This window comes from Sphingomonas sp. Ag1, from assembly GCF_000980895.1.
GTDB classification, from domain to species: domain Bacteria; phylum Pseudomonadota; class Alphaproteobacteria; order Sphingomonadales; family Sphingomonadaceae; genus Sphingomonas; species Sphingomonas panaciterrae.
In genome coordinates, this window is the sequence record NZ_LAZX01000086.1 from 1 (window position 1) to 113,200 (window position 113,200).

Below are 113,200 nucleotides of genomic sequence, written 5' to 3' on the forward strand. Positions count from 1 at the left end.
CCGCGGCGTCGGGGTGGCGCGCGGCGTCGGGGTGGCGCGCGGCGTCGGCGTCACGGTCGGCGTGGGGCGCGGCGCGGGTGGGCGGATGATCGGCGCCGCAGCGTTGGTCGCTGGCACCTCGTCGGCGGGTCCGACCGGCGCACTGGTCGGCGTCGGCGACGGCTGCGAGGGCGGCAGGCTGAAGTTGCCGAGATCGGGGGTGCTCGGCGGCACGTCCTGCGCCAACGCCGCACCACCGGCAAAGGCGATCCACGCGCCCGCCACCAGCGCCACGCGCCGTCCCTTCTTCGTCCCTGCCATCGTCATCGCGTTATCGTCTGAACCCTGAACACGGGGCAACGGAATCGCTGCCGCGCCGCCGCCTGTACGGCGGACCGGCCGCACCACCAAACGCCGCGTGGCAGGGTGTGGCGGCTTCTTCAGCCTTTACCGCCCGGCATCAGGCCTTTGACCCGTTGCGGTCGCCAGGTCCGGTTGACGGAGGGCGACCCCTCCCCTATATCCGGCCGGTTACCACAGCTTCGGGAAATGACATGGCGTCGCGCACTATGTCGAACGGATTGGAGCAGGTGGGTTCATAAGACGCTGCAAGGCTGCCGTTGGTTCCGGATCCGGAACATGACGCGCGGCCTTTTGGCGTCTTGTCCTGCGCCCGGACGAATTAGACCAAGGCAGACAGCTACATGGCAACCAAGGCGATCGAAGGCGGCACCGCAAAGCGCCGCATCCGCAAGGTTTTCGGCAACATCCACGAAGTGGTTCAGATGCCGAACCTGATCGAGGTGCAGCGCGAAAGCTACGAACAGTTCCTGCGGTCGGACCCGTCGATCGGCTATGTCTCGGGCCTCGAGAAGACGCTGCGCAGCGTGTTCCCGATCCGCGACTTCGCCGGCACCGCGGAACTCGACTTCGTGAACTACGAACTCGAACCGCCGAAGTTCGACGTTGAGGAATGCCGCCAGCGTGGCATCACCTATGCCGCGCCGATGCGCGTGACGCTTCGCCTGATCGTGTTCGAGGTGGACCCGGAAACGGAAACCCGCTCGGTGCTCGATATCAAGGAGCAGGACGTCTACATGGGCGACATGCCGCTGATGACGGAGAACGGCACGTTCTTCATCAACGGCACGGAGCGCGTGATCGTCAGCCAGATGCACCGCTCGCCGGGCGTCCTCTTCGATCATGACCGCGGCAAGACGCACGCCTCGGGCAAGTATCTCTTTGCCGCCCGCGTGATCCCGTATCGCGGTTCGTGGCTCGATTTCGAGTTCGACGCGAAGGACATTGTCAACGTTCGTATCGACCGTAAGCGCAAGCTGCCGGTCACGGCGCTGCTCTACGCGCTGGGCCTCAACAGCGAGGAAATCCTCAACCACTTCTACAACCGCGTCACGTATGTGCGCGGCGAGGGTGGCTGGCGCATTCCGTTCGCGGCCGAGAACTGGCGCGGCGTGAAGCCGACGTTCGACCTGGTCGACGCAAATTCGGGCGAAGTGGTGTTCCCGATGGGCACCAAGGTCACCCCGCGCGCCGCCAACAAGGCGGCGAAGGACGGCCTCACCGACCTCCTCATCCCGACCGAGGAAATCTACGGCCGTTATTCGGCCTATGACCTCATCAACGAGCAGACCGGCGAGATCTACGTCGAGGCTGGCGATGAGATCGGCCCGGACAATCTCGAGAAGCTGGATCGCGCCGGCATCGACCGGATCGAGCTGCTCGACATCGACCATGTCACCACCGGTCCGTGGATCCGCAACACGCTGAAGGCCGACAAGGCCGAAGAGCGCGAGCAGGCGCTGTCGGACATCTATCGCGTGATGCGCCCTGGCGAGCCGCCGACGCTGGAAACGGCAGAGGCGCTGTTCGCCGGCCTGTTCTTCGATCCGGACCGCTACGACCTCTCGGCCGTCGGCCGCGTGAAGCTCAACATGCGCCTTGACCTCGATGCCGAGGACACGGTGACGACGCTGCGCACCGAGGACATTCTGGCCGTGGTGAAGACCCTCGTCGATCTGAAGGACGGCAAGGGCGAGATCGACGACATCGACAACCTCGGCAACCGCCGCGTGCGTTCTGTGGGCGAGCTGCTCGAGAACCAGTATCGCGTCGGCCTGCTGCGCATGGAGCGCGCGGTGAAGGAGCGGATGAGCTCGGTCGACGTGTCGACCGTCATGCCGAACGACCTCATCAACGCGAAGCCGGCCGTTGCCGCGGTGCGTGAATTCTTCGGCTCGTCGCAGCTGTCGCAGTTCATGGACCAGACCAACCCGCTGTCCGAAGTGACGCACAAGCGCCGTGTCTCGGCGCTCGGGCCGGGCGGTCTGACGCGTGAGCGCGCGGGCTTCGAGGTTCGCGACGTTCACCCGACGCACTATGGCCGTATCTGCCCGATCGAAACGCCGGAAGGCCCGAACATCGGTCTCATCAACTCGCTGTCGACCTTCGCGCGCGTCAACAAGTACGGCTTCATCGAGACGCCGTACCGCCGCGTGGTGGACGGCAAGGTGACCGGCGAGGTCGTGTACCTCTCCGCGATGGAAGAGCAGAAGCACACCGTTGCGCAGGCGAACGCCGAGCTCGACGCCGAGGGTCGCTTCACCGAGGAACTGATCTCGGCCCGTCAGGCCGGCGAATTCCTCATGGCGCTGCCCGAGACGATCACGCTGATGGACGTGTCGCCCAAGCAGCTGGTCTCGGTCGCCGCCTCGCTCATTCCGTTCCTGGAAAACGACGACGCCAACCGCGCGCTCATGGGCTCGAATATGCAGCGTCAGGCCGTGCCGCTGGTGAAGGCGGAAGCGCCCTTCGTCGGCACCGGCATGGAAGAGACCGTTGCGCGCGATTCGGGCGCCGCGATCTCGGCGCGTCGCGCCGGCATCGTCGACCAGGTCGACGCCAGCCGCATCGTGATCCGCGCCACCGGTGAGGTCGATGCCGGCAAGTCGGGCGTCGACATCTACTCGCTGATGAAGTTCCAGCGTTCCAACCAGTCGACCTGCATCAACCAGCGTCCGCTGGTGAAGGTGGGCGACGTGGTCAACGCCGGCGACATCCTCGCCGACGGTCCGTCGACCGAATTCGGTGAGCTCGCCCTCGGCCGCAACGCGCTCGTCGCGTTCATGCCGTGGAACGGCTACAACTACGAGGACTCGATCCTCATCTCCGAGCGGATCGTGAAGGACGACGTGTTCACGTCGATCCACATCGACGAGTTCGAGGTGATGGCCCGCGACACGAAGCTCGGGCCCGAGGACATCACGCGCGACATCCCGAATGTCGGCGAGGAAGCCCTGCGCAACCTCGACGAGGCGGGCATCGTGTACGTCGGTGCCGAGGTCGAGCCGGGCGACATCCTCGTCGGCAAGATCACGCCGAAGGGCGAAAGCCCGATGACGCCGGAAGAGAAGCTCCTCCGCGCCATCTTCGGTGAAAAGGCCAGCGACGTGCGCGACACCTCGCTTCGTCTGCCGCCGGGCGTTGCCGGTACGATTGTCGACGTTCGCGTCTTCAACCGTCACGGCATCGACAAGGACGAGCGCGCGATGGCGATCGAGCGCGAGGAGATCGAGCGCCTGAAGAAGGACTCGGACGACGAGCGCACGATTCTCAACCGCGCCACCTGGTCGCGCCTGCGCGAGATGCTGATCGGCCAGACCGCGACCGCGGTGCCGAAGGGCGGCCCCAAGAAGGGTGCCGTGATCGATCAGGACACGCTCGACAGCGTCGACCGCCACGAATGGTGGAAGTTCGCGGTCGCCGACGACAAGGTCCAGTCGGATCTCGAGGCGGTGAAGGCGCAGTATGACGAGGCCGCCAAGCTGATCCGCGAGAAGTTCGAGGATCGTCGCGAGAAGCTGGAGCGTGGCGACGAGCTGCCGCCGGGCGTGCTGAAGATGGTCAAGGTGTTCGTCGCGGTGAAGCGCAAGCTGCAGCCGGGCGACAAGATGGCCGGCCGTCACGGCAACAAGGGCGTCATCAGCCGCATCCTGCCGGTGGAGGACATGCCGTTCCTCGCCGACGGGACGCCGGTCGATCTCGTGCTGAACCCGCTGGGCGTGCCGTCGCGCATGAACGTCGGTCAGATCTTCGAGACGCACCTTGGCTGGGCCGCCCGCGGCCTCGGCCAGCAGATCGCGCAGCAGCTGGAGGAATGGCGTGAAGCCAATCCGGATGCCACCCCGGGCGCCATGCCCGAGGCGGTGAAGGACCGGCTGAAGACGATCTACGGCGACCATTATGTCGACGAGATCGAGGCACGTGACGCACAGGGCATCATCGAGCTGGCGACCAACCTGAAGCCCGGCGTTCCGATGGGCACTCCGGTGTTCGACGGTGCGGTGGAGCAGGACGTCGCCAACATGCTCGAGCTGGCGGGTCTCGATCCGTCGGGTCAGTCGGATCTGTTCGACGGGCGTACCGGCGATCAGTTCGACCGCAAGGTGACGGTGGGCATCATCTACATGCTGAAGCTCCACCACCTCGTCGACGACAAGATCCACGCACGTTCGATCGGGCCGTACAGCCTCGTCACCCAGCAGCCGCTGGGCGGTAAGGCGCAGTTCGGCGGCCAGCGCTTCGGCGAAATGGAGGTGTGGGCGCTGCAGGCTTATGGCGCGGCGTACACGCTCCAGGAGATGCTGACGGTGAAGTCCGACGACGTGGTCGGCCGCACCAAGGTCTATGAGGCGATCGTCAAGGGCGACGACACGTTCGAGGCCGGCATTCCGGAGAGCTTCAACGTGCTCGTCAAGGAAATGCGTTCGCTGGGCCTCAACGTCGAGCTGAAGAGCATGGAAGACGCGGACGACGGCGACCTGGCCGAGGCGGCTGAGTAACAGCACCGCTCCGACGATCGACCATCCCTCCCCTAGCCCCTCCCGCCCGCGCGGGAGGGGGAAGAGGTAGAAAAATGAACGAACTTACCAATTTCGCGAACCCGGTCGCCAAGCCGGAGACCTTCGACCAGATCCAGATCGGCATTGCGTCCCCGGACCGCATCCGCTCCTGGTCGTTCGGCGAGATCAAGAAGCCCGAGACGATCAACTATCGCACGTTCAAGCCCGAGCGTGACGGCCTGTTCTGCGCGCGCATCTTCGGTCCGATCAAGGACTACGAATGCCTGTGCGGCAAGTACAAGCGCATGAAGTACAAGGGCATCGTCTGCGAGAAGTGCGGCGTCGAGGTCACCGTCTCGAAGGTTCGCCGCGAGCGCATGGGCCATATCGAGCTCGCCGCCCCAGTCGCGCACATCTGGTTCCTGAAGTCGCTGCCGTCGCGCATCGGCCTGCTGCTCGACATGCAGCTGAAGCAGCTCGAGCGCGTGCTGTACTTCGAAGCCTATATCGTCATCGAGCCGGGCCTCACCCCGCTCGAAAAGTATCAGCTTCTCACCGAGGATGAGCTGCTCGAGGCGCAGGACGAATATGGCGAGGACGCCTTCTCTGCCGGCATCGGCGCAGAGGCCGTGCGCATCATGCTCGAGAGCCTGGATCTCGAAGGCGAGAAGACCGCGCTGCTCGAAGAGCTGGCGACGACCAAGTCGGAGCTGAAGCCCAAGAAGATCATCAAGCGGCTGAAGGTCGTCGAGAGCTTCCTGGAATCGGGCAACCGTCCGGAGTGGATGATCCTCGAGGTCGTGCCGGTCATCCCGCCCGAACTGCGCCCGCTGGTGCCGCTCGATGGTGGCCGCTTCGCGACGTCGGATCTCAACGATCTGTATCGCCGCGTGATCAACCGTAACAACCGTCTGAAGCGGCTGATGGAGCTGCGTGCGCCGGACATCATCGTTCGCAACGAAAAGCGCATGCTGCAGGAAGCGGTCGACGCGCTGTTCGACAACGGCCGCCGCGGCCGCACGATCACGGGCGCCAACAAGCGTCCGCTGAAGTCGCTGTCCGACATGCTCAAGGGCAAGCAGGGCCGCTTCCGTCAGAACCTGCTCGGCAAGCGCGTCGACTATTCGGGCCGTTCGGTCATCGTGACCGGTCCGGAGCTCAAGCTGCACCAGTGCGGCCTGCCGAAGAAGATGGCGCTCGAGCTGTTCAAGCCGTTCATCTACGCACGTCTCGACGCCAAGGGTCTTTCCATGACCCTGAAGCAGGCGAAGAAGTGGGTCGAGAAGGAGCGCAAGGAAGTCTGGGACATCCTGGACGAGGTGATCCGCGAGCACCCGGTTCTGCTGAACCGCGCGCCGACGCTTCACCGCCTCGGCATCCAGGCGTTCGAGCCCGTGCTGATCGAGGGCAAGGCGATCCAGCTTCACCCGCTGGTCTGCTCGGCCTTCAACGCCGACTTTGACGGTGACCAGATGGCCGTTCACGTCCCGCTGTCGCTCGAAGCGCAGCTGGAAGCGCGCGTCCTGATGATGTCGACCAACAACATCCTCTCGCCCGCCAACGGCAAGCCGATCATCGTGCCGTCGCAGGACATGGTGCTCGGTCTCTACTATCTCTCGATGGAGAAGCAGAACGAGCCGGGCGAAGGCATGCTGCTGGCCGACATGGAGGAAGTGCACCAGGCGTTGTTCAACGGCGCGGTGACGCTGCACACCAAGATCGTCAGCCGCGTTCCGCAGACCGACGAGGACGGCAACCAGTACCTCAAGCGCTACGAGACCACGCCGGGCCGTATGCTGCTCGGCGAGTGCCTGCCGAAGAGCCACAAGGTACCGTTCGAAACCGTCAACCGCCTGCTGACCAAGAAGGACGTCACCGACGTCATCGACGAAGTGTATCGTCACACCGGCCAGAAGGAGACGGTGCTGTTCGCCGACGCCATCATGGCACTCGGCTTCCGCCACGCCTTCCGCGCCGGCATCTCGTTCGGCAAGGACGACATGATCATCGCGCCGGACAAGACCAAGCTGGTCGACGAGACGCGTGAGCAGGTGAAGGACTTCGAGCAGCAGTATCAGGACGGCCTGATCACGCAGCAGGAGAAGTACAACAAGGTGATCGACGCCTGGAGCCGTTGCGGTGACCAGGTGGCGAACTCGATGATGAACGAGATCAAGGCCGTTCGCATCGACGAGGAGACCGGCCGTGAGAAGCCGATCAACTCGATCTACATGATGGCGCACTCCGGTGCGCGTGGTTCGCAGGCGCAGATCAAGCAGCTCGCGGGCATGCGCGGCCTGATGGCCAAGCCGTCGGGCGAGATCATCGAAACGCCGATCATCTCGAACTTCAAGGAGGGCCTGACCGTCCTTGAATACTTCAACTCCACCCACGGCGCCCGTAAGGGCCTCGCGGATACGGCGTTGAAGACGGCGAACTCGGGCTACCTCACCCGCCGTCTCGTCGACGTGTCGCAGGATTGCGTCATCGTCGAGGACGATTGCGGCACCGAGCGCGCGCTTGAGATGAAGGCGATCGTTCAGGGCGGCTCGGTCATCGCGTCGCTCGGCGAGCGTATCCTTGGTCGTACGACCGCGGAGGACATCGTCGAGGCGAAGACCGGCGAGGTCGTGATCCCGATCGGCACCCTGCTCGACGAGCCGATGGTGGCGAAGATCGAGGCAACCGGTGTGCAGGCCGTCAAGATCCGCTCGCCGCTGGTCTGCGAAAGCAAGATCGGCGTCTGCGGCAAGTGCTACGGGCGTGATCTCGCCCGCGGTACGCCGGTGAACATCGGCGAGGCCGTCGGCGTCATCGCGGCGCAGTCGATCGGTGAGCCGGGCACGCAGCTGACGATGCGTACCTTCCACATCGGCGGCGCGGCGCAGCTCAACGAGCAGTCGAACCTCGAAGCGCCGGTCGACGGCACGATCGAGTATCGCGACTTGCGCATCATCGTCGACCAGCGTGGTCGCCGCGTGGTGCTCAGCCGCTCGGGTGAAGTCGCGATCGTCGACATGGATGGCCGCGAGCTGGCGGTGCACAAGATCCCGTACGGCGCGAACGTGCTGTGCGACGATGGGCACATCATCAGCGCCGGCGATCGCATCGCCGAATGGGATCCGTTCACCATGCCGGTGATCACGGAAACCGGCGGCACGGTGAAGTATCAGGACCTCATCGAGGGCAAGACGCTGACCGAGCAGGTTGACGAGGCAACGGGCATCGCCCAGCGCGTCGTGATCGAATATCGTGCAGCTGGCCGTTCGAAGGAGGATCTGCGTCCGCGCATCACCCTGCTCGACGAAGGCTCGGGTGAATCCGCCCGCTACATGCTGGCGCCGGGTGCGGTGCTGTCGGTCGACGACAACTCGGTCGTCTATGCCGGCGACGTGGTTGCCCGTGTCGCTCGCGAGTCCGCCAAGACCCGCGACATCACCGGCGGTCTGCCGCGCGTTGCCGAGCTGTTCGAAGCGCGCAAGCCGAAGGAAAATGCGATCATCGCGAAGGTCTCGGGCCGCGTGGTGTTCGGCAAGGACTATAAGGCGAAGCGCAAGATCGGCATCCAGCCCGAGGACGGCGGCGAGGTGGTGGAATACCTCATCCCGAAGTCGAAGGTGATCGACGTTCAGGAAGGCGACTACGTCAAGCGTGGCGACAACCTGATCGGCGGCAGCCCGGATCCGCATGACATTCTCGAGGTGCTCGGCATCGAGCCGCTCGCGGAATATCTCGTGTCGGAAATCCAGGAAGTCTATCGACTGCAGGGCGTGAAGATCAACGACAAGCACATCGAGACGATCGTTCGTCAGATGCTGCAGAAGGTCGAGATCACCGAAGCCGGCGACACCACCCTGCTCCCTGGCGAGCAGGTGGACCGTGCGGAGATGGACGAGGTCAACGCGAAGCTCGGCAAGAACGAGGCACCGGCCCAGGGCAAGCCCATCCTCCTCGGCATCACCAAGGCGTCGCTGCAGACCCGGTCGTTCATCTCGGCCGCGTCGTTCCAGGAGACCACCCGCGTCCTCACCGAGGCAGCGGTCCAGGGCAAGCAGGACACGCTGATGGGCCTGAAGGAAAACGTCATCGTCGGCCGGCTCATCCCGGCAGGCACTGGCGCGGGCATGAACCGCCTGCGCGTGGCGGCTTCCTCGCGCGACGCCGCGCTTCGTGCCCAGCAGAAGAAGCTGGCCGATGCGATGATCGTCGCGCCGTCCAGCGCGGAAGAACTGCGTGCGGCCGAAAACGCCCGCAGCCCGCGTGAGGACGTCGGCACCGGTGACGATCCGCTCGCCACCGTCGTCCCCTCGGGCGACGGCAGCGACGAGGCTGCCGGCGAGTATCTGAACGACTGATTGTTCCGGTCAGCCTGACACAATCAGCCCCGCCGGAGCGATCCGGCGGGGCTTTTTGTTTGAAAATACCCACAGCGGCGTCGACGTGCCGCGCCGGCGTCAACCGGGTACCGCAGCCGACCCGGCGAGCAGCCCGCCATCAATGCTGATCTCGGTCCCGGTGACATAGGTCGCCTCGTCCGACGCCAGCGTCACTGCCAGCGCGGCGACCTCGTCCGCCCTGCCGAAGCGCCGGAGCGGCGTATCGGCGACCAGCGCCGCCATGCGCGCCTCGCGCTCCGGCCCCTCCCCCAGCATTTGTTCCCACATCGTCGTCAGGATCGCGGCGGGGTGGATCGAATTACACCGGATCCGCCACCCCTGCTGGGCGCAATAAAGCGCCACCGTCTTGCTGTGATTGCGGATCGCAGCCTTGGAGGAGGCGTAGGCCGCAGCGCCCGGTATCCCAACCATGCCGGATCGCGACGAGATGTTGATGATCGATCCAGTCCCTGCGCCCTTCATCGCGCCGATCGCATAACGACAGCCAAGGAACGTGCCGTCCAGGTTCACCTGATGCACCGCCCGCCAATCGGAGAGGCTGGCATGTTCCGGATCGTGCGGCCCCGCATTGCTCTCAAATCCGGTCACGCCGGCATTGTTGACCACGACGTCGGCGACGGGAACCAGCTGCGCGAGCCGGTCCCAATCCTCCTCCTCGCGCACGTCGAGCGGCTCGAAACGGCAGCCGATCTCTGCCGCGGTCGCAGCGCCCGCCACCGCGTCCACATCAGTGACGAAGACGCGCGCGCCCTCATCATGGAAGCCCGCGGCAATCGCACGCCCGATCCCACGCGCCGCGCCAGTGACGACGCACGTCTTGTTCTTCAATCTTTGCATGAATGTTCTCGAAACAGAGTCCGGACGGCGGATCGCTCCACCAATCGATGTCTTTTGCCGCCTCAGCGGTGACGCTGGATCATCTCGAAAACTCCTGAACCTTGCCTGCTTCTACAGGAGAGCGCCGCGTGGAGCAATTTTCTCGCGCGCTCCACCTCCGTGAGCCCCGACGAGCCCCATCAGACAAACTGCTGGGCGAACAGGAAACAATTGGTGCTACGCTGGCACCTTCTCTCCGCTTTTTTGCGGGCCACGCCGGAGACGCTCCATGGGCATCAGCAAGGCAATCGCAGTCACCTTGGCGGCACAGCTTTCGAACCCAATGCTCCCGGCCGGCGCCATTCCCAGTCCTCGGTCGCTCCCGATTTCATCCACGCAGCCCGAACCTTCCCGGGCCTGTGCGGTCCCGCGCGGCTGGGAGGGGGTCGCTGAGCGCGAACCTCGATTTGTCATCTTTGGTGAAGTGCATGGAACGCAGCAGGCACCGGCCTTCATCGGCGATCTCTCTTGCGCGCTGGCGGCGCAAGGCAAGAGGATCCTGGTCGCCGTCGAACACCCCTCTGATCTCAGCGCCGCCTACCAACATGCCTGGCAGCTCCCAGAAACGGCGTTCGTACAGGCGTTGAGCAAGGCTGGCTGGGCGCAGATGGACGACGGAACGGGCAGCGAAGCGATGATGGCCCTACTGGTGCGCCTGCATCAGCTGGCGCGGCGCGGCGCGGCGCAGCGATAGACGTAACGCCCTTCAACGGCATGAAGAACGAGGCGCAGGCGCAGCAATTCGCGCACCTGCCGGGTCAGGGCCCGCACGAGGCAGCACAGGCAGACAATATCCTGCGCGCCGCATCCTCCCGCCCCTATGATTATGTGCTCGTGCTGGTGGGTAACGTACATGCGCGCAAGCGGCCCGTGCACCATTCCGGCGTCACGTTCGACCCGATGGCGCGGCATCTGGCGCGGCATGGTCGCCTTGTGACCCTTGATATGGAGACGGCCGGCGGCGCGGCGTGGAGCTGCCAGATCAAGCCAGACTTCAAGCCTCAGCCGGGCACGCCCGTCACGTCAGACGCGGTCCTGTGCGGGCCTCACGCTGTCGGCAGGACCGAACAGCCCGACGGCCCGCCCTTCATTGCCCTGACCGATCCGCCCCCCGCTCATCACGCCGCCGATTACGACGGGACCTTCTGGCTAGGTCGTGTCCGCAGCTCTCCGCCGGCGGTCACACCCGACTAGAGCGCAGGCGCTGCCCCCGCGCGCGCTTTTGCGGTTGCCATTCATCGCGCAGCAGGCCCCAGATCACGCTGTCGCGCACCCCGATATGCGTGTGCCATTCCGCGCGCAGCAATCCCTCGCGCTGGAAACCTAAGTCCATCAAGAGCGCGATCGATCGCTGATTGTCGGGATCGGTATCGGCGAACACGCGCCGCGCGCCCTCGGCAAACAACAGGTCGATCAACGTGCCCACCGCCTCGCGACCATAGCCCTTGCCGGCGGCCGACGGTGCCAGCAGATAGCCGATCTCCATCACGCCGCGCCGCCGCTCCCCCGCGGCCAGCGTGCCGATCGCGCGGTCGCTCGCCTTCTCCACGATCACCCATTGCCGCCACTGGTCGTCGACGTGCGGGGTCACATAGGCGATCGTGTCCGCGACGCTCTCATGCGGCGGGCTCGACCAGAAGCGCATCACCCGCTGGTCGCGATAGGCTTCGTACAGCGCCGGCGCGTCGTCATGCGTCGGGGCCCGCATCAGCAGCCGCTCGCTTTCAAACGGGTCCGCCCTCATGCCGACGATCAACCCGCCAGCGCCTCGACCAGCGCCTGCACCTTTTGCTGGCGCCATTGCGGCAGCGGCGCGACCAGCCAATAGCCCAGCCGCGACGGCCGCGGCTCACCGACCAGCGCCACCTTGCCCGCGGCGATATCATGCGCGGCGAGCAGCTCGGGCACCGTCGCCCGGCCCAGCCCGCGTGCCGCGGCGTCCAGCGCCAGCCCCGCATCCCCGACGCGCACCAGCGCCCCGGCCTCATCCATGCCGTCACCCGGCCAGGCGATGATCGCCGCCGCGCCGCCGCCCGGCCGCTCGACCGTCACCATGCCCTCGCTCTCGATCGCCTCGCCTTCGTGAAGGCCCGGACCCTCACCCCAGGTGATGGCAAGGTCGAGGTTCGCCTCGGTGAAATCGGGCGCGCTGTCGGCGGTCACCAGCACGAAGCGCAGGTCGCTGTCGCGCTGCGCGATCGTCGCCAGCCGCGGCAGCAGCCACTTCTCCGTCAAGTCGCGCGGCGCGGCGATGGTCAGCGACTTGGACGATTGCCCCGCCTGCATCGCCCGCACCGCTTCCTCGAACTGCAGGAAGCCCTGTCGCAGCGCCGACAGGCCGGCCTCGCCCTCCGGCGTCAGCTCCAACCCCTTGGTCGTGCGGCGGAACAGCACCACGCCCAGCGTATCCTCCAGCGCGCGGACCTGCTGGCCCACCGCCGCCGGGGTCACCGCCAGTTCGTCGGCCGCGCGGGTAAACGACAGATGGCGTGCCGCGGCATCCAGCACGCGCAGACCGTTCAGGGGAAGATGCGTACGCTTCACGCCGCGCTCCCCCTGGCAAGCGGCGATCGGTCAGAATGATAGGCGTGACGGGTCACCATGCCACGTGCCATGCCCCGCTCCCGCCCGCATCGCAAGCGACGCTGCTCAGCCACGCTCTCCACCGGTCACCGCGGGCGCAATCAGCGCGAACTTCGGGATGGCGACGTCGAACGTCATGCCGGCGGCATCGACCATGCGATAACTGCCCTGCATCGACCCGGCCGGCGTGGCCAGCGGGCAGCCCGAGACATAATCGTAGCTTCCGCCCGGCAGGATCAGCGGCTGCTCGCCCACCACGCCCTCGCCCTCGACCGAATGGCGCGCCCCGCGCCCGTCGATGATGATCCAATGGCGGGTCAGCAGCTGCACTGCCTGCGGCCCATCATTCTCGATGCGGATATGATAGGCCCAGAACCAGCGGCCCCGCTCGGGCTCCGACTGTTCGGGTAGATAGCTGACCGACACGCGCACGGTCACTCCCCGCGTCGTTTGCGACGAAGGGAAGAATGCCTTCACAAGCCGATCGTCCGCAGCGCCTGGTCGAGATCGTCGATCAGGTCGGCCGGATCCTCCAACCCGACATTCAGCCGCAGCATGCCCTCGCCGATCCCCATCTCCTCGCGCTTCTCCGGCGTGACCGACGCATGGGTGGTGGAGGCGGGATGGGTCATCAGCGACCGGGAATCGCCGATATTGTTGGAAATGTCGATCAGCTGCAGCGCATCGAGCAGGCCGTGCGCCATCGCACGTCCTCCCTCCACCTCGAAGGCGAAGATCGGCCCGCTTGCCTCCATCTGCGACATGGCCAGCTCGTGCTGCGGATGGCTGGGCAGGCCGGGGTGAAGGATCCGCGCGACACGCCCTTCCAGGAACGCGCCGACCTTCAGCGCATTCTCCGACTGGCGACGGATGCGCAGGTCCAGCGTCTCCAGCCCCTTCAGCACGACCCACGCGTTGAACGGCGACAGCGTCGGCCCGGTATTGCGCGTGAACGGCAGCAGCGTGTTGTCGATGAAATCCTTGGTGCCGCACACCGCGCCGGCGAGAACGCGGCCCTGCCCGTCCATCATCTTGGTGGCGGAATAAGCCGTCACGTCGGCGCCGAATTCCATCGGCCGCTGCAGGGCGGGCGTGGCAAAGGCATTGTCCACCACGCTGGTGATGCCGCGCTCGCGCGCGATGGTGCACACCGCGCGCAGGTCGACGACGTCCATCGTCGGGTTGGCCGGCGTTTCGAAGAAGAACACCTTGGTTTCGGGCCGCACCGCATCGATGAATTGCTGCGGATCGCGCGCGTCGACCACCGTGGTCGCGATCCCGAACTTGGGCAGCAGGTTGTCGACCAGCCAGCGGCACGATCCGAACGCCGCGCGCCCGGCCACCACATGGTCGCCGGCCTGCAACTGGCTCAGCAGCACCGCGGTCATCGCCGCCATGCCGCTGGCCATCGTGCGACACGCCTCGGCCCCTTCCAGCAGCGCGATGCGATGCTCCAGCATCTCCACCGTCGGGTTCTGCAGCCGGGAATAGGTCATCCCCTCCTGCTCACCGGCGAACCGCGCCGCGGCATCTCCGGCACAGTCATAGGCATAGCCGGAGGTGACGAAGATCGCCTCGGACGTTTCGCCAAATTCGGATCGAACGGTGCCCCCGCGAATGGCACGGGTCGCAGGGCGCCAGGTGTCGGTGATCGTGCGGTCTTGTCCGGTGCGGCGCTTCATCCGGCCGCTTTCGGCCAATTGCTGCGGGCTTTCAAGCACGACGCTCGCTCGTCTTGCCGCGCGCCACCCACGCGCCGCATTGGCGCTTTGCCCACATCCGGCTAAGTCCGGGCCATGCTGCGCCGCCCCCTGCCGCTCGCGATCGTGGTTTTCCTGGTCGCGGAGGCATTGTTCCTCATCGGCCTGACGGTGCCGCACCAGTTCGTGTTCGACGAGGTGCATTACGTGCCCGCAGCCCGCGCGCTGCTGACGCTGGACGGCCCGGTCAACATCGAACACCCGCTGCTCGGCAAATGGCTGATCGCGCAGGGCATCCGCCTGTTTGGCGACGATACCCTCGGCTGGCGGTTCATGTCGACGCTGGCGGGTGCCGTCACCGTGACCGCAATCTTCGCGATCGTGTGGCAGATCACCCATCGCCGCCGCCCCAGCCTCGTCGCGGCGGCGCTGACCGTGCTGAACTTCACGGTGTTCGTGCAGGCGCGCATCGCGATGCTCGACGGCTTCATGCTCGCCTTCCTCGCCGCCGGCATCGCCATGGCGGCCGCCGCGCTGCGCAATGGCGGGCTGGCCCGCTGGGCCGTGGCCGCGGCGCTGCTTGGCGCGGCCACCGCCTGCAAATGGCTCGCCGCCCCCTATGTCGCCTTTGCCGCCCTCGCCTTCGTGCTGCTGAAGCGGGAGGATCCGCGCCGCTTCCCGGGCCTGTCGACGCCGGTCGCGCTTGGCGTGCTCGCGCTGGTCTCGGCCGTGACCTACCTCGCCACCTTCGCGCCGGCCTTCTTCTATCGCGACGCACCGCTGACGCTCGCAACGCTGCTGCCGTTTCAGCTGGAGATGTTCGACCGGCAGACGCAGGTGCTGCCCGCCCACACCTATCAGTCGAACTGGTGGACATGGCCGCTACTGATCCGCCCGATCTGGTATCTCTATGAGCCGGCGGACGGCGCGCAGCGCGGCATCCTCCTGCTCGGCAATCCCGTCATCATGTGGACCGGGCTGATCGCGGTGGTCGCCTGCTGGTGGGGCTGGGTCCGCTCCGGCTCGGCCCGCCTGCTCGCCGCCGCCGCCCTGTGGACCGGCAGCCTCGCCGTCTGGGCGGTGATCCCCAAGTCTCTCGGCTTCTATTATTATTACTATCCGTCCAGCGTCTTCATCGTCATCGCCATCGTGGTCGCGCTCGATCACTGGCGCGCACGCACCCGCGGGTGGGACACGGCGCTGCTCGCCGCGTCATTGGCGCTCGCGATCTATTTCTATCCGGTGCTCGCTGCGCTGCCGCTGCCTGACGCCAACGCCTTCCGCTATTGGACGTGGTTTCCGACCTGGGTCTGACCCCGCCTCAATAGCGACCCCAGACGAAGCGCGACGACAAGGCGTAATTCCACACCGCGCCCACCAGCACCCCGGCCAGCGCCGACGCTGCCCAGGCGCCGTAATGGAAATCGTACAGGAACGCCGCGACCCCGACGTTGGCGACCGCGCCGACCGAGCAGACGACGCAGAACGACACCCATCCGTCCAGCAACTGCCGCGCGCCCCTCAGCCGCCGGTCGCGATAGGTCAGCGCATTGTTGAGGAAGAAATTGAACGTCATCGCCGCGCCGGTGGCAGCAATCTGACCGATCAGGAACGACGCGCCGGCCACCAGGTGGAGCAGCGCCAGAACGCCCATATGGATGCCGACGCCGATCACCCCGATGGCGGAGAACATCGCAAACCGCACCGGCACCAGCCGGCCGAAGCGGCGATCGTACAGCGCGATCAGATATTCGAGCGCCACGACATGATCGAGCTTCGATTCCCCCTCGGTCCGAACGCGAAAGACATAGGGCAGCTCGCGAAACCGCAGCGGCCGGCCGCCGGCGGTCATGATGTCGAGCAGGATCTTGAACCCAATCCCCGCCAGATGCGGTGCCCGCGCGCGCACGACGTCGGTGCGCACCATGAAGAACCCGCTCATCGGGTCGGTCAGTCCCACATCCAGCACACGCTGCGACAGCCGCGTGGCGAGCGCCGACTTGCTCAGCCGGTCGCGATCCCAGTCGCCCGTCCCGCCGCCCTCGACGAAGCGCGACCCCACCACGATGTCGAGCGCCGCGTCCGATCGAAGCGCCGCCAGCATGTCCGGCAGGATGGTCTCGTCATGCTGCAGGTCGCCGTCGATCACCGCCACCGCGGGGGCGGCGGTCGCGCACATCCCCTCGATACAGGCAGTGGCAAGGCCCCGCCGCCCGATCCGCTGGATCACGCGCACGCGGCGGTCGATCCGCGCAATCTCGCGCGCCGCCTCGGCCGTCCCGTCCGGGCTGTCGTCGTCGACGAAGATCGCTTCCCAGTTGATCCCGGTCAGCGCCTGGTCCAGCCGCGCGACCAGGACCGGGACATTCGCTTTCTCGTTGAACGTCGGGATGACGATGGCGAGGTCGAGCAGGTCGCTCACCCCCGGTTACAACGCCCCCAGCACCGCGTCGCCCATCTCCCGGGTGGAACAGGTGCCGCCAAGGTCCGCCGTGCGATGCGTCACCAGCGCGCGCGCCACCGCCGCCTCGACCCGGTCGGCCGCGTCCGGCAGCTCCAGCGAATGGCGCAGCATCATCGCGGCGGACAGGATCGTCGCGCACGGATTGGCCTTGCCCTGCCCGGCGATGTCGGGCGCCGACCCGTGGATCGGCTCGTACAGCCCCTTGCCCGTGTCATCGAGCGAGGCGGACGGCAGCAGCCCGATCGATCCGACGCACATCGATGCCTGGTCGGACAGGATGTCGCCGAAGAGGTTGCCGGTCACGATGACGTCGAACTGCCCCGGATCGCGCACCAGCTGCATCGCGGCATTGTCGACATACATGTGGGTCAGCGTGACGTCGGCATATTCCCGCGCCACCTCCGTCACCACGTCGCGCCACAATTGCGACGTTTCCAGCACATTGGCCTTGTCGACCGAGCACAGCCGCCCGCCGCGCCGGCGTGCCGCCTCGAACCCCGCCACCGCGATCCGCGCCACTTCGCCCTCGTCATAGCTCATCAGGTCATAACCCTGACGTAGCCCCGCGGCCGTGGTGCGCATCCCCTTTTCGCCGAAATAGACGTCGCCGTTCAGCTCGCGCACGATCAGCAGGTCGATGGTGCGCGCCACCTCGGGCCGCAGCGCGGAGGCATCCTCCAGGCCTGGGAACAGCTTTGCCGGCCGCAGGTTCGCGAACAGCGACAATTCCTTGCGCAATCCCAGGATCGCCTGTTCCGGGCGCAGCCCCCGCTCCAGCGCGTCGCAGGAAGGGTCGCCGACCGACCCGAACAGGATCGCGTCCGCGCGATGCGCCAGCTCCAGCGTCTCGGGTGGCAGCGGCTCGCCCGTCGCATGATAGGCCGCGCCGCCCACCAGCGCGCTTTCAAACGCGAGCGGCAGGTCCAGCGCCTCCAGCACGCGGCGCGCCTCCGCCGTCACTTCGGGTCCGATGCCGTCACCCGGCAGGATTGCGATCAGGGCCATGCGTGCCTCCAGGCGAAACGGGGATGCGAACGGTACCGTTCCTTGCCGCCCGGCAGGGTCTCACGCAACCGCTCTGTGCAGCCGGTCGATCAGCCGCTCGCGCGCCGCCAGCGTTTCCGCCTGCCGATCAAGCAGGATGCTGCGCGCCAGGAACCGCCCGGTGATCGCCAGCCCGGCAAAGATGTCGGGCCAATCCGCCGCGCCCCCTGCCGCCAGGAACGCGGGCAGCGGCAGCAACCGGTCCTCATATCCCGCCGCCGCCGCGCGGCTCACCGCGCCGCCAGACCGCGGGCTGACATAGCCGATATCCGCCTGCGCCCCCGTCGCCACGCAGCGCCCCAGATCAAGGCCAAAGCCAAGCTCCGACAGCAGCAGCAGCTCGTACCGCGCCAGCGGCGCCGCCCAGCCGCGTGCCGCCGGCGCCGCATCGATCGCGTCGAGCACCCCCGACAGCGCCTGATACAGCCAGGGATAGGGATGCGCCTCGGGCAGCGCGGCGGCGGTCAGCGCGGTCAGCCACTCCAGCGCGGCCGCCGGCAGCGGCTCGCCATGCAAGGGCGCCCGGCTGCGCACCAGTTCGGCGGTCAGCGCCGGGAGCTGGCTGTCGGTCCGCGCCCGCCATTCGCCGATGATGATGTTGGCCGGCTGCAATACGGGGCGCAGCGCGCGCGACCGGCCGCCGCGGACATAGCCGGCCTGCACGCCATCATCGCCGGTCAGCGCACGGACGACGGCGCCATGCTCGCCATGCGCCCGGCTCGACAGGATGATGGCGGTCGCGGTCAGGCGCATGGGGCGAGAGATAGGCGCTCGCCCATCATCGCGCCATGCTGGCCGCTATTCGCCGCGCCGCCTCCGTCGCGGCGCCCGGCCGTCACTTGTTCCAAGAAACCTTGTCGCCTTCCGCAATGCCCAGTTCGGCCGATCGGCCGCCGTTCAGTTCCAGCACCGCGCTCACCGGTTCCCCCGACGGCACCTGCGCCTCGGAGAAGGGCACGGTATTCTCCGCGATGCGGGCGATCGTCCCGTCCGGCCGGATGAAGATGATGTCGAGCGGCGATGGCGTGTTCTTCATCCAGAAGCTCGCCTCACGCGGGCCGCCGCCGTCCGGCGGATAGGGCGCGAACAGCATGCCGCCATCCTTGGGGATATCGGTACGGTACATCAGCCCACGCTGCTGCTTCTCGGGCGTGTCCGCCACTTCGACCCGGAACACGTGCCGCCCGTTCGCGCTCGCGATCGTCACCTCGGTCAGCGGCGCTTTCGCGCGCTCGTCGCTGGCCGTCGCGGCGGCGTCACGGCCGGTACACGCCGCAGCGCCCAGCAGGAACGCCAGCGAGGCCATCGCCAACAGCTTCATCGTCAATTCTCCCGTGTCACGCTCACGGCCATCGGCCCCTTGCGCCCGTCCACGATGCGGGCGCGCAGCCTCTGGTCGGGCAACACTTCACTGATGTCGCCGCGGCGCAATGTTTCCATATGGACGAAGATATCGCCCGGCACGTCGTCGCGCACCAGGAAACCATATCCCTTCAGCCGATTGAACCATTTCACCGCCACCGGCTCCCAGTCGCCCGCCTCGTCGACCAGGGTGGCGGGATCGATGCGGCTGGTCGGGCGCGGTGTGGGCTCGATCGCGGTGGTCGTGTCAATCGACAGGATCTCGCGCGCCTGAAACCCCCGCTCGCGCCGCACCACCATCGCGTCGATCCGCGTCCCTTCGGGCAGGCTGCGGCGGCCAAGTGGCTGCAAAACCGAAAAGTGGATCAGCACGTCGCCAAAGGACGCATCGTCCGGCACCAGAAAGCCAAAGCCGCGCGTCACGTCGAACCACTTCAACGCACCGGCCACACGTACGCCATCTTCCTCGCCAGCACTGGCGGCGTCGGGGCCTTGTCTGGCCTCGGACGGTTCGCTTTGCATTGTTCTTTCCCCTGGGCGGGACGCTAGCATGGTTGTGGCGGCGCACAATATCTTCCTGCGAAAACAAGGCGTGCGTCACGCTTCCGGTATGTCGCCCGGCGCGGCCGCGACGATCTGCCGCGCCAGGGCGAAGGAATGGCCCGCGCGCAGCATCGCCGCCATGTGCCGCTGACGGCCGCGCTCGTCCGCCGGCGCGCTCGCAAACGGCCCGATCCGCCGCCGCCGGGCAAAGGCCAGCGCGCTTTCCAGCGCCTGCTCGCCGCTCTGCTCCACCAGCTCGGCAATATCCTCGCCCGCGATTCGCGCCGCCTTCAGCGCCTGGCCCACGCGCCCAGCGCCATAGCCGCGCCGCGCGAGCGATCGCGCCCGCGCCTCGGCAAAGGCGCGGTCATCGATATAGCCGAGCTCGGCCATCCGGTCGGCGATCGCGGCCGGATCCGCCGCGGCGGGGCCGTCCCAGCCCCGCTCGCGCACCTTGCGGGCCAGATATTCGGCCAATTTGCCCCTGGTCGTCGCGAACCGCGCCACGTAACGCAGCGCCAGATCCTCCAGCGCACGGCGGTCGAGCGGGGGCGGCGTACGGCGGCTATTCGTCATGCGCCTTTATGTTGCCACACTGCCATCGGAATTTGAACGTGGCGAACCGTCAGTTGGCCGGCCTCCGGAAAAAGCCGGTGTGCAGGTCCGAAACAGGCACACTAACGAGATTTTGAGCAAACCGACCATGACGAGCGCGACCCTGATCCCCACCCCGAGCAGCGACGCACGACCGCGCCGCTTCGCCGATTTCGACACGCTCGGCGAAGCGCTGGATTATGCCGCTGAGGGCGATCGCGGGCTGAACTTCCACGATGCGCGCGGCACGCTGGTGCGCCCCTACCCCTTCCGCGAGCTGCGCGACGACGCGAAGCAGGCCGCCTATCGCCTGATCGCCGCGGGCATCACGCCGGGCGATCGCGTCGCGCTGGTTGCGGAAACCAGCGCCGAATTCGCCGCCTTGTTCTTCGGCACCGTCTATGCCGGCGCCTGGCCGGTGCCGCTGCCGCTGCCGACCTCGTTCGGCGGCAAGGATTCCTACATCGATCAGCTGCGCGTCCAGCTCACGAGCTGCGATCCCGTCATGCTGATCTATCCGCCCGAGCTGTCGGAAATGGCCGGCGCGGCGGCGGCAGCCGTCGGCACGCAGGGCCTCGACTGGGCCGATCTTCTCGCTCGCCCCGCCGATGCCGTCGATCTGCCGCAGGCGTCGGGCAGCGACATCGCCTATCTGCAATATTCCAGCGGCTCGACGCGCTTCCCCCACGGTGTCGCGATCACGCACCATGCGCTGCTCAACAATCTCGCCGCGCACGCGCACGGCATGCAGCTGATCGAAAGCGACCGCTGCATCTCCTGGCTCCCCTGGTACCATGACATGGGCCTCGTCGGCTGCTTCCTGTCGCCGATCGCCAACCAGGTGTCGGTCGATTACCTCAAGACCGAGGATTTCGCCCGCCGCCCGCTCGCCTGGCTCGATCTCATCACCCGCAACCCGGGCACCTCGATCAGCTATTCGCCGACCTTCGGCTACGACATCTGCGCGCGCCGCATGTCGAGCCAGACCAAGGCCGCCGACCGCTTCGATCTGTCGCGCTGGCGCCTCGCCGGCAATGGCGCGGACATGATCCGGCCCGACGTCATGCAGGGCTTCGTCGATGCCTTCGCCGATGCCGGCTTCCAGGCCAGCGCCTTCCTTCCCTCCTACGGCCTTGCCGAGGCGACGCTGGCGGTCTCCATCATGCCGCCGGGCGAGGGGATCCGCGTCGAGCTGGTGGAGGAAACGCAGCTCTCCGGCGTCCCCGCCGGCCAGGATCGCCCGCAACGCTATCGCGCGATCGTGAATTGCGGAAAGCCGGTGCGCGACATGCTGGTGGAGATCCGCGAGGAGGACGGCACCGTCCTTCCCGAGCGCGCGATCGGGAAGGTGTGGTGCAGCGGCCCGTCGCTGATGGTCGGCTATTTCCGCGATGATCCCGCGACCGCCGCCTGCATGGTCGACGGCTGGCTCGACACCGGCGACATGGGCTATATGTCGGATGGCTACATCTACATCGTCGGCCGCGCCAAGGACATGATCATCGTCAACGGCCGCAATCACTGGCCGCAGGACATCGAATGGGCGGTGGAGCAGCTCCCCGGCTTCAAGCAGGGCGACATCGCCGCCTTCGCGATCACCACGCCGGGCGGTGAGGAAACCCCCGCCGTCCTCGTCCAGTGCCGCACCTCCGACGTGGAGGAACGCAGCCGCCTGCGCGACGAGATCCGCGATCGCGTCCGCGCGGTGACGGGCATGAATTGCGTGATCGAACTCGTGCCGCCGCGCACCTTGCCGCGCACCAGCTCGGGCAAGCTCAGCCGCGCCAAGGCGCGCAACCTCTATCTGTCGGGTGAGATCAAGCCTTACGCGGTCGCCGCCTGAGGCATCGCGGCCCGGCGCCGGCGGCCCGGTCAGGGCGCCGGCACCGGGCACGCCGATGGATCAGGCGATATGCAGGTCCAGCTCGCGCCGGTGCGCGCGCGCCTTCGCGGTCAGCACGATATGCCCGCGCTTCTCCTGCACCCAGCCCTGCCGGGTCAGCGCGTTCAATGTCATCGGACAATCACCGCGCGAAATCATGAGATTCGGTCCCGCGGCTCGCGCGGAGCCCAGGATACGTTCGAGCAACTCAGCGGTCAGCCAAGCGCCATCATCTTGCTGTCCCAAAGCGACCCCCCAAGGGTTTACGGCAGCCCTCGTTATTGTGGCTGAAAGACAACGATCCCTTAACAAAATCAACCGATTCGCAGGTGCCGGACGCCCCGATTCGACGAATCATCGGTGAGTTGCACGACTGCTGCGACGGCGCGGGAATAGCTCCCCAATCACCGCCTGTTTGCCGCTCCGGGAGACCCGCCGGCCCGGCCGAAAAGCCGGCCCGGCGTCGCCATCATCGCTGCCGGTTCGCCACCAGGTCGTCGACCACTGCGGGGTCGGCCAGCGTCGACGTGTCGCCCAGGCTGTCGACCTCGCCCTCCGCGATCTTGCGCAGGATACGCCGCATGATCTTGCCGCTGCGCGTCTTGGGCAGGCCGGGGGCGAACTGGATCGCGTCGGGCGTCGCGATCGGCCCGATCTCCTTGCGCACCCATGCACGCAGCGTGGCGGTCAGATCCTCGGACGGCTCCTCGCCCGAATTCAGCGTGACATAGGCATAGATGCCCTGCCCCTTCACGTCGTGCGGCATCCCGACCACCGCCGCCTCGGCCACCTTGGGATGAAGCACCAGGGCGCTTTCCACCTCTGCCGTGCCCATGCGGTGGCCGGAGACGTTGAGCACGTCGTCGACCCGCCCGGTGATCCAATAATAGCCATGCTCGTCGCGGCGGCAGCCGTCGCCCGTGAAATACTTGCCGCGATAGGTCGTGAAATAGGTCTGGAAGAACCGCTCATGGTCACCCCAGACGGTGCGCATCTGCCCCGGCCAGCTCGCGGTGATGCACAGGTTGCCGCTCACCGCACCGTCCAGAACCTCGCCCGTCTCGTCCACCAGCTGCGGATGCACCCCCGGCAGCGGCTTGGTCGCCGATCCGGGCTTCAGGTCGGTCGCGCCCGGCAGCGGTGCGATCAGCGCGCCGCCCGTCTCGGTCTGCCACCAGGTATCGACGATCGGCGAGCGCCCCTCGCCCACCACCTGATGGTACCAGCGCCATGCCTCCGGATTGATCGGCTCGCCCACCGTGCCCAGCAGCCTCAGGCTCGCGCGGCTGGTCGCCTTCACCGGCGCGTCGCCCTCCTTCATCAGCGATCGCAGCGCGGTCGGCGCGGTGAACACCGTATGCACCTGGTGGCGGTCGACCACCTGCCAGATGCGGCTCGCATCGGGCCAGTTGGGCAGCCCCTCGTACATCAGCGTCGTCGCGCCGTTCGCCAGCGGGCCATAGACGACATAGGTATGCCCGGTGACCCAGCCGATATCGGCCGCGCACCAGAAGACGTTCTCGGGCCGATGGTCGAACACCAGGTCATGGGTGTAGCTCGCCCACAGCAGATAGCCGCCCGTGGTGTGCAGCACGCCCTTGGGCTTCCCCGTCGAACCGGAGGTATAGAGGATGAACAGCGGGTCCTCCGCGTTCATCGGCTCGGGCGCGCAGTCGCTCGACACCGCGGCCGCCGCCTCATGATACCAGACGTCGCGGTCGTGCATCGGCACGTCGTCGCCGGTCACCTTGATGACGATCACCCGCTCCAGGCTCGGCGCGCGCGGCGCCGCCGCGTCCACATTGGCCTTCAGCGCGATGCGCTTGCCGCCACGCCGCCCGGCATCGGCGGTGATGACCAGCTTTGAATCGCAATCCTGGATGCGCCCGGCGAGCGCGTCGGGGGAAAAGCCGCCGAACACCACCGAATGGATCGCCCCGATCCGCGCGCAGGCGAGCAAGGCGAAGGCCGCCTCCGGGATCATCGGCAGGTACACGGTCACCCGGTCGCCCTTGCGCACCCCTTGCGCCTTCAGGACATTGGCGAACCGTCCGACCTCCTCGTGCACCTGACGATAGGTGAAGCGGCGCGGCTCCTCCTCCGGCACGTCCGGCTCCCAGATGATCGCGACCTGCTCGGCGCGCTCGGGCAAATGCCGGTCGATGCAATTTGCGGAGACGTTGAGCACGCCGTCCTTGAACCACTCGATGTGGAAATCATCCTCGTCGAACGACCAGTCACCCGCCACCGTCGGCGCCTTGATCCAGTCCAGCCGCTTGGCCTGCTCCAGCCAGTAAGCGTCGGGATCGGCGGCCGCGGCGGCATACATCGCCTCATAGCCGTCGCGATCCACTTTCGCATTGGCCGCCCAGTGTTCCGGAACGGCGTACAGCTGCGGCTCGACCATGCATCATCTCCTTTTTTGAGCCTGATGGCCGCTGAAGGTGATGATTGGCAACCGTCTTGGTAAACCCCGCGGCGGCGCGATTGCCGGGCGCGCGGCGACCGGGGTGCCGGGTCAGCCCAGCTGCGCCTGCACCCCGTCGATCACGAACTGCACCGCCAGCGCGGCCAGCAGCACTCCCAGAAGGCGCGTGATAACCGCCTCCATCTTGTGCCCCATCAGCCGCATCAGCGGCCCGGCGGCGATCAGCGCGGCCAGCGTGATCAGCAGCACCGATCCGAGCGCCGCGAACACGACCAGCGACTGGTTCAGCCCGTTGCTGCCGCTCATCAGCAGCATGACGCTGGCGATCGATCCCGGCCCCGCGATCATCGGCATCGCCATGGGGAAGATCGACACATCCTCCACCTCTTCCAGCGCGACGGCGGCGGCACGATCCTCGCGGCGCTGGGTGCGCTTCTCGAACACCATTTCCAGCGCGATCAGGAACAGCATGATTCCGCCGGCGATCTGGAACGACGCCAGCTCGATCCCCAGGCCCTTCAGCAATTCCTCGCCGAACAGCGCAAAGACAAGCAGGATGGTCGTCGCCACGCCGACCGCGCGGATCGCCATCGACCGGCGCTGCGCCGACGAGGCGTCGCCGGTCAGCCCGGCATAGATCGGCGCGCACCCCGGCGGATCGATGATCACGAAAAACGTGATGAAGGAGGAGATGAACAGCTCAACCATGATGATGCCCCCCCAGGCAGATCGTCCAGGCGTTTAACAATGCGTGCGGCCGCGATGCCGCGGGCATCAGATCGCCGTTGCCAGCGTGATTCCTTCACGGCGTGCGGCAGACACCAGGGTGTTCCGCAGCAGCACCGCGATCGTCATCGGGCCGACGCCGCCCGGCACCGGCGTCATCGCGCCTGCCACTTCGGCGCAGGCCGGGTCGATATCGCCGACCAGCCCCTCGTCGGTGCGGTTGATGCCGACATCGATCAGCGTCGCGCCCGGCTTGATCCAGTCGGGCTTCACCATCTTGGCACGGCCGACCGCCGCGACGACGATGTCGGCGCGCTTCACCACCGCCGGCAGGTCGCGGGTGCGCGAATGGGCGACCGTCACGGTGCAGCTTTCGCCGATCAGCAATTGCGCCATCGGCTTGCCGACGATGTTGGACCGGCCGATCACCACCGCGTCCTTGCCGCTCAAATCCCCCAGCACATCGCGCAGCAGCAACAGGCAGCCATAAGGCGTGCAGGGCACGAATCCCGGCAGGCCGGTCGCCAGCCGCCCGGCGTTCACCGGGTGAAAACCGTCGACGTCCTTGTCGGGATCAATGCGCGTGATGATCGCGCTTTCATCGAGATGCCCCGGCAGCGGCAGCTGCACGAGGATGCCGTCCACCGCCGGATCGGCGTTCAGCTGGTCGACCAGCCGCTCCAGCATGTCCTGCGTCGTATCGGCCGGCAGGCGATGCTCGATGCTCTCCATCCCCGCCGCCACCGTGGCCTTGCCCTTGGACCGGACATAAACCGCCGACGCCGGATCCTCGCCGACCAGCACTACGGCCAGCCCCGGCTTGCGCCCGGCTTCGCGGGCGACCTGAGCCACGCCTTCTGCCACCTGCGCGCGCACATCCGCCGCGAAGGCCTTTCCGTCGATGATCCGTGCCGTCATGGTTGAGCGCCATAGAGGCTCGCCGCGCGCCGCGCCAGCATGTCGCTGTCGCCGCTGAGCAAAAGCCGCTTGATCCGCGCGGTCTCGCCAGCGACCAGCCGAACGGCGCTGCGCGGCACCCCGAATGTCTTGGCGACCAGCGCGATCACCGCTTCATTGGCCGCACCGTCGACCGGCGGCGCGCAGACCCGCGCCGCCAGATGTTCATCGGTTCCCGCTGCCAGCACCTCCTTCGAGGCGCGCGGCGTTACCCTGACCGCGATCGCCAGCCCTTCGGGAACCGGGCGCCAGGCGCTCAGACGCCGCCCATCACCACGCTGGCGGCGACGTTGTTCAGGATGATCGTCAGGATGGCGATCCCGATCAGCACCACGGCCGGCGCGAAATCAATCCCGCCGGTCTGCGGCAGGATGCGGCGAATTGGGCGGTACATCGGCTCGGTCAGCTTATCGAGGCCCATGTAGAGCGAACGGACGAAGTTCGACTGCATGTTGACGACGTTGAACGTCACCAGCAGCGACAGGACGAACTGGATGATGATGACCCACCACACCACGTTCAGCAGCACCTGCAGGATCTGGACGAGGGTTAGCATCAGCAAGGGCGGTCTCCGTTCGGGTGTGTCATTACGATAGCACAGTTGGGCATCGCGCCAGTCGCGATCAAGCCCGGCGGATCAATGTACCCGCACCGCGCCGCGTGAAGATTTCCAGCAGCATACCGTGCGGCACCCGCCCGTCCAGAACGACTGCCGCGTCGACGCCGGACTGGACCGCCGCCACGCACGTCTCCAGCTTGGGGATCATGCCGCCCGAGATCGTGCCGTCGGCGCGCAGTCCGGCGACGTCGTCGGGCGTCAGGTCGGTGACCAGCTGCCCCTGCTTGTCGAGCACCCCGGCGACGTCGGTCAACAGGAAGAACCTCTTGGCCCCCAGCGCCGACGCAATCGCACCCGCCATCGTGTCGGCGTTGATGTTGTACGTGTGGCCGTCGGCACCGATGCCGATCGGCGCGATGACGGGGATGATCCCGTCACGGCTCAGCGTGTCGATGATTCGCCGGTCGACCGCCACCGGCTCCCCAACGAAGCCAAGGTCGACCTTGCGCTCGATCCCCTGCAACTGGTCGGGCTCGCTGCGGCCGACCTTCTCGGCCTGCACCAGCCCCGCGTCCTTGCCGGAAATGCCCACCGCACGCCCGCCGGCCGCCGCGATCCAGGACACGATCTGCTTGTTGATCGATCCCGCCAGCACCATTTCGGCGATCTGCGCGGTTTCCTCGTCGGTGACGCGCAGCCCGTCGACGAAGCGCGACTCGACGCCCAGCCGCTTCAGCATCGACCCGATCTGCGGCCCGCCGCCGTGCACCACCACCGGGTTGATCCCGACGGCCTTCATCAGCACCACGTCCTCGGCGAAATCGCGCTGCGCCTCGGGGTCGCCCATGGCGTGCCCGCCATATTTCACCACGAAAGTCGCGCCGGCATAACGCTGCAGATAGGGGAGCGCCTCGACGAGCGTTTCGGCTTTCGCGAGCAGTTCGGGCGCGGGCGTATGATCGTTCATGGCGGTGCCCTTAATCATATCGCCCCGCGCGCGAAAGTCGGCACTGTCCCCGGCCGTGCGGCCAGCGGCAGTCGCCTTCAGGCCTGCCGGTCGAGCCGCCGGCCCAGCGCGACGAAGGCGTAGATCAGCGGCGGCACCAGCACGATCGACAGCACCACCTTGGCAATGATCTGCCCCATCATCAGCTCGCCGATCGGGAACACGCCGTAAAAGGCGATGGTGACGAACAACAGGCTGTCCAGCACCTGCGACAGGACGCTCGCGATCGCCGCGCGCAGCCACAGGAACCGCCCGCCCTCACGCCCCTTCAGCGCGGCAAAGATGGTGACGTTCAGCGTCTGCGACGTGCCATAGGCGACGATCCCGCCCAGCCAGATGCGCGGCGTGCCGGTCATCATCAGCTCGAACGCGCTCAGTCGCTCCGGCTCCATCGCCGGCGACGCGGGCACCGCCAGCACGACCAGCGTCAGGAACAGCGACACGATCAGCGGGATGAAGCCCAGCTGCACGAGCCGGTTCGCGATCTGCCGCCCATATAGCTCCGCGATCGCGCTCGACGTCACTACCAGCAGCAGGAAGGCGAAGATCCCCGCCTCCACCGCCAGCGGCCCGAGCGCGACCTGCTTGTTGCCCAGCACCCCGGCAATGCAGACCATGCCGCCATAGAAGATGGAGAAGGCGAAGAGCGAGCGCGCGATCGGCGCGGGAGCGCGGGATTCCATCGGCCGCCGGTACATCGTGCAGCGCGCCGGTAAAAGGGCGTTGTTGCAGGAATCCTGTCCTTCCGCGCGGTTGACTGCTTGTCGAACCGCCTGCCTTTTCCCTATGATAGCGCGCGAAAAGTGATCAGGCGGCAAGCTCCGCCCGTAGCGGGGATGAGTTGCAGTTGAGCCGTTTTCTGATCGGTATCGCCGGTATTCTGGTGATCCTTGCGCTGGCCGTGGCCTTGTCGACCGACCGGCGCGCCATCCGTCCCCGCGTCGTGCTCAGCGCCTTTGCGCTTCAGGTCGGCATCGCAGTGATGGTGCTCTACGTCGACTGGGGCAAGCGCGTGCTCGCCACCATGTCGGCGGGCGTCTCGAACCTGCTGGGCTATGCCAAGGCGGGCGTCGACTTCCTGTTCGGCCCGCTCGCCTCGCCTGAGATCGGCGGCAACAGCTTCGCGATCGCCGCGCTGCCGGTGATCATCTTCTTCGCCAGCCTCGTTTCGATCCTTTATTATCTCGGCATCATGCAGTTCGTCGTCCGCTGGCTGGGCGGCGCGCTGGAAAAGGTGATCGGCGTCTCCAAGGTGGAAAGCCTGTGCGCGGCGGCCAACGTCTTCGTCGGCCAGTCCGAATCGCCGCTCGTCATCCGCCCCTACCTCGCCGGCCTCACCCCGCCGCAGCTGTTCACCGTGATGACCAGCGGCATGGCCGGCGTCGCGGGCACGATCCTCGCCGCCTATGCCTCGATGGGCATCCGCATCGACTATCTCCTCGCCGCCAGCTTCATGGCCGCGCCGGCCGGCATCCTGATGGCCAAGATCATCATGCCGGACCGCACCGTGCCGCCGGAGGGCGAGCTGCCGCTCGGCGACCTGCCCGACGCTGACCGCGAGATCCAGGTCTCCGAGGCACGGCTCGCCGGCGCCAACATCGCCGCGCTCCCGAACGAGCTCGCGCCCGGCGAACCCATGCCGCAGGCGACGCATGACGAGGAGGCACCCGCCAACATCATCATGGCCGCCGCGCAGGGCGCACAGACCGGCGTGCGCCTTGCCGTCGCGGTCGGCGCGATGGTGCTGGCGTTCGTCGCGCTGGTTGCGCTCGCCAACGGCATCCTCGGCGGCATCGGCGGCCTGTTCGGCTATCCCGATCTCAGCTTTCAGCAGATCCTGGGCTATGCCTTTGCGCCGGTGATGTTCCTCATCAACGTGCCCTGGGACGAGGCGCTGCGCGCCGGCGGCATGTTCGGCCAGAAGATCGTGCTGAACGAGTTCGTTGCGTACATCGACCTCGGCCGCCAGGCCGGTGAGCTGTCCGAACGCACCGTCGCGATCGTCACTTTCGCGCTGTGCGGCTTCGCCAATTTCTCCTCGATCGCGATCCAGATGGCGGTGACCGGCAACCTCGCGCCCAACCAGCGGCCGATGATCGCCAAGCTCGGCATCCGCGCGCTCCTCGCCGGCAGCCTCGCCAACCTCCTCTCCGCCGCCCTCGCCGGCCTGCTGATCGGCTGATCATCGGCCGGGGCCGGTCGCCCTGCCCCCAAGCCCCCGCTCAGCCGTGCGCCTGGCGCCACAGCCAGTCGCGCAAGAGGCACCCCGCGCGGGTCGAGGGCGTGGGCGGCTCCAGCAGGAAGAAACTGCGCCCCGATCGCAGCCGGTGCGTGGCCAATCCCGTCAGCCGGCCATCGTTCAGCAGACCCGATACCAACGGCTCGATGCCGATCGCGACGCCGGCCCCGCTGACGGCATGCTCGTACAGCAGCAGCGGATCGATCCCTCGGATGCGCGCCGCCGAACTGTCCAAGCCAGCGCCGCCGAGCCACTCCTGCCAGAATTCGGGCCGGTGATCCGGTCCCAGCAGCACATGGCGCAGAATATCCGCGGGACGATCGATCGCGAACGAATGACCCGCGCTCCACACCGGCAAGAGATGGATCGGCAGCAACGGCGCGATCGCCATTTCGGCGTCGGGCGCGAGGCGGATCGCCAGGTCGTACTCACCCCCGTCGAGCCGCTCGAATGTAATCGAGGTGCGAACATCGACATGGATGTCGGGATTGCGCGCGGTGAAATCGGGCAGGCGCGGCAACAGCCATCGTGTGGCCAGCGACGGGATCGTCGTGACCCGCACGATCGCCGAATCCTGCCGCACCTCGGCGGCGGCGACCTCAAGCCGCTCGAGGATGGCGACCGCATGCACCAGGTAGCGTTCGCCAGCATCCGTCAGCACGACACCGCGGGGAAGACGCTCGAACAGGCGGACGCCCAACGCCTTCTCCAGCGCAGCGAGGCGCCGCGACAGCGCCGGCACCGACATCGCCACCCGGGTACTCGCCGCGGCAAGGCCTCCCAGACGCGCAGCGGCGACGAACGCCTGGAGAGTGCGGGGCGCAGGCAGGTGCATCGCCGACCAAGGTAGCAGCGGCGCAGCCTTGCAAAAAGTGAAAGGTACCGCGCACCTTCGCAATGGTGGCAGGCCCATTCACCGCATAGCTTCAACGGCGACGGACCCGGTCCGGCTCCACTGTCGGAAGATCGCGCATGACAAGCCCTACGCCACCCTCAGCCCGCCCGGAGGATCCGGCCACCGTTCCCGGTCCCATCCCCCGGCACGGTTCCATCGCAGATGCCCCGCATCGCGGCGTCATCCTGACCGGCGAGAACGGCGCGGACGGGCACAAGGCCTTCTACATTCACATCGAGGCAAGGCCGGGCAAGGAAGACGCGGTCGTCGATATGCTCCGCGACATCTACGGCTGCGTCCTTGGCGAACCGGGGACCGGCCCGTGGTTCGCGGTGCGCTATTCGCCGCAGGTGTTCGGCATCTTCGAGGCATTCCCCACCATCGCGGCCCGCGACGCGCATGTCGCGGGTGGCGGCGGCGACATCTTCCGCGACAATCCGCGCATGAACGACCTCCTCGCCCGCCCGGCGCACGTCTATCGCGTCGACGTGCTCCTCAACAAAAGTACCATTGGCGAGTAGAACCCCGCCGTCAGTGCCCGCGCCCTGTTCCCCGCGATAGGGGTCTGTTACGCTGGGCCCGATGGCCACGCAGCACCGCACGATTGAACATCTGCTCGAACAGGCTGCCGGTGCCGGAACGGTCTTGGCCAGGCCGATGTTCGGCGAATACGGCCTCTACCTCGACGGCAAAATGATCGGCACGGTCTGCGACGATCAGCTCTACCTGAAGCCCACCGCATCCGGTCGCCGCCATGCCGCGCCGGTGTCGGAAGCGCCGCCCTATCCGGGCGCCAAGCCGAACTTGCTGATCGAAGCCGATCGATGGGATGACGCCGAATGGCTCGGCGAATTGCTGCGCATCACCGCCGCTGAACTGCCAACCCCAAAGCCGCGCAAACCGAAGAAGGCGAGCTGAGCGCCCGCCGCCGCGCTACCGCCGGGTTCATGTCACGTCGGTCACCCATCGGGACAGCAGCAAGCTCCAGCACGTATCGCACCTCATCGTGCGGCCGCCTGAAAGCACGGTGTCCGCTTGCCTCACCCCGTCAGCCCGTCAGAGCCCCCGCCCGCCGCGCATCCGCTTGCGCAACGATCCCGGCATCCACCGCGACGCAAAGGACAGTCGCCGCGCCGTCTTGCCCACCAGCGTGTGGACGCGCCCGCCATGCACCGCTTCCCACGCCGCTTGCGCGACGACCTCGACCGGCGTGAACTCCAGCCCCGCCTCGACCACCGTCTCGCGCACGCTACGGTTCGATCCGCCGACCCCGGCCTGCAGCAGCGGCGTGTCGATGAAGCCCGGCATCAGGCTGCGCACGCGAATGTCGTCCGCCGCCCATTCGCCGTCCAGCGCCTCGGTCAGCCCGCGCACCGCGAACTTGGTCGCCGAATAGACCGCCGCCCCCGGCGTGCCATAGATGCCCGCGGCCGACGCGGTGTTGAGCAGGCACGATCCCGGCGTCGCCGCCAGAAACGGATAGGCCATGCGCGCGCCGTACAGCACGCCCTTCAGGTTGACGTCGACCGCGCGGTCGATGTCCTCCAGCCCCGCCGCGCCGAACGGCCCGCCCACCGCGACCCCGGCATTGTTGAACAGCACGTCCAGCCGCCCGCCGCTCAGCTGCGTGAACTCCGCCAGCACTTCCTCCCAATCCTCGGGCGATCGCACGTCCATGACGTGACAGCTGGTGCTTTCCGCCGGCAGCAGCGCAGCCGTCTCCTTCAGCCCTGCGCTGTCGCGATCGGCCAGCCCGACGCGCCACCCCCGGTCGGCGAACAATTGCGCCACCGCCCGGCCGATGCCGGAACCCCCGCCGGTGATCAGGATCGCCTTCATCTCTCAACCCTCATGTTTGACGCCGGTGGCGGCATCCCGCATCCTCCCGGCCGATGCCCCTGGACTTATCCGGCCCGGCGGTGGCTTTCCACCGCATCGCGAAACACTACGCCGGGGGGAGCGCAGCGGTCGACGAGGTGACGCTCACCATCGCCGGCGGCAGCTTCGTCGCACTGGTCGGCAGCTCGGGTTCGGGCAAATCGACCTTGCTCAAGATGATCAACCGGCTGGTGGAGCCGACCGCCGGCCATGTCACGCTGGGCGACCATGATGTCCGCGATCAAACCCCGCACCTCCTGCGCCGCGCGATCGGCTATGTCTTCCAGAACGTCGGCCTCTTCCCGCACCTGACCGTGGCGGAGAATATCGCGCTTCCGCTGCGCATCGCCGACCAGGGCCCGCCGCGCGAGCAGCGCGAGGCGCGCGTGGGCGAGATGCTCGACCTCGTCGATCTGCCGCGCGCGCTGGGCAGCCGCCTGCCCGACGCGCTCTCCGGCGGGCAGCGCCAGCGCGTCGGCGTCGCCCGCGCGCTCGTCACCGGGCCGAAGCTGCTGCTGCTCGACGAGCCGTTCGGCGCGCTCGATCCGATCACCCGCAGCGCGCTGGGCGACGCGGTGCAGGCGCTTCACCGCCGGCTCGGCCTCACCACCATCATGGTCACGCATGACATGGCGGAGGCGCTGCTCCTCGCCGATCGAATCCTGGTGATGGATCACGGCCGGATCGTCGCCGACGAAACGCCCGCCGCGCTTCTCGCCGGCGGCGGCGGCGATAAGGCGCAGGCGCTGGTCGCCGTCCCCCGCGACCAGGCACTTCGCCTCGCAGGCCTAGCAGGATGAGCGACGCCTGGGCGCGCGTCCCCGATCTCGCCGCGCAGCACTTCCTGCTGGCGATGACTGCGCTCGCCGCCGGGATCCTCATCGCGGTGCCGCTCGGCTTCTGGTCCGCGCGCCGGCCCACTGCGGCGCGGATCGCGCTGGGTGCCGCCAGCCTCGTCCAGACGATCCCCAGCCTCGCGCTGCTCGCGCTTTTCTATCCCATACTCCTGTGGATCGGCGGCCTGCCCGCGCTCGGCTTCCTCCCCTCGGTTCTGGCGCTCACACTCTACGCCATCCTCCCGATCCTGCGGAACGTCGTCACCGGGCTCCAGGGCCTCGACCCGGCAGTGATCGAGGCTGCGGACGGCATCGGCATGACCGGCTGGCAGAAACGCCGGCTGGTGGAGGCACCGCTGGTCCTGCCGATGGTGATGGCGGGGGTGCGTACCGCCGCGGTGTGGACGATCGGCGCGGCGACCCTTTCCACCACGGTCGGTCAGCCGAGCCTCGGCGACCTCATCTTCGCCGGGCTTCAGACGCAATCCTGGCCGCTGGTGCTGGCGGGGTGCATCGCCTCCGCCGCGCTGGCGCTCGCCACCGACGCGCTGCTCGGCCTGTCCGAATGGGGCATCGCGCATCGCCGCCGCTGGCTGGCGGCCCTGTCGCTCGGGCTGATCGTCGCCGCGACTATCGCCGCCGCCGCGCCGCTGTGGCGCAGCGATCAGGATCGGGTGGTCGTCGGCGCGAAGAACTTCTCCGAACAATTCATCCTCGCCCGGCTGATCGGCGATCGGCTGCGCGACGCGGGCTATGCCGTCGACTATCGCGACGGGCTCGGCTCCGCGGTCGCCTTCGGCGCGCTCAAGAGCGGCGCGATCGACGCCTATGTCGATTATGCCGGCACGATCTGGACCGGTGAGATGAAGCGCAGCGACACCCCGTCGCGCGATCAGCAGGTGCGCGCGATCGGCGACTGGGCACGCCGGCAGCATCAGGTGACGTTGCTCGGCCCGCTCGGCTTCGAAAACGCCTATGCCTTTGCGATGAAGCGGGAGGATGCGGCGCGGCGCGGCATCGCCGACCTGAACGACCTTGCCCGCCAGTCGCCCCAGCTACGGCTCGGCGCCGACCTCGAATTTCTCGACCGCGCCGAATGGGCCGCGATCCGCCGCGCCTATCCGATGCGCTTCGCCGCCGCGACGCCCTACAGCCCGACCTTCATGTATCGCGCGCTGGCCAGCGGCCGGGCGGATGTGATCAGCGCCTTCTCCTCCGACGGCCGGATCGCCGCCGACGATCTGGTCGTGCTGCCCGATCCGCGCGGTGCGATTCCGGGCTATGACGCCATCCTGTTGGTCTCGCCGCGCCGCGCCGGTGACACGCGCTTCGCCGATGCGCTGCGCCCGCTGATCGGCGCGATCACCCCGGCGATGATGCGCGCCGCCAATTACCAGGTCGATCGCGACACGGACAAATCGACCCCCGAAATCGCTGCTGGCCGGCTCGCCGCGCAAATCGGCCGATCTTCTCCGAAAGGCGGCCGGGACTAGCCCATCGTCAGGACGATCTTGCCCACATGATCGCCGGCTTCCATCCGGCGATGCGCGTCCGCCGCCTGTTCCAGCGGGAACGCCTTGTCCATCACCGGCTTCAGCCGCCCCGCCTCGACATGCGGCCAGACGTTGCGCGCCAGCTCGTCCGCGACCATCGCCTTGAACGCATTGTCGCGCGCCCGCAGCGTCGATCCGGTCAGCGTCAGCCGCTTCATCATCACCTCGAAAATCGGGATCGTCGCCTTGGCGCCGCCCTGCACCGCGATCGACACATGCCGCCCATCAGGCGCCAAGCACTTGAGATTGCGGGCAACATAGTCGCCGCCCACCATGTCAAGCACCGCGGCACAGCCTGCGCCGCCGGTGATTTCCTTCACCCGCTCGACGAAATCCTCGGTCCTGTAATTGATCGCGTGATCGGCCCCCAGCGCCTTGGCCGCCGCCACCTTCTCGTCCGATCCGGCGGTGACGATGATGGTGATGCCAAAGATGTTGCACAGCGAAATCGCCATCGTCCCGATGCCGCTCGTGCCCCCATGCACCAGCACCATATCCCCCTCGGAGGCATAGGCCCGCTCGAACAAATTGGTCCACACGGTGAACAGCGTTTCCGGCATCGCCGCCGCTTCTTCCATCGACAGCAGCTCGGGCACCGGCAGGCACTGGCCGGCGGGCGCCGTCACATAATCGGCATAGCCGCCCCCGGCGACCAGCGCGCAGACCGGCTGCCCGACCATCAGCTGGTGAACCCCCTCGCCCAGCGCGACGACCGTGCCCGACACCTCCAGCCCGAAGATGCTGGGCGCGCCCGGCGGTGGCGGATAGGCGCCCTTGCGCTGCATGACGTCGGGGCGGTTCACCCCGGCCGCGGCGACGCGGATCAGCACTTCGCCCGGCTGCACGGCAGGGACCGGACGCTCCACGATCTGCAGCACCTCTGGCCCACCGGGCGCTTCGGGATCGATCGCCCGCATTGTCGCCGGAATGATGTACATTCGCGTCCCCCCTCATTCGGACTTTGCGCGCCTTATTGACTTCGCACCCGCAGCGGTCAACGATGGGGGCTATGGATCTGGATGATATCCTCGGGTCCCGGCCCGACGATCCGCTGACCGCCCTGGTGCGCGAGGATCTCGATCGCCTCTCGGTTGCCGAGCTGGAGGCGCGAATCACGGCGCTGGAGGGCGAAATCGCCCGCAGCCGGCGCAAGATCGAACTGGCGTCGAACACGCGCGCCTCTGCGGACGCCTTGTTCAAGCGATGACCGGGCGGGCACCCGCCCGGCGCCACGCCACCTGCCGGTCCCTGGCTGCGCTTCTTGATGACGGCCGCCGCAATCACGACATGGTGAGAAAGGGCCAGGCGCCTGCCTGCTGCCCGGTTGGAGTATCCTGAATGCCATCCTTTGCCAGCGCTCTCGAGACCACGCTGCACAAGGCACTCGAGGCCGCGTCGTCCCGGCGCCATGAATATGCCACGCTCGAGCACCTGCTGTTCGCGCTCGTCGATGACGAGCATGCCAGCCAGGTGATGACCGCGTGCGGCGTCGACCTTGGCGAACTCAAGACCACCGTCGCGCACTATCTCGATACCGAGCTGGGCGCGCTGAAGGTTGACCAGCAGACCGATCCCTCCCCCACCAGCGGGTTCCAGCGCGTCGTGCAGCGCGCGATCCTGCACGTCCAGTCCTCCGGTCGCGATGAAGTAACCGGCGCGAACGTGCTGGTCGCCTTGTTCTCCGAACGCGAAAGCTATGCCGTTTATTTCCTGCAACAGCAGGACATGAGCCGCCTCGATGCCGTCAGCTACATCAGCCACGGCGTCGGCAAGGGCGTGTCCGCGCCGGAAGCCGCGACGCCCAAGGGAGCCGAGGACAAGGAAGAGAAGAAGCCAGCCGAGAAGGCCGGCAAGGGTGAAAGCGCGCTCAAGCAGTTCACCGTCGACCTCAATGAAAAGGCGCGTAACGGCAAGGTCGATCCGCTGATCGGTCGCGGCCCGGAGGTCGATCGCACGGTGCAGATCCTGTGCCGCCGGTCGAAGAACAACCCGCTCTATGTGGGCGATCCGGGCGTTGGCAAGACGGCCATTGCGGAAGGCCTCGCGCGCAAGATTGTCGAGGGCGACGTGCCCGACGTGCTGAAGCCCGCCGTCATCTATTCGCTCGACATGGGCGCGCTGCTCGCCGGCACGCGCTATCGCGGCGATTTCGAGGAACGGCTGAAGCAGGTCGTCAATGAGCTCGAGAAGATGCCGCATGCGGTGCTCTTCATCGACGAGATCCACACCGTGATCGGTGCCGGCGCGACCAGCGGCGGCGCGATGGATGCGTCGAACCTGCTGAAGCCGGCGCTGTCGGGCGGCACGATCCGCTGCATCGGCTCCACGACGTACAAGGAGTTCCGCAACCACTTCGAAAAGGATCGCGCGCTGCTGCGCCGGTTCCAGAAGATCGACGTGAACGAGCCGACGATCGAGGATACGATCAAGATCCTCGCCGGCCTGCGCTCGGCGTTCGAGAGCCATCATGACGTCAAATACACGCCCGACGCGATCAAGTCGGCCGTGGAACTGTCGGCGCGTTACATCAACGACCGCAAGCTGCCCGACAAGGCTATCGACGTGATCGACGAGGTGGGCGCGATGCAGATGCTGGTGGCGCCGTCGAAGCGGAAGAAGACGATCACGCCCAAGGAGATCGAGGCCGTCATCGCGACGATGGCCCGCATCCCGCCGAAGAGCGTATCGACGGACGACAAGAAGGTGCTCGAGACGCTCGAGACGGACCTGAAGCGCGTGGTGTTCGGCCAGAACAAGGCGATCGAGAACCTCGCGAGCGCGATCAAGCTGTCACGCGCGGGTCTGCGCGATCCGGAGAAGCCGATCGGCAATTACCTCTTCACCGGCCCCACCGGCGTCGGCAAAACGGAGGTTGCCAAGCAGCTGGCGACGATCATGGGCATCCCGCTGCAGCGGTTCGACATGTCCGAATATATGGAGCGCCACTCGGTTTCGCGGCTGATCGGTGCGCCTCCGGGCTATGTCGGGTTCGACCAGGGCGGCTTGCTGACCGACGCGGTTGATCAGAACCCACATTGCGTGCTGCTGCTCGACGAGATCGAGAAGGCGCATCCGGACCTGTTCAACATCCTGCTTCAGGTGATGGACAACGGCCGCCTGACCGACCAGCACGGCAAGACGGTCGATTTCCGCAACGTCATCCTGATCATGACGACCAATGCGGGCGCGTCCGACATGGCACGCGAGACGCTGGGCTTCGGCAATCTTTCCCGCGAGGGTGAGGACGAGCAGGCCGTGCAGCGGCTGTTCACGCCGGAATTCCGCAACCGCCTCGATGCCATCGTGCCGTTCAGCTACCTGCCGACCGAAGTGGTCGCGCGCGTGGTGGACAAGTTCATCCTTCAGCTGGAACTCCAGCTGGCGGATCGCGACGTCCACATCAAGCTCGACGACGAGGCGCGCCAGTGGCTCACCACCAAGGGCTATGACAAGCTCTATGGCGCGCGCCCGATGGGCCGCCTGATCCAGGAGAAGATCAAGCAGCCGCTGGCCGAGGAGCTGCTGTTCGGCAAGCTCGTCCATGGCGGCGAGGTCGTGGTGAAGCTGAAGGACAATGCGCTGACGTTCGAGATCGTCGGCGCGGCGCCCAAGAAGCCGAAGCGCAAGGGCGGCAAGGCCAAGGTCGCCGTCGAATAAACCAGAAGGGCGCCGGTCGATCGACCGGCGCCCTTTCTGATTCCATCTATTTCGCAGAACTGACCGGGCGCTAGGCGCCCTAACGGCGCAATCAGCCCTTCGGCTGCCCCTTGTCCTTGGCAACCCACCGGGGTCCGCTCGCGCGGCACGCCGCGCTGATCACCGGGAACATCAGGTCCGTATTGCGCGCCAGCGCCGCCGGCGCCGCGGCCTGGCACTGTTGCACGGTGGAATAGCGAACCGGGTCGATCCGCGCCTCTGCGCAGCCGGACTGATCGTCCCCGCAGCCCATGATCGCCAGTACGAAAAAGATCGGTTGCATCATCGCCTCCACTCCCTGCTGAAACCCGCAAGGCCTTCAAACTGTTCCGTTTGCGCTTGCCGGTGTCCTATGCGCATGACACAGTCGGCCAATAGCTCAGGGGGAGAATCAACATGCGTATCGCGACAAAATTGCTGTTGGGGGCAACAGGCATCGCACTGGCGGCGGCGGCTGTCGCCGCGGGACCATCAGCCACCCGGACGCAGGTGGCGGCGCCGCTGATTGAGCGCACCAAATTGTTCGGCAATCCGGAGAAGACCGGCGGTCAGCTGTCGCCCGACGGCCGGTGGATCAGCTTCATCGCCCCGCGCGATGGCGTGCTCAACGTCTGGGTCGCCCCGGCTGACAATCCCGCCGCGGCCAAGCCGCTGACCGCGGAGAAGACCCGCCCGATCCGCCAGACCTTCTGGGCACCGGATTCGAGCCAGGTGCTGTTCGTCAACGACAAGGGCGGTGACGAGAATTTCCGGCTCTATGGCGTTCCCGTCGTGGGCGGCGAGGCGCGCGATTACACGCCGTTCGAGAAGGTTCGCGTGATCCCGTACGGCCAAAGCAGGACGATCAAGGACCGCGTCCTCATCGGCCTCAACAATCGCGATCCCCGCTGGCACGATGTCCACAGCCTCGACCTCAAGACCGGCAAGCTGACGCTGGTGATGCAGAATGATGGCTATGCCGGCTTCATGGCCGACGATCAGCTAAACATCCGCATCGGCTCTCGCCCGCGCGCCGATGGCGGCGACGACTGGTTCAGGATCGTGGACGGCAAGGCAGAAGCCACCCCGATCCTCTCTTATGGCCTCGACGATAGCGCGACGACCGGTGCGATCGGCTTCACCACCGATGGCAAGACGATCTACTGGGCGGACTCGCGTGATCGTAACACCGGTGCGCTCATGGCACAGGATACCAGCGGCAAGATGACGCTGATCGCCGAGGACCCCCGCGTCGATCTCGCCGACGCCCTGTTCAATCCTAAAACCGGCGTGATCGAGGCTTATCGCGCGGATTATCTCAAGAACGAATATGTGCCCGTCGGCGATGCGGTGAAGGCCGATCTCGCCTTCCTCAAGGCGCAGAACAAGGGTGAGTTCACGATCACCAGCCGCACTGATGCCGACGACAAATGGCTCGTCGCCTTCGATCCGGTGTCCGCCCCCGCCTCCACCTGGGTCTATGATCGCAACGCAAAGACCCTGAAGCAGCTCTATGTCTCGCGTCCGGCGCTGGTCGGCGCCCCGCTCGTGCCGATGATCCCCACGGTGATCAAATCGCGCGACGGGCTCGATCTCGTCTCGTACCTGACGCTGCCCAAGGGCGTCGACGCGAACGGCGATGGCAAGGCTGACAAGCCCGTCCCGATGGTGCTGTTCGTCCATGGCGGGCCGTGGGGCCGCGATGGCTATGGCTATAACAGCTATCACCAGTGGCTCGCGAACCGCGGCTATGCGGTGCTCTCGGTCAATTTCCGCGCCTCCACCGGCTTCGGCAAGAAGTTCCTTGCCGCCGGGAACATGGAATGGGGCAAGAAGATGCACGACGACCTGCTCGACGCGGTCGACTGGGCTGTGCGCGAGGGCGTGACGACCAAGGACAAGGTCGCGATCATGGGCGGCTCCTACGGCGGCTATGCGACGCTCGCCGGCCTCGCCTTCACGCCCGATACCTTCGCGTGCGGCGTCGACATCGTCGGCCCGTCGAACCTCAACACCCTGCTCGCCTCGATCCCGGCCTATTGGGAGGCGGGTAAGCAGCAGATGTATCGCCGCATGGGCGATCCGACGACGCCGGAGGGTCAGGCAATCCTCAAGGAACGCTCGCCGCTCTTCGCCGCGGACAAGATCAAGAAGCCGCTGCTGATCGGCCAGGGCGCCAACGATCCGCGCGTCAACGTGCGCGAAAGCGATCAGATCGTCGATGCAATGAAGGCGAAGAACATCCCCGTCACCTATGTCGTCTTCCCGGACGAGGGCCATGGCTTTGCCCGGCCGGTGAACAACATCGCGTTCAACGCGGTGACAGAAAATTTCCTCGCCCCCTGCCTCGGCGGCCGTGCCGAGCCGATCGGCGACGCGCTGCAGGGCTCCACCGCGGAAATCCGCCATGGTGCCAATCATGTGAAGGGTCTTGGCTCCACCCGATCCGCCGCAAGGTAACGCGCCCGGGTCAGCGTAGCGTCAGCGCCGTCACCCCGCATCGTCGCGGGGTGACGGCTCCTGCGCATCAACCGCGCGCCACCCCATTGCACGCGCCGCTCCGTGCCCCGACATAAGCAACAATGCCACCCCTCGACCCGACCGGGAACAGCGCCGAGCGTCCGCTCGGCCCGACGCTGCGCCGCTTCCTCCCCTATCTCTGGCCATCCGACGCGCCGGGCATGAAGCTGCGCGTCGCCGGCGCGATGCTGCTGGTCCTCATGTCGAAACTGGTCCAGGTCTATGGCGCGCCCTTCGCGCTTCAGGGCGCGGTGGACGGCATGGCCACGCTGCCCCGCTCGCCGGCGATGCTCGTGGTGCTGCTCGTCGTGGGGTACGCCGCGGCGCGGTTCGGCACCACGCTGTTCGACAATCTGCGCAACACGGTGTTCGAACGTGTCGGGCAGGAGGCGACACGCCGCCTCGCCAGCCAGGTGTTCCGCCACCTCCATGATCTGTCGCTTCGCTTCCATCTCGAACGGCGCACCGGCGCGGTCACCAAGGTCGTCGAACGCGGCACCAAGAGCATCGATACGATGCTCTACTTCCTCCTGTTCAACATCGCGCCCACCATCCTTGAACTGACGCTGGTGCTCGGCATCTTCTGGGTGAAGTTCGGCTGGCCGCTCGTTGCCGGCACCCTGGTGATGGTGGTCGTCTACATCTGGTTCACCCGAAAGGTGACCGACTGGCGCGCCAGCCTGCGCCAGCGGATGAACGATCTCGACACTGGCGCGGTCGCCCATGCGGTCGATTCGCTGCTGAACTTCGAAACGGTGAAGTATTTCGGCGCCGAGGATCGAGAGGCCCGGCGCTACGATGCCGCGATGCAGGCCTATGCCACCGCCGCGGTAAAGTCCGAGAACAGCCTCGCCTGGCTCAATATCGGCCAGGCCGCGATCACCAATCTGATGCTCGGCGCTGGCATGGCCTTTGTCGTATGGGGCTGGTCTGACGGCCGCTTCTCCGCCGGCGACGTGGTGCTCGTCTCGACGCTGCTGTCGCAGCTGTTCCGCCCGCTCGACCTCCTCGGCATGGTCTATCGAACGATCCGCCAGGGCGTGATCGACATGGGCGCGATGTTCGATCTGGTCGACACCCCGTCGGAGGTGGTCGATCCCCCTGGCGCCCGCCCGCTCCGCGTCGGCCCGGGGCATCTGCGCTTCGAGGATGTCCGCTTCGGCTATGAGCCCGGGCGCGATATCCTGAAGGGCATCACGCTCGACATTCCGGCCGGCAGCACCGTTGCGGTCGTCGGCCCGTCCGGCGCCGGCAAGTCGACGCTCGCGCGGCTGCTGTATCGCTTCTACGATCTGACCGGCGGCCGCATCACCATCGACGGGCAGGATATCGCCACGGTCACCCAGGCCAGCCTGCGCAGCGCGATCGGCATCGTGCCGCAGGATACGGTGCTGTTCAACGACACGATCGGCTACAACATCGCCTACGGCCGTGAAGGCGCCGACGACGCCGATATCCGCGCCGCCGCGCGCGGGGCGGCGATCGCCGGCTTCATCGAGGCGCAGCCCGGCGGCTATGACACGCGCGTCGGCGAGCGTGGGCTGAAGCTTTCGGGTGGCGAAAAGCAGCGCGTGGCGATCGCCCGCACCCTGCTCAAGAACCCGCCGGTCCTGATCCTCGACGAGGCGACCTCGGCACTCGACAGCCGGACGGAAGCGGACATCATGGCGACGCTGGAGGCGATCGAGCGTGGTCGCACCACCATCGTCATCGCCCACCGCCTTTCGACTGTCGTCCACGCCGACAAGATCGTCGTGCTTGAGGCCGGCCGTGTGACCGAACAGGGCACGCATGACGAATTGCTCCGCGCCGGCGGCACCTATGCCGAACTATGGGCGCGTCAGGCGAGCGAGCGGCAGGCGGCGGAGGTCGAAACCGCCGACTGATCTACTATTGATCTGTTGTCGGGCGCGCCCGATCAGGCGACCAGATCGCGATATTCGGGATGCCGGCGGATGAATGCCGCCACGAACGTGCATTGCGGCACCACCTTCAGCCCCTGGTCGCGCGCGCTGTCCAGCGCGGCGCGGATCAGCTTGGATGCAACGCCCCGCCCCTCGATCTCTGCCGGGACGTGCGTATGGGTAAAGACGATCCGCTCGCCCTCGCGCTGATAGGCGGCCAGCGCGCGATGACCGCCGACGTCCAGTTCGAATTCCTGTTCGGCACGATTGTCGCGGACCTTGTTCATGCCCCGCATGTAATGCGTCGCGCCGCGGGGTAAACTGCTGCGGATCAAGCGACGCCATCGCGGTTGCCGCCCCCGCCCGGCACGCGTAGAGCCACGGCGAATGGCCGCCGACCCCGTTTCCGTCCTCCAGAAGCTGTTTGGTTTCCCCGATTTCCGCGGTGTTCAGCGCCACGTGGTCGATCGCGTGCTGGCGGGGCAATCGACGCTTGCCGTCATGCCAACCGGTGCCGGCAAGTCGCTGACCTATCAGCTGCCCGCCACCATGCTCGACGGCACCTGCATCGTCGTCTCCCCGCTCATCGCGCTGATGCACGATCAGCTGCGCGCGGCCGAGGCGGTGGGCATCCGCGCCGCCACCCTCACCAGCGTCGATGAGAACAAGGCGGAGACGCGCGGCCGTTTCCTCGATGGCGATCTCGACCTCCTCTACATCGCGCCCGAACGCGCCTCGACGGCCGATTTCCGCGACCTGCTCGAACGCGGCCGGGTCGCCTTGTTCGCGATCGACGAGGCGCATTGCGTCAGCGAATGGGGCCATGACTTCCGCCCCGATTATCGCCTGCTACGCCCGCTGCTCGATCGCTTCCCCGATGTGCCGCGTCTCGCGCTCACTGCGACGGCGGACGAACATACCCGCGCCGACATCCTCGATCAGCTCGGCATTCCGACAGAGGGGATGATCGTCGCCGGTTTCGACCGGCCCAACATCCGCTATTCGATCTCGCCGCGCGACAATACGACGCGCCAGATCGCCGACGTCATCCGCGACACGCCGGGCCCCGGCATCGTCTATGCCCAGACCCGCGCCGGTACCGAGAAGCTCGCCGCCACGCTGCGCGAGGCGACCGGCCGCCCGGTGCGCGCCTATCACGCCGGGCTTGATCCCGAGATTCGCCGCCGCAACCAGGCTGCCTTCGTCGCGAGCGAGGACATGGTGATCGTCGCCACCGTCGCCTTCGGCATGGGGATCGACAAGCCCGACGTCCGCTTCGTCGCGCACGCCGGCCTGCCCAAGTCGATCGAGGCTTATTATCAGGAAACCGGCCGCGCCGGTCGCGATGGCGATCCGGCGGTCGCGCACCTGTTCTGGGGCGCGGAGGATTTCGCCCGCGCGCGACAGCGCATCGCGGAGGTCGAGCCGCAGCGCCAGCCGGGGGAACGCCAGCGGCTCAACGCGCTCGGCGCCCTCGCCGAAACCGCCGGTTGTCGCCGTCGCATCCTTCTCGCCCATTTCGGGGAGAGCCCGCCGGCGACCTGCGGCAATTGCGACAATTGCCTGTCGCCCCCCAATGCGATCGACGCGACGGAAACCGCGCGCAAATATCTCTCCGCCGTCTTCCGCACCGGCCAAAGCTATGGCGCGACCTATGTCGAGGAAGTGCTGACCGGTAAATCCTCCGAACGCAGCCTGATGAACGGGCATGAGGCGCTGTCGGTGTGGAGCATCGTCGACGGCGAGGAGGCGGCCATGCTCAAGCCGGTCGGCCGCGCGCTGCTGCTGCGCGACGCGTTGCGCACCAATCCGCATGGCGGGCTGGAATTCGGCCCCGCCGCGCGCGGGCTGATCAAGGGCGAGGATACGCTCAAACTCGTCATCCCGCCCAAGCGCGCCCGCCGTCGCCGCGGCGATCAGGCGGCCGATCCGGTCAACGACCCGCTGTTCGAGGCATTGCGCACCTGCCGGCGCGAACTTGCGCAGGAGGCCGGCGTGCCGCCCTATGTGATCTTCCACGATTCGGTGCTGCGCGAGATGGCGGCGACCCGCCCCGCCAGCCTCTCGGCGCTCGGCCGCCTGACCGGCGTGGGACAGCGAAAGCTCGATGCCTATGGAGAACCGTTCCTGCGCGTGATCCGCGAGCATTGAGCCGCTGAAAAAGCCGTGGATAACGCGCCGGCGCTGGTTCTCCCGTGCGCGAAGCTGCGCTATCGCTGGCGCCATGCTCGATATCCGCCGCATCGACGACCGCATCTCGGTCGCCCCGCAGATCGCCCCTGAGGACATTCCGGCGATCAAGGCCGCCGGCTTCGCGGCGATCGTCAACAATCGGCCCGATGGCGAAGAGGACGGGCAGCCGACCGGCGACGCGATCCGTGCTGCGGCCGAGGATCAGGGCCTGGCCTATACCGCCATCCCGGTCACTCACGCCGGCTTCTCGATGCCGCAGGTCACGGCGATGATCGACGCGCTCGGCGCCGCCAATGGCCCGGTGCTCGCTTACTGCCGGTCGGGCACCCGGTCGTGCAACCTGTGGGCGCTGGCGCAGGCTGGCCTCGGCGGTGACCCGGACGAACTGACACAGCAGGCGCGCGGCGCCGGCTATGATCTCTCCGCCCTTCGTCCGCTGATGGACGCGGTCGCGCCACCCAGATGATCTGGGTCGTGGCGGGCGCAGCGGGGGCTGCGCTGGCCGGGCTGGGGGCGCTGATCATGTGGCTGCTGCACCGTGGGGGCGGGCAGCGGCTGACCACACCCGAGCAGGCGTTGTCCGCATCGGCAGAGCTCCTCACCGACTTCGCGCCGGTGTCCGCCGTGCTTGGCGATGACGGGCAGGCCGCGTTGATCGTCGGCGATGGCCGGCGCGTCGCGGTGCTCAAGGTGCGCGGAAAAGGCGTTGCCGCCCGAGAGGTCGAATGGCGCGACGTTCAGGCCACGCGTGAGGGGTTGCGGGTGGCGACGCGCGACTGGCGCCTCGGCACGATCCTGATCCTGGGCGTCGACAATCTCGATGTCCGCCGCCTCGCGCCGCAGCTGCGGCGCCTCTAGGCGGCGGCTCCGTCCCCTTCCAGGCTCAGTCGGTCGCAGTCGCGTTGACCGGCTTTATCGCCTTCTGGCTGGCGGCGACCGCCTCCACCCGCTCCATCACGCGCAGCACATTGCCCTGCGCCAGCGCGCCAAGCTCCGCGTCGGTCCAGCCGCGCCGCGCCAGTTCCGCGAACAGTCGCGGATAGCCGTCCACCCCGGTCATGTCCGCCGGTGCCGTACCGCCGATCCCGTCATAATCGCCGCCGATCCCGACCGCGCCCTTGCCGGCGACTCGCGCGATATGCTCGACATGGTCGGCGACGTTGGCGGCAGTGACATGCGGCATCGGGTTCGCCGCGTCCCACGCGACCATCGGCGCCGGCGCCTTGGGCCCGTACACATCGGTCGCCAGACCCTGCGCCTTGCCGAAGTCCGATCGCTTGCGATCCCACGCGCGCCATTCCTCCGAGACGAAGGCCGGGTACACATTGACCATCACGACCCCGCCCGCCTGGCCGATCCGCGCCAGCAGGTTGTCGGGAATGTTACGCGGCACGTCCGCCACAGCGCGCGCGCCCGAGTGCGAGGCGATCACCGGCGCCTTGGCGATGTCCAGCACCGCCGCCATCGTCGCGTCCGACACATGGCTGACGTCGACGATCATCCCGATGCGATTCATCTCCGCCACCACCGATCGGCCGAAATCGGTCAGCCCGTTCGCGCGCGGCGCATCGGTCGATGAATCCGCCCAGCTCAGGCTCTTGCCATGCGTCAGCGTCATATAGCCGACGCCCAGCTCCTTCATCTGGCGCAGCACGGACAGGCGGCCGTCGATCTGGTGCCCGCCCTCGATCCCGATCATCGAGGCGATCCGCCCCGCCTTCTGCGCCGCCCGCGCCTCGGCCGCGGTGGTGACCAGTGCAAAGGCGTCCGGATTTGCCGCCGCCACCCGGCGTACGATGTCGATCTGCTCCAGCGTCATCTCGACGGCGCGCGGCCCCGTGGTGGCAGCCGGAATCCACACCGACCAGAATTGCCCGCCCACGCCGCCGCGCCGCAACCGCGGGATATCGGTCTGCAAGGGATAGGGCAGCGTGGAGGTATCGCGCATCAGATCGACCTGCTCGACCTTGCCGTCATGCCGATCGCGGATTTCCCAGGCGAGATCGTTGTGCCCGTCGATCACCGGATAGCGCTGCAGCAATCGCGTGATCCGCGCCGGAACTTCGGCCGTTGCGGCGCTGGTCGCGGCCGGTGTGGAGGGCATGGAAGCTGTTGCTGCCTGGGCGACAAACAGAAGGGCAATCAGCGACATGGCATCTCCGGACGTAGCGGGCCGTGCAGGAACCATCCGCCAGCCCGCATGTTGTGGGGTGAGGCCCGGAGAAAACCGGACCGCCTGATGGTCTGCGAAAGCGGCCATTGGTGCAAGTGATAAACCAGCCTCGTCGCATGCCCGCGGCGGGGTTTCCTTGTCTGCAATTACAAGACGGAGAGTAATAGAAGATTACGCTTCAGCAACAAGAGACGCAGCTTTCATGCGCTTAACGGTTGATTATTAATGTGGTTGATTTCGCACTCCCGGCAGAAGGGCTATGTCGGAAGTCGGGAGATGGAGTGAGTTTCGTGGACGACGACAAGGAATATTACTACCGCCGCGCCGAGTCGGAGCTCGAAATGGCGCAGCGGACCGAAAACCCCGAAGCAGTGAAGGCTCATTACACTTTGGCCGGCTATTATCTCGACAAGGTGTACAATGATGATGCCGCTGCCATCGTGGCTTCCGGAGAGGCCGCCATCAACACCACCCCGCCGGGCGCCTCGCTAAGCTAGGACGGGTGCGTTACGTGCCGGGCACATCGGCTGCCCGGCTCTTCACGCGCGGCAGCGAAATCCGGTGAAGAACGCCGCGTGCCGCGCCAGGATGGTGTCGATATCCTCCGGCTGCGGCTCCGCCGCACTTTCCCCATGTTCGAACGTGCCACCGCAGATGATCCCGTCCGGGCGCGGGAACATATATCCCATCCGGCCGCCGAAAGCGTAATTCACCTCGGGCTGCGGCAGCAGGACAGCCAACTGCCCGCGCACGGGGATCAACTCCGCATCACCGAACAGCGCCGCCGCGCCCAGCCCCGTGCAATTGAAGATCAACCGCTCTGGCAATGCCGCCAGGTCCGCAGGCGTGCCAAAATCGCGAATTACGATGCGGCCGCCGGCAATCCGCACATCCTGTTCCAGCTTGCGCAGCAACCGACCCGTCTCGGCATACATCGTGTCGAACCGGATGACGTGGCCGCCGACGGGAAAGGGATGCTCCGCCGCATCGAGGTAGCGCAGGCCGGGCATGTAGCGCACCAGCGCGCGTGGCTGCCCCGGCGGGGTGCGCGTCTGCTGATAGGTGGGAACCCAGCGAATGCCGTAATCCTCGCCCACCATGATCTGGAACCGGCGCCAGCTATAGTCCAGCGCCCGGGCATATTGTGCGCGCCATTGGGGCGTCACCGCATCGTCGGCGAAATGGCTCGCCGGCTCCCATTGCCCGCCCGCGATGTTCGACGTCGTCTCGGGCGGCAGCGCCTTGGTGTAAAGCGTCACCGGAAAGCCGGCTTCCTGGCACAGCCGCGCGGTGGTTAGGCCCATGATCCCGGCACCGATCACCGCCACGCCTCCGTGATGGCCGGGCAGCCCCAGATCCACCGCCAGCCGCGAGGTGCCCCAGGACAGGGTGATGCCCGCGCCGCCGTGGCCGTAATTGTGCACCACGCGCTTATCACCCAGCGTGTCGGCGCGGACCACAAACCCACTCGAACGATAGGGCCTGAGGCCGGCAATGGTGCGGATCACGCGGTCCGGCGCCACCCGGACTGGCGCCAGGCAGGCCGCTGCTGGCGCCGCAATCGGGCGCGTCCGGGTCGTGGCACATGCCGGAAGGATCAGCGGGGCGGCGGCAAGGACCGCGCGGCGATCCAGCGTCACGCCGGCCCGTCGCTTCGAAATGGCGCGGCGACCTCATCACGTACCCGCAGCAGCCGCCCGGTCGCCCGGTCGAGCAGCGCCCAGGTGGTCACGCCTTCCACCAGCGCCCGGCCGTCGGCGCTGGTGAAACGGAAATGGCGGTTGAACCGCGCGCCCCGCGGCGGCTCGGGCACCCATGTCTCGCCCGTCGCCTGCTGCCCCTCCGCCAGATTGCCGCGATAATCGATCTCGTGCCGGGTCACGACCCACACATGCGCCGCGCGCTGCTCCTCCGGCGCGACCGCCTCCCAATGCGCCACCGCCAAGTCCTGGATCCAGCGCACCCACACCGCATTGTTCACATGGCCCAGCTCGTCGATGTCGGCCGCATCGGCGACAAAGGTCTTGGTAAAGGTCATCGCTTTCGCCACCATCGCAGGATCTGGAACAGCACGAATATACCGCCCAGCACCGCCACGCCCATCAGCAGCGTTTCGCGACTGGGCCGCAGTCGCCCGGCGAGTTCCGTCACCGCCTCGCCAAACCAATAGCCTAGCGCCGTGAACAGGCTCGCCCACACCGTCGCGGCGATCGCGTTGATCACCAGGAAGGTCGATGCCGGCACCTGACTGGTCCCGATCGCGATCGGGCTGACGGTTCGAAATCCGTAGAGGAAGCGGAAACCGAAGATGAAACTGGTCGGATAGCGTTCCAGCAGGCGCAGTGCCTTGGCAAAGGCGCGCTTCTGCGTCCAGCGCTGCACCGTCGGACTGTCGCGATAGCGCCGGCCCGCGGCGAAGAAGAACTGGTCCGACAGGAAGGAGCCCGCCGCCGCCCCGACAAAGGCTAACTGCCAGTGCAACAGGCCCTGGTGCGACAGCAGACCACCGGCGAGCACTGCCGTCTCACCTTCGAGCATCGCGCCCAGGAACACCGCGACGGCACCCCATTGCGCGATGATCGATTCAAACGTCACGTGCGAACGGCCCCGCGCGCCGTGCGGGTCACTCTTCCACCCCCAGCTGCCACAGCACGAAGGCATGTTCCTCCGCCGCCTCGCGCAGGCTTTCGAACCGACCCGATTTGCCGCCATGCCCCGCGCCCATGTTGGTCTTGAGCAGCAGGATATTGTCGTCGGTCTTGGTCGCGCGCAGCTTGGCGGCCCATTTCGCCGGCTCCCAGTAGGTCACGCGCGGATCGTTGAGCCCGCCGGAAATGAACAGCGGCGGATAATCCTGCGCCCGGACATTGTCATACGGGCTGTAGCTGCGGATCAGCTGGAACGCGGCCGGGTCGGTGATCGGATTGCCCCATTCGGGCCATTCGCCCGGCGTCAGTGGCAGGCTTTCGTCCATCATCGTGTTCAGCACGTCGACGAACGGCACGTCGGCGATCACCGCCCCCCAGAGCTCAGGATCGGAATTGACCACCGCACCCATCAGCTCGCCGCCGGCCGACCGCCCGGCGATCGCGATCCGCCCCTCGCTGGTCCACTTCTGCTCGATCAGGCCGCGTGCGACATCGACGAAATCGGTAAAGGTGTTGGTCCGCTTCGCCAGCTTGCCGTCATGGTACCATTGCTGCCCCAGGTCGTCGCCGCCCCGGATATGCGCGATGGCATAGGCGAAGCCGCGATCGAGCAGGCTCAGCCGCCCGGTGGAGAAGCCCGGCGGGATCGCATGGCCGTAGGCACCATAGGCATAAAGGAACAATGGCCGGCTGCCGTCACGCGGGAAATCGGCCGGATAGACAATCGACACCGGCACCTCGGTGCCATCGCGCGCCGTGATGTGCAGCCGCTCGGTGCTATATTCGCCCGCCTCATAACCCGACGGGATCTCCTGCACCTTCAGCACGGTCAGCCCGCGTGTCGCGGTGTCGTAATCGTAGACGGTCCCCGGCGTGACCATCGATTCATAGCCTACGCGCAGCACCGTCTGGTCGTATTCGGGATTGTCCCCCAGCCCGGCGGCATAGCTCGCCTCGGGGAAATCGATCCGCTCCGCCACGGTCGGCGCGTCGTAGCGGTGGATCGCCACCTGATCGAGACCGTCCTCGCGCCCCTCCACTACGAAGAAGTCGCGATAGCATTCGACGCCCGTCATGTAGAAATGGCGGCTCGGTCCGATCAACTCGGTCCATTCGCCCGGGGCGCTGATCGGCGCCGTGACCAGGCGCCACATCGGGTCCACGTCATTGGTGTGGATGAACAGCGTGTCGCCATGCGTGTCGACGTCATATTCCCGCCCCGACTGGCGCGGCGCGACCATGATCGGCTCGGCCAGCGGATTGTCCGCCGGCAGCAGGCGAACCTCGCTCGTCACATGGTCGCCCGTCGCGATCACGATCCAGCGCCGGTCGCTCGTCTCCGCCACGGCGACGCGATAACCCTCGTCATCCTCGTGGTAGAGCTCGACATCCTCGGCCGGATCGTTGCCCAGCCGGTGAAGCCGCGCATTGTCCGTCCGCCACTCCTTGTTGGCGAGGCCGTAGAGGAACGCGCTGTCATCCGCGGTCCACACGATGTCGGACAGCATCCCCGGGATCGTATCGGGCAGCAGCGCGCCCGTGGCCAGATCCTTCACATGGATGGTGAAACGCTCGGACCCATTGTCGTCGATCGCATAGGCCAGCTTCATGCCGTCGTTCGACACGGCGAACGCGCCCAGCCGGAAATACTCCTTCCCCGCCGCCAGTGCCGTTTCATCCAGCAGCAGCTCGTCGGCGCTGCCATCGTCGGGCGCACCGACCGGGCGGCGCCACCATTTGCGATACTCCCCGCCCGTTTCGAACGCGGTCCAGTACAGCCAGTCGCCATCCTTCTGCGGCACGGAGGATTCATCCTCCTTGATGCGCGCCTTCATCTCTTCGTACAGCCGGTCGACCAGCGGGCGGTGCGGCGCCATCGCCTGTTCGAAATAGGCGTTCTCCGCCTCGAGATAGGCGAGCACGTCCTTGTCATTGACGTCAGGATAATTGGCATCCTTCAGCCACGCCCAGGGATCCTCGATGGTGACCCCGTGGGCGGTGAAGGAGTGCGGACGAGTGGCGGCGATCGGCGGGGAAATCGTCATGTCGCTTCCTTAACCCGCATCGGGGCGAAGTCGATGCCAACGGGTTGCGATGCAATTTATGCAACCGGTTACATGCAACTTTGCACTTGCGGCGAATCATGCTGCAGTGCACAAGCATCAGGCCTTTCAGGCATCCTCTCCTAAAAACTTTCATGGCCGATCCCTCCGGGGGTCGGCCTTTTTTCTTGTGCGCCGCGTTTGCCGGCACTTGCCGCACTGCGCATTGCCCAATAGCGGCGGGCAGGGTTTGAAGGATCAGATCAGATGGCTGGTGGCCTGGTTGCGTTGCTTGATGACATTGCGGCGCTGGCGAAGCTCGCCGCCGCCAGCCTGGACGACGTCGCCGGCGCCTCGGCAAAGGCTGGGACCAAGGCCGTGGGCGTCGTCATCGACGACACCGCGGTCACCCCGCGCTACGTCACCGGGCTCAGCCCCGCGCGCGAACTGCCGATCATCTGGAAGATCGCGCTGGGCTCCATCCGCAACAAGCTGATCCTGCTCCTGCCCGCGGCACTCCTGCTGTCGGCCTTCGCGCCTTGGGCAATCACCCCGATCCTGATGGCGGGCGGCACCTTCCTGTGCTTCGAGGGCGCGGAAAAGGTGATCGAGGCGCTGACCGGCGCGCACCATGGCGACGAAGCCGTCGCGGTGACCGATCCCAAACAGCTGGAGGATCGTCAGGTGTCGGGCGCCATCCGCACCGACCTCATCCTCTCCGGTGAGATCATGGCCATCGCCCTGTCTGAACTGGCCGATCAGACGATCGTCAACCAGGCGATCGCGCTTGCGCTCGTCGGCCTCGCCATCACCGTCGGCGTCTATGGCGTCGTCGCGCTGATCGTGAAGATGGACGACATCGGCCTCGCATTGGCAGAGCGGGAGGGCAGCGGCACGCGCGCGATCGGCCGGGGGCTGGTCTCGGCGATGCCCGTTGTCCTGAAATGGCTCGGCATCATCGGCACGGCGGCGATGCTGTGGGTCGGCGGCCAGATCATCGTCCACGGCCTGCACGAATTTCACCTGGCGCCGATCCCCGGCTGGATCGAGCACGCCGCCGAAGCCGCGCGCCACGCCGTTCCCGGTGCCGGGGGCGTCGCCTCCTGGATCGTCAACGCCGCCCTCTCGGCGGTGTTCGGCATCATCGTCGGCGCGATCGTCGCCGGCGTGCTTCACCTCCTGCCCAGGAAGGCCGCCAAGCACTGATAGCGCTGGCGGACCGCGACCCGATCGGTCAGGCCGCGCGGGTCAGGCTCAGGAACACGTCCTCCAGATCAGCTTCGCGCGTCGACACATCGACGATGCCGAATCCCGCACCCTGAACCGCCGCCAGCACCTCACCAGCGTTCACCCGGTCCTTGGAATAGGTGATCTCCAGCGTTCGCTCGCCCTTGAGCACGATCTTCTCGAAACAGGGCGCGCTGGGCACCGCCGTCACGTCGCGCTCCACCGTCACCTCGACCACCTTCTCCTGCGCACGGCTCAGCAACTGGCGGGTCGGCTCGTTGGCGACGACCTGGCCATGGTTGATGATCGCGATCCGATCGCACAATTCCTCGGCTTCCTCGAGGTAATGGGTCGTCAGCACCACCGTCACGCCACCGGCGTTCAATTCGCGCACATAGGCCCATAATTGCTGGCGCAGCTCGATATCGACGCCAGCGGTCGGCTCGTCGAGCACCAGCACCGGCGGCGAATGGACCATGGCCTTGGCCACCATCAGCCGCCGCTTCATGCCCCCCGACAGGGTGCGGGCATAAGCCTTGGCCTTGTCCTCCAGATGCACCGCGCGCAGCAATTCCATCGATCGCCGCTCCCGCTTCGGGATGCCGTACAGCCCGGCCTGGATCTCCAGCGTCTCGAGCGGCGTGAAGAACGGATCGAACAGGATCTCCTGGTTCACGATCCCGATCGACGCCTTGGCGTTGCGCGGCTGCGCATCGATGTCGAAGCCCCAGATCGATGCCGTGCCGCTGGTCCTGTTCACCAGCCCGGCCAGAATGTTGATCAGCGTCGATTTGCCCGCGCCATTTGGCCCCAGCAGGCCAAAGATCGTGCCCTGCGGCACGTCGAAACTGACCCCGTCGAGCGCGCGCTTCCCCCCCTGATAGGTCTTGCAAAGATCCCGTATGGCGATGGCAGCGTCGGTCATGGCGGCGATCGTTACGCCCGCCCGCACGCGAATGCTAGGCAGGTGATTGCTAGCGCGGCGCGGCCTTGCTAACGCGGGCGCCATGTTGCCGCCGCCCCAGATCAGCCGAGTTTCGCACCACCGCGTCGCCTGTGACGGCGCGCATGACGGGATCCCCGCCGCGCTGGGCCACCCGCGCGTGTGGCTGGAAATCTCGGAACTCGGCTATGTCGACTGCGGCTATTGCGATCGCCGCTTCGTGCTGATCGGCGGCCCGGCCGATGGCGTCGACCCGGCCACCCTTCCCGACCACGGCGACGGCGCCGGGCGCTAAGTCGCCTCCTGACGCGACAGCACGCAAACCTGCTCGATCGCGTCACCGCCCCCTCGGGCGCCTGAACATCCCACCACCGGTACGCAGCCGCGGCACTTGCGGCTGCGTCAGATCAGCGGAACGAACAGCCCATTGGCGCCGCACCACCGGGCGTGAGCGCCGACACGCGCCTCCCGGCCATCACGCCAGCGCCTTGACGCGAGTCCTACCGGGCTGACGCCACCCCTTCCTCGATCCGGCAAGTCAGCGCAGCCGCCGAACAGCGCCGTTGCGTCACCTTGGGCCACGCGCGCCTCCAGCCATACCTCGCCAACGCAACCCCAGCTCGTCACCCCGCTGAGGATTGCTAACGCACGCCAATGTTATCCACAGCCAGTCCACAGCTAATCCACACGCTGCCCACACCCTTCCCACGGCCTGTCCACAACCTGCTCACAACTTATCCACAGCTCGCCCACAGATTGTCCGCAGCTTGTTCCGGCCGCCCCCACAGCTTTGCCCACAACTTTATCCACAGCCTTTCCGCGACGCCCCCCGCGCCCTACATTCCCATCATGACCGCTATCGATCCCCGCTCGTTCCTGTACCGCGACTCGCTGGATCCGGAGGCCGCGCTGTCGCTCACCGCGGGCGCTCTCTCGCGCGCCGACGACGGGGAGCTGTTCCTGCAATATCGCAAGTCGGAGGCGTTCGGCTTCGACGATGGCCGGCTCAAGACCGCCAGCTACGACACCCATTCCGGCTTCGGCCTGCGCGCCGTCTCGGGTGAGATGACGGCCTTCGCCCACGCCAGCGAACTGTCCGAGGCAGCGATCAAGCGCGCGGCGGAAACGATGCAGCTGATCGATCCCTCGACCAGCGCGAAGGCGCCGCCGCCCACCGGCACCAATCAGCGGCTCTACACCGATGGCGATCCGCTCGATCTCGTCCCCTTCGCCGACAAGGTGAACCTGTGCCAGACGATCGACGCCGCCGCCCGTGCGCGCGATCCGCGAGTCGCGCAGGTATCGGTCGGCCTGTCAGGCACGTGGAGCGTGGTGGAAATCGTCCGCCCCGACGGCTTCGTCGCTAATGACGTTCGCCCGCTCGTCCGCCTCAACGTCTCGATCGTCGTGGAGCAGAACGGCCGCCGCGAAACCGGCACCTTCGGGATCGGCGGGCGCTATCTCTACGATTCGCTGCTCGATCCGGCGACCTGGAACCGGGCGATTGACGAGGCATTGGCGCAGGCGCTGGTGAACCTTGAATCGGTTGCGGCTCCGGCGGGCGAGTTCACCGTGCTGTTCGGCCCCGGCTGGCCCGGCATCCTCCTGCACGAGGCGATCGGCCACGGGCTTGAGGGCGATTTCAACCGCAAGGGCACCAGCGCCTTCTCGGGCCGCATCGGCGAACAGGTCGCGGCGCGCGGCGTCACCGTGGTCGACGATGGCTCGATCCGCGATCGCCGCGGCTCGCTGACGATCGACGACGAAGGCACGCCGACTCGCGAGACGATCCTGATCGAGGACGGCTTCCTGAAAGGTTACATGCAGGATCGCCTCAACGCGCGCCTGATGGGCGTGGAGGCGACCGGCAACGGCCGCCGCGAAAGCTTCGCGCACGCCCCCATGCCGCGCATGACCAACACCTTCATGAAGGGCGGCAACGACGATCCGGCCGAGCTGCTCTCCCGCGTGAAGAACGGCATCTATGCCAAGTCGTTCGGCGGCGGTCAGGTCGACATCGTCTCGGGCAAGTTCGTCTTCTCCTGCACCGAGGCTTATAAGGTGGAGAACGGCAAGATCGGCGCCCCCATCAAAGGCGCGACGCTGATCGGCGATGGCCCGACCGTGCTGACGAAGGTGCTTGGCGTCGGCAACGATTTCGCGCTCGACGAAGGGATCGGCATGTGCGGCAAGGGCGGGCAGAGCGTGCCGGCCGGCGTTGGTCAGCCGACGTTGCTGGTGGGCGGCCTGACTGTCGGCGGCACCGCCGCCTGACGCGTTCGCGCACGATAACCGCCATGGCGCCCGCGCGCGATGGCGGGGGTCGGGCCTAGCTGTTGCTCAGCGCCACGATGTGATCGAACACCGCCGGGTGCAGCGGCTTGGTGAAGGCGCAGCCGTAGCGATATTTGTCGCGCCACGCGACCACCGCCTCCAGCCCGGCCAGCCCCGGCAGCGTCAGCCACACGGTCGTGCCCGGCCACAGCGTGAAGCTGGTCTGCGCGCGGAAACCGGTGGTGGACAGGTCGACCACCTCGATCTCGAATCGGGTCGTGCCGCGATCACGCAGATGCGCGCGCATCTTCACCGCCTTGCGCAGCGCGCCGCGATTCTCATCGCCCTCACCCGGGCCGGGAAGTGGGATGGCGTGGTCCATGGCGCCCTTATCCCCTGCGAAGGTTACTTTTCGGCAAACGTCCGATCCGCACCGGCCGGGGCACGCACCCCCGCCCGCCCGCGCCGCTTAAGCTCGGCTTTCAGATCCTCCGGCTTGGGCGCCACGAGGAAGCCGAAGCTGACCGTGCCTTCCTTGGTGTTCACCACATGGTGCAGCCGGTGCGCCTGCACGATCCGCTTCATGTAGCTGGATTTGGGCAGGTAGCGCGTGCGCACCCGCTCATGAACGATGATGTCGTGGAACCCGAAATAGATCGCGCCATAGGCAGCGATCCCCGCGCCGATCCAGGCATAGCCTTCCCACCAGCCGCCCTGCACGCCGCCATAGATCAGCACGATCGAGGGGATGGCGAAGATCGCACCGTACAGGTCGTTCAATTCGAACCGTCCGGTGCGCGGCCGATGGTGGCTTTCGTGCAGGAACCAGCCCGGCCCATGCATCACCCAGCGGTGCATGACATAGGCGAAAACCTCCATCCCGGCAACGGTGAGGAAGAACAGGAGAAGGCCGGACCAGATCGACATGCGTTGCCCATATAGCCATCGCGCGCCCGCGTCGCTACGTCGCACCGCGTTATGACAGACGCATACGATCCCGAACGGCGCGCCGCAGCGCTCGAGTCCAAGGCCTGGCCCTATGAGGAAGCGCGAAAGCTTCTGAAGCGCTGGCCCGAAGGCAAGCCGAACGGGCAACCGATGCTGTTCGAAACCGGCTACGGCCCGTCGGGCCTGCCGCACATCGGCACGTTTCAGGAAGTGCTGCGCACCACCATGGTCCGCCGCGCCTATGAGGAAATGACCGGCCGCCCGACCCGGCTGGTGGCGTTCAGCGACGACATGGACGGCCTGCGCAAGGTGCCGGACAATGTGCCCAACAAGGAATTGCTGGAGGCGAACCTCGGCAAGCCGCTGTCGCGCGTCCCCGATCCCTTCGGCAAGTTCGACAGCTTCGCCGCGCACAACAACGCCATGCTGCGCGACTTCCTCGATCGCTTCGGCTTCGATTACGAATTCGTCTCGTCGACCGACTATTACACCTCCGGCCGCTTCGACGAGAAGCTGCGCGACGTCCTGCGCAACTATGACAAGATCATGGCCGTCATGCTGCCGACGCTGCGTGCCGAGCGGCAGGCGACCTATTCCCCCGTCCTGCCGATCAGCCCCACGTCCGGCATCGTGCTCCAGGTCCCGGTTGAGGTGGTCGATGCCGAAGCCGGAATCATCCGCTTCGAGGATGAAGGCAAGGTCGTCGAACAGTCGATCCTCGGCGGCAAGGCGAAGCTTCAGTGGAAGCCCGACTGGGGCATGCGCTGGGCCGCGCTCGGCGTCGATTACGAGATGTACGGCAAGGATCTGATCGATTCCGGCATCCTCGGCGGCAAGATCGCGCAGATCCTCGGCGGCCGTAAGCCGGAGGGGCTGATCTACGAGCTGTTCCTCGACGCCAAGGGGGAGAAGATCTCCAAGTCGAAGGGTAATGGCCTCTCGATCGAGGAATGGCTGACCTACGGCCCTGACGAAAGCCTCGCCTTCTACATCTATCGCGAACCCAAGAAGGCGAAGTCGCTTCACCTCGGCCTGATCCCGCGCGCGGTGGACGATTACTGGCAGTTCCGCGCCAATTATCCGGCGCAGGGCTGGAAGGAGAAGCACGGCAACCCGGTCCACCACGTCCACACCGGCAACGTGCCGGCGGCAACGCTCCCGGTCACCTTCGGGCTGCTGCTCAACCTCGTCGGCGTGATGGGCGAAGGCGCCACCAAGGAGCAGGTCTGGGGCTATCTCGGCAATTACCTCGCCGATGCGAACGCCGCCGCGCATCCCGAACTCGATCGGATGATCGGCTATGCCCTCGCCTATCACCGCGACTTCATCGCCCCCACGCTGAAGCGCCGCGCGCCCGAGGGCGTCGAGGTGGCCGCACTCGAGCGGCTCGATGCCGATCTCGCCACGCTGGGCGAGGATGCCTCGGCCGAGGATATTCAGAACGCCGTCTATGAAATCGGCAAGACCGGCGGCTTCGCCGAGCTGCGCGATTGGTTCAAGGCGCTGTACGAAACGCTGCTCGGCTCCAGCCAAGGCCCGCGCATGGGCAGCTTCATCAAGCTCTACGGTGTCGCCAACACCCGCCGCCTGATCGCCGAGGCGCTCGCCGCGGCCAAGTGATACCGGCAGCCGGCGCCAATCTCCCACATAGCGGGAGGTTGGCGCCGGCGGCGCCGATCCGCTACCCTCACGACCATGTGCAACGAGGCCGCCCGCCGCATCGCCATCGGCGAATTGCGCAACGACTGGGGCGAGACGCGAATCCCGCTCGTCTTCCCCGAAGGTGTGCCCAACATGGCGCCGCTCGACAGCTTCCGCATCACCGATCCGACGATCATCATCCGCGGCGTCAACGGCCGCGCGGACGAGGCGGAATGCGTCACCCGCCGCTGGAGCTGGCCCGGCACCGGCGGTCGCCCGGTGTACAATTTCCGCTCCGACGGCCGCGATCTGCGCTCCGGCCGCTGCCTGATCCCGGTCGACAGCTTCTTCGAATTCACCAAGCCCGCCGATCCCAAGGCGAAGCGCAAGGACAAATGGGCCTTTCGCCTCGCGGGCCACGACTGGTTCTGCATCGCCGGCCTGTGCCGCAAGGACGCAAGCGTCGGTGAGGCCTTCACCATGCTCACCTGCGAGCCCGGCCCCGACGTCGCCCCGTATCATTCGCGCCAGGTCGTGGTGCTCGGCCGCGACGCCTGGGCGGCATGGCTCGACCCTTCCGTCCCCTCCGCCGATCTGTGCCGGCCACTCCCCGCCGGCAGCCTCACCGTAACGCCCGCGCGATAATTCGCGTTACGTCGCCAGGATCGTCGCCGCCCCGGCCAGGATCATGCCTACCGCCACCCCGCGCTGCCACGACACCCGCTCGCCCAGCGCGAAGATCGCGATTCCCATTGCCGTCACCATCCCCGTCTCACGCAGCGCGGCGAGCGGCGCGGTCGGCCCCAGCGCAAAGGCGGTCAGCGCCAGCCCATAAGTGACGATCGACAGCGCCCCGGCGATCGCCCCCGGCCGCCACTGGCTACTGGCCGAGCGGAACACCCGGCCCCGCGTCGCCACCCCGAACATCACCGGCGTCACCGCGCCCATCATCACGAACAGCCAGGCGATATAGCCCATCGTGGTCGGCGCCGCGCGCACGCCCCAGGCATCGATCACCGTATAGGTCGCGATCATCGCGCCCGTGAGCAGCGACCAGCCAAGCGACGTGCGATCCAGATGCCGCCCGATCACCAGCAGGAACATCGCCCCCGCGATCAGCGCAATGCCAATCAGGTCCCCCGCACTCGCCGGCTCCCCCAGCAGGCCGATCGTCACGATCGCGGTCAGCACCGGCGCCGTCCCGCGCAGCACCGGATAAGCGGTGGAAAAGTCGGTTCGCTCATAGGCGCGGATCAGCGCATACAGGTACACGCCGTGCACCAGCGCACTCGCCGCCAGCCAGCCCCAGGCGCCATCGGGCGGCGTCACGAACGGCAGCACCGGCAGCATGATGATTGCGCCCGACCCGTCGGTCAGCGCCCGCGCCGCCGCCTTGTCGCGCCCACCCTTCACGATCCCGTTGACCAGCGCATGGATCGATCCCGAGGCGATCATCATCAGCGAGGCGAGCAGCATCGGCGACATCGGGCCACATTCTCCGCCGCGCTTATCTCATCCCCCGCCCCGCGCGCTGCTGCGTGTCGGTCAGCCGCTCATGTCACCAGCCGCCGCAATCCCGCAAGTGTATCCGCCTCCGCCGCCGGCTTGTCGGTCCTGATCCGCGCGATACGGGGGAAGCGCATCGCGACGCCCGATTTGTGCCGTTTTGATACGTGGATCGAGTCGAACGCTACCTCCAGCACCAGCGTCTTTTCCACCTCGCGCACCGGGCCGAAGCGGTTGAGCGTGTTGTTGCGCACGAACTTGTCGAGCTGCTTCAGTTCCTCGTCGGTGATCCCGGAATAGGCCTTGCCCACCGGCAGCAGCTCGCCATCCTCGGTCCAGCAGCCAAAGGTATAGTCGCTGTAGAAGGACGATCGCCGCCCATTGCCGCGCTGCGCATACATCATCACGCAATCGGCGGTCAGCGGATCGCGCTTCCATTTGTACCACAGGCCCACGCGCCGCCCGGTGACATAGGGCGAATCGCGCCGCTTCAGCATCACGCCCTCGATCGCCGCATCGCGCGCGCCGGCGCGGATGCCCTCCAGCGCGGTGAAATCCTCCGCCTCGATCAACGCGGAAACATCGAACCGCTCCGGGTTCAGCCGGCTGGCGAAATCCTCCAGCCGCCCGCGCCGCTCGTGCCAGGGCAGCGCGCGCAGATCCTCCTCCCCGTCGAGCAGGATATCGTACAGCCGCACGAACGCCGGCGCTTCCTCCAGCATCTTGGCGGAGACGACCTTGCGCCCCAGCCGCTGCTGCAACGCGTTGAAGCTCGCCGCCCCGCCGCCTTCCTCATCACCCTTGCCGCCCAGTGCGGCGCCCAGTGCGATCCCCTGCGCCTCGCCCTTCACCAGCAATTCGCCGTCCACCGCGCCCGCCTCGGCAAAGGCGCTGGCGACATCGGGAAAGGCGCGGGTCACGTCATCGCCGGTGCGGCTGTACAGCCGCGTATCGCCTGCGACATGGACGATCTGGACCCGGATGCCGTCCCATTTCCACTCCGCGGCATAATCGGAAAGGTCGACGCGCAGGTCTTCCAGCGGGTGCGCCAGCATGAACGGGCGAAACACCGGCACATTGGCCGGCGTCGGCTGCGCGCCGCGTCCCTCGGCCCAGGCGAACAGGCTTTCGTAGGGCGGGTCGATCCCGTGCCACACCTCCTCGACCGCATCGACGTCGATCGCGAAGGCATCGGCCAGCGCCTGCTTGGCCAGCCGCGCTGACACCCCGACGCGAAGCGCGCCCGTCGCCATCTTCAGCAGCGCGAAACGCTCCTCGGCGTTCAGCTGGTCCAGCATCTGCGCCAGCGCCGCCGGTGCCTGCCCGCGCGGCAGCGTCAGCAACCGTTCGACCACCGCGCCGACCGACAGCGCTTCAGCCGCCATCGGCGTCTCCGGCGTCGGCCACAGCAGCGCCACCGTCTCCGCCGAATCGCCGACATAATCGCGGCTCATCCGGTACAGCACCGGATCGACCCGCTCCTCGATCAGCGCGCGGATCACCGCCGGCTTGACCCCCGGGATGTCGAGGTCGCCGGTCAGCGCGGCCATCGCCCAGCCCCGGTCGGGATCGGGCGTGGTCTTCAGATAATCGCCGATCAGCCTCAGCTTTGCCGTGCGCGACCGGGTGTAGATGAGCGAATCGAGAAGCTGCGCAAAGGCGTGCATGGCCGCTCCAACGCACGGCATCGGCGAACCGCTCCGGCGATGGCCTCGGCGGCGCACTGGCGCTAGCGACACCGGCATGATCCGCAGGCATCCCATCATCGTCGCGCTCCTTCTCCTCCTCGTCGCAGCCGGCGGCGTGCTGGCCGTCCTCGGCTGGCAGGAGGCGCATCGCGATCCGGTGATCCGCCCCGGCTCGATCGCGCTGTCGGGCTGGCCCGCCGGCCACCCGCCGCTCACCATTGCCCTCGCCAGCGATATCCACATCGGCGGCGGCGCGATGGACGGCGACCGCCTCGCCCGCATCGTGGCGCAGATCAACGCCGCCGCCCCCGACCTGATCGTCCTCGCCGGCGACTTCATCGACGGGCATGACGCTGAGACCGCGCGCGACAATGCGCCCGTTCTGACCCAGGCGCTGCGCGGGCTGCGCGCGCCGCTCGGCACGATCGCAGTGCTGGGCAACCACGATCATGACAGCGATCCCGCCAGGATCGCCGCCGCGCTTGCCGCGGCAAACATCGCGGTGCTCGACAATGCCGCCACGCAGCGCGGCCCGCTGGCGATCGGCGTGGTGGGCGACGCCTATAGCGGCAACGACGATCTGCCGGTGACGCTGCGCGCGCTCGCCCGCCTCTCCGGCCCACGGCTGCTCGTCACGCATTCGCCCGATATCGCGCCGGACATGCCGGCGGACATATCGCTGCTGCTCGCCGGGCACACCCATTGCGGCCAGGTCGTGCTGCCGCTCGTCGGCGCGCTGTGGGTCCCCTCGCGCTTCGGCGATCGCTACCGCTGCGGCATCATCCGCGAGGGCGCGCGCACCGTCGTCACCAGCGCCGGGCTCGGCACCAGCCTACTGCCGCTCCGCTACCGCGCCCCGCCGGACGTGTGGCTGCTTCGGCTCGGCGCGGATTGACGATTCATATACGGTTCATATACGCACGACTCATCACTTTGGAGCGGCCGGCATGGGAATTGTGAAGATCGACGACGCCCTGCACGAGGATGTCCGCCGCGCCAGCGCCGTGATGTGCCGCTCGATCAATGCCCAGGCGGAATTCTGGATGAAGATCGGCATGTTGGCTGAAACCAATCCCACGATGTCGTTCAACGAGATCATCCGGACGCAGCTCGCGGCCGTTCCCGCCGACCTCCCGCGCCTCTCGGTCGCCTGAAAGCCTCCCATGACGAAGAATGGCCTGATCAAGACTCCGGACGAACTGGCGCTGATGCGCATCTCCGGCCGGCTGCTCGCCAGCGTGTTCGAAATGCTTGATCGCCAGGATCTCGCCGGCATGTCGACGCTCGCGGTCAACGATCTCGTCGAACATTTCATCACCGTCGATCTCGCCGCGCGTCCCGCCAGCAAGGGGCAATATGGCTATGGCTATGTGCTGAACTGCTCGCGCAACGAAGTCGTCTGCCACGGCGTGCCGAGCGCTGACGAGATCATCCGCGACGGCGACATCATCAACCTCGACATCACGCTGGAAAAGAACGGCTTCATCGCCGATTCCAGCAAGACCTATATGGTCGGCACCGTCTCTCCCCAGGCGCGCCGGCTGGTGCGTGTCGCGCAGGAGGCGATGTGGCAGGGTATCCGGCAGGTACGGCCCGATGCGCACATCGGCGACATCGGCTTTGCGATCGAACGCCATGCCAAGAAGAACGGCTATTCGGTCGTGCGCGACTATTGCGGCCACGGCATCGGGCGGGAAATGCATGAGGAGCCGCAGGTGCTGAACTACGGCCGCCCCGGCACGGGCACCCGCATGCGACCCGGCATGGTGTTCACCGTCGAACCGATGATCAATCAGGGCAGCCGCAAGGTCGCGACGCTGGACGACGAATGGACCGTCGTGACGGCCGACGGCAAGCTGTCGGCACAGTTCGAACACACGGTCTCGGTTACGGAAAACGGGGTCGAGATCCTGACCCTGCGCAGCGACGAACAACCGTCGCTCGGGAAGAACTAAAGCAACGGGCCGTACGCGCCGGCGCAGGAGGAATCTTCCGCCCCGCACCGACGCGCATCAGCCTAGTCGATCGCGTCCTTGATGGCCCTGCCGGTCATCAGCGCCAGCACCAGCAGCACGACGAAGATCGCAATCGCGATGAAGAACAGCACCTTGGCGATGCCGACGAAGGCGCCGCCGATCCCGCCAAAGCCCAACGCGCCGAGCACGAGGCCCGCGACAAGGAAGATCAGCGCCCATTTCAGCATCGCGGCTTATCCCCGACCCTTGCGGCTGGCCTCGAACAGGAACCAGGCGCGCTCCTCGGCCTGATCGGTCCATTCGTCGACGATGCCGCTGGTGGCATTGTCCTTCGCTTCCTCTGCCGCTTCCTTGACGGCGCGGAAGCTCTCGACCAGCTTCAGATTGTCGTCGCGCAGCTCGGCCAGCATCTCGTCCGCCGGCACGAAATCGCGATCATTGTCGGAAATTGTCTGGCGGCGCGAAATGTCGCCGATCGAGCGCAGCGTGACGTTGCCCGTCTTGCGCACGCGCTCAGCGATCGCGTCAGTGACGCCCAGGATCTGGGCCGCCTGGTCGTCGAGCATCAGGTGATAGTCGCGGAAATGCGGCCCCGACACATGCCAGTGGAAATTCTTGGTCTTCAGGTACAGCGCATAGCAATCTGCCAGCGACGAATTGAGCGCGTCCGCCACCGTGCGCGTGTCGTTGCGCGGCAGGTCGGAGGGGGTTTTCAGGTCAGGCGCGATGTCGGCCACGGTACATACCTCCACAAAGCTGGGATTTCGTTGCGACAACGGCCTGATCGCCGAATCTATCCCTCCCCGTGAAATCCCGGACAGCCGTGTGCGCTACAGCAGCCGCACCGCATTCAGCCCGGCGATCACCCCCGTCACGACGAGCACGGACGCCGAGGCGATGCGGATCGCGGGCTGCGGCAGCGCCAGCCAGCGCCGCTCGCCGATCACCGCCGCTGGCGCCACCACCGAAAGCGCGCCCAGCGTGCCACCGACCGCCGCCAGCCACGGCAGCTCGCTCCGCGCCGCCAGCCCCAGCACGATGAACTGCATCCGGTCACCCACGATCATGATCGCCAGCCCCAGCACGCTGGTCGCCACCGCCCCCAGCCGCCAGCCGCTCAGCCGGTCGGGCGTGCGCGATCGCAGCGTCGTGCTCAGCCCCGCCAGCACCAGCGCCAGCGCGAGCAGCAACTGGCGTGCCTCCGGCGTCAGCAGCGGCGCGATCCACGATGCCGCGACAACCCCCAGCGCATAATTGCCGGCCAGCGCCACCGCGGCGGCGGCAATCACCAGCGCGGGCGATCGGAAACGGTCGGCCAGGATCGCCGCCAGCCACGGCGTCTTGTCCCCCGCCTGGCAGATCGCGCCCAGGACCAGCGCGGCCATCAGCGCATCCACGTTCGTCGTCCCCCGTCTGCCGTCCGATTCGCCACGCGCGCCTTGTGGTGCATGCCGGCGGGCCATTCCATGGTCGCATTCACCGTGGCAGATAGGGGCTCAAGAGGGCGTTAAGCCACGCCGCTGCTTGACTTCGCCCGCCCCATCGGCCATTGCGCCGACCGTTGGAAGCGGCGCGCCCACGCTCGCCGCTCCTTTTTTGTTTGCTACAGAACAGGATTCGCGGGTCATGGCCAAGCCGACCACCGTCAAGATCAAGCTCGTCAGCTCGGCCGATACCGGCTTCTTCTACGTCACCAAGAAGAATCCGCGGACCAAGACCGAGAAGCTCAGCTTCAACAAGTACGATCCCGTCGTGCGCAAGCACGTCGAGTTCAAGGAAGCGAAGATCAAGTAAGTCGCGATTCGTCATGCTCCCGGTGGGCATGACGTCAATCGATCGATTGGCCGGCGGCACGCCCGATTGATGGGCGCCGCCGGATGGTACCCCGCTTGCGGGGACCGCCCAGGCCCTGTCACAGCAGGGCCTTTCCAGCAGCCGCACCTATTTCGCGGCCGGCTTGCCACAGCTCACCGGACCACCTCCAGCGGAGCGTACGGTGCAGGTGGCGTCACCCGCGACGGTGACCTTCCCCAGCCCGGTATTCGTCACCGATGCGGTATAGCGCGCGCGTGCGCGTGTTTCCCCCGGCCCGGTCAGCAGAACGGTCAGGTCCTTCGTGAGCAGCCCGGAGGCGTCGATCGTCCCCGGACCATCGGTGATCAGCCGCGTCCGGTTCGCCTGCCCGCCGGCGGTGATCGTCCCGGCGCCGACCAGCGACGCGGCCAGCTGATCCGCGTCCACACGCGCGGCCTCGACCCTGCCAGACCCGGCGAGTGACAGCTCCACGCGCTGCCCCGCCATGCGGTTGACCGTGACATTCGCGCCGGCACTCACCGCCAGCGAATTCAGCCGCGGCGTGCGCAGCACAATGACGGGGGGCGCGGCATTGTCAGCGCGAAACGTCTCGCCCCATCCGCCAGTACCCAGCCGTACCGACAGGGTCCCGCCATTCACCGCCACGGCGATCCGCTCGATCAGCTGGCGCTCGCCGCTGGCCGTGGCGCCGGGCGACGCGCCGGCCTCGATCCGCACCTCGAACGGCCCGTCGACCCGCACCCGCTCGAAACTGCCGACCGAAAACACCCGCTCCGCGGCCAGGGCGGGTAAGGGGGCCAGCAACAGCGGAAGAGCGAGCGCGCCTGTTCTCATGCGATGAGGTGGCACCAACTCACCGCTGGCTGCAAGCGCTCATCCGCCGCAGCGCACGTCACCCGTACCCATCTTGCTCACCTTGCAGCGCGCCTTGGGCCCCAGATCGACATCGCCCGTGCCCATGATCGACACACTGGCTTCGCCATCGATCAGCGCCTGGACATTGCCCGTCCCGGCGATCTTCACCGATGCCCGCGATCCGCGCAGATCCTTGCCGTCGACGTCGCCCGCACCGGCGATCGACACGTCGATTTCCTGCGCCTGCCCCGCGGCGGTGACCGTGCCCGACCCGGCGATCGACAGCTTCAGCGCGTCCACCGTCACGCGGTTCAGGCCCAGCGACCCCGCCCCGGCAATGTCGCCAGTAAAGGCGGCGCCGTCGACGCGGTCGATCGCCACGTCGCCCGCCCCGGCGAGCCGCGCGGCCTCGATCCGCGGCATGGTGACAAAGACCTTCGCCGACCCGGAGCTCCAGCCGATGCCGCCCGTCGTCTTTCGGGAGATCCGCAGCCGGTCACCCTCGCGGACGATCTTCAGACGCTCCAGCGCGTCGGGATCACCCTCCGCGTGCACCGAAAAGCCGGCCCCGACCCGGACGTCGACATCGTCAGGCCCGCGCTGATCGATCTGCGTGAAATCCGTCACGGCATAGGTGCGGCTGGATCCATCACCCTGCCCGCGCACCCCCGGCGTGTCGTCGTCGCCCGACAACGTGCCACCACAGGCAGCGGTCGGGATCAGCGCGCCGATCACCAGCCAGCGCATGATCGATCGCCCGCGCGAACGATTGCGCTTAGATTCCGACGCCTCATTGCTGTGATCAACTCGGTTCGACGAAAAAAGTAGATCAGATTGCATCATATCAGCCTGCCCGGTGTATTTGCTAGATAATACACCAGGCAGGAACGAACGCAACGGTCGTTTCACATGCGAAAAGGGCGGCCTTCCGTCGGGAAGACCGCCCTTTTCGAAAACCGGCCGCAAGCGCGGTCGGTCTGGCTGGATCAGGCCGGAACCTTGTCCTTGTTGTAGATCGCGGCGGCATCGCGGAGGATCTCGAGGATCTTCTCCTGCGCCGCCGGCTCGTCGATCTGCTCCATCGCGGCCAGTTCGCGCGCCAGACGGCTGCACGCACCTTCGAAGATCTGCCGCTCGGAATAGCTCTGCTCGGGCTGATCGTCGGCACGGAACAGGTCGCGGACCACTTCGGCGATCGACACCAGGTCGCCCGAGTTGATCTTCGCTTCATATTCCTGGGCGCGGCGCGACCACATGGTGCGCTTGACCTTGGGCTTGCCCTTCAGCGTCTCCATCGCCTCGCGCATCGTCTTGTCCGACGACAGCTTCCGCATCCCCACGCTTTCCGCCTTGTTGGTCGGAACGCGCAGCGTCATCTTTTCCTTCTCGAAGCGCAGCACGTAGAGCTCGAGCTGCATGCCGGCAATTTCTTGTTTCTGCAGCTCGATTACGCGGCCCACGCCATGCTTGGGATAAACGACATAATCACCGACATCGAAATGCAGCGCCTTGGCAGCCATAGGATCCGGATCCTCCGGGTTGAATCACGCCGAGGCAGAGCTTTGTGCGGACAACCGCCCGTCTGAGCCCGTGCACCATTGACGTGAAGGGTTAGCGACTCCAGCGGACGCGCGAAAACAATGCGCCCGTCACGGACTCATATAGCAGCGTTGCAACAATATTACCAGCGTCGATCGGGCAGCATGGCTGGCATTTCGCCGCCATCCCACGATCGACGAGGAACGGGCCGCGGCGATATCCGGGATTTCACCTAGGCTGTCGCTCACGGCCGCGGCCGCCGTCAGGCGACCAGATCGGCCATCGGGGATCAGTCGCCCGCGCCAGGCTCGGGCGAGAAATACTTGTCGTACTTGCCCTCGGCACCCTTGAACTCGTCGGCATCCGGCGGCGTCTGGTCTTCCTTGCGCGTGACATTGGGCCATTGCGCGGAGAAGGTCGCGTTCAGCTCGAGCCATTGCTCAAGCCCGCTCTCGGTATCGGGCAGGATCGCTTCCGCCGGGCATTCCGGCTCGCACACGCCGCAATCGATGCATTCGCTCGGATTGATGACGAGCATGTTCTCGCCCTCATAGAAGCAATCGACCGGACACACCTCCACGCAATCCATGTACTTGCAACGGATGCATGCGTCGGTGACGACATAGGTCATGGCCGGTTCAACTCCTCCATCGATCAGCAGATCGGGCGCCGCTGCTATGCGCGCTGTCGGCCAGCGTCAATCGTCGTCGCACTTGGGCGGTGCGTTCTCGATCTTTACACCCAGCTCGCGGTAACAGGCCTGCGCCTCTGCTGCTGGCCCGCGACGTAAGGGCAAAGCCTCGATCTGCAAGACGCGAACGCTGCCTGCCTTCACGAATGTCAGCACATTGCCGACCCGCACCGGGGCATGCGCCCGGTCGATGACGCGGCCGTCGATGCGCAGCCGCCCCTGCGCCGCCATGTCCTGCGCGATCTCCCGCGTCTTCGCCAGGCGGACGAACCACAGATAACGGTCCAGCCGCATCGTGGCCTCGCCACCCGGCGGGTTAGCCAAGGTTCAGGTCCGACAGCACGGCAAATGCATTGTCGCTGCGCGGGCGAACCGCGCGGGCCGGCGGTCGGCCACGCCATGTCCAGCGCCCCTCGGACAGTGCACGAAAGCCCAATTCGGTCAGCAGCCGCGCGATGGTTGCGGGCTCCAACCCCATCGACGTGGCGAGCGCCGGGTCGGGCGTGAACGCGCCCCTCCCCTTGCGCCCTTCATGCGCCGACCTCGCGATCCGCTCGACCAGGTCGATGCGCACCGCCTGCTTTCCCAATGGGCGGAAACCGGTCGACAGAACCGCGCCGGGCGCGCCCCGCATCAGCACGGTCGCCCCGCCCGGCGGGGTGCCCGTCAGCGGCTGCCCCGCGGCGTGAAGCAGCGCGGCGCGCCAGGGAAGCGCGCGCGGCTTCATCATTCGCGGGTCGAACAGGTCCAGCGCGCCGATCGTCACGCCCGCCTTGCGCAGCCGCTGCCGCTCATCCGGGGTAAGCGCCTCCACCGCCGGGCGGATCGGCAGGCGCTGGGTGATGCCGGCGCCGGTCTCGATCGCCCGCGCCACGCTGCGCAGCGCGCCTGTCGCGGCCGCATCACCCGCCATTTCGGCCAGGCGCGCGATCACCGGCAGATGCGCGGCAATCGCATCCTCCACCCATCGCTGGACGCGGGCCGACGCCGCCTTGCGCAGCGGCGCGGCAAGGCAGTTCAGCGCCTCGTCCAGCACGATCGCCGGGCGGGCGAGCGATCGCCCGCGCGCCAGCCGCGCGACCTCATGCCCCTGCCAGCTGATCGTGCCCTTGGGGCCCAACGCAAAGGCGTCGTCCGGAGCACCGATCAGCGCCGCCCCACGCGCATCGCGCTCCTTGGAAAGCTGCTTCTCCGCCGTCGACAGCAACAACCTCTTGTCCGCCGCCCGCGCCTCGGGCGCGACGACGAAGCGGAAACCGTCGAGGCGGCCGATCGAATGGGTGTCGATCGTCACCTCGCCCTCGGCCCCGATTTCGATCGGCAACGCGCCGGCACCTGCGCCGATCTGCTTCAGCAGCACGCTGGTCCGCTTGTCGACGAAGCGCTGCGTCAGGCTGGCATGCAGCGCGTCCGACAGCCGCTCCTCCACGGCGCTCGTCCGCGCCGCCCAATGGTCAGGGTCGGCCAGCCAGCCCTTGCGCTGCGCGATATAGGCCCAGGTGCGGATCGCGGAGACGCGCCCGGCGATCGTCTCGACGTCACCATCGACCCGGTCGAGCCGCGCAACCTCATCGGCAAACCATTGGTGCGGCAGATAGCCGGTCGACAGGTGATCGAAGATCCGCGTCACGAAACGGGCATGCGGCTCGACACCCAGCTTCTGGAAATCCGGGATGCCACACACCGCCCACAGCCGCTCCACCTGCCCGCGCGCCTGCGCCCGGATTTTGGGGTCGGCCGAAAGTCTCCGCAGAACGGCCAGGTCGACCGCCTCCGGGGCCGCACGCAGCCGCTCGTGATCCGGCGGCTCCGACAGCGAGGCCAGCAAATCGTCCACGCTGCGAAGGTCGGGGCGACCGTTGCGCCAGTACAGCCAGTCGAGCGCGGGGAAGCGATGCTCCTCGATCGCCAGCACTTCCTCGGGCAGGAACGCGTCCGGCCCCTCCTCGGTCACCGCGCCAAAGGTGCCGTCCCGCTGGTGCCGCCCGGCGCGCCCCGCGATCTGCGCCATCTCCGCCACCGTCAGCCGCCGCCGCCGCTTTCCGTCGAACTTGTGCAGCCCGGCGAAGGCGACATGCGCGACATCCATGTTCAGCCCCATGCCGATGGCGTCGGTCGCAACCAGGTAATCGACCTCGCCGGCCTGGAACATCGCCACCTGCGCGTTGCGGGTGCGCGGGGACAGCGCCCCCATCACCACTGCCGCCCCGCCACGCAGCCGCCGCAGCATTTCCGCGACGGCATAGACTTCCTCGGCGCTGAACGCGACGATCGCGGAGCGGCGCGGCAGCCGGCTGATCTTCTTCGCGCCAGCATAGGAAAGGTCGGAAAAGCGCGGCCGCTCGACGATTTCGGCGCGCGGAATCAGCGACCGGACCACCGGCTTCAGCGCCGCCGATCCCAGGATCATCGTCTCCTCGCGTCCGCGGGCATGAAGCAGCCGGTCGGTGAACACATGCCCGCGCTCCGCGTCCGCCCCCAGCTGCGCCTCGTCCACCGCCACAAACGCGACGTCGCGGTCGACCGGCATGCTCTCGGCCGTGCACAGGAACCAGCGCGCGTCCTTGGGGACGATCCGCTCCTCCCCGGTGATCAGCGCGACGCGCTCCGGCCCCTTCATCGCGACGACGCGGTCATACACCTCGCTCGCCAGCAACCGCAGCGGGAAACCGATCATGCCGCTGGAATGCGCCACCATCCGCTCGACCGCGAGGTGTGTCTTGCCGGTGTTCGTCGGCCCGAGAACCGCTGTGACGCGGAGGTTGTCGTGGGAGGACATGGTCCCGGCAACATCGGGCGCAAGCACCTCTGAATCAACCATTCCGTTTCGTCGCGTTCAGGGAACGGGCCGGCGCAGCAGCGACTCGCCTGATCCCGGGTTAATTTGACTTTAGGACCTTGCCCCCACAACGCCTTGGCCTGCGCCGGGGGTGGTCGGCGACATCATGTGCTTGGGGGCGCCTTTCTCCTCGTGTTCTTGCGTGAGCAGCCTGGACTGGAATTGGCCGGCGCCGCAGGCGCCCGTCGCTTCGGACGTGCGACCGCGCCCGTGCGCACGATCCCCTGGCCGGACCGCATTCGTCACACGCTGCATCAGACCGACTGGGCACCTGACCTTGGCGCGCGCATCGGCAGCCGGGAATGGTGGCGCGGGCTGGCCACCTGCGGCAGCCTCATCGCCGCCGCGCTGCTGTCGGCGCCGGGCATCCGCCCCGTGCCGGGCACCATCACCAGCCAGATGATCGGCGCGGAGCGCGAAGAGGCACGCACGCTGTCGATCGCCCCGCTCGGCCTCGGCGCCTCCAGCGGGCGACGCATGGCCGCCAACGATCTCGTTCGCCCCCTGTCGGAAACGCCCGAGCGTCCAACGATCGAGCTATCGGCGTCGATCAGCAACGGCGACAGCTTCGGCGCGGCGTTGCAGCGCGCCGGGGTCGGCCGCGCCGATGCCGCCCGCGCCGCAGCACTGGTCGCCAGCGAGGTCGGGCTGAAGGATCTGAAGCCCGGCACCGTTCTGGACCTGACGCTCGGCCGCCGCCACGACCGCCGCACCGCGCGCCCACTGGAAAAGCTCGCCTTCCGCGCCCGCTTCGATCTCAACCTCGAGCTGCATCGCCAGGCAGAGGGGCTGACGCTGGAGCGGCATCCGATCGCGATCGACAACACGCCGCTGCGCATCAAGGGCCAGGTCGGCTCCAGCCTCTACCGCTCGGCGCGCGCCGCCGGCGCCCCGGCCAAGCTGGTCGAGGCATATATCAAGGCGATCGCCGCGCGCACCTCGGTCGGCGCGATTCCCGCCAGCGCCACGTTCGACATCATTGCCGATCACGCCCGCGCGGCGACGGGCGAGGTCCAGGTCGGCCAGCTGCAATATGCCGGCCTCGATCAGGGGCGAAAGAAGCTTCAGCTCGTCCGCTGGGAAGATGGCGACGGCAATGGCGGGCAATTCTGGGACGCCAGCGGCCAGGTGAAGCGTCAGGGCTTCATGGGCATGCCGGTCTCCGGCCGGATCTCCTCCACTTTCGGGATGCGGCGCCACCCGCTGCTGGGCTTCCTGCGGATGCACAAGGGCCTTGACCTTGCCGCCCCGCACGGCACGCCGATCTATGCCCCCGTCGCAGGCCGCGTGGTCATGGCGGCGCGCAATCGCGGCTACGGCAATTTCATCAAGCTGGATCACTCCAGCGGCATCTCGAGCGGCTATGGCCACCTCAGCCGCTTTGCCGTGCGCGCAGGCCAGCAAGTGTCGCGCGGCCAGATCATCGGCTATGTCGGGTCGACCGGCATGTCGACCGGCCCGCACCTTCATTGGGAAGTGTGGAAGAACGGCAAGAACGTCAATCCGCGTTCCATTTCACTCTCCAGCGTCGCCACGCTGTCGGGTGAAAAGCTGCGCGCCTTCAAGAAGAAGACCGCACAACTCCTGTCGGCACCCATCGTAAACTAATTGATTATCGCTGACCTGCACTGCCGCCCGCCGCCTTTCACTTGACCGAAAAGCGGCCTAACGCGCGATCATCATGGAGATCGCCGCCAATCCTCCGCTGACCGAGACTCGCCCCGCCAGCGATCGTGCGGAAATGTCGGCGCTGGTCCGGCTTGCCGGGCCGCTGGTCGGCGCGAACCTTCTGCAGATGGCGGTCAGCGCGGTCGACGTGATCTTCGTCGCACGTCTCGGCACCCTTGATCTCGCCGCCGCCACCCTCGGCGTCTTTCTCTTCAACCTGTGCATGTACGCGCTGATCGGCCTGACCAGCGCCGCCGCGCCCCTGATCGCGGCCGAACTCGGCCGTCGCCGCCACGCGGTGCGTGAGGTGCGGCGCAGCGTCCGCATGGCGTTCTGGGTCGGTGCCGCCGGCTGCGTGCCCGTCATCATCCTCCTCGCCCATGGTGAAACAGTGCTGCTGCTGTTCGGCCAGGATCCAGAGGTGTCGCGTCGCGCCGGCAGCTTCCTCGACATCATCCTGCTGGCCATTCCCGCGGGCGTCGCCGCTGGCGTGATGCGCACCGCTGCCGCCGCGCTCGGCCGGCCCGGCTGGGCCTTTGTGGTCACCGGACTGGCGCTTGGCGTCAGCATCCTGGCCAATTGGATGCTGCTGTTCGGCAACCTCGGCGCGCCGGCGCTTGGCCTCGAAGGATCTGCCTGGGCCAGCGTCATCAGCCTTGTCGCGATGGCGCTGGCCTATGTCGCCATCCTTTTCTTCGACCCGCGGCTGCGGCGCTATCGCCTGTTCGGTCGCTGGTGGGTCACCGAATGGTCGCGCTTCCGCGAGATCGTCCGCCTTGGCGTACCGATCATGCTGACCTGGACCTTTGAAGGCGCGCTGTTCGGCGGGGCGGCGATCCTGATGGGCCTGATCGGCGTCGATTCCGTCGCGGCCCATGCGGTCGCGCTGAACATCGCCGCGATCGCGTTCCAGGTACCGTTCGGCATCGCGCAGGCCGCGACCATTCGCGTCGGCATGGCCTATGGCGCGGCAGACGCCGCATGGATCGCGCGTGCCGGCCGCGTCGCGCTCATTCTTGGCATCGGCTTCATGGGCCTTACCGCGGCGGCAATCTGGCTCACCCCCCGGCTGTTCGTCAGCGCCTATATCGACGTCGACGCGCCGCAGAACGCGGCGGTGGTCGCGCTGGCGGTGAAGTTCCTGGCGGTGGCCGCCATGTTCCAGCTGGTCGACGGCGCGCAGGCCGTGGCCGCCGGCGTGCTGCGCGGGCTGCAGGATACGCGCGTGCCGATGATCATCGCGCTGTTCGGCTATTGGGTGATCGGCTTCGGCACCTCAGGGCTGCTGGGCTTCTACTTCGGCCTGGCGGGCGTCGGCGTGTGGCTCGGCCTGGCCGTCGGGTTGCTCGTCGTTTCGATCCTCCTGATGTGGCGCTGGCACGCCCGCGCACGCCTTGGCCTGCTGCCACGCACGGTCTGACGGATAGTTCCAAAAAATTGTGATCGGCCCCGTTGACGGTGCCTGGGCTCGTCCACATATCCCCCCGGCTGGCACTCGCATCAGGGGAGTGCCAACGAACTGTCATACTCCGCTCAAAGAGAGGGAATCCGCATGAACTTCCGTCCGCTGCACGACCGCGTGCTCGTGCGCCGCGTCGAGGCCGAGGAAAAGACCGCTGGCGGCATCATCATTCCGGACACCGCCAAGGAAAAGCCGCAGGAGGGCGAAGTCGTCGCCGCCGGTGCTGGCGCCAAGGCCGAGGATGGCAAGGTTACACCGCTCGACGTCAAGGCCGGTGATCGCGTCCTGTTCGGCAAGTGGTCGGGCACCGAGGTCCGCGTCAACGGCGAAGACCTGCTGATCATGAAGGAATCGGACATCCTCGGCATCATCGCCTGAGCGATCGTTCGTACCTGCACTTCTCTCAACATTCGTTCATTTGAAAGGGTAGCCACATGGCAGCCAAGGACGTGAAATTCGGCCGCGACGCACGCGAGCGCATCCTCAAGGGTGTCGACATCCTCGCCGACGCGGTGAAGGTGACGCTCGGCCCGAAGGGTCGCAACGTCGTCATCGACAAGAGCTTCGGCGCGCCCCGCATCACCAAGGACGGTGTGTCGGTCGCCAAGGAAATCGAGCTCAAGGACAAGTTCGAGAACATGGGCGCCCAGATGGTGCGCGAAGTGGCCTCGAAGACCAACGACATCGCCGGTGACGGCACCACCACCGCGACCGTTCTCGCCCAGGCGATCGTCCGCGAGGGCATGAAGTCGGTTGCAGCCGGCATGAACCCGATGGACCTGAAGCGCGGCATCGACCTCGCCGTCCACAAGGTCGTCGACGACATCAAGGCGCGCTCCAAGCCCGTCTCGGGTTCGCAGGAAGTTGCCCAGGTCGGCATCATCTCCGCGAACGGCGACCGTGAAGTCGGCGAGAAGATCGCCGAGGCCATGGAGAAGGTCGGCAAGGAAGGCGTGATCACCGTCGAAGAGGCGAAGGGTCTCGAATTCGAGCTCGACGTCGTCGAGGGCATGCAGTTCGACCGCGGCTATCTGTCGCCGTACTTCATCACCAATCCGGAAAAGATGCAGGTCGAACTGAACGACCCGTACATCCTGATCCACGAGAAGAAGCTGTCGAACCTGCAGTCGATGCTTCCGATCCTTGAGGCGGTTGTGCAGTCGGGCCGCCCGCTCCTCATCATCGCCGAGGACATCGAGGGCGAGGCTCTGGCCACGCTCGTCGTCAACAAGCTGCGCGGCGGCCTGAAGGTCGCAGCGGTCAAGGCACCGGGCTTCGGCGATCGTCGCAAGGCGATGCTCGAGGATATCGCGATCCTCACCAAGGGCGAAGTCGTCTCCGAGGATCTCGGCATCAAGCTCGAGACCGTCACGCTCGGCATGCTCGGCACCGCCAAGCGCGTCACGATCGACAAGGACAACACCACCATCGTCGATGGCGCCGGTGATGCCGAAGCGATCAAGGGCCGCACTGAGGCGATCCGTCAGCAGATCGAAGTCACCACGTCCGACTACGATCGTGAGAAGCTCCAGGAGCGTCTCGCGAAGCTCGCTGGCGGCGTTGCCGTGATCAAGGTCGGCGGTGCGACCGAGGTCGAGGTGAAGGAGCGCAAGGACCGTGTTGACGACGCGCTGCACGCAACCCGCGCTGCCGTCGAAGAGGGCATCGTTCCGGGCGGCGGCACGGCGCTGCTGTACGCGACCAAGGCACTCGAAGGCCTGAAGGGCGACAATGACGATCAGACGCGCGGCGTCGACATCGTTCGCAAGTCGCTCACCGCGCTGGTGCGTCAGATCGCGCAGAACGCTGGCCAGGACGGCGCCGTCGTCTCGGGCAAGCTGCTCGACCAGAGCGACACCGCGTTCGGCTTCAACGCTGCGACCGACACCTACGAGAACCTGGTTGCGGCCGGCGTGATCGACCCGACCAAGGTCGTTCGTACCGCGCTTCAGAACGCCGCATCGGTGGCGGGTCTCCTCATCACCACCGAGGCGACCGTTTCCGAGCTGCCGGAAGACAAGCCCGCAATGCCGGCAATGCCGGGCGGCGGCATGGGCGGCATGGACTTCTGATTTCGGACCGGGGCGGCACCCGCCGCCCCGGGCACGACATCGGATCCGCAGCGGCCCCGCCGCTGCCACCCGACCAAAAAGAAAGGGCCGGAGCGCACCAGCGTCCCGGCCCTTTTCTTATCCGCACCCCTGCGAGCGGCAGGTTCCTCAGGCCTGCTCCCGCTCCGCCAGCAACTGCGTCGCCTTCTTCGATCGCAGCGCCACCACCAGCACCCCCGCCAGCGCGAGCATCGCCCCGGCGATCATCCGCATGTCCAGCTTGTCCCCGGTCAGCGCGACTCCGAAGGCAATGGTGAACAGCGGCGTCATCAGCGTCAGCGGCGCCAGCAAATTGGCTTCATAACGGCGGATCAGCCCGTAATAGCTGGTGTGTCCCAGCACCGACACGACCAACGCGGCAAACAGCACCGCGCCGACGAACGGCCAGCCGACCGCAACGGCGCTCGTCCATTGCCCCTCCTCGAACACGGCTGACGCCACCGCCAGCGGCAGGAAGGAAACCAGCCCCACCCACGCCTGGAAGCGCAGCGGCGCCACGTCCTCCACCTGCTTCATCAGCACCGCGCCCAGCGATCCGGTGAACGCCGCGCCGACGACGAACCACAGCCCGGCGGAGAGATCGATCCCATCGGGATTCCACACCACCAGCAGCACGCCCGCCAGCGTCAGCGCGATGCCCAGCCCGCGGCGCCAGTGGATTCGCTCACCCAGCATCACGATCGACAGCAATGTCGTGAACGGCACGCCGATCTGGATCACCACCGCTGCGGCACTTGGCGACGCGGTCTGCAGCCCGATGAACAGCAAAGCGAAGTTGCCCGCCCCCATCAGGATCCCGATCACCACGATCCGCCAGCGCGGCCGCGGCATCGGCAGCAGCCATGGCAGGGTCGCCGCGATCACCACCAGGAAACGGATTGCCGCAAAGAACAAGGGCGGCACCGCCCAATTCCCGACCACGATCTTGCTCAATACATTGCTGTATCCCCAGACCAGACAGATGAGGACGAGGAGCAGGAAGTCGCGGATCTTCATGTCGCCCCCGTGGCAGAGGCACCCGGCGGATGCCAGAGAGCCAAGCTTTTGCGTGCGATACCTCCAGCCATCATAACTATGCCCTCGCGGCCATTGCGCGCTTGGCGCATCGCCCCGGGCCCCCTATCTGCCGCCCTCATGGCAGCCCCTATTCTCGCGTACGAAGACCTTGGCCTCATCCAGGGCGCCGGCTGGTTGTTCCGCCACCTCAATTTCTATGTCGGTCCGCGTGATCGGCTGGCGCTAATCGGCCGCAACGGCGCCGGCAAGACGACGCTGCTGAAGCTGATCGCCGGCACGATCGACAGTGACGAGGGCCGCCGCACCATCGTGCCCGGCACCCGCGTCGTCCTGCTCGAACAGGATCCGAACCTCGCCGGCTTCGCCACGCTCGCCGACTACGTCCTGTCAGGCGACGACGCCCCTCAGCATTTCGAGGCGGATGCGATCGCCGACCAGCTCGGCATCGATCTCTCGCGCGAGGCCGCCACCGCCTCGGGCGGCGAGCGCCGCCGCGCCGCCATCGTCCGCGCGCTGGCGCAGGATCCCGACGTGCTGCTGCTCGACGAGCCGACCAACCATCTCGACATCGGCGCGATCGAATGGCTGGAGGAATGGCTGAACCGCTACCGCGGCGCCTTCGTCGTCATCAGCCACGATCGTACCTTCCTCACCCGCCTGACCAAGCAGACGCTATGGCTCGACCGCGGCAATCTGCGCCGTGCCGAGGTCGGCTTCGGCGGCTTCGACGCCTGGACCGAACAGGTCTATGCCGAGGAACAGCGCGCCGCAGAACGGCTCGACGCCCGGCTGAAGCTGGAGGAACATTGGCTGCTGCGTGGCGTCACCGGCCGCCGCCGCCGTAACCAGGGCCGCCTGACCAAATTGAAGGAAATGCGCGCCGCGCGCGCCGCGATGATCGGCCCGCAGGGCGCCGCCGCCCTCGCCATGGGGCATGATGACAACAAGACCAAGGTCGTCATCGACGCGGAGCATGTCACCAAGGAATATGACGGCCGCACGATCATCCGCGACTTCACCTTCCGGGTGACGCGCGGTGACCGCATCGGCATCGTCGGCCGCAACGGCGCAGGCAAGACCACGCTGCTGCGCCTCCTCACGGGCGAGCTTGCTCCTGACAGCGGCACCGTGAAGCTCGCCAAGACGCTCGACGGCATCATCATCGATCAGCAGCGCAAGCTGATGGCGCCGGAGAAGACGGTGCGCGATGTGCTGGCCGACGGCGGCGACTGGATCGACGTCCTCGGCACCAAGAAGCACATCCACGGCTATCTCAAGGAATTCCTGTTCGATCCCAGCCTCGCCGAGGCGAAGATCGCCTCGCTGTCGGGCGGCGAACGCTCGCGCCTGCTGCTCGCGCGCGAATTCGCCCGCCACTCGAACCTCCTCGTCCTTGACGAGCCGACCAACGATCTCGACCTCGAAACGCTCGATCTCTTGCAGGAGGTGATCGGCGACTATGACGGCACGGTGCTGATCGTCAGCCACGACCGCGACTTCCTCGATCGCACCGTCACGGTCACGCTCGGCCTCGACGGCTCGGGCAAGGTCGATATCGTCGCCGGCGGCTATGAGGATTGGGAGCGCCAGCGCGCCGTCCGTACCGAGCCCGCGCGCAAGGCCGCGGCGAAATCCGCGCCCGCACCGGCCGCCCCGCCGCCAGCCCGCACTAAGCTCAGCTACAAGGACCAGCGCGATTTCGATCAGCTGCCGGCGCGCATCGAGGCGCTCGATGCCGCGATCGCGCGCGACGAGGCGCTGCTCGCCGATCCCGCACTCTACACCCGCGATCCCGCCCGCTTCGACGCGCTCATGAAGGCCATCGCCGCCGCCCGTGATGAAAAGGACGCGGCCGAGATGCGCTGGCTGGAACTCGCCGAGATGGTCGAGGGGCTGGCCTAGACCGACTTCCCCGCGCGCCCGGCAAGGTCGACCACATATTGCCAGGCGACGCGGCCCGACCGGCTGCCGCGTTTCGTCGCCCACAAAAGCGCATCCTGCGGCTCGAACGGCAGGTCGTAGCGCTCGGCATAGCCACGCACGATCTCGAGATAGAGCGGCTGGTCGACCACGTGGAAACCAAGGCTCAGGCCGAATCGATCGGCCAGCGCCAGGTGATCGTCCACAGCATCACGCGGGTTGATGGCGCTTTCCTGTTCGTGAATGTCGCGCGGGATCAGGTGGCGCCGGTTTGACGTGACGACCAGCCGCGCATTTGCCGGCCGCGCCTCCGCCCCGCCCTCCAGCAACGATCGCAACGTGCGCGCATCCGCCGCGGCATCGAAGCCCAGATCGTCGAGGAAAAGGACGAAGGCACGCGGCACCTCAGCGATCGCGTCGAACAGCTGCGGCAAGCTGTCGAGGTGGTCGGCCGCCACCTCGACGATCGCCAGCGCCCCGCCGGCGCCTTGCACCGCGCCAACCACCGATTTCACCAGTGCCGACTTGCCCGTGCCCCGCGCGCCCCACAGCAGCACGTCCTGCGCCGCATGGCCGGCCGCCAGTCGTTCCAGGTTCGTCAGCAGCGCATCCTTCTGCGCCTCCACCCCGTGCAGCAGGTCGAGCGACAGTGGAGCAAAGGCCCTTGCCGCCACCAGCACGTTCTGACGCCACACATAGGCAGGATGCGCCAGCGGATCGGCACCGGCCGGCGGCGCGGGCGCCAACCGCTCCAGCGCAGCGGCAATGCGGGCAAGGTCGTCCATCTGCCCGCTGCTACGATCGCCGCGTTGGCGGCGCAATGCCGCGTCGCTCAGCCGCTGATCGCCCGCAGCAGCGCCTGCGCCGCGGCGCGCTGCGAAAAGCGGGCGTCTCCGAGCAGCTGCCGCAGCAGCCGCTGCGCCGCCGCCTTGTCGCCCGCCTCCGCCAGCACCTGCGCCTGATGCCAGCGAACCTCCGGCGCATCGGGTGCCAGCGCCACCGCCTTGGCCAACAATTGCCCCGCCCCCTCCAGGTCGCCGGTCTCGTACAGCGCCCAGCCATAGGCATCGGCAACGCCGGGATTCATCGGCAACAAGGCGTAGGCGCGCCGGGCAAAGGATAATCCGGTCCTTGGGTCGCCCGCCTCGGTATGGGCCCGCGCCAGTTGCGCCAGGACGAACGCGTCGCGTTGCGCGCCCGCACCGCGCAGCGTCTCCAGCGTGGCGGCGGCCGACTCCCACTCACCGCTTGCCACCTGCAGGTTCGCCAGCAGGCGATAGGCCGGCAGCGCCTGCGGATTTTGCGACAGGTACAAGGTCAGCGCCGCCGCGCCGTCACGCAGCCGGCCGGTGCGCGCGGTCGCCTCCGACAGGCGGAGCAAGACCGGGCCGTCGAACCTCAGGTCAGCGGCCAGTCGGTACCGCTCCATTGCCGCCGCCCATTGGTTCGTCGCGGCGCGGGCGTCCCCCGCCAGCAATTGGGCGTCCGCCGCACCCGGCGACACATTGGCCACCGCCTCCGCCGCGCGCACTGCCGCGCCGGGGTCGCCCTCCTCCAGCAGGCTGCGCACATATGTCACCGCCAAGGCGGGGTCTTCAGGCTCGCGCGCCACCGCTGCCGCCGCCGCAGCCACCCCGGTATCGCTCGCGAACGGCGCCGGTTCGCCGATCGTCGGGCGGCTCGCACGATCCAGGTAGCGAGCGGCCCAGTCACGTTCCCCGTTCGCCTCGAAGGCTCTGGCGACCAGCATCAATGTGTAGCTGTCCGCATCCGCGCGCAGCGCCATCGGCCGCAGGATATCAAGCGCACCGCGCACGTCACCGGAACGCAACAACGAGGCGCCGAGCAGGCGCCGCGCGACAAGGTTCATCGGCTGTCGGCCGACGATCTCCCGAAAACTGACGACGGCCTGCTCATAGGCACCATCGGCATACGCCAGCAGCCCCGCCAGCATGACCACCCCGGGCACCTCAACGCCGGCATCGCCGATCTTCGACAGCATGGCGCGCGCCAGGTCACGCTTGCCCGCCCGCGCGGCAAGCACCGCCTGCAGGTACAGGGCCGGGACGTTGCCGGGCCGCGCTGCCAGCGCCTTCCTGCTCGCGTCGAGCATGATGGCGTAGCGCCCGGCGTCTCCGGCCGTGGCGGCATATTCGATCAGTGCCGGATAATAATAAGCGTCGGCCTCCAGCGCGCGGGCAAACCACGGCAGGGCCGCCACAAGGCCATATCGGCTGCGGATCACTTGCCCGGCCGTCACGATCGCGCTCAGGTTCGATGGATCGATCGTCAACGCCGCCCGGGCCGCCGCCTCGGCGCCAAGGACATCGCCCGCATCCATGCGCAGGCGGGCCAGATCGCCAAGGGCCTTGCTGTCGCGCGGATTGGCCCGGGTGATGGCGGTCAGCAGCGCGCTTGCCGCGGCGGGATCGCCATTGGCGGCCAGTGCGCGGGCGCGAACCCGCTGTCCGTCTGCCGCGAACGCTCCCGCGACCCGGCCCGCGGTTGCCAACGCGCGATCGGCATCCCCCTGCAGCAGATAGGCTTCCGCAAACAGATGCCTCACCTGCCCGGCGGGCATTCCGGCCGAAACAGCGCGGCTGAAGGCCGCCTCTGCCGCCGCCCCGTTTTCCATCAGCAGGTCGACCTGGCCGAGCAGCACGTTGGAACGGGCTTGCTCGCTTCCGGTCACCGCGACGAGCGCGTGGTTTCGCGCCGCGCTGTAATTGCCGCGCTTGAGGGCCGCGATGCCGTCCGCATAGGCGCGCGCCGGATCGGGAGCACTCGCCCGCCGGGCAAGCATGACAAGCCCGCCCAGCACCAGCGCCGCAAGCAGCAGCACCGCGACCACGCGACGCGAGACAACACGTACGCGGCTTCGCGTGCCCGTCGACCTGCGCCGCCGCCGGCGCAGCATGGGATAGCGTGCGCTCACTTCATGCATGCAGGTCGTAGCTCTTCAGCAGGTCGTACAATGTCGGGCGGCTGACGCCCAGCAGCCTCGCGGTTTGCGAGATGTTGCCTTCGGTACGTGCCAGCGCCCGGCGGATGGCACCGCGATCGGCCGCCTCGCGCGCGGCGCGCAGGCTGGTCGGCCGCTCGGCCCCTTTGACCAGGTCCAGGTCCGCCGACGTGATCAGACGCGCGTCAGCCATGATGATGGCACGTTTGATCCGGTTCTCAAGCTCGCGCACATTGCCCGGCCAGTCATGGGCATCGATCGCCGCAATGGCGTCGGCGGCGAGCCCGCGTACCGCTGGATTCATCACGGGCGCGAACTTTGCCACGAAATGCCGCGCGAGCAACAGGGCATCGCCCGGCCGCTTCGCCAGCGGCGGGATCGCCACGACGATCTGTGCCAGCCGATAATATAAATCCTCCCGGAACTGGCCGTCGGCGACCATCTGGTCGATGTCGCGGTGGGTGGCGCAAACGATCCGCGTGTCGACCAGGATAGGGCGCCGTCCGCCGATCCGCTCGATCGCATGTTCCTGAAGGAAGCGGAGCAGCTTGACCTGCAACGGCAGCGGCACATCGCCAATCTCGTCCAGGAAAAGCGTCCCGCCCGCCGCCTGCTCGATCTTACCCGGCATCGTACGGATCGCGCCGGTGAACGCACCCTTTTCGTGGCCGAATAGCTCGCTTTCCAGCAACGTGTCGGGAATCGCGGCGCAGTTGATCGCGACAAAGGCACCCTCGGCACGCGGCGAGGCGGCATGGAGGTGCAGCGCCAGCAATTCCTTCCCCGTGCCGCTCGCACCCGACAGCAGAACCGACACGTCGGTGCGTGCGATACGGCTCACCGTCCTCAGTACCTGCGTCATTTCGGGGGCAGCAGTGATCACACCGCTGTCACCACCAGCCTCCTCTCCCCCGCCCGCTCCGGCGGACGCCGCCGCGTGAAGCGCGTGAACATCAAACGCACGCGCGACGATCTGGCGAAGCGCCTGCGGATCAATCGGCAGATAGCACACGTCCCACGCTCCGGCCGCGACCGCCGCCTGCGCGGCCGCGTACGACCCGGCCCGGCAGATCACGATGACCTTCAACGTCGGACGCGCTTGAAGAAGCGCGGCGATCAACTCGGGATCGCCAGCGTCATCACCAGCCTCCAGCATCGCGCCGTCGATGACCGCGACGCCGGTCGGCGTCGTCGCTACCAGCTCGACCGAACACGCACCCGTCGTCCCAAGGTGAACTGGCCAGGATGCGAGCGCGCCGATCACCGGCTCGAACCCCGCGGGGTCCGCGGTGGCGCACAACAATGCTGGCCGCTCCTTACCCGCGGACGCACTCGCCGAGGCCGAGTTATCTGCCGGGGCGGCCGAGATGCGGCCGCTCACCGGGCGCCCGACGGCCAGAGGACGACCCGCAAGGTTTGCAGCAGGATCAGCAGATCGAGGAAGGGGGAGTAATTCTTGGCGTAATAGAGGTCATATTCCAGCTTATGCCGCGCATCCTCGATCGAGGCACCATAGGGATAGTTGATCTGCGCCCAGCCCGTGATCCCCGGTTTCACCATGTGACGCTCGGCATAATAAGGCAGCTGCTGTTCCAGTTCGGCGACGAACTGCGGGCGCTCCGGGCGCGGGCCGACGAAGCTCATCTCGCCCTTCAGCACGCTCCAGCATTGCGGCAATTCGTCGATCCGGACCTTGCGGATGAAGCGGCCGATGCGCGTCACCCGCGGATCGCGCTCCTGCGCCCAGACCGCGGTGCCGGCGGCTTCGGCATCCTGCCGCATCGAGCGCAGCTTCGGGATGTCAAAGGGCTCATTGTACAGGCCGACCCGACGCTGACGATAGAAGGCCGGACCGCGGCTCTCGAGCCGGATGGCCAGCGCGGTCACTAGGATAAGCGGCCCCGCGATCAGCAACAGCAGCGAACTCACCACAATGTCGAACGCGCGCTTGGCGACGCCGGACAACATGCGCCCGGACGAGAAGCCGTCGGAAAAGATCAGCCAGGACGGGTTGAGGCTGGCCAGATCGATCCGACCGGTCTCGCGCTCGAGAAAGGTGGAATAGTCGCTGACGTGCACGCCCGTCGTCTTGACCCGCAGCAGATCCTTGAGCGGGAGCGCCTTCCGCCGTTCCTCGATGGCAAGAACCACTTCCGTCGCGCGTCGCTCGACGACAAAGGCGGCAAGGTTCGCGATATCGGCGCGCGACACGGCATCTTCCACCTCCCGCGCCCCCTCGCTCATCGCAACCACGCCGGCAATGACGAAGCTGGCGCCATTGGCCCGTTCCAGCTGTCGCAAGCGCGCTGCGCGTGATCCGGCGCCCAGCACGACGATTCGGCGGCGGAATCGCTCGCCGCCCAGGATGCGCAGGAAAAGCAGCCGCGCCGCGACCAGGCCGGCGATGGAGAACAGCATGGCGTAGAACAGGCTCGACCGCCAGAAGCTGACCGAGGGCATGAAGAAATAGAGCAAGCTGAGGAAAATCACCCCGACGCACACGGCGACGATCAGCCGCATGACCGCCTGCCGGACGGAGACAAGGACGTCGGCATGATAGGCGCCAACCGCGACCATCGCCGCGAACAAGGGCATCGCGAAAGCGAAAAGCGCTGGCACGCGCGTGGTCACGGCACCTGGCAGCATGTCCAGCTGCGCCGTCCGCACCAGCCAGCCGAGTTCGGCCGCGAACAGCAGGATGGCGAAGTCGATCAGACCGACCAGCGCCACCGCATTCGGCACATAATGTTTGAAAATCCTGATCATGCCCGCGCTCGCCGATCGGTGTAAGGAAATCCGACAGGATCGTGTCGCAGCAAATGACAAAGAAAGGCTGAATACGGAAGCGGGTGGATCATTTTCGCGGGATATGCATTGAAGAACGGGGGAACCTTCACTTACCGTACGTCTGCCGCGCCCCTGACCGGCGGACCATCACCATCTGCAAAGGAAACAGCGCGCATGTCGCCAATCGTTCCCGTGATCCTGTCTGGCGGATCGGGCACGCGCTTATGGCCGATGTCCACGTCGGACCGTCCCAAGCAGATGCTGCCCTTGACCGCCGACCAGACCATGCTGCAGCTGACGGCACTGCGCGCGGTCGGTGATCGGTTCGCCTGCCCGATCGTGGTGGCGAACGTTCGCCACCTCGACATGATCGACAGTCAGTTGAGCGCCATCGGGTGCCGCCCGGAGTCGGTCATTCTTGAACCGCTCGGTCGAAACACTGCTCCTGCGATCGCGCTCGCCGCTCTATGCGCCAGCGATAGCGCCGCGCCGCTGCTGGTCATGCCGTCGGACCATGTGATCCACGACGTCTCCGCCTTCCATGCCGCGATCGAGGCGGCACGCCCGATGGTTGAGGAGGGCTGGCTGGTCACTTTCGGCATCACCCCCGATGCGCCGGAAACGGGCTATGGATATATCAAGGTTGGCACCCCCGTCGCGGAAGGAGTGCACCGCGTCGACCGGTTCGTGGAGAAGCCGCCGCGCGATGTCGCAGAAGCGATGCTCGCCTCGGGCGACCATGTGTGGAACGGCGGCATATTCCTGTTCCGGGCCGATGCCTATCTTGATGCGCTCGCCCGTTTCGAACCAGCCATGCTGGATGCTGTCCGTCGTTCGCTGGCCGAGGGAGAACGGTCCGGCCCGCATATCCGGCCGGCCGCCCAGGCCTTTGCGGACGCGCCCAACCAGTCGATCGACTATGCGGTGATGGAAAAATCCGACCAGGTCGCAGTCGTCCCCGTCGCCATGGGATGGAACGACGTCGGCAGCTGGGACGCGCTGCATTCGATCAGCACGTGCGACGAGGCGGGGAATGCGATCCGCGGCGAGGTGATCGCGCTCGATTCGACCAACTGCATGGTGCGCACCGACGGTGCCCGCATTGCGATGGTCGGCGTCAAGGACCTGATCGTCGTGGCCTCGGGCAACGACATCCTGATCCTGCCGCGCGGCCGCAGCCAGGAAGTGAAGTCGCTGCTGGAGGCGATGCAGAACCGATGAGGGTGGGGGGTGCCGGCGGCTGCCGGGCCCCTATGACTTGGCCGCTTTACCCCTCACGAGGCGCGCGCGCTCATACCTCCTGATCGGCCAGCAAGGCGGCGGGGTCGAGATCCAGCAACTCGATATAGGCTCGGATCCGCGGCCATTGCTGGGTGACGAACATGTCGCGCTCGGCCACGCGCAGTCGATCCGCCGCCCCCGGCAGCACGAACATACCGACTCCGCGCCGAACCTCGACATAGCCGGCGTCCTGGAACGACTGATAAGCCTTGGCCACCGTCAGCGGGTTCGCGCCATGTTCGGCGGCAAGCGCTCGAACCGACGGCAATTGATCCCCGGCCCGATAATCGCCGCGCAGGATCGCGGCGGCGATCGTGCCACGCAGTCGAATATAGACCGGGCTGTCTTCGTTGCTCAGCGCTGTCATGCTGCCTTAATACAGCAAAAGAGCAGACAGATCGAGCCTTAACCGACGCGATCCGGGTGAACGCACCGTCAGCCTGTCCCGCTTTACCCGCCAACGGCGTGGATCAATCGAGAATGTGCATCCACAAGGGCTCACCGGCGAGGCTCTGCGAACCCCGTAGGCGCTCCAGCGCCGCTTCGATGTGCGCATCAGGCGCTTCATGCGTCACGATCACGACCAGCGCGGTGCCTTCAACCGGCACGGCGCGCTGAATCAGGCTCTCGATCGAGACACCGGCATCTCGCATCGCCGCGGCGATTTCCGCCAGCACGCCGACCCGATCAGCCACCGCGAAGCGCAGATAGGCGCGTCCACGTTGCGCCCCCGCGGCTGCGGGCGCGACTTCGGCCAGCGCGGCGACCGGCATCGCATACGGCGGGCCGGCCTCGCCGCGCGCAATGTCGATCAGGTCAGCGACGACGGCGCTCGCCGTCGGGCCGTCGCCCGCGCCGGCACCCTGGAACAACAGGCGACCGACGAAATTGCCCTCTGCAACGACGGCGTTGGTCGAACCGGTGACATGCGCCAGCGGATGGGCGTGCGGGACGAGATGTGCATGGACACGCTGGAACAGGCCGCTCGCATCGGCCTGCGCCATGCCGACCAGCCGAACCCGATAGCCAAGCGCCTCGGCTTCCGCGACATCCGCCGCGGTGACGTTTCGGATGCCACCGATCGCAACATCGGCGAACGCCGGCCGCGTGCCAAAGGCGATGGTGGAAAGGATCGACAACTTGTGCGCGGCATCGACGCCATCGATGTCGAAGGACGGATCGGACTCGGCAAAGCCGAGCGCCTGGGCCTCGGCCAGCACGTCGCCAAAGTCGCGTCCTTCCGATTCCATCTTGCTCAGGATGAAATTGCAGGTGCCGTTGAGGATGCCATAGACGCGCGACACCGCATTGGCGGCCATCCCCTCGCGTAGCCCCTTGATGACAGGGATCCCGCCCGCCACCGCGGCCTCGAACTTCAACGGAACGCGCGCGGCCTCCGCCATCTCCGCCAGTTCGGCACCGTGATGCGCAAGCATCGCCTTGTTCGCGGTCACGAACCCCTTGCCACCGCCAAGCGTCGCGCGGGCGAGCGCCAGTGCCGGGCCATCGGCCCCGCCGACCAGTTCGACCACCACATCCGCGTCGCAGCGGGCAAGCGCGGTGGTATCGTCCACCCACTCATAGCCGCTGACATCAACACCGCGGTCCTTGGTGCGGTCACGGGCGGACACGGCAACGATCTCGATCGGCCGGCCCGCGCGCCGCGCGATCAACTCGCGATTGGTCTCCAGCACCCGGATCACCCCGCCACCGACGGTCCCCAATCCTGCCAAAGCCACTCGCAACGCTGTCGTCATGACTACCCCTTTCCTCAAGCCGGTCGGCCTAAGCGGTCAGGGCGGGCGTGTCGACTATCACGAGCAGTGGCGCAGCCCGAGCCTTCCTCGGCCGCGCCACCCGCGATCAGGCAGCCTTGGCGAATAGCTGCTCATCCTCCAGCGCCGCCTGATCCTGCGCGATCACCGGCACGTGCGGAGCGACAGCGAACCGCGGCCGCACCAGGATGCGCGAGATCAACACCCCGGCGCCCAGAACGAAATAGAGGGTGATGATCGCGACCGGCTGGAGCACGAACGAAGCACCCAGCGCCAGTCGCAACCACAAGGGGTTGAAGCCGAAATCCTCTCCCACCGCATTGCAGATGCCCAGCAGATTGTCCTTGGGGGCTGCGCGCGAAGAAACGTCGGTCATCATATCTGCTCCGGTCCATATGCAGGCGAACCGCCTGTTACCGGACGCATTGCAGCCACCGTGCCAATTACCGGACACAAGCAAATACAATGACTTAGGCCTAGCGGGCTGCTAACCGACTGCCAGGAAGCAGGATTATCCGCCAATCCGTGGCAAAGCGCGCCGGCCTGCGGCAAGCAGCCGCCAACTCACATCAGCGACAGCAGCTTCTCGATCTCGACGAAGGCAAAGCCCACCGAACTGTCGGCGATGCCATAGGGGATGAACAGCTTGTCCCCATGGCGCATCGCCCCACAGGTGTAGACGACATTGGGCACATAGCCCTCGCGATCCTGATCGGCAGCCGCCAGGATCGGCTCGCGCGTGCGCCCGATCACCTTGGATGGATCGTTCTTGTCGAGCAGCGCGGCGCCGATCGAATATTTGCGCATCGCGCCCACACCATGGGTGAGCAGGAGCCAGCCTTCATCGACCTCGATCGGCGGACCGCAATTGCCGATCTGCACAAGCTCCCACGGATAGACCGGCGTCAGGATCAGTTCGCCGTCGTCCCAATGATCCAGCCGATCGGAACGGAGCAGGTAGAGGTTCTCACCGTCCTGACGCCCGATCGACAGATATTCGCCGTTCACCGTGCGCGGGAACAGCGCGATTCCCTTGTTGCGCGCCGCACTCCCGGTCATCGGCACCAGATCGAAGGCGCGAAAATCGCGCGTGCGCATCAGCTCCGACTGAATTCTCGCGCCATTATAGGCGGTATAGGTGCCGAGCCACTCCTGCGATCCATCCTCATGGGTGAAATGCACCAGCCGCAGGTCCTCAAGGCCCTTCGACTGGGCCTCGGTAATCGGAAAGATCACCGTACCGGACAGCGTCGAATCGCGGTCACGGTGCACGGTTACCGGGCCGCTCGGCATCTCCGGCCCATCGATGCCATAGGCATCCGCGGCCGTGGCAAAGGGCGGCTCGGGCGCCAGAATCAGCTCATTCTCGTCCGTGATGATGCCTTCGCGGAAGGCGACGGAGGAAATATGCCCCTCCCCCACGGCGCGAAGGCTCATCAGGATGCGCTGCGACCCTTCGGGCATCCCCGACTGGTCATAATGTGGAACGGCGCTGGGGTTCATCAGCGCCGCCGCCGCATAGCTATATTCGTGACAGAAATAGGCACCGATCAACTGGCGTTTCTCGTCGCCCAATGCGCTGTCGTCGATCCCGTGGGTCTCCGCAATCTCGCGATAGCGGGTCAGGAACACGCGCCGCGTCTGCCAGTGACGCGCCTCGAAATCGCGCAGGACAAGGCTCAATTGCTCGCTCGCCTCGACCGCTGACATCGCCAGCACTTCGTCGATCATGCGCTGCGCACGGCTTTGCCCCTGCCCGTTCAGGGCAGTGCTCGAAATATGAAACGGGCGTACCACGACGCGAGACGGATCGGCGTGCAGCCGGAGCCGGTGATTGTACAAGTCCAAGAGAAAAAGGCCTCGCGTTGCGGTCCGTTGGTCGACGCCGTGGAAAAGCGGTGACTTAAGCGACGGCGCGGCCCGTCCCTGCCACGCTTGGGGCCACCTTTGAAAGCCCCGAAATCGCGCAGCTGGACAATTGCAGCGCGAGGATCGACTCGGCACCCTGATTGCGGTTGAGCCCGGTCGGCATCAGGCCGTCGAAACAACCGCCGTCATGGACCGACGCCAGCGGCAGATCGAGGTCGTTGAGACCAAGGTACCAGCCATAGGCGCGCTCCGCCTCGATCCGCCATTTCTCGTCACGCGTCGCGCTATACGCCGCGCAACAGGCCTCGATCGTCGCCTGCGCCTCCAGCGGCTGCTGGTCGAACGGCAAGGGCGCCTCATAGGCGCGCCCGAAACTCTCCGATCCCACCGCGCGGAAGCGCCCTTCCGGGCTCTTCTGCTGCGAGATGATCCAGTCGAGCGTCTCGAGGCCGGTCTCCACCACCTCCGGACGGCCCAGCGCCTTGCCCGCGCGGATCAAAGCTTCGGGCAGGCGGGCGTTGTCATACGCCAGCACCACTTCGAACCACACCCAGTCCGGGCGGCGCGCCGTGTCGAGCAGCGCCATATGCTCGTCAGGGAAGCGCGACAGGATCGCATGTGCCAGTTGGTGTCCGGGCGACGCCTCCAACATCGCCGCCGCGCCCAGCATCGCAAAGGATTGCGCGCGCGGGCTGCCCAGATCGAATGCCAGGCTCGCGGTCATGTCGAACATCATCGTCGCCCAGTCGCGATGCTTGCGCGTGCGCGCGTCGCGCGCCGTGACCCCCAGAGCCCACAGCGCGCGACCGTTCGAATCCTCCGAACCGGTCTCCTCACACCAGGTCCGGTCGAAGTTCATGAAATTGCGGAAGCGCCGCTTCTCCGGGTTCCAGGCATATTGGACGAAGGAGGCATAGACGGTCGTCCATTTGTCGCGCGTCGCCTCGTCCAGCGTGTCGATCGCGCTCATCAGGATCAGCGCGCGGGCATTGTCGTCGATGCAATAACCGTGGCGGCGATCAGGCACCGAATAGATCGAATGCTGCAGCATCCCGGTCGAATCGCTCATCCGTTCCACCGCCGCGATGTCGGGGGCGAGCGGATTGATCGGCGCGGGCGCACCGATCCGCTGCGGTCGACCGTCGATGATGCTCGCGATCTCGCTCATGGCGCGCTCCGCCAGCCGCGACCACGTCATGGTGCGGCCACGCTCATAGGCGCGCTGCGACAGACGGGTGCGATTACGCTCGCTGCCGAGGAGGTTGTTGATCTCGCGCGCGAACGCACCGACGTCGCGGAAATCGACCAGCACGCCATGCCCATCACCCAGGATCTCGGTCGCGTGCACATAGGGAGTGGAGATCACCGCCTTGCCGACGCCTACGGCGTAGGAAAGCGTTCCGCTCGTGATCTGCGCCGGGTTCAGATAGGGCGTGACGTAGAGGTCGGCCGCCTGGAGATAGTCGATCAGCTCGTCATGTTCGACAAAGGCGTCGATGAAGGCGACATTGTCGCCGACACCCTTCTCCGACGCCAGAGCACGCAGCGAATCACGGTATCGCTCGCCCTCATGCGCGACAAGGTTCGGGTGCGTGGCGCCCAGCACCACGTACATCGCGTCGGGATGCTGGCCGACCACCTCCGGCATCGCCTCAATGACTGTCTCGATCCCCTTGCCCGGCGCCAGCAGGCCAAAGGTCAGGATGATCTTGCGCCCTTCCCAGCCGAAGCGCGGCTTGAAGCTGTCGGGGTCGGCAAATTCGCGGTCGGGCACGCCATGCGGGATCATCACGATCGAACGCGGATTGGCGCCATAGACCCGAGTGAGGATGTCCACGCCGCGCTCCGCCATCACGATCACCTTGGAGGCGCGCCGCAGCAGCCCCTCCATCACCGACCGCTCGTCCGCGCTGGGCTTCTCCAGCACGGTATGAAGCGTCACGATCAACGGCAAGGTGGTGCGGTCGAGCAGCGCGAGGATGTGCTCACCCGCTGCACCGCCATAGATGCCATATTCGTGCTGGACCCAGATCGCCTGCGCGCCCGATTCCTCGATCTTGCGCGCCGTCTCCAGATAGGCGGACCGATCCTGCTGCGGGATCGTCCCCGTCACCGCGGCCGGATAATCGTACCGGCCGACATGATCATCCATCGCATAGACGTCCACGGAAAGATCCGGGAACCGGCTGATCATCGCATTGTAGGTATCGGTAGTGAAGGTCGCCAATCCGCATTTGCGCGGCAGGAAATTACCGATGAGGGCAATGCGCTTGATGCCGTCGAGTGCGACCGCCTGATTCATCTCACTTGCCTTCGCTGGTAGAAAGACGCCCTGTTCACAAAGCGTTCAACCCGCAACAACGGGCGAACCGCAGCTTGGTTGCGTTTTATGCTGCGGTGCAAGATGCGGAAGCTACCAATACCGTTCAGCCGCGCCCGCGGTACGATGGGACCCCCTGATCCGGCACCCACAGCCCGGCCGGCGGGGCGGCGGTCTGCCAGAAAACATCGATCGGGATCCCGCCGCGTGGATACCAGTAACCGCCGATGCGCAGCCATACCGGGTTCATCTCGGCGACCAGCCGCTCGCCGATGCCAACGGTGCAATCCTCGTGAAAGGCCGCGTGATTGCGGAAGCTGCCGAGAAACAGCTTCAGCGACTTCGACTCGACGATCGTCTCGCCCGGCACATAATCGATCACCAAATGCGCGAAGTCCGGCTGTGCCGTCACCGGGCAGAGCGAAGTGAACTCCGGCGCCACGAAGCGGATCAGGTAATTGCGGCCGGGACGCGGGTTGGGAACATAGTCGAGCACCGCTTCTTCCGGAGCCTGGGGGAGCGGGGTGGCCTTGCCGAGATGGAGTGTCATGCGCCGCGAGATAGTGGCACCCGCGCGGCGGCGCCAGTTCCGGGGCATCGCTGCACCGCCACCGGCTGTTTCGACTTCGCACGGCCCGCTCGCTAAGGGAACGCCATGGACGCACTGGTTTCAACCGAATGGCTCGCCACCGCAATCGCTGACCCCGACGTCAGGATCGCAGATTGCACGTGGTTCCTGCCCACCGAAGATCGCGATGCCGCCGCGGAATATGCGCAGGCGCACATCCCCGGCGCGGTCTTCCTCGACCTCGCCGAGATCGTCGATACCGACGCCGCCGCCCCCATGATGCTGCCCCCGCGCGAGAAATTCGTCAGCCGGCTCTCGCGGCTCGGCATTGGCGATGGCACGCGGATCATCCTGTACGATCAGTCGCCGCACCACACGGCGGCGCGCGGCTGGGCGATGCTGCGCAGCTTTGGGATCACCGACGTGGCGCTGCTCGACGGTGGCCTTGCCAAGTGGCGCGCCGAGGGGCGCCCGGTGATCAGCGAGGCCGCCCCGCCCAAGGCACGCCACCTCACCCCGCCAACGCAGGGCGCGCTGATCCGCACGCTCGCCGACATGAAGGATATCGTGGCGAACGGCAGCGAACAGATCCTCGATGCCCGCACGCCCAGCCGCTTTGCCGGCGCGGAACCGGAACCGCGCCCGGGCGTGACGCCGGGGCACATCCCGGGATCGATCAACCTTCCCTACACGCGCTTCTTCAACGACGATGGAACGTGGAAGCGCGGCGCCGAGCTCGCGCAGATCTTCGCCGATGACGGCATCGATCTCGACCGGCCGACCGTCGCGACCTGCGGATCGGGGGTCACCGCCTCGGTGATCGCCTTCGCCGGACACCTGCTTGGCCGCGAGATCGCCGTCTATGACGGCAGCTGGGCGGAATGGGGCGCCGATCCGACGACGCCGAAGGAAACCGGCCAGTGAGCGCCGATCGCTTGGACGACGATCACGAGGGCAACCACAAACCGATCGGCGATGCCACCCGCGTCGTAACTGCCGGCCGACGGCCGGAATGGACGCAGGGCGTGGTCAATCCGCCGGTTTGGCGCGCGTCGACTCACCTCTACGATACGGTGGGCGATCTGCGCGCCGCCGGCGGGCGCGACACGCACCACCGCCTGTTCTACGGGCGGCGCGGCGCGCCGACACAATGGAGTCTGGCGGAGGCGCTGACCGAACTGGAACCGGGGGCGGAGGCAACGTTCCTCTATCCCTCCGGCGTAGCGGCGATCGCGGCGGCGCTCCTGTCGGTGCTCTCGCCCGGCGACGAACTGCTGCTCACCGATTCGGCCTATGATCCCACGCGGTCGATGGCGACCGGCCTGCTGAAGCGTTTCGGCATCAGCACGCGCTTCTACGATCCACTGATCGGTGCCGGGATCGCCGACCTTATCGGTGAGCGCACGCGGGCGATCTTCATGGAAAGCCCAGGCAGCCTCACCTTCGAGGTGCAGGACGTGCCCGCCATCGTCGCCGCCGCCAGGGCGCGCGGCGTCACCACGCTGCTGGACAATACCTGGGCCACGCCGCTGCATTTCCGCGCGATCGAACAGGGCGTCGACCTGTCGATCCTCGCCTGCACCAAATATGTGGTCGGCCATTCGGACGTGATGCTGGGCAGCGTCACCGCGACCGCGCCGCACTGGCGAAAGCTGCGCGAGACGAGCTTCCAATTGGGCCAGGTGGTCAGCCCCGACGATGCCTGGCTTGGTTCACGCGGACTGCGCACCATGGCCGTGCGCCTCGCCCATCATCAGGCCAGCGCGCTAAAGATCGCGCAATGGCTGGAGGGCCGGCCGGAGGTCGACCGGGTGCTGCACCCGGCGCTGCCGTCGTGTCCGGGGCACGGCATCTTCACGCGCGATTTTCGCGGGTCGAGCGGCCTGTTCTCGTTCGTGCTCGCCGGCGGCGGCGAAGCGGCACGCTCCGCGCTGATCGACGGCCTGCGGCATTTCGGAATCGGCTATTCATGGGGCGGGTTCGAGAGCCTGGCGATCCCGGTCGACCCCGGCAATTATCGCACGGCCACACGGCCGGACTTCGCCGGCCCCGTCGTGCGGCTGCAGATCGGGCTGGAGGACAGCGATGATCTGATCGCCGACCTCGCGGCCGGCCTGGAGCGATTCGCCGCCGTCCGGGGCTGACCCGGACAGCGGCATGATCGCTCAGCGGGGCGCGTTCGCGCGCGCGTCCTGCCCGTCGCCTTCCGGCGCGGCGATGATGTCGCGGGTTGTCTGCCCCTTGTCGACGACGTTGGTCTCGGGATCACCTGCGGAGGAGCGGATCCCCGCCTCGGCCGAATCGTCACCTGCCGCCCGGATGACCGCCGTCTCGCCCGCGCTGCGCGGAGCGTTGCCGAACAGCGCCTCCAGCGTCTGCGCCTGCGCGGCGGTGGCCGATTGGACGCGTGCCGCACCCGGCGTCGGCGGCACCAGCGCGAAATCGGGCGGGATGATCAGCGAGGGCTGACGCGCCACCGCGAATTCGTCGGGACGGTCGCGATTGAGCCCGTTGCTCGCGCATCCGGCCAGCAGCACCGCAAGGCCAGCGCCCATGACAATCGACTTACGCATTCACATTCTCCGAAGCCATCTTGTCAGGCTTTGCCGTGGGCTTATCGCGAATCAGCAGCGCGCGCACCAGCAGAATGAGCACGCCGATGGTGATGGCCGCATCCGCCACGTTGAACACCAGGAACGGCCGCCACTCGCCGAAATGCAGGTCGGCGAAGTCCACGACATAGCCGAACCGCACCCGGTCGACGATATTGCCGAGCGCCCCGCCCAGCACCAGGCCAAGCGCGAGCTTGTCCGCCGCCTTCTCCTCGCGCCACATCCAGAAGGTGACGGCACCGGCGATCGCCGCGGTCATCACCACAAGCCCCCAGCGCGCCAGTTCGCTCTCCGCGCGCAGCAGCCCCAGGCTCACGCCCATGTTCTGTACGAAGCGAAGATCGAAAAAGGACACGATCTCGCGCGATGCACCCAGGAAGTTGATGCCGAGCGGCCCGGTCACCACCCATTTGATCAGCTGGTCGAGCACGAACACCGCCGCCGCGAGCACCAGGCCGGCAACAGGCACGCTGCGCTTCACGCCGGCACCTCGTCGCTCACCACATCGGCGCAGCGCGCGCACAGCGCATTGTCCTCGACAAGCTCGGGCAGCAGGCGCCAGCAGCGCCCGCATTTGTGATAATCGGTCCGGCTCACCGTCACCTCATCGCCCGGCGATACCTTCGCCACGATGAACGCCTCGGCCAGCTGGTCGACCGGCAGCGGCGTGTCGGTGACGGTCACGTCCGCTTCCAGGCTGGAGCGAACGATCTTCTCGCGGCGCAGCGGCTCGATCGCCTCGGTCACCCGCTCGCGCAGGCGCCGCACCTCGAGCCAGCGCGCACTGACGTCCTCGCCCGCTTCCGCCGGCAGCTCGGGCCAGTCGAGGAAGTGCACCGAGCTATCCTCGCTCGGGAAGCGCGATTGCCACACTTCCTCGGCGGTGAAGACCAGTACCGGCGCCGCCCAGCGCACCATCGCGTGGAACAGCACGTCGAGCATCGTCCGATACGCCCGGCGCTTCACGTCGTCCGGGGCGTCGCAATAAAGCGAATCCTTGCGGATATCGAAGAAGAAGGCCGACAGGTCCTCGTTGGCGAAATCGCTCAGCAGGCGGACGTAGCCGTTGAAGTCGTAATCGGCGATCGCGCGCTTGAGCTGCTGGTCCAGCGCATGGACGAGGTGGAGCATATAGCGCTCCAGCTCGGGCCATTCCGCGACCGGCAGCTTCTCCGCCTCGTCGAACCCGTCGAGCGCGCCGAGCAGGTAGCGGAACGTGTTGCGCAACTTGCGATATTGGTCCGCGACGCCGGCCAGGATCTCCTTGCCGATGCGGTGATCCTCGGTGAAATCCACCGACAGCGCCCACAGCCGCAGGATGTCCGCGCCGTAATCGCGCATCAGATCAAGCGGGTTGATCGTGTTGCCGAGGCTCTTGGACATTTTCATGCCCTTGGCGTCCATCGTGAAGCCGTGCGTCAGCACCGCATCGTACGGCGCCCGCCCGCGCGTGCCGCAGCTTTCCAGCAGCGAGGACTGGAACCAGCCGCGATGCTGGTCCGACCCCTCAAGATACAGGTCCGCCGGCCATGACAATTCCGGCCAGCGCCCGCTTTCCAGCACGAAGGCATGGGTGCAGCCCGAATCGAACCACACGTCGAGAATGTCGGTGACCCGCTCGTAATCTGCCGGATCACGCCCCTCGCCAAGGAAGCCAGCCGTCGCCTCGTCGGTCCAGGCATCGACGCCCTTCTCGCGGAAGGCCTCGACGACGCGCGCGTTCACCGCCGGGTCGACCAGCAATTCGCCCGTCGCACGATGCACGAACAAGGCGATGGGCACGCCCCAGGCGCGCTGCCGGCTGATCACCCAGTCCGGCCGCCCCTCGACCATCGCGCCGATGCGGTTGCGCCCCTTCTCGGGCACGAAGCGAGTCGCGGCGATCGCGGCCACCGCCTTCTGCCGCAGCGTGTCGCCACCCTCGATCGGCTTGTCGACGGCGATGAACCATTGCGGCGTGCAGCGGAAGATCACCTTCGCCTTGGAGCGCCACGAATGCGGATAGCTGTGCTTGAAATCGTCGCTCGCTGCGACCAGTGCGCCGGCTTCACGCAGGTCGGCGCAGATCGGGCCATCGCTGGCGACGAACTTCTTGTTGATGACGCTGCCCTGCCCGCCGAGCCACAGCCAGTCGGAACGGTACATGCCGCCGGCATCCACCGCGAAGACCGGATCGATGCCATGCGCCTTGCACAGCTCAAAATCGTCCTCGCCATGGTCAGGCGCCATATGGACGAGGCCGGTGCCCGCATCGGTCGTGACGAAATCGCCCGGCAGGAACGGGCGCGGTTTGGCGAAGAAGCCGCCCAGTTCATGCATCGGGTGACGCGCGACCGCGCCCGCCAGCTTCTCGCCGCTGAACGCCGCCAGCACCGTCACCGTGCCCGCCGCATCACCAATCTTCACCACCACCGGGTGCCCGATCCGCGCGCCGAAGCTTTCCAGCAGATCGCGCGCCACCAGCAGCGTGCGCGGCCCTTCGACCATGTCGTCAAAGCGGGCGAGGACGTATTCGACCTCCGGACCATAGGCGAGCGCCTGGTTCACCGGGATCGTCCACGGCGTCGTGGTCCAGATCACCGCATGTGCGCCGACCAGCTCCGGCGCGTTCGGCGCCTCAATGATTTCGAACGCGACGTCGATCTGCGTCGACACCACATCCTCATATTCGACTTCGGCCTCGGCCAGCGCGGTCTTCTCGACCGGGCTCCACATCACCGGCTTTGCGCCGCGATACAGCTGCCCCGTCTCGGCGAACTTCATCAGCTCGGACACGATCGTCGCTTCCGCGGCGAAGTCCATCGTCAGATACGGCTTGTCCCAGTCGCCATTGACGCCCAGCCGCTTCAGCTGCTCGCGCTGCGTATCGACCCATTTCTGGGCATAGGCGCGGCATTCGGCGCGGAATTCGGCCGGCGGCACCTCGTCCTTGTTCAGCTTCTTCTTGCGATATTCTTCCTCGACCTTCCACTCGATCGGCAGGCCGTGGCAATCCCATCCGGGAACGTAAGGCGCGTTCTTCCCCAGCAACGTCTGGGTGCGCACCACCATGTCCTTCAGGATATGGTTCAGCGCATGGCCGATGTGCATGTCGCCATTGGCATAGGGCGGGCCGTCGTGGAGGATGAACGTCTCACGGTCGGCGCGCTGCTCGCGCAGCCGCTGGTACAGGCCCAGCCGCTGCCACCGCTCGAGAATCGCGGGCTCCTTCTGCGGCAGGCCCGCCTTCATCGGGAAGTCGGTCTTCGGCAAGAAGACAGTGTCGCGCCAATCCTTGGGATCGGCAGTCGGTGCGGAGGGTGTATCGTCGGCCATGGGTGCCGCGCGCATTACGGCTTTACCTCCCCTCCCTGCAAGAAGGGTTAGCGCGCGAGCAATTCGCGCGCCCGGTCGCAGTCCGCCGCCATCTGCGCCTTGAGCGCCTCAAGCGAGTCGAATTTCGCCTCCGGCCGCAGATAGTCGATCAGCGCGACGTCGATCGTCTGGCCGTACAGGTCGCCGGAAAAATCGAAGAGGTACGGCTCCAGCAGCTCCTTGGGCGGATCGAAGCTCGGCCGAATCCCCAGATTGGCCGCGCCATCGACCACGCGCCCATTCTCCAGCGTCACGCGCACCGCATAGATGCCGTACGCCGGGCGCAGGTAATTGCCGAGATCGACATTGGCGGTGGGATAGCCGATCTCGCGCCCCAGCTTGTCCCCATGGCGCACTTCGCCGCGGATCGTGAAGGGCCGGGTCAGCAAGCGGGCGGCGTTGCGCGGCCGCCCCTCGCGCAGCGCGGCGCGGATGCTGGTGGACGACACCTTCTCGCCATCCAGCGTCACTGCCCCGACGGTATCGGTCGAAAAGCCGAGCTCCTGCCCCAGCGTCGCCAGCAGGCCGACATCGCCCGAGCGCCCCTTGCCAAAGGTGAAATCGGCGCCGGTCACCACGCCCGCCGCGCCGATCTGCTCGAGCAGGCGCGAGCGAACGAACGCCTCGGCCGATTCCGCTGCCAGCGCCGCGTCAAAGGTGAAGACGAGCAGCGCGTCGGCCCCGGCCTGCTGCATCAGCTCGGCCCGCTGCTCCAGCGTGGTCAGGCGGAACCAGGGCGTATCGGGCTTGAAGAACCGCATCGGATGCGGATCGAACGTCGCGACCAGTGCGGGGCGCCCCTCGGCACGCGCACGCTCGACCGCGCGGCCCACCACCGCCTGATGCCCCAGGTGAAAGCCATCGAAATTGCCCAGCGCCACGATCGCGCCGCGCAATGCCTCGGGCAACGCCTCGCGCGCGTCCAGCCTGATGGGTCCCTGCCGCTCCATTGCAGCGGCGCATAGCGGCACGTGCCTCAGCGCACCAGTGTCACGAAGCTGTAGGCGGGACGATCGCCGTCCGCCGGGTGATCCTCGCGGAATATCTCCCGCCACCCGGTGAAGGGCGGGACGATCGTATCGCCCTCGGGCGTTGAATGAACCTCGGTCAGCTCGACCCGCTCGGCACGGTCGGCGAACAGCGCGAAGACATCCGCCCCGCCGATCACCGCCGCATCGCCCCCGGCGAGCGCCAGCGCCTCCTCCGGGCTGTGCGCGACCTCCGCCCCTGCAGCCTGCCAGGCGCGGTCGCGGGTCAGGACAATGTGGCGGCGGCCGGGCAGCGGCGCGGGAAAGCTCTCGAACGTCTTGCGCCCCATGATCATCGGCCGCCCGATCGTTTGCGCCTTGAACCGCTTCAGGTCCGCCGGGAGATGCCACGGCAGCGCGCCATCCCGGCCGATGACGCCATTGGCCGCCCGCGCCAGATGCAGCGACAAGGTGACCGGCACGGTCATGCTAGCGGGCATGGCCCTGCGCCGGCGCCGGGTCGGCAGCGTTCGACGGTGCCGGCGGGCTGCCAAGTTGCAGCAGCAGGGCCGCCAGGGTCGCCGTGCTGATGGTAATGAGATATTCGCGCATCCTGACCTCCCAAGCCTTCGACTACGCTTGTAGTCGATATCGCTGAACCGGAGGTGAATTGCAAGGTCATACCGCGACCGGCGCCTTGATATGCGCCTGTGCTTCGTAGCCGTGAAGCACGAAGTCCTCATATTCATATTGGTCGATCGCTGGCGGTTTGCGCAGGATTTCGAGCCGCGGCAGCGCGGTCGGCTCGCGCGTCAGCTGAAGCCGCGCCTGATCGAGGTGGTTGGCGTACAGGTGGCAATCGCCCCCGGTCCAGATGAACTCGCCCGGCTCCAGCCCGCATTGCTGCGCCAGCATGTGCGTCAGCAGCGCGTAGCTCGCGATGTTGAATGGCACGCCAAGGAAGATGTCCGCCGACCGCTGGTACAGCTGCAGCGACAATCGCCCGTTCGCAACATGGGTCTGGAACAGGCAATGGCACGGCGCCAGCGCCATGGCGTGGAGGTCGCCCGGGTTCCACGCGGTCACGATCTGCCGTCGCGAGGCGGGGTTGGTGCGGATGTCCTCAATCACCCCCTTGATCTGGTCGATGTGCCGCCCGTCGGCCGTCACCCAGTCGCGCCATTGCTTGCCATAGACCGGGCCGAGATCGCCGTTCTCGTCGGCCCATTCGTCCCAGATGCTGACCTTGCGATCCTGCAGCCAGCGGACGTTGGTGTCGCCGCGCAGGAACCACAACAGCTCGATGATGATCGATCGCAGGTGCAGCTTCTTGGTGGTCAGCACCGGAAAGCCCCTGGCCAGATCGAAGCGCATCTGATGACCAAAGACGCTGAGCGTCCCCGTGCCCGTTCGGTCCATCTGCTCCGCGCCCGAATCGAGCACGCGGGCCATGAGGTCTAGGTATTGGCGCATGACAGCGGCCTACATCCCCGCAACGACGGTTGGAAGCATCGCACGATCGTTACGGGATTGCACCGGAACGGAGACATGGCCTTGCGCCATGCTCTGCACGCTCCAGAAACGAAGGAGATGCAAAATCTCGACCCTGCCACGGTGCAGCACCTTCAAAGCCTGGCAGGGGCGCGGCACGAATCGGTGGCGTTCGTCTTTCTCAGCACCGCCGGGGCAACCCTGGGGCTCCAGCATGTGTCCTCACGCGAAATGGCCTCGGTCGAGGTGCCGCTTCGCTCCGTGGTCGGCGTCGCGCTCGCCATGGGCGCGCGGGAGATCGTGATGGCGCATAATCACCCCTCGGGCGATCCAGAGCCAACGGCGGAGGATTTCCGCACCACCCGCCGCGTCGCGGACGTGCTGAGCAGCCTAGGGATTCGGCTGGTCGACCATCTCGTGCTGGCTGGCGACGCCATGGTCAGCTTCCGCGCCCGCGGCCTTTTGTGACGGCGACAGGCGGCACGACCTGATATCCTTCGGCTCGGGCCGCTCGCCGACCGCGCGGAAGGTCGAGAAATAACCGCCGGCCGACGCCATCGGCGTCATCGTCACCATCTGATAACCGACCGCGGCGAATTCGCAGCGAAGCAGGGCGGGCGGAGTGCCGTGATTGGCGGTGGGGCGGTCCGCATCCACCACCACCACCAGACCGCCGGGGCGAAGCGCCGGGCGCATCCGCCAGAGGAACTCATACGGCTCCGCGATCTCATGATACATGTGCACCATGAAGATACGGTCGAAGCTGTTTTCCGGCAGCTTCGGGTCCGCCCCCTCGCCCAGCTTGACGCTGACATTGTCCAGCCGCTCGCGCGCCACGCGCTCCGCCAGCATGTCGCGCACCGCGGGGATCACGTCCTGCGCCAGAACGCGGCCGTCCTCACCCACCTTCTGCGCCAGGCGGATGGTGTAATAGCCTTCGCCAGCGCCAATGTCGGCGACGGTCATGCCCGGCTTGATCGCAGCCTTGGCCATCACCGCCCCCGCCTCGTTCAACCGGTCGCGCGCCTCCTCGTTCGACCAGCGCGACGAGACGATCGTCGCCACCGGCCGGTCGGCGACCGGGAACGGACCGGGCTCCTTGGGGTCCTTGCGGATCAGCGGCTCGCCACCGTCGCACGCCGCCAGCAACAGCAGCGCGAGCGCCATCGCGCCCCCGCGGCGCCGGAAGGTGGGAGAATGGGCGTCGGTCACGCTCAGTCGACGTCCTCCACCTCGACCGCCTCACCCGTCACGCGCTGCGCCAGCGCCGCCGCCATGAAATCGTCGAGATCACCGTCGAGCACGTCGCCCGGCGAGGTAGAGGTCGTGCCGGTGCGCAGGTCCTTCACCAGCTGATACGGCTGCAGCACATAGGACCGGATCTGGTGGCCCCAGCCGATGTCGGTCTTCGCCGCATTGACCGTATTGGCCTCTTCCTCGCGCTTGCGCAGCTCATGCTCGTACAGGCGGGCACGCAGCTGATTATACGCCTCCGCCTTGTTCTTGTGCTGCGACCGCTGGTTCTGGCAGGCGACCACGATGCCGGTGGGCAAGTGGGTGATACGCACCGCCGAATCGGTCGTGTTGATGTGCTGCCCGCCCGCGCCCGACGCACGATAAGTGTCGATACGCAGCTCGCTGTCGTTGATCTCGATATCGATCGAATCGTCGATCACCGGATAGACCCACACGCTCGAGAAACTGGTGTGGCGACGCGCGGAGCTGTCATACGGGCTGATGCGTACGAGGCGGTGAACACCGCTCTCGACCTTGGCATAGCCATAGGCGTTCTCGCCCTTCACCAGCAGCGTCGCTGACTTGATCCCCGCCTGTTCGCCGGCGTGATAGTCGATCAGCTCGACCTTGTAGCCGTGCCGCTCTGCCCAGCGCGTGTACATGCGCTGCAGCATCTCGGCCCAGTCCTGGCTTTCGGTGCCGCCGGCGCCGGCGTTGATCTCGATATAGGTGTCGTTCGCGTCGGCCTCGCCCGACAGCAGCGCCTTCACCTTGTCCTTCTGCGCCCGCTCGGCGAGCTGCGCGAGTGCGGTAGTGCCCTCGGACGCCATCTCCTCGTCGCCCTCGGCCTCGGCCATCTCGATCAGCTCGGCGGTATCGCTCAGCTCGCGCTCGATCGTGCGCGTCGCGGTGATCGACTCGTCCAGCCGGCGGCGTTCGCGCATCACGTCCTGCGCGGCCTTGGGGTCGTTCCACAGCGTCGGATCCTCGACCCGCGCATTGAGTTCGTCGAGGCGCCTGAGCGCACGATCCCAGTCGAGGCTGCGCCGCAGCAGGGCGAGCGCCTCGTTGATCGTCGCTACATGGGCCTGCGCTTCGGCGCGCATGGTGATTCTCCAATCATCCGTCAGACCAGCGGGGTGCGGGAATCCAGCGATATGGCGCGGTCGGCCACTGAATTCCCGTGGTGCGGGGATGACGATCTAAATAACAAAGCGGCGACTTAGTAGATGCCGCCCTCTCGCTGCAAGAAGTCGCTGTCACTGGCCTGCTTCTTCGCCTCGGCGGTCGCGGACGCGCTGACGGCAGGCGCGCCCCCGGTACGGCGCACCGCGCGGCGGCCTTCCGCCTGCGGCTTGAACGCTTCCCAGATCACCGCCGGCTTGGGATCGTTGCCGCTCGGCCAGGCGCCAAACACCGGGCGTCCGCTCGCGCGATCGACGCGCACCATGCGAATGCCCTGCGGCGCGCGGAACGGCAGCACCTCCATCCCCTCATAGGCCTTGGTGGCCCATTGCTTGAAGATCGGCGCCGCCAGCGTGCCACCCTGGGCATAACCGCCCAGGTTCACCGGCGAATCGTAACCGATGTAAACGCCCGCCACCATTTGCGGCGTGCCGCCGATGAACCACACGTCCTTCGGCCCAGAATTGGTGCCGGTCTTGCCGAAAATCGGGCGGTTCAGGTCGCGCAATGTCGTCGCGGTGCCGCGCTGGATCACGCCCTCGGCGATATGCACCATCTGGAATGCCGACATGGCGTCGAGCACCTGCTTGCCGCGCGCGATCGGCCGCGGCATCGGCTTGCCGTCCCAATCGGGCATGTTGCAGCGGTCGCAGGCGCGCCAATTCTCCGGCCAGATCACCTGGCCGCGACGGTTCTGCACGAAATCGATCAGCGTCGGGGAATGCCAGCGCCCCTGGTTGGCCAGCACGCCATAAGCGTTGACCATCTTCATGACGGTCGTCTCGCCGGCACCCAGCGCATAGGAAAGATACGGCTGATAGTCGCCGATATCCATCGCCTTCATCAGCCGCACGACGTTCGCCATGCCAGTCTGCGCCGCGGCGCGCACCGTCATCAGGTTGCGCGACTGCTCCACGCCCCAGCGCATCGTCCGCGGACCCGCGCCGCGCGAATTGCCGAAGTTGCGGAAGCACTTCTGGCCCAGCCGCGCGCCCTGGTCGACGCAGAACGGCCCATCGACGATGATCGAGGCCGGCGTCATGCCATGCTCCAGCGCGGCGGCGTAAACGATCGGCTTGATGGTCGACCCCGGCTGGCGCATCGCCTGCGTGGCGCGATTGAACGATTGGAGCGACGCGTCGAACCCGCCCTGCATCGCCAGGATGCGGCCCGACTGCGGTTCCTGCACCACGAACCCGCCGGAGATCTTGGGCACTGAGCGAAGCGCGAACTGCCCGCCCTGCGGCGCCACGGCGATGATGTCGCCCGGCTCCAGCGTGCCGAACGCCGGCGTCGCCTGGCCACGCACCGGCATCTGCGCTGCCGCGCGCGGCAGCACGCCCTCCGTCCCGTTGGCAAAGCCGATTCGGGCAGCGGACGCATCGCGCGAGATGATGATCGCCGGCCGCCAGTCATTATAGTCGAGCGTGACGTTGGTATTGAGCAGCGCCGACTGCCAGCGGTCGCCCTTGATCTCGACCTTGCGCAGCGGCCCGGAGAAACCCCGGCCACGATCGTAGCGCAGCAGGCCGTCGCGCAATGCCTGCGCCGCCGCTTCCTGCACCCCGCGGTCCATCGACGTGCGCACCCACAGGCCGCCCGAATAGACGCTGTTGGCCCCGTCGCGGGCGGTTTCGCCGAACTTGTCGATCAGCTCGCGGCGCACCTCCTCGACGAAATAGCCGCCGACCCGCTCGAACTTGGGCACCCGCGTGACGATCGCGCCGATCGGCTGCGCCTGCGCCTCCGCACGCTGCGCCGCGGTGATGAAGCCGTTGCGCTCCATCTCGCCCAGCGCCCAGTTGCGGCGGCTGATCGCCCGCTCGGTATCGCGGATCGGATCGTAATTGGCCGGCCCCTTGGGCAGGATGGCAAGATACGCCATCTGCGCAAGGTTCAGCTGGTCCAGCTCCTTGTCGAAATAGGCATGGCTCGCCGCCTCCACGCCATAAGCGTTCCGACCCAGGAAGATCTGGTTCAGGTACAATTCCAGGATCTGCGGCTTGGTCAGCGTATCCTCGATACGCCACGCCAAGATCGCCTCGCGGATCTTGCGCGTGGGCGAATATTCGTTGCCGATCAGCAGGTTCTTGGCGACCTGCTGGGTAATGGTCGATCCGCCCCGCGCGCGCTGCCCACTGCCCAGCTTCGACACATAGTCGATCACCGCGCCGGCAAGGCCGGGATAATCGACGCCATGATGCTCGAAGAAGGTCTTGTCCTCGGCCGCCAGGAAAGCGTTGACGAGCATCTTGGGATATTCGTTGAACGACAATTCGACCCGGCGCTCGCGGGCATAGGAATAGATTGGCGAGCCGTCGATCGCGCGCACGTTGGTCGGCAACGGCGGCTCATAGGTCCGCAATTGCTCCACCGACGGCAGGTCGCGAGTGATGAACCACCAGCCACCGCCCGCGAGGAGCAGGCCGATCGCGGCAAGCACCGCCAGCGCCTTGAACCAGCGCCGCTGCCACAGGTCGGACAGGGTCTGGCGAAAGCCGGGCCCGCGACTTGCCAGCTTGATCGGTTCGGGAGAGTCAGACGCCATACGCAGCGCCGGTGTTTAGGCAGCGGCCATGCGGCTGGCAACAAGGCCGCGGAAAACTACGACAATGCGGGCGCCTGCGACGGTGATCAGCGCGCCGCCGTCTGCGTCATGCGCCGCGCGAAATACACCTCCACCGCGCGCCGCACGCTCTGCGCCACCCGCTCGCGCCCCTCGCGGCTGTCGAGGAAGGCTGCGTCCTGCGCGTTGGAGATATAGCCCGTCTCGAACAGCACCGACGGCATGTCCGGCGCCTTCAGCACCAGCAGCGATGCCATGCGATGGAAATTCTGCTTGGTCGGGATCAACGGCTTGGCCTCGCGCCCCAGCAACCGGGCAAAGCCGGCCGATGCGTTCATCGTCTCCCGCTGCGTCAGGTCGATCAGGATCGACGACACGTCGGAATCCTCGTCCAGATTGACGCCGGCGATGATGTCCGCCTTGTTCTCGCGCGCGGCCAGCCGCGCCGCTTCCTTGTCGGACGCGACGTCAGACAGCGTATAGGCGGTCGCGCCGGTCGCCTCGACATTGCCCGCGCTGTCGCAATGCACCGAAATGAACAGATCCGCGCCCAGCCGCCGCGCGATGCCGAACCGCTCGCGATGCAGGATATAGCGGTCGTCATCCCGCGTCAGCGCGACCCGCACCCGCCCCGAATCGAGCAGTTCGTCGCGGATCGCCTTGGCGATCTTCAGCGTCAGGTCCTTCTCGCGCAGCCCCGTTTCCGGGTTGATCGCGCCCGGATCATTGCCGCCATGCCCCGCGTCGATCACCACCAGCGGGCGGCTGTCATCGCCCTGCACCCGCGGCAGCACGGCCTTCTTCGCCTTCGGAACGGGAACGCTGACCTTGTACTTGGGCCGCGATTCTCCCCAGCCGAACGGCAGGAAGCTCAGCGGAGAGGCCGCGCTCGCCGCGGTGAAGCGCCGCCCGTCGACCTCGCGCAGCGACAATTCCAGCTTGCGCCCCTCGTCGTCGAACGACCCCTTGGTCACGATCATCGGCTGCGCCAGATCCAGCACCACGCGCGCGCCATCCGCGCCGCGCCACCCCTGCCGGACCGCCGTCACCGCGCCATTGCCGCGGCTCGGCCCGCCCGGCCGCGCGCCATCAATATCGATCGCGATCCGCTGCGGTCCATCCAGAATGAAACTAGAGGCGCCACGCACCGCTTCGTCAAAGCGGATGGTGATCCGGTCGTCGCCGACCTCGACACGCTCCACCCGTGCCGCCCACGCGGGCAGGGCCGGCAACAGGCCGGCAAATAACGCGAACAACACCGACATACCTCGTACATGCCGTGCCGGCCGCTTCTCGGTCCAGCGAAAAGCCATGGTACGCAAACCCTTCTTCCCTGTCGGGTCGGGATAATCGCCGCTTCTCAAGGCACCGTTTCATACCACGGTTAACGCCGCGTTCGGCAAGTTATTGCCGACCGGTCGGCAATCTTGTTCCGGTTGCCGAAGGATGACTTAGTTGCTACCTCCTGAATTGATCGGCGTGCGGTCGCCTATTGCGCCCGCCTCCGACCCACCGCCCAGCCGGCATTCGCGCCGGTGCGGGCCATCAGGTTGACGTTTGCATGTTGCATATCCCCGCACCGCAGTTCCGACCGGCCTTCGCCGGCGGCGCGGGCGTGGAAGCGGTCCAGGGCGTGTCGCCCGGCCATGCGCGGCAGACGAAGGCACAGTCCACCACCATCCGCGTGCCCGGCCAGACTGCGCCGGCACCGATTCATCATCGCGCGCCCCCGCCGTCCGGCGGCGTGAGGCGCGCGTGGAGACGTACTAATGACCATGCGCATGCTGATCGACGCACGCCACCGGGAGGAAACCCGCGTGGCCGTCGTCAAGGGAAATCGCATCGAAGAATTTGATTTCGAGAGTGCCGAGCGCAAGCAGCTCAAGGGGAATATCTATCTGGCCAAGGTGACGCGCGTTGAGCCGTCGCTGCAGGCGGCATTCGTCGATTACGGCGGCAACCGCCACGGCTTCCTCGCCTTCTCCGAAATCCATCCCGATTATTACCAGATCCCCAAGGAGGATCGCGAGGCGCTGCTGCGCGAGGAGGCGGAGCATGCCGCCGAGGAAGCGAAGCTGCGCGCCGAGCAGGAAGCGGCCGAGGATGATGACGGCGACATCCATGACGATGTCGACGATGCGCATGGCGACGACGCCGGCGATCTCGACGCCGTCGAGGGCGAGGAGGGCGAAGGCGCCCCGGCCCCGACCACCGGCATCAACGACGATCAGGTCGAGGCACTGCGCCAGCGCCGCATGAACCTGCGCCGCCGCTACAAGATTCAGGACGTGATCCGCCGCCGCCAGGTGCTGCTGGTCCAGGTCGTGAAGGAAGAGCGCGGCAACAAGGGCGCGGCGCTGACCACCTATCTGTCGCTCGCCGGCCGTTATTGCGTGCTGATGCCCAACACGTCGCACGGCGGCGGCATCAGCCGGAAGATCAGCAACTCGTCCGATCGCAAGCGCCTGAAGTCGATCATGGCCGAGCTCGAGCTGCCGCCCTCGATGGGCTGCATCGTGCGCACCGCGGGCCTCAGCCGCACCCGCACCGAGATCAAGCGCGACTTCGATTACCTCGCCCGCCTGTGGGACGGGATCCGCGAAAAGACGCTGACCAGCGCGGCCCCCGCGCTGATCTATGGCGACAGCGATCTCATCAAGCGCGCGATCCGCGACATCTACAACAAGGACATCGACGAGGTCATCGTCGAGGGCAACGACGGCTATCGCCAGGCGAAGGAATTCATGCGCCTGCTGATGCCCAGCCACGCGAAGCGGGTGAGGCATTACAGCGATCCCATTCCGCTGTTCCAGCGCTGCCATGTCGAGGATCAGCTCGCCGCCATGTACCACCCGGTGGTGCAGCTGAAGTCGGGTGGCTACCTCGTCATCAACCCGACCGAGGCTTTGGTCTCGATCGACATCAACTCCGGCCGTTCGACGCGCGAGCACAATATCGAGCAGACGGCGACCGCGACCAACCTTGAGGCGGCGCAGGAAATCGCCCGCCAGCTGCGCCTGCGCGACATGGCCGGCCTCGTCGTCATCGACTTCATCGACATGGACAACAATTCCAATGTCCGGAAGGTCGAGAAGGCGATGAAGGAGGCGCTGAAGAACGATCGCGCCCGCATCCAGGTTGGCCGCATCTCCAGCTTCGGCCTGATGGAAATGAGCCGCCAGCGCCTGCGCACCGGCGTGCTCGAAGCGTCGACCCGCCCCTGCCCGCATTGCGAAGGCACCGGCCTCGTCCGCACCGCGTCGTCGGCCGGCCTCAGCGCGCTTCGCCTGATCGAGGACGAGGCCGCACGCGGCCGCGGCTCGATCCTGACGCTGCGCGCCAGCGTCGAGGCGGCGGTGTACGTGCTCAACCGCAAGCGCGCCGACATTGCCGAGATCGAGGATCGCTACGGCGTGACGGTCGAGATCCTGCCCGACGGCGAGCAGGAAGGCGCCCGCATGGAGGTCATCGCCTCCGGCCCGCCGCCGGCCTATGCGCCTAAGTTCGATCCCCCCGTCGAGGAAATCGAGGAGGATATCCCCGAGGAGATCGAGGAAGAGGAAGACGAGGTGCTCGTCGAGGACGAGGCGCCGCGCTCCTCGGAAGATCGTGGCGATGAACCGCGCGAGGGTGGTCGCAAGCGCCGCCGCCGCCGTGGTCGCCGCGGCCGCTCGGGTGGCGAAGGCGGCGAACATGCCGAGGGCGCCGACGAGGCGATCGAGGTGCCTGCCTCCAACGCCGACCTTGCCGAAGACGAGCCGGTCGAGGCGGATGACGAGGGCGAGGCCTTCGAGGCAGCCGCTGAGACGTCGCACGATGGCGAGGGCGAGGGTGGACGCCGCCGCCGCAACCGTCGTGGACGTCGCCGTCGCCGTGAGAATGGTGATGGCCAGCATGCCGGTGCCGAAAACGGCGACCAGCAGGACGCCGCGTCGGTCGAGGCTCCGGTAGCGACCGAGGAAGCACCGGAAGAGGCGCCCGCCGTCGTCGAGGCAGCGCCAGTCGCGGTCGAGCCTGAGCAGCCCGTCGCTGAGCCCGCGCCCAAGACGCGCCGTCGTCCACGCGCGAAGAAGGCCATCGAGGCACCGGTCGAGGTCGCACCGGCCGCGGAAGACGCCGCACCGATCCCGACCCCGGGCATCGAGGCGATCGCGCCGGCCGCCGAAGAGGCTGCGCCCGCGGAAGAGGCACCGGCCAAGCCGAAGCGCACCCGCCGCAAGAAGGCCGATGCCGCGGCACCAGCCGCCGACGCTGCCGAAGCGGCACCGGCCGGGGCCCCGGCTGCCGAAGAGGCGCCGGCCAAGCCGAAGCGCACCCGCCGCAAGAAGGCCGATGTGCCGGTCGTGGACGTGCCCTCCGCCGATCTGCCGCCGCCGCAGGCGACCGAGGAAGCCGCCGTTCCGGGCAGCGGCCCGGATGGCGCAGCGCCGGCCGACGAGGCTGCCGAGGGCAACGAAGAGTCCGCCGCTGAGGCAACGCCGCGGCGTGGCTGGTGGCAGCGCACCTTCGGCGCATGACGATCGGGTGAGGACAGTGATGCGCCGGGCTTCAGCGATGGTTCAGACGCCATCGGCATGGGTCCGGCGCATGGCTGTTCCTACCCAGCAACAGGCTGGGGGCGGCGACGCGACCGCGCGTCGCGCTCCCGCCCCGCGGCGCCTGTCTGCCCTTCGGCTCGCCGCCGCTGCCACGCTTGCCTGCATGGTGCTGGCACAGCCGGCTCAGGCGCAGTCGATCCTGCGCGACGCCGAAACCGAATCGCTCCTGCATGACATGACGGCGCCGCTGGTCACCGCCGCGGGCCTGTCGCCGAGCGACGTTCGCGTCGTCCTGGTCAACGACGATTCGATCAACGCCTTCGTTGCCGGGGGCCAGATCGTCTATGTCCACTCCGGCACGCTGCAGGCGGCAAAGACTGCCAACGAAGTGCAAGGCGTCATCGCGCACGAACTGGGCCACATCACCGGCGGGCACGTCACGCTCGCCGGCCGCGGCTATCAGGAAGCGACCGGCATCACGATCCTGTCGATGGTGCTCGGCCTTGCGGCAATGGCGGCGGGCGCGGGCGAGGCTGGCGCCGGGCTCCTCGCCGCTGGCCAGCAGGCCGCCGTCGGCAAATACCTGTCCTTCTCGCGCCAGCAGGAAGCGTCCACCGACGCCGCCGGCGTCAAATACCTCAACGGCGCCGGCATCAGCGGCAAGGGGTATCTCAACTTCTTCAAGACGATGCAGCAGCTCGAATATCGCTACGGCATCACGCGCAAGGTTGAGTATATGCTCAGCCACCCGGTCTCGTCGGAGCGTATCGCCGCCATCTCCGAATCGCTGCAGGCGTCGCCCGCCTGGAACAAGCCGCTCAACCAGGATTGGGAGGAACGGTTCAAGCGGGTGCAGGCAAAGCTCGACGGCTATCTCCTGCCGCCCGCCCAAGCGCTGCAGAAATATCCGGAGAGCAACCAGACCATCTACGCCCATTATGCGCGCGCCTATGCCTATCATCGCGGCGGCTTCCCCGAGAAGGCTGATGCGGAGGCGGATGCACTGGTGCAGGCAAAGCCGACCGATCCCTATTTCCTCGAGATCAAGGGCCA

General features: G+C 67.0%; 103 protein-coding genes and 1 pseudogene (1 of these 104 cut by a window edge). 39 read left to right on the forward strand and 65 right to left on the reverse strand.

The features are described 5' to 3' along the window. Positions 1–300, reverse strand: a pseudogene (locus XM50_RS20470) (hypothetical protein); the annotation flags it as partial. A gap of 383 nt (positions 301–683) precedes the next feature. Here XM50_RS20470 and rpoB point away from each other — a divergent pair. Together rpoB and rpoC are read left to right on the forward strand one after the other, a co-directional pair. After that, positions 684–4,838, forward strand: a complete 4,155-nt coding sequence (gene rpoB / locus XM50_RS06260) for a DNA-directed RNA polymerase subunit beta (protein ID WP_046408314.1) — start codon at positions 684–686, stop codon at positions 4,836–4,838. A 74-nt stretch (positions 4,839–4,912) separates the two neighbouring features. Next, complete coding sequence (gene rpoC, locus XM50_RS06265; RefSeq protein ID WP_046408316.1) at positions 4,913–9,193, forward strand: DNA-directed RNA polymerase subunit beta'; 4,281 nt, start codon at positions 4,913–4,915, stop codon at positions 9,191–9,193. A gap of 99 nt (positions 9,194–9,292) precedes the next feature. Here the strand turns inward: rpoC and XM50_RS06270 are convergent, their stop codons facing one another. Further along, positions 9,293–10,072, reverse strand: coding sequence for an SDR family oxidoreductase (locus XM50_RS06270; protein WP_046408317.1), 780 nt, complete (start codon positions 10,070–10,072; stop codon positions 9,293–9,295). A 268-nt stretch (positions 10,073–10,340) separates the two neighbouring features. Between XM50_RS06270 and XM50_RS20040 the strand changes: the two genes are divergently transcribed. Both XM50_RS20040 and XM50_RS06280 read left to right on the forward strand, forming a co-directional pair. After that, complete coding sequence (locus XM50_RS20040; protein WP_156167194.1) at positions 10,341–10,805, forward strand: hypothetical protein; 465 nt, start codon at positions 10,341–10,343, stop codon at positions 10,803–10,805. A gap of 20 nt (positions 10,806–10,825) precedes the next feature. After that, on the forward strand, positions 10,826–11,305 hold the full coding sequence (locus XM50_RS06280) for a hypothetical protein (RefSeq protein WP_046408320.1): 480 nt from the start codon (positions 10,826–10,828) through the stop codon (positions 11,303–11,305). On the opposite strand, the gene XM50_RS06285 is transcribed toward XM50_RS06280, so the two are convergent. From XM50_RS06285 to XM50_RS06300, 4 genes are all read right to left on the reverse strand, one after another. Beyond that, positions 11,292–11,855: a GNAT family N-acetyltransferase gene (locus XM50_RS06285; RefSeq protein WP_046408322.1), complete on the reverse strand. Its 564-nt coding sequence runs from the start codon at positions 11,853–11,855 to the stop codon at positions 11,292–11,294. The genes XM50_RS06280 and XM50_RS06285 overlap by 14 nt on opposite strands. A gap of 8 nt (positions 11,856–11,863) precedes the next feature. Then, on the reverse strand, positions 11,864–12,655 hold the full coding sequence (locus XM50_RS06290; RefSeq protein ID WP_046408324.1) for a LysR family transcriptional regulator: 792 nt from the start codon (positions 12,653–12,655) through the stop codon (positions 11,864–11,866). Between the two features lie 105 nt (positions 12,656–12,760). Next, positions 12,761–13,171, reverse strand: coding sequence for a Co2+/Mg2+ efflux protein ApaG (apaG, locus tag XM50_RS06295; protein WP_046408325.1), 411 nt, complete (start codon positions 13,169–13,171; stop codon positions 12,761–12,763). Then, positions 13,168–14,376 (reverse strand): trans-sulfuration enzyme family protein, encoded by a 1,209-nt coding sequence (locus tag XM50_RS06300; protein ID WP_046408327.1) that lies wholly within the window; start codon positions 14,374–14,376, stop codon positions 13,168–13,170. The genes apaG and XM50_RS06300 overlap by 4 nt, the downstream gene beginning before the upstream one ends. A 114-nt stretch (positions 14,377–14,490) precedes the next feature. Between XM50_RS06300 and XM50_RS06305 the strand changes: the two genes are divergently transcribed. After that, positions 14,491–15,708 carry a glycosyltransferase family 39 protein gene (locus XM50_RS06305; protein ID WP_046408329.1) on the forward strand — a complete coding sequence of 406 codons (1,218 nt, stop codon included), beginning with the start codon at positions 14,491–14,493 and terminating at the stop codon, positions 15,706–15,708. A 7-nt stretch (positions 15,709–15,715) separates the two neighbouring features. Here the strand turns inward: XM50_RS06305 and XM50_RS06310 are convergent, their stop codons facing one another. The 6 genes from XM50_RS06310 to XM50_RS06335 all read right to left on the reverse strand — a co-directional run bounded on the left by XM50_RS06310 (position 15,716) and on the right by XM50_RS06335 (position 20,383). Beyond that, positions 15,716–16,816: a glycosyltransferase family 2 protein gene (locus tag XM50_RS06310; protein WP_046408331.1), complete on the reverse strand. Its 1,101-nt coding sequence runs from the start codon at positions 16,814–16,816 to the stop codon at positions 15,716–15,718. A gap of 6 nt (positions 16,817–16,822) precedes the next feature. Beyond that, on the reverse strand, positions 16,823–17,863 hold the full coding sequence (gene leuB / locus XM50_RS06315; RefSeq protein ID WP_046408332.1) for a 3-isopropylmalate dehydrogenase: 1,041 nt from the start codon (positions 17,861–17,863) through the stop codon (positions 16,823–16,825). Between the two features lie 60 nt (positions 17,864–17,923). After that, on the reverse strand, positions 17,924–18,655 hold the full coding sequence (recO, locus tag XM50_RS06320) for a DNA repair protein RecO (RefSeq protein ID WP_046408334.1): 732 nt from the start codon (positions 18,653–18,655) through the stop codon (positions 17,924–17,926). Positions 18,656–18,737: 82 nt separating this feature from the next. Beyond that, a complete protein-coding gene (locus XM50_RS06325) occupies positions 18,738–19,223 on the reverse strand; it encodes a DUF192 domain-containing protein (protein ID WP_052742474.1) in 486 nt (161 codons plus the stop codon). A gap of 2 nt (positions 19,224–19,225) precedes the next feature. Further along, positions 19,226–19,786 (reverse strand): cold-shock protein, encoded by a 561-nt coding sequence (locus XM50_RS06330; protein ID WP_046408335.1) that lies wholly within the window; start codon positions 19,784–19,786, stop codon positions 19,226–19,228. 75 nt (positions 19,787–19,861) lie between these two features. Further along, entirely contained in the window at positions 19,862–20,383 is a 522-nt protein-coding gene (locus XM50_RS06335) for a regulatory protein RecX (RefSeq protein ID WP_046408337.1), read from the reverse strand. A 127-nt stretch (positions 20,384–20,510) separates the two neighbouring features. Here XM50_RS06335 and XM50_RS06340 point away from each other — a divergent pair, with 127 nt between their 5' ends. Next, a complete protein-coding gene (locus tag XM50_RS06340) occupies positions 20,511–22,244 on the forward strand; it encodes a fatty acyl-AMP ligase (protein WP_046408338.1) in 1,734 nt (577 codons plus the stop codon). A gap of 508 nt (positions 22,245–22,752) precedes the next feature. On the opposite strand, the gene acs is transcribed toward XM50_RS06340, so the two are convergent. From acs to XM50_RS06375, 7 genes are all read right to left on the reverse strand, one after another. Further along, positions 22,753–24,690, reverse strand: a complete 1,938-nt coding sequence (gene acs, locus XM50_RS06345; protein ID WP_046408340.1) for an acetate--CoA ligase — start codon at positions 24,688–24,690, stop codon at positions 22,753–22,755. Positions 24,691–24,801: 111 nt separating this feature from the next. Then, positions 24,802–25,419, reverse strand: coding sequence for a MarC family protein (locus XM50_RS06350; RefSeq protein WP_046408342.1), 618 nt, complete (start codon positions 25,417–25,419; stop codon positions 24,802–24,804). 66 nt (positions 25,420–25,485) lie between these two features. Continuing rightward, a complete protein-coding gene (gene folD, locus XM50_RS06355) occupies positions 25,486–26,355 on the reverse strand; it encodes a bifunctional methylenetetrahydrofolate dehydrogenase/methenyltetrahydrofolate cyclohydrolase FolD (protein WP_046408343.1) in 870 nt (289 codons plus the stop codon). Next, positions 26,352–26,582 (reverse strand): DUF167 domain-containing protein, encoded by a 231-nt coding sequence (locus XM50_RS06360; protein ID WP_231621879.1) that lies wholly within the window; start codon positions 26,580–26,582, stop codon positions 26,352–26,354. The genes folD and XM50_RS06360 overlap by 4 nt, the downstream gene beginning before the upstream one ends. A gap of 68 nt (positions 26,583–26,650) precedes the next feature. Then, on the reverse strand, positions 26,651–26,950 hold the full coding sequence (locus XM50_RS06365; protein ID WP_314472320.1) for a YggT family protein: 300 nt from the start codon (positions 26,948–26,950) through the stop codon (positions 26,651–26,653). A 67-nt stretch (positions 26,951–27,017) separates the two neighbouring features. Further along, complete coding sequence (gene argB, locus XM50_RS06370) at positions 27,018–27,920, reverse strand: acetylglutamate kinase (protein ID WP_046408451.1); 903 nt, start codon at positions 27,918–27,920, stop codon at positions 27,018–27,020. 77 nt (positions 27,921–27,997) lie between these two features. After that, positions 27,998–28,642, reverse strand: a complete 645-nt coding sequence (locus tag XM50_RS06375) for a queuosine precursor transporter (protein ID WP_046408348.1) — start codon at positions 28,640–28,642, stop codon at positions 27,998–28,000. A gap of 164 nt (positions 28,643–28,806) precedes the next feature. On the opposite strand from XM50_RS06375, the gene XM50_RS06380 reads away from it, so the two are divergent. Next, complete coding sequence (locus XM50_RS06380) at positions 28,807–30,141, forward strand: NupC/NupG family nucleoside CNT transporter (RefSeq protein WP_046408452.1); 1,335 nt, start codon at positions 28,807–28,809, stop codon at positions 30,139–30,141. A 40-nt stretch (positions 30,142–30,181) separates the two neighbouring features. Here the strand turns inward: XM50_RS06380 and XM50_RS06385 are convergent, their stop codons facing one another. Beyond that, positions 30,182–31,033 (reverse strand): LysR substrate-binding domain-containing protein, encoded by an 852-nt coding sequence (locus XM50_RS06385; RefSeq protein WP_046408350.1) that lies wholly within the window; start codon positions 31,031–31,033, stop codon positions 30,182–30,184. 137 nt (positions 31,034–31,170) lie between these two features. On the opposite strand from XM50_RS06385, the gene XM50_RS06390 reads away from it, so the two are divergent. Both XM50_RS06390 and XM50_RS06395 read left to right on the forward strand, forming a co-directional pair. Continuing rightward, positions 31,171–31,614 carry a putative quinol monooxygenase gene (locus XM50_RS06390; protein ID WP_197075438.1) on the forward strand — a complete coding sequence of 148 codons (444 nt, stop codon included), beginning with the start codon at positions 31,171–31,173 and terminating at the stop codon, positions 31,612–31,614. A gap of 61 nt (positions 31,615–31,675) precedes the next feature. Continuing rightward, complete coding sequence (locus XM50_RS06395; RefSeq protein ID WP_046408352.1) at positions 31,676–32,011, forward strand: TfoX/Sxy family protein; 336 nt, start codon at positions 31,676–31,678, stop codon at positions 32,009–32,011. A gap of 138 nt (positions 32,012–32,149) precedes the next feature. Here the strand turns inward: XM50_RS06395 and XM50_RS06400 are convergent, their stop codons facing one another. Continuing rightward, complete coding sequence (locus XM50_RS06400; RefSeq protein ID WP_046408354.1) at positions 32,150–32,932, reverse strand: SDR family oxidoreductase; 783 nt, start codon at positions 32,930–32,932, stop codon at positions 32,150–32,152. A gap of 53 nt (positions 32,933–32,985) precedes the next feature. Here XM50_RS06400 and XM50_RS06405 point away from each other — a divergent pair, with 53 nt between their 5' ends. Together XM50_RS06405 and XM50_RS06410 are read left to right on the forward strand one after the other, a co-directional pair. Then, positions 32,986–33,771 carry an ATP-binding cassette domain-containing protein gene (locus XM50_RS06405; RefSeq protein ID WP_046408355.1) on the forward strand — a complete coding sequence of 262 codons (786 nt, stop codon included), beginning with the start codon at positions 32,986–32,988 and terminating at the stop codon, positions 33,769–33,771. After that, positions 33,768–35,300, forward strand: coding sequence for an ABC transporter permease/substrate-binding protein (locus XM50_RS06410; protein ID WP_046408357.1), 1,533 nt, complete (start codon positions 33,768–33,770; stop codon positions 35,298–35,300). Before XM50_RS06405 ends, XM50_RS06410 begins: the two co-directional genes overlap by 4 nt. Here the strand turns inward: XM50_RS06410 and XM50_RS06415 are convergent. Next, positions 35,297–36,298, reverse strand: a complete 1,002-nt coding sequence (locus tag XM50_RS06415; RefSeq protein ID WP_197075440.1) for an NAD(P)H-quinone oxidoreductase — start codon at positions 36,296–36,298, stop codon at positions 35,297–35,299. The two genes, XM50_RS06410 and XM50_RS06415, sit on opposite strands and share 4 nt — an antisense overlap. Before the next feature lie 71 nt (positions 36,299–36,369). On the opposite strand from XM50_RS06415, the gene XM50_RS06420 reads away from it, so the two are divergent. Both XM50_RS06420 and clpA read left to right on the forward strand, forming a co-directional pair. Further along, positions 36,370–36,567: a DUF1192 domain-containing protein gene (locus XM50_RS06420; RefSeq protein WP_046408360.1), complete on the forward strand. Its 198-nt coding sequence runs from the start codon at positions 36,370–36,372 to the stop codon at positions 36,565–36,567. Positions 36,568–36,698: 131 nt separating this feature from the next. Beyond that, on the forward strand, positions 36,699–39,017 hold the full coding sequence (clpA, locus tag XM50_RS06425; protein WP_046408362.1) for an ATP-dependent Clp protease ATP-binding subunit ClpA: 2,319 nt from the start codon (positions 36,699–36,701) through the stop codon (positions 39,015–39,017). 91 nt (positions 39,018–39,108) lie between these two features. Here clpA and XM50_RS06430 read toward each other — a convergent pair whose 3' ends face one another. Beyond that, positions 39,109–39,339: a hypothetical protein gene (locus XM50_RS06430; RefSeq protein ID WP_046408456.1), complete on the reverse strand. Its 231-nt coding sequence runs from the start codon at positions 39,337–39,339 to the stop codon at positions 39,109–39,111. A gap of 113 nt (positions 39,340–39,452) precedes the next feature. Between XM50_RS06430 and XM50_RS06435 the strand changes: the two genes are divergently transcribed. Together XM50_RS06435 and XM50_RS06440 are read left to right on the forward strand one after the other, a co-directional pair. Next, positions 39,453–41,495 (forward strand): S9 family peptidase, encoded by a 2,043-nt coding sequence (locus XM50_RS06435; protein WP_052742475.1) that lies wholly within the window; start codon positions 39,453–39,455, stop codon positions 41,493–41,495. A gap of 122 nt (positions 41,496–41,617) precedes the next feature. After that, positions 41,618–43,441, forward strand: a complete 1,824-nt coding sequence (locus tag XM50_RS06440) for an ABCB family ABC transporter ATP-binding protein/permease (protein ID WP_046408364.1) — start codon at positions 41,618–41,620, stop codon at positions 43,439–43,441. Positions 43,442–43,473: 32 nt separating this feature from the next. On the opposite strand, the gene XM50_RS06445 is transcribed toward XM50_RS06440, so the two are convergent. Continuing rightward, on the reverse strand, positions 43,474–43,746 hold the full coding sequence (locus XM50_RS06445; RefSeq protein ID WP_046408459.1) for a GNAT family N-acetyltransferase: 273 nt from the start codon (positions 43,744–43,746) through the stop codon (positions 43,474–43,476). Positions 43,747–43,846: 100 nt separating this feature from the next. On the opposite strand from XM50_RS06445, the gene recQ reads away from it, so the two are divergent. The 3 genes from recQ (at position 43,847) to XM50_RS06460 (ending at position 46,510) form a co-directional block, all read left to right on the forward strand. Further along, the gene (recQ, locus tag XM50_RS06450; RefSeq protein ID WP_046408366.1) at positions 43,847–45,610 is read left to right on the forward strand and encodes a DNA helicase RecQ; all 1,764 of its coding nucleotides are present in this window, start codon (positions 43,847–43,849) and stop codon (positions 45,608–45,610) included. Between the two features lie 73 nt (positions 45,611–45,683). Further along, positions 45,684–46,118, forward strand: coding sequence for a TIGR01244 family sulfur transferase (locus XM50_RS06455; protein ID WP_046408368.1), 435 nt, complete (start codon positions 45,684–45,686; stop codon positions 46,116–46,118). Next, positions 46,115–46,510 carry a hypothetical protein gene (locus XM50_RS06460; protein WP_046408369.1) on the forward strand — a complete coding sequence of 132 codons (396 nt, stop codon included), beginning with the start codon at positions 46,115–46,117 and terminating at the stop codon, positions 46,508–46,510. The genes XM50_RS06455 and XM50_RS06460 overlap by 4 nt, the downstream gene beginning before the upstream one ends. 25 nt (positions 46,511–46,535) lie before the next feature. Here XM50_RS06460 and XM50_RS06465 read toward each other — a convergent pair whose 3' ends face one another. Further along, complete coding sequence (locus XM50_RS06465; RefSeq protein ID WP_046408371.1) at positions 46,536–47,804, reverse strand: dipeptidase; 1,269 nt, start codon at positions 47,802–47,804, stop codon at positions 46,536–46,538. A gap of 311 nt (positions 47,805–48,115) precedes the next feature. Between XM50_RS06465 and XM50_RS06470 the strand changes: the two genes are divergently transcribed. Further along, positions 48,116–48,322: a hypothetical protein gene (locus XM50_RS06470; protein ID WP_046408461.1), complete on the forward strand. Its 207-nt coding sequence runs from the start codon at positions 48,116–48,118 to the stop codon at positions 48,320–48,322. Positions 48,323–48,364: 42 nt separating this feature from the next. On the opposite strand, the gene XM50_RS06475 is transcribed toward XM50_RS06470, so the two are convergent. Genes XM50_RS06475 through XM50_RS06490 form a run of 4 tightly spaced genes read right to left on the reverse strand, consistent with a single transcriptional unit; the run spans position 48,365 to position 52,518 of the window. Beyond that, complete coding sequence (locus XM50_RS06475; protein ID WP_231621880.1) at positions 48,365–49,465, reverse strand: FAD-dependent oxidoreductase; 1,101 nt, start codon at positions 49,463–49,465, stop codon at positions 48,365–48,367. Then, a complete protein-coding gene (locus XM50_RS06480) occupies positions 49,462–49,863 on the reverse strand; it encodes an acyl-CoA thioesterase (protein WP_082102809.1) in 402 nt (133 codons plus the stop codon). The genes XM50_RS06475 and XM50_RS06480 overlap by 4 nt, the downstream gene beginning before the upstream one ends. After that, a complete protein-coding gene (locus XM50_RS06485) occupies positions 49,860–50,420 on the reverse strand; it encodes a DedA family protein (RefSeq protein ID WP_046408374.1) in 561 nt (186 codons plus the stop codon). Before XM50_RS06485 ends, XM50_RS06480 begins: the two co-directional genes overlap by 4 nt. 28 nt (positions 50,421–50,448) lie before the next feature. Then, positions 50,449–52,518: a S9 family peptidase gene (locus tag XM50_RS06490; protein WP_046408376.1), complete on the reverse strand. Its 2,070-nt coding sequence runs from the start codon at positions 52,516–52,518 to the stop codon at positions 50,449–50,451. A 264-nt stretch (positions 52,519–52,782) separates the two neighbouring features. Between XM50_RS06490 and XM50_RS06495 the strand changes: the two genes are divergently transcribed. Then, on the forward strand, positions 52,783–53,721 hold the full coding sequence (locus tag XM50_RS06495; RefSeq protein ID WP_046408378.1) for a DUF808 domain-containing protein: 939 nt from the start codon (positions 52,783–52,785) through the stop codon (positions 53,719–53,721). A 28-nt stretch (positions 53,722–53,749) separates the two neighbouring features. On the opposite strand, the gene XM50_RS06500 is transcribed toward XM50_RS06495, so the two are convergent. Beyond that, complete coding sequence (locus tag XM50_RS06500) at positions 53,750–54,667, reverse strand: ABC transporter ATP-binding protein (protein WP_046408380.1); 918 nt, start codon at positions 54,665–54,667, stop codon at positions 53,750–53,752. A gap of 82 nt (positions 54,668–54,749) precedes the next feature. Between XM50_RS06500 and XM50_RS06505 the strand changes: the two genes are divergently transcribed. Next, on the forward strand, positions 54,750–54,980 hold the full coding sequence (locus XM50_RS06505; RefSeq protein WP_046408381.1) for a zinc-finger domain-containing protein: 231 nt from the start codon (positions 54,750–54,752) through the stop codon (positions 54,978–54,980). Positions 54,981–55,534: 554 nt separating this feature from the next. Next, on the forward strand, positions 55,535–56,959 hold the full coding sequence (gene tldD, locus XM50_RS06510; RefSeq protein WP_443024640.1) for a metalloprotease TldD: 1,425 nt from the start codon (positions 55,535–55,537) through the stop codon (positions 56,957–56,959). Between the two features lie 55 nt (positions 56,960–57,014). Here tldD and XM50_RS06515 read toward each other — a convergent pair whose 3' ends face one another. Beyond that, complete coding sequence (locus tag XM50_RS06515; RefSeq protein ID WP_046408383.1) at positions 57,015–57,341, reverse strand: pilus assembly protein PilZ; 327 nt, start codon at positions 57,339–57,341, stop codon at positions 57,015–57,017. A 23-nt stretch (positions 57,342–57,364) separates the two neighbouring features. After that, complete coding sequence (locus XM50_RS06520) at positions 57,365–57,886, reverse strand: sterol desaturase family protein (RefSeq protein ID WP_046408385.1); 522 nt, start codon at positions 57,884–57,886, stop codon at positions 57,365–57,367. 51 nt (positions 57,887–57,937) lie between these two features. On the opposite strand from XM50_RS06520, the gene XM50_RS06525 reads away from it, so the two are divergent. Continuing rightward, entirely contained in the window at positions 57,938–59,527 is a 1,590-nt protein-coding gene (locus XM50_RS06525; protein ID WP_046408386.1) for a lysine--tRNA ligase, read from the forward strand. Between the two features lie 75 nt (positions 59,528–59,602). After that, on the forward strand, positions 59,603–60,193 hold the full coding sequence (locus XM50_RS06530; RefSeq protein ID WP_046408388.1) for an SOS response-associated peptidase family protein: 591 nt from the start codon (positions 59,603–59,605) through the stop codon (positions 60,191–60,193). Between the two features lie 6 nt (positions 60,194–60,199). Here the strand turns inward: XM50_RS06530 and XM50_RS06535 are convergent, their stop codons facing one another. Next, complete coding sequence (locus tag XM50_RS06535) at positions 60,200–61,033, reverse strand: DMT family transporter (protein ID WP_046408389.1); 834 nt, start codon at positions 61,031–61,033, stop codon at positions 60,200–60,202. A gap of 68 nt (positions 61,034–61,101) precedes the next feature. Next, positions 61,102–62,721, reverse strand: coding sequence for a cisplatin damage response ATP-dependent DNA ligase (locus tag XM50_RS06540; RefSeq protein WP_046408391.1), 1,620 nt, complete (start codon positions 62,719–62,721; stop codon positions 61,102–61,104). Between the two features lie 76 nt (positions 62,722–62,797). Between XM50_RS06540 and XM50_RS06545 the strand changes: the two genes are divergently transcribed. From XM50_RS06545 to map, 3 genes are read left to right on the forward strand one after another with little or no spacing between them, the layout of a single operon-like run. Continuing rightward, the gene (locus XM50_RS06545) at positions 62,798–63,637 is read left to right on the forward strand and encodes a metallophosphoesterase (RefSeq protein WP_046408392.1); all 840 of its coding nucleotides are present in this window, start codon (positions 62,798–62,800) and stop codon (positions 63,635–63,637) included. A 52-nt stretch (positions 63,638–63,689) separates the two neighbouring features. Beyond that, complete coding sequence (locus XM50_RS06550; RefSeq protein WP_046408394.1) at positions 63,690–63,896, forward strand: ParD-like family protein; 207 nt, start codon at positions 63,690–63,692, stop codon at positions 63,894–63,896. Positions 63,897–63,920: 24 nt separating this feature from the next. After that, positions 63,921–64,697 carry a type I methionyl aminopeptidase gene (gene map, locus XM50_RS06555; RefSeq protein ID WP_046408466.1) on the forward strand — a complete coding sequence of 259 codons (777 nt, stop codon included), beginning with the start codon at positions 63,921–63,923 and terminating at the stop codon, positions 64,695–64,697. A gap of 62 nt (positions 64,698–64,759) precedes the next feature. Here map and XM50_RS06560 read toward each other — a convergent pair whose 3' ends face one another. From XM50_RS06560 to XM50_RS06570, 3 genes are all read right to left on the reverse strand, one after another. Then, positions 64,760–64,945, reverse strand: coding sequence for a DUF1328 family protein (locus tag XM50_RS06560; protein ID WP_046408396.1), 186 nt, complete (start codon positions 64,943–64,945; stop codon positions 64,760–64,762). Positions 64,946–64,951: 6 nt separating this feature from the next. Then, positions 64,952–65,455: a Dps family protein gene (locus XM50_RS06565; RefSeq protein WP_046408467.1), complete on the reverse strand. Its 504-nt coding sequence runs from the start codon at positions 65,453–65,455 to the stop codon at positions 64,952–64,954. Between the two features lie 93 nt (positions 65,456–65,548). Then, positions 65,549–66,103 (reverse strand): TMEM165/GDT1 family protein, encoded by a 555-nt coding sequence (locus XM50_RS06570; protein WP_231621881.1) that lies wholly within the window; start codon positions 66,101–66,103, stop codon positions 65,549–65,551. Between the two features lie 241 nt (positions 66,104–66,344). On the opposite strand from XM50_RS06570, the gene rpmG reads away from it, so the two are divergent. Continuing rightward, positions 66,345–66,512, forward strand: coding sequence for a 50S ribosomal protein L33 (gene rpmG / locus XM50_RS06575; RefSeq protein WP_007407030.1), 168 nt, complete (start codon positions 66,345–66,347; stop codon positions 66,510–66,512). Between the two features lie 147 nt (positions 66,513–66,659). Here rpmG and XM50_RS06580 read toward each other — a convergent pair whose 3' ends face one another. The 6 genes from XM50_RS06580 to XM50_RS06605 all read right to left on the reverse strand — a co-directional run bounded on the left by XM50_RS06580 (position 66,660) and on the right by XM50_RS06605 (position 72,397). Next, entirely contained in the window at positions 66,660–67,367 is a 708-nt protein-coding gene (locus XM50_RS06580; RefSeq protein WP_046408399.1) for a head GIN domain-containing protein, read from the reverse strand. Between the two features lie 39 nt (positions 67,368–67,406). After that, the gene (locus tag XM50_RS06585; protein WP_046408401.1) at positions 67,407–68,135 is read right to left on the reverse strand and encodes a head GIN domain-containing protein; all 729 of its coding nucleotides are present in this window, start codon (positions 68,133–68,135) and stop codon (positions 67,407–67,409) included. A gap of 239 nt (positions 68,136–68,374) precedes the next feature. Continuing rightward, the gene (locus XM50_RS06590) at positions 68,375–68,908 is read right to left on the reverse strand and encodes a CarD family transcriptional regulator (protein ID WP_046408403.1); all 534 of its coding nucleotides are present in this window, start codon (positions 68,906–68,908) and stop codon (positions 68,375–68,377) included. Between the two features lie 308 nt (positions 68,909–69,216). After that, a complete protein-coding gene (fdxA, locus tag XM50_RS06595; protein WP_046408405.1) occupies positions 69,217–69,558 on the reverse strand; it encodes a ferredoxin FdxA in 342 nt (113 codons plus the stop codon). A 66-nt stretch (positions 69,559–69,624) separates the two neighbouring features. Next, the gene (locus tag XM50_RS06600; RefSeq protein ID WP_046408406.1) at positions 69,625–69,912 is read right to left on the reverse strand and encodes an RNA-binding S4 domain-containing protein; all 288 of its coding nucleotides are present in this window, start codon (positions 69,910–69,912) and stop codon (positions 69,625–69,627) included. A 22-nt stretch (positions 69,913–69,934) separates the two neighbouring features. After that, the gene (locus XM50_RS06605) at positions 69,935–72,397 is read right to left on the reverse strand and encodes a helicase-related protein (protein WP_046408469.1); all 2,463 of its coding nucleotides are present in this window, start codon (positions 72,395–72,397) and stop codon (positions 69,935–69,937) included. 168 nt (positions 72,398–72,565) lie between these two features. Here XM50_RS06605 and XM50_RS06610 point away from each other — a divergent pair, with 168 nt between their 5' ends. The 4 genes from XM50_RS06610 to groL all read left to right on the forward strand — a co-directional run bounded on the left by XM50_RS06610 (position 72,566) and on the right by groL (position 77,659). Next, positions 72,566–74,065 (forward strand): M23 family metallopeptidase, encoded by a 1,500-nt coding sequence (locus XM50_RS06610; protein ID WP_231621882.1) that lies wholly within the window; start codon positions 72,566–72,568, stop codon positions 74,063–74,065. Between the two features lie 73 nt (positions 74,066–74,138). Then, the gene (locus XM50_RS06615; protein ID WP_082102811.1) at positions 74,139–75,545 is read left to right on the forward strand and encodes an MATE family efflux transporter; all 1,407 of its coding nucleotides are present in this window, start codon (positions 74,139–74,141) and stop codon (positions 75,543–75,545) included. A 132-nt stretch (positions 75,546–75,677) separates the two neighbouring features. Further along, positions 75,678–75,965 (forward strand): co-chaperone GroES, encoded by a 288-nt coding sequence (groES, locus tag XM50_RS06620; protein WP_046408410.1) that lies wholly within the window; start codon positions 75,678–75,680, stop codon positions 75,963–75,965. A 56-nt stretch (positions 75,966–76,021) separates the two neighbouring features. After that, the gene (groL, locus tag XM50_RS06625) at positions 76,022–77,659 is read left to right on the forward strand and encodes a chaperonin GroEL (protein ID WP_046408412.1); all 1,638 of its coding nucleotides are present in this window, start codon (positions 76,022–76,024) and stop codon (positions 77,657–77,659) included. Between the two features lie 147 nt (positions 77,660–77,806). Here groL and XM50_RS06630 read toward each other — a convergent pair whose 3' ends face one another. Then, on the reverse strand, positions 77,807–78,694 hold the full coding sequence (locus XM50_RS06630) for a DMT family transporter (protein WP_046408413.1): 888 nt from the start codon (positions 78,692–78,694) through the stop codon (positions 77,807–77,809). A 138-nt stretch (positions 78,695–78,832) separates the two neighbouring features. Here XM50_RS06630 and XM50_RS06635 point away from each other — a divergent pair, with 138 nt between their 5' ends. Beyond that, on the forward strand, positions 78,833–80,617 hold the full coding sequence (locus tag XM50_RS06635; protein ID WP_046408415.1) for an ABC-F family ATP-binding cassette domain-containing protein: 1,785 nt from the start codon (positions 78,833–78,835) through the stop codon (positions 80,615–80,617). On the opposite strand, the gene XM50_RS06640 is transcribed toward XM50_RS06635, so the two are convergent. From XM50_RS06640 to XM50_RS06655, 4 genes are all read right to left on the reverse strand, one after another. Continuing rightward, a complete protein-coding gene (locus XM50_RS06640; protein WP_046408417.1) occupies positions 80,614–81,420 on the reverse strand; it encodes an ATP-binding protein in 807 nt (268 codons plus the stop codon). The genes XM50_RS06635 and XM50_RS06640 overlap by 4 nt on opposite strands. Before the next feature lie 47 nt (positions 81,421–81,467). Continuing rightward, the gene (locus XM50_RS06645) at positions 81,468–83,579 is read right to left on the reverse strand and encodes a tetratricopeptide repeat protein (protein WP_052742477.1); all 2,112 of its coding nucleotides are present in this window, start codon (positions 83,577–83,579) and stop codon (positions 81,468–81,470) included. Further along, positions 83,572–84,900 (reverse strand): sigma-54 interaction domain-containing protein, encoded by a 1,329-nt coding sequence (locus tag XM50_RS06650; RefSeq protein WP_231621883.1) that lies wholly within the window; start codon positions 84,898–84,900, stop codon positions 83,572–83,574. The genes XM50_RS06645 and XM50_RS06650 overlap by 8 nt, the downstream gene beginning before the upstream one ends. Positions 84,901–84,974: 74 nt before the next feature. Beyond that, entirely contained in the window at positions 84,975–86,363 is a 1,389-nt protein-coding gene (locus XM50_RS06655) for a TIGR03013 family XrtA/PEP-CTERM system glycosyltransferase (protein WP_046408418.1), read from the reverse strand. Between the two features lie 252 nt (positions 86,364–86,615). Here XM50_RS06655 and XM50_RS06660 point away from each other — a divergent pair, with 252 nt between their 5' ends. Continuing rightward, a complete protein-coding gene (locus XM50_RS06660; protein WP_046408475.1) occupies positions 86,616–87,605 on the forward strand; it encodes a mannose-1-phosphate guanylyltransferase in 990 nt (329 codons plus the stop codon). Between the two features lie 70 nt (positions 87,606–87,675). Here XM50_RS06660 and XM50_RS06665 read toward each other — a convergent pair whose 3' ends face one another. The 6 genes from XM50_RS06665 to queF all read right to left on the reverse strand — a co-directional run bounded on the left by XM50_RS06665 (position 87,676) and on the right by queF (position 94,179). Then, positions 87,676–88,032, reverse strand: coding sequence for a GntR family transcriptional regulator (locus XM50_RS06665; protein ID WP_046408419.1), 357 nt, complete (start codon positions 88,030–88,032; stop codon positions 87,676–87,678). Between the two features lie 103 nt (positions 88,033–88,135). Further along, positions 88,136–89,422, reverse strand: a complete 1,287-nt coding sequence (locus XM50_RS06670) for a homoserine dehydrogenase (RefSeq protein WP_046408421.1) — start codon at positions 89,420–89,422, stop codon at positions 88,136–88,138. 106 nt (positions 89,423–89,528) lie between these two features. Then, the gene (locus XM50_RS06675) at positions 89,529–89,816 is read right to left on the reverse strand and encodes a PspC domain-containing protein (protein ID WP_156167196.1); all 288 of its coding nucleotides are present in this window, start codon (positions 89,814–89,816) and stop codon (positions 89,529–89,531) included. A 188-nt stretch (positions 89,817–90,004) separates the two neighbouring features. Further along, positions 90,005–91,288 carry a glycoside hydrolase family 130 protein gene (locus XM50_RS06680; protein WP_046408423.1) on the reverse strand — a complete coding sequence of 428 codons (1,284 nt, stop codon included), beginning with the start codon at positions 91,286–91,288 and terminating at the stop codon, positions 90,005–90,007. Positions 91,289–91,343: 55 nt separating this feature from the next. Further along, entirely contained in the window at positions 91,344–93,611 is a 2,268-nt protein-coding gene (locus tag XM50_RS06685) for a glycosyltransferase family 4 protein (RefSeq protein ID WP_046408424.1), read from the reverse strand. A 124-nt stretch (positions 93,612–93,735) separates the two neighbouring features. Next, positions 93,736–94,179 (reverse strand): preQ(1) synthase, encoded by a 444-nt coding sequence (gene queF, locus XM50_RS06690; protein WP_046408426.1) that lies wholly within the window; start codon positions 94,177–94,179, stop codon positions 93,736–93,738. A 105-nt stretch (positions 94,180–94,284) separates the two neighbouring features. Between queF and XM50_RS06695 the strand changes: the two genes are divergently transcribed. Together XM50_RS06695 and metC are read left to right on the forward strand one after the other, a co-directional pair. Continuing rightward, positions 94,285–95,121, forward strand: coding sequence for a sulfurtransferase (locus XM50_RS06695; protein WP_046408427.1), 837 nt, complete (start codon positions 94,285–94,287; stop codon positions 95,119–95,121). After that, positions 95,079–96,341 (forward strand): cystathionine beta-lyase, encoded by a 1,263-nt coding sequence (metC, locus tag XM50_RS06700; protein ID WP_082102814.1) that lies wholly within the window; start codon positions 95,079–95,081, stop codon positions 96,339–96,341. Before XM50_RS06695 ends, metC begins: the two co-directional genes overlap by 43 nt. 21 nt (positions 96,342–96,362) lie before the next feature. Here the strand turns inward: metC and XM50_RS06705 are convergent, their stop codons facing one another. The 7 genes from XM50_RS06705 to XM50_RS06730 form a co-directional block, all read right to left on the reverse strand. Continuing rightward, on the reverse strand, positions 96,363–96,770 hold the full coding sequence (locus XM50_RS06705; protein ID WP_046408429.1) for a DUF3035 domain-containing protein: 408 nt from the start codon (positions 96,768–96,770) through the stop codon (positions 96,363–96,365). Further along, complete coding sequence (gene lspA / locus XM50_RS06710; RefSeq protein ID WP_046408431.1) at positions 96,763–97,290, reverse strand: signal peptidase II; 528 nt, start codon at positions 97,288–97,290, stop codon at positions 96,763–96,765. The genes XM50_RS06705 and lspA overlap by 8 nt, the downstream gene beginning before the upstream one ends. Then, on the reverse strand, positions 97,287–100,139 hold the full coding sequence (ileS, locus tag XM50_RS06715) for an isoleucine--tRNA ligase (protein WP_231621884.1): 2,853 nt from the start codon (positions 100,137–100,139) through the stop codon (positions 97,287–97,289). Before ileS ends, lspA begins: the two co-directional genes overlap by 4 nt. A gap of 32 nt (positions 100,140–100,171) precedes the next feature. Further along, on the reverse strand, positions 100,172–101,113 hold the full coding sequence (locus XM50_RS06720; RefSeq protein WP_046408432.1) for a bifunctional riboflavin kinase/FAD synthetase: 942 nt from the start codon (positions 101,111–101,113) through the stop codon (positions 100,172–100,174). Between the two features lie 26 nt (positions 101,114–101,139). Continuing rightward, positions 101,140–101,631, reverse strand: a complete 492-nt coding sequence (locus XM50_RS06725; protein WP_231621885.1) for a dihydrofolate reductase — start codon at positions 101,629–101,631, stop codon at positions 101,140–101,142. Then, positions 101,621–101,743, reverse strand: a complete 123-nt coding sequence (locus XM50_RS20960) for a hypothetical protein (protein WP_269430562.1) — start codon at positions 101,741–101,743, stop codon at positions 101,621–101,623. The genes XM50_RS06725 and XM50_RS20960 overlap by 11 nt, the downstream gene beginning before the upstream one ends. Before the next feature lie 66 nt (positions 101,744–101,809). Continuing rightward, positions 101,810–102,604 carry a thymidylate synthase gene (locus tag XM50_RS06730; RefSeq protein ID WP_046408436.1) on the reverse strand — a complete coding sequence of 265 codons (795 nt, stop codon included), beginning with the start codon at positions 102,602–102,604 and terminating at the stop codon, positions 101,810–101,812. Between the two features lie 117 nt (positions 102,605–102,721). On the opposite strand from XM50_RS06730, the gene XM50_RS06735 reads away from it, so the two are divergent. Beyond that, on the forward strand, positions 102,722–103,090 hold the full coding sequence (locus XM50_RS06735; RefSeq protein WP_197075442.1) for a JAB domain-containing protein: 369 nt from the start codon (positions 102,722–102,724) through the stop codon (positions 103,088–103,090). Here XM50_RS06735 and XM50_RS06740 read toward each other — a convergent pair. From XM50_RS06740 to XM50_RS06755, 4 genes are all read right to left on the reverse strand, one after another. After that, the gene (locus XM50_RS06740) at positions 103,013–103,789 is read right to left on the reverse strand and encodes a class I SAM-dependent methyltransferase (protein ID WP_082102817.1); all 777 of its coding nucleotides are present in this window, start codon (positions 103,787–103,789) and stop codon (positions 103,013–103,015) included. The genes XM50_RS06735 and XM50_RS06740 overlap by 78 nt on opposite strands. 47 nt (positions 103,790–103,836) lie before the next feature. Beyond that, on the reverse strand, positions 103,837–104,964 hold the full coding sequence (gene prfB / locus XM50_RS06745; RefSeq protein ID WP_046408439.1) for a peptide chain release factor 2: 1,128 nt from the start codon (positions 104,962–104,964) through the stop codon (positions 103,837–103,839). A gap of 116 nt (positions 104,965–105,080) precedes the next feature. Continuing rightward, on the reverse strand, positions 105,081–107,591 hold the full coding sequence (locus XM50_RS06750) for a penicillin-binding protein 1A (protein WP_046408441.1): 2,511 nt from the start codon (positions 107,589–107,591) through the stop codon (positions 105,081–105,083). A gap of 86 nt (positions 107,592–107,677) precedes the next feature. Then, positions 107,678–108,922 (reverse strand): N-acetylmuramoyl-L-alanine amidase, encoded by a 1,245-nt coding sequence (locus tag XM50_RS06755; RefSeq protein ID WP_046408443.1) that lies wholly within the window; start codon positions 108,920–108,922, stop codon positions 107,678–107,680. Positions 108,923–109,390: 468 nt separating this feature from the next. Here XM50_RS06755 and XM50_RS06760 point away from each other — a divergent pair, with 468 nt between their 5' ends. Further along, positions 109,391–112,126: an Rne/Rng family ribonuclease gene (locus tag XM50_RS06760; RefSeq protein WP_046408483.1), complete on the forward strand. Its 2,736-nt coding sequence runs from the start codon at positions 109,391–109,393 to the stop codon at positions 112,124–112,126. A 184-nt stretch (positions 112,127–112,310) separates the two neighbouring features. Beyond that, positions 112,311–113,200 carry the 5' portion of a M48 family metalloprotease gene (locus tag XM50_RS06765; protein ID WP_046408445.1) on the forward strand. 421 nt of this gene lie beyond the right edge of the window, so the window shows 890 of its 1,311 coding nt (coding positions 1–890); it begins with the start codon at positions 112,311–112,313; its stop codon lies beyond the right edge, outside the window.

Excerpts from the sequence above, each read along its gene's own strand:
- XM50_RS06430 (WP_046408456.1), bottom strand. The coding sequence starts at position 39,339 with ATGCAACCGATCTTTTTCGTACTGGCGATCATGGGCTGCGGGGACGAT.
- XM50_RS06600 (WP_046408406.1), bottom strand. The coding sequence starts at position 69,912 with ATGCGGCTGGACCGTTATCTGTGGTTCGTCCGCCTGGCGAAGACGCGG.
- argB (WP_046408451.1), bottom strand. The coding sequence starts at position 27,920 with ATGAACGATCATACGCCCGCGCCCGAACTGCTCGCGAAAGCCGAAACG.
- XM50_RS06545 (WP_046408392.1), top strand. The coding sequence starts at position 62,798 with ATGATCCGCAGGCATCCCATCATCGTCGCGCTCCTTCTCCTCCTCGTC.
- XM50_RS06585 (WP_046408401.1), bottom strand. The coding sequence starts at position 68,135 with ATGCGCTGGCTGGTGATCGGCGCGCTGATCCCGACCGCTGCCTGTGGT.
- XM50_RS06330 (WP_046408335.1), bottom strand. The coding sequence starts at position 19,786 with ATGCAAAGCGAACCGTCCGAGGCCAGACAAGGCCCCGACGCCGCCAGT.
- XM50_RS06665 (WP_046408419.1), bottom strand. The coding sequence starts at position 88,032 with ATGACAGCGCTGAGCAACGAAGACAGCCCGGTCTATATTCGACTGCGT.
- XM50_RS06540 (WP_046408391.1), bottom strand. The coding sequence starts at position 62,721 with ATGCACGCCTTTGCGCAGCTTCTCGATTCGCTCATCTACACCCGGTCG.
- XM50_RS06640 (WP_046408417.1), bottom strand. The coding sequence starts at position 81,420 with ATGGACGACCTTGCCCGCATTGCCGCTGCGCTGGAGCGGTTGGCGCCC.
- XM50_RS06420 (WP_046408360.1), top strand. The coding sequence starts at position 36,370 with ATGGATCTGGATGATATCCTCGGGTCCCGGCCCGACGATCCGCTGACC.
- XM50_RS06440 (WP_046408364.1), top strand. The coding sequence starts at position 41,618 with ATGCCACCCCTCGACCCGACCGGGAACAGCGCCGAGCGTCCGCTCGGC.
- XM50_RS06670 (WP_046408421.1), bottom strand. The coding sequence starts at position 89,422 with ATGACGACAGCGTTGCGAGTGGCTTTGGCAGGATTGGGGACCGTCGGT.
- XM50_RS06375 (WP_046408348.1), bottom strand. The coding sequence starts at position 28,642 with ATGGAATCCCGCGCTCCCGCGCCGATCGCGCGCTCGCTCTTCGCCTTC.
- XM50_RS06505 (WP_046408381.1), top strand. The coding sequence starts at position 54,750 with ATGTTGCCGCCGCCCCAGATCAGCCGAGTTTCGCACCACCGCGTCGCC.
- XM50_RS06760 (WP_046408483.1), top strand. The coding sequence starts at position 109,391 with ATGCTGATCGACGCACGCCACCGGGAGGAAACCCGCGTGGCCGTCGTC.
- recO (WP_046408334.1), bottom strand. The coding sequence starts at position 18,655 with ATGCGCCTGACCGCGACCGCCATCATCCTGTCGAGCCGGGCGCATGGC.
- groES (WP_046408410.1), top strand. The coding sequence starts at position 75,678 with ATGAACTTCCGTCCGCTGCACGACCGCGTGCTCGTGCGCCGCGTCGAG.
- recQ (WP_046408366.1), top strand. The coding sequence starts at position 43,847 with ATGGCCGCCGACCCCGTTTCCGTCCTCCAGAAGCTGTTTGGTTTCCCC.
- XM50_RS06550 (WP_046408394.1), top strand. The coding sequence starts at position 63,690 with ATGGGAATTGTGAAGATCGACGACGCCCTGCACGAGGATGTCCGCCGC.
- leuB (WP_046408332.1), bottom strand. The coding sequence starts at position 17,863 with ATGGCCCTGATCGCAATCCTGCCGGGTGACGGCATCGGACCCGAAGTG.
- prfB (WP_046408439.1), bottom strand. The coding sequence starts at position 104,964 with ATGCGCGCCGAAGCGCAGGCCCATGTAGCGACGATCAACGAGGCGCTC.
- XM50_RS06515 (WP_046408383.1), bottom strand. The coding sequence starts at position 57,341 with ATGGACCACGCCATCCCACTTCCCGGCCCGGGTGAGGGCGATGAGAAT.
- XM50_RS06305 (WP_046408329.1), top strand. The coding sequence starts at position 14,491 with ATGCTGCGCCGCCCCCTGCCGCTCGCGATCGTGGTTTTCCTGGTCGCG.
- XM50_RS06285 (WP_046408322.1), bottom strand. The coding sequence starts at position 11,855 with ATGAGGGCGGACCCGTTTGAAAGCGAGCGGCTGCTGATGCGGGCCCCG.
- XM50_RS06350 (WP_046408342.1), bottom strand. The coding sequence starts at position 25,419 with ATGGTTGAGCTGTTCATCTCCTCCTTCATCACGTTTTTCGTGATCATC.
- XM50_RS06400 (WP_046408354.1), bottom strand. The coding sequence starts at position 32,932 with ATGAAGGCGATCCTGATCACCGGCGGGGGTTCCGGCATCGGCCGGGCG.
- XM50_RS06750 (WP_046408441.1), bottom strand. The coding sequence starts at position 107,591 with ATGGCGTCTGACTCTCCCGAACCGATCAAGCTGGCAAGTCGCGGGCCC.
- XM50_RS06605 (WP_046408469.1), bottom strand. The coding sequence starts at position 72,397 with ATGTCCTCCCACGACAACCTCCGCGTCACAGCGGTTCTCGGGCCGACG.
- XM50_RS06695 (WP_046408427.1), top strand. The coding sequence starts at position 94,285 with ATGGACGCACTGGTTTCAACCGAATGGCTCGCCACCGCAATCGCTGAC.
- queF (WP_046408426.1), bottom strand. The coding sequence starts at position 94,179 with ATGACACTCCATCTCGGCAAGGCCACCCCGCTCCCCCAGGCTCCGGAA.
- XM50_RS06300 (WP_046408327.1), bottom strand. The coding sequence starts at position 14,376 with ATGAAGCGCCGCACCGGACAAGACCGCACGATCACCGACACCTGGCGC.
- XM50_RS06365 (WP_314472320.1), bottom strand. The coding sequence starts at position 26,950 with ATGCTAACCCTCGTCCAGATCCTGCAGGTGCTGCTGAACGTGGTGTGG.
- XM50_RS06530 (WP_046408388.1), top strand. The coding sequence starts at position 59,603 with ATGTGCAACGAGGCCGCCCGCCGCATCGCCATCGGCGAATTGCGCAAC.
- XM50_RS06465 (WP_046408371.1), bottom strand. The coding sequence starts at position 47,804 with ATGTCGCTGATTGCCCTTCTGTTTGTCGCCCAGGCAGCAACAGCTTCC.
- XM50_RS06720 (WP_046408432.1), bottom strand. The coding sequence starts at position 101,113 with ATGGAGCGGCAGGGACCCATCAGGCTGGACGCGCGCGAGGCGTTGCCC.
- XM50_RS06635 (WP_046408415.1), top strand. The coding sequence starts at position 78,833 with ATGGCAGCCCCTATTCTCGCGTACGAAGACCTTGGCCTCATCCAGGGC.
- XM50_RS06630 (WP_046408413.1), bottom strand. The coding sequence starts at position 78,694 with ATGAAGATCCGCGACTTCCTGCTCCTCGTCCTCATCTGTCTGGTCTGG.
- XM50_RS06395 (WP_046408352.1), top strand. The coding sequence starts at position 31,676 with ATGGCCACGCAGCACCGCACGATTGAACATCTGCTCGAACAGGCTGCC.
- XM50_RS06495 (WP_046408378.1), top strand. The coding sequence starts at position 52,783 with ATGGCTGGTGGCCTGGTTGCGTTGCTTGATGACATTGCGGCGCTGGCG.
- XM50_RS06490 (WP_046408376.1), bottom strand. The coding sequence starts at position 52,518 with ATGACGATTTCCCCGCCGATCGCCGCCACTCGTCCGCACTCCTTCACC.
- XM50_RS06580 (WP_046408399.1), bottom strand. The coding sequence starts at position 67,367 with ATGAGAACAGGCGCGCTCGCTCTTCCGCTGTTGCTGGCCCCCTTACCC.
- XM50_RS06660 (WP_046408475.1), top strand. The coding sequence starts at position 86,616 with ATGTCCACGTCGGACCGTCCCAAGCAGATGCTGCCCTTGACCGCCGAC.
- fdxA (WP_046408405.1), bottom strand. The coding sequence starts at position 69,558 with ATGACCTATGTCGTCACCGACGCATGCATCCGTTGCAAGTACATGGAT.
- XM50_RS06460 (WP_046408369.1), top strand. The coding sequence starts at position 46,115 with ATGATCTGGGTCGTGGCGGGCGCAGCGGGGGCTGCGCTGGCCGGGCTG.
- tldD (WP_443024640.1), top strand. The coding sequence starts at position 55,535 with ATGACCGCTATCGATCCCCGCTCGTTCCTGTACCGCGACTCGCTGGAT.
- XM50_RS06410 (WP_046408357.1), top strand. The coding sequence starts at position 33,768 with ATGAGCGACGCCTGGGCGCGCGTCCCCGATCTCGCCGCGCAGCACTTC.
- XM50_RS06570 (WP_231621881.1), bottom strand. The coding sequence starts at position 66,103 with ATGGCCGCGCTGGTCCTGGGCGCGATCTGCCAGGCGGGGGACAAGACG.
- XM50_RS06725 (WP_231621885.1), bottom strand. The coding sequence starts at position 101,631 with ATGCCCGCTAGCATGACCGTGCCGGTCACCTTGTCGCTGCATCTGGCG.
- XM50_RS06735 (WP_197075442.1), top strand. The coding sequence starts at position 102,722 with ATGCAAAATCTCGACCCTGCCACGGTGCAGCACCTTCAAAGCCTGGCA.
- folD (WP_046408343.1), bottom strand. The coding sequence starts at position 26,355 with ATGACGGCACGGATCATCGACGGAAAGGCCTTCGCGGCGGATGTGCGC.
- XM50_RS06390 (WP_197075438.1), top strand. The coding sequence starts at position 31,171 with ATGACAAGCCCTACGCCACCCTCAGCCCGCCCGGAGGATCCGGCCACC.
- XM50_RS06535 (WP_046408389.1), bottom strand. The coding sequence starts at position 61,033 with ATGTCGCCGATGCTGCTCGCCTCGCTGATGATGATCGCCTCGGGATCG.
- XM50_RS06655 (WP_046408418.1), bottom strand. The coding sequence starts at position 86,363 with ATGATCAGGATTTTCAAACATTATGTGCCGAATGCGGTGGCGCTGGTC.
- XM50_RS06280 (WP_046408320.1), top strand. The coding sequence starts at position 10,826 with ATGAAGAACGAGGCGCAGGCGCAGCAATTCGCGCACCTGCCGGGTCAG.
- XM50_RS06705 (WP_046408429.1), bottom strand. The coding sequence starts at position 96,770 with ATGCGTAAGTCGATTGTCATGGGCGCTGGCCTTGCGGTGCTGCTGGCC.
- XM50_RS06645 (WP_052742477.1), bottom strand. The coding sequence starts at position 83,579 with ATGCATGAAGTGAGCGCACGCTATCCCATGCTGCGCCGGCGGCGGCGC.
- XM50_RS06755 (WP_046408443.1), bottom strand. The coding sequence starts at position 108,922 with ATGGCTTTTCGCTGGACCGAGAAGCGGCCGGCACGGCATGTACGAGGT.
- clpA (WP_046408362.1), top strand. The coding sequence starts at position 36,699 with ATGCCATCCTTTGCCAGCGCTCTCGAGACCACGCTGCACAAGGCACTC.
- rpmG (WP_007407030.1), top strand. The coding sequence starts at position 66,345 with ATGGCCAAGCCGACCACCGTCAAGATCAAGCTCGTCAGCTCGGCCGAT.
- groL (WP_046408412.1), top strand. The coding sequence starts at position 76,022 with ATGGCAGCCAAGGACGTGAAATTCGGCCGCGACGCACGCGAGCGCATC.
- XM50_RS06675 (WP_156167196.1), bottom strand. The coding sequence starts at position 89,816 with ATGACCGACGTTTCTTCGCGCGCAGCCCCCAAGGACAATCTGCTGGGC.
- XM50_RS20040 (WP_156167194.1), top strand. The coding sequence starts at position 10,341 with ATGGGCATCAGCAAGGCAATCGCAGTCACCTTGGCGGCACAGCTTTCG.
- XM50_RS06445 (WP_046408459.1), bottom strand. The coding sequence starts at position 43,746 with ATGAACAAGGTCCGCGACAATCGTGCCGAACAGGAATTCGAACTGGAC.
- rpoC (WP_046408316.1), top strand. The coding sequence starts at position 4,913 with ATGAACGAACTTACCAATTTCGCGAACCCGGTCGCCAAGCCGGAGACC.
- XM50_RS06325 (WP_052742474.1), bottom strand. The coding sequence starts at position 19,223 with ATGAAGCTGTTGGCGATGGCCTCGCTGGCGTTCCTGCTGGGCGCTGCG.
- XM50_RS06270 (WP_046408317.1), bottom strand. The coding sequence starts at position 10,072 with ATGCAAAGATTGAAGAACAAGACGTGCGTCGTCACTGGCGCGGCGCGT.
- XM50_RS06405 (WP_046408355.1), top strand. The coding sequence starts at position 32,986 with ATGCCCCTGGACTTATCCGGCCCGGCGGTGGCTTTCCACCGCATCGCG.
- XM50_RS06560 (WP_046408396.1), bottom strand. The coding sequence starts at position 64,945 with ATGCTGAAATGGGCGCTGATCTTCCTTGTCGCGGGCCTCGTGCTCGGC.
- metC (WP_082102814.1), top strand. The coding sequence starts at position 95,079 with ATGGGGCGCCGATCCGACGACGCCGAAGGAAACCGGCCAGTGAGCGCC.
- XM50_RS06615 (WP_082102811.1), top strand. The coding sequence starts at position 74,139 with ATGGAGATCGCCGCCAATCCTCCGCTGACCGAGACTCGCCCCGCCAGC.
- XM50_RS06415 (WP_197075440.1), bottom strand. The coding sequence starts at position 36,298 with ATGTACATCATTCCGGCGACAATGCGGGCGATCGATCCCGAAGCGCCC.
- XM50_RS06520 (WP_046408385.1), bottom strand. The coding sequence starts at position 57,886 with ATGTCGATCTGGTCCGGCCTTCTCCTGTTCTTCCTCACCGTTGCCGGG.
- XM50_RS06335 (WP_046408337.1), bottom strand. The coding sequence starts at position 20,383 with ATGACGAATAGCCGCCGTACGCCGCCCCCGCTCGACCGCCGTGCGCTG.
- XM50_RS06740 (WP_082102817.1), bottom strand. The coding sequence starts at position 103,789 with ATGGCGCTCGCGCTGCTGTTGCTGGCGGCGTGCGACGGTGGCGAGCCG.
- XM50_RS06340 (WP_046408338.1), top strand. The coding sequence starts at position 20,511 with ATGACGAGCGCGACCCTGATCCCCACCCCGAGCAGCGACGCACGACCG.
- ileS (WP_231621884.1), bottom strand. The coding sequence starts at position 100,139 with ATGCGCGCGGCACCCATGGCCGACGATACACCCTCCGCACCGACTGCC.
- XM50_RS06435 (WP_052742475.1), top strand. The coding sequence starts at position 39,453 with ATGCGTATCGCGACAAAATTGCTGTTGGGGGCAACAGGCATCGCACTG.
- XM50_RS06455 (WP_046408368.1), top strand. The coding sequence starts at position 45,684 with ATGCTCGATATCCGCCGCATCGACGACCGCATCTCGGTCGCCCCGCAG.
- XM50_RS06480 (WP_082102809.1), bottom strand. The coding sequence starts at position 49,863 with ATGACCTTTACCAAGACCTTTGTCGCCGATGCGGCCGACATCGACGAG.
- XM50_RS06590 (WP_046408403.1), bottom strand. The coding sequence starts at position 68,908 with ATGGCTGCCAAGGCGCTGCATTTCGATGTCGGTGATTATGTCGTTTAT.
- XM50_RS06525 (WP_046408386.1), top strand. The coding sequence starts at position 57,938 with ATGACAGACGCATACGATCCCGAACGGCGCGCCGCAGCGCTCGAGTCC.
- XM50_RS06500 (WP_046408380.1), bottom strand. The coding sequence starts at position 54,667 with ATGACCGACGCTGCCATCGCCATACGGGATCTTTGCAAGACCTATCAG.
- XM50_RS06685 (WP_046408424.1), bottom strand. The coding sequence starts at position 93,611 with ATGAATCAGGCGGTCGCACTCGACGGCATCAAGCGCATTGCCCTCATC.
- rpoB (WP_046408314.1), top strand. The coding sequence starts at position 684 with ATGGCAACCAAGGCGATCGAAGGCGGCACCGCAAAGCGCCGCATCCGC.
- acs (WP_046408340.1), bottom strand. The coding sequence starts at position 24,690 with ATGGTCGAGCCGCAGCTGTACGCCGTTCCGGAACACTGGGCGGCCAAT.
- XM50_RS06385 (WP_046408350.1), bottom strand. The coding sequence starts at position 31,033 with ATGCACCTGCCTGCGCCCCGCACTCTCCAGGCGTTCGTCGCCGCTGCG.
- XM50_RS06730 (WP_046408436.1), bottom strand. The coding sequence starts at position 102,604 with ATGCGCCAATACCTAGACCTCATGGCCCGCGTGCTCGATTCGGGCGCG.
- XM50_RS20960 (WP_269430562.1), bottom strand. The coding sequence starts at position 101,743 with ATGCGCGAATATCTCATTACCATCAGCACGGCGACCCTGGCGGCCCTG.